Source organism: Thioalkalivibrio sp. ALJ12, from assembly GCF_000378305.1.
In the GTDB taxonomy this organism is placed as follows: domain Bacteria; phylum Pseudomonadota; class Gammaproteobacteria; order Ectothiorhodospirales; family Ectothiorhodospiraceae; genus Thioalkalivibrio.
Genome location: NZ_KB899538.1, coordinates 1 through 113,031 on the forward strand (window position 1 = coordinate 1; position 113,031 = coordinate 113,031).

The following is a 113,031-nucleotide window of genomic DNA, read 5'->3' on the forward strand; positions in this document are numbered from 1 at the left end:
TCTGCGCCGCACCCGTGATCATGTTCTTCACGTAGTCCGCGTGCCCAGGGCAATCCACATGCGCGTAGTGACGAATGTCGGATTCGTATTCCACGTGCGCCGTGGCAATCGTAATCCCGCGCGCCTTCTCTTCCGGCGCATTGTCGATCTGGTCAAACGCACGGGCTTCACTGCCGTACTTCTTGCCCAGCACCGCAGTCATCGCCGCCGTCAGCGTGGTCTTGCCATGGTCCACATGACCAATCGTCCCCACATTCACATGCGGCTTCTTACGCTCGAACTTTTCCTTGGACATCTCTCGCTTCCCCGGATCGTGACGCTTTCACAAGCGACGCAGGTTGTACGCTGACTTACACAAAATTGGAGCTCATGACCGGATTCGAACCGGTGACCTCTTCCTTACCAAGGAAGTGCTCTACCGACTGAGCTACATGAGCCTGACTTACCTGGCCAGGGCCGGACCCGAACCGTTCGGATCAACTGGAGCGGGTGATGGGAATCGAACCCACATCATCAGCTTGGAAGGCTGAGGTTCTACCATTGAACTACACCCGCAGAACCCTGGCTTGCCGAACCACCGCCCGCTACAGGCCGCTGGCTTGAAAACCCGATGGTGGAGGGAGGAGGATTCGAACCTCCGAAGGCTGAGCCAGCAGATTTACAGTCTGCCCCCGTTGACCGCTTGGGTATCCCTCCTCGATCAAGCCGCGTATTCTGAACCAGCGCGAAGCACAGCGTCAAGCAGGGATTGCATCCCGCTCGCAGATCACGCGGACACGCGCGCGTGTCACTCATTATCTGCCTATGATTTCCGATCATACGGTGCGCCTGACGGTTTCCATTCCACGACAGACGCACGTAGAGTGTGCCTATTCAGGACTTGAAGATTCGCGCGTAGAGGCCCATGCCCAACACGACAACGGCGCCCCGCCTGCCGGGTCTGGCCAAGCGTCTCGTGGACGCCGGCCTGATTGCGGAAGATATCGCTGCCCAGATCGCCGAGGAATCGCGCGCTCAGCAGACCCCTTTGATGCCCCTGCTGGCCAGCAAGGGGCAGGTCTCCGAGGCTCGCCTGGCCGAGGCCGCGGCCGAGGAGTTCGGGCTCCCGGTACTGGATTTGTCGTGCTTTGATCCCGAGCTGCTGCCCAAGGATCACCTGAACGAGAAGCTGATCCAGAAACACCACGCCCTGCCGATCATGCAGCGCGGCAACCGCCTGTATATCGCGGTCTCCGACCCCACCAACCTGGGGGCCACCGACGAGTTCAAGTTCGCTACCGGGATGCCGGTGGAGGCCGTACTGGTCGAGGGGCACAAGCTCGACCGCCTGATCGAAAGCGCGCTGAGCGCTGCCTCGTCGCTGATGGACGATCTGGGCGACGACGACCTGGAGAACCTGGCCATCGAATCGGGTGGCGGCGATGACGGCGACACGTCGGATGCCGGGGACGCGGTGGACGACGCACCCGTGGTGCGGTTCGTCAACAAGGTGCTGATGGACGCCATCAACCGCAAGGCGTCGGACATCCACCTCGAACCGTTCGAGAAGGATTTCCGCGTGCGCTTTCGTATCGACGGCGTGCTGCACGAGATCGCCCACCCGCCGAACACCCTGGCGCCACGTATCACCGCGCGGGTCAAGGTCATGTCACGCATGGACATCGCCGAGCGTCGGGTCCCGCAGGATGGGCGCATCAAGCTGAAGCTCTCGCGCACGCGCGCGATCGATTTTCGTGTCAGCACACTGCCCACGCTGTACGGCGAAAAGATCGTAATGCGTATCCTCGACCCGAGCAGCACCCAGATCGGGATCGATCAGCTCGGCTACGAGGAACACCAGAAGGAGGCCTACCTCCAGGCGCTCAAGCGACCCTACGGGATGATCCTGGTCACCGGCCCGACCGGCTCGGGTAAAACGGTGTCGCTGTACACCGGCCTCGGGATCCTGAACACGGCCGACCGCAACATCTCCACCGCGGAAGACCCCTCGGAAATCAACATGCCCGGGGTCAACCAGGTCAACGTGAACCCGAAGGTCGGGCTGACCTTCGCCAGCGCGCTGCGCGCCTTCCTGCGTCAGGATCCGGACGTGATCATGGTGGGCGAGATCCGCGACCTCGAGACCGCGGAGATCGCGATCAAGGCGGCGCAGACAGGGCACCTGGTGCTCTCCACGCTGCATACCAACGATGCCCCGCAGACCCTGACCCGACTGGCGAACATGGGGGTACCGCCCTACAACATCGCCTCCTCGATCCTGCTGATCATCGCGCAGCGCCTGGCGCGCCGACTGTGCACGAACTGCAAGGAACCGGAGGATCTCCCGGAGGAGGTCCTGCGCAAGGAGGGCTTCACCGACGCCGACATCCAGGCCGGGGTAACGGCGTATCGCGCGGTGGGCTGCGATCAGTGCACCAACGGCTACAAGGGGCGGGTCGGCATCTATCAGGTCATGCCGATCAGCGAAGAGATGCAGCGCGGGATTCTGGAGGGCTACAACTCCATGCAGCTGGCTCAGCAGGCCGCAAAGGAAGGAGTCGAGGACCTGCGCCGCGCCGGCCTGGTAAAGGTTCTGGCGGGGATGACCAGCCTCGAGGAAGTTAACCGCGTGACCAAGGACTAGGGAGACGCCGGAAGGGCTCCGGTTCGGGTCACCAGCACAGGGGGACAGTAGATGGCCGATTCCGGGACAATCTACGCTTGGGAAGGACTGAACAAGAACGGCGACCGGGTCAAGGGCGAGACCCCGGCCGACAGCGAAGCCGTCGCACGCTCCGAACTGCGCAAGAACGGCATCAATGTCGTCAAGATTCGCAAGAAGCCGAAGTCGCTGCTCTCCGGGGGCAAGAAGAAGATTGTCCCCGCGGACATCGCCTACTTCCTGCGGCAGATGACCACGATGCTGCAATCCGGCGTGCCGCTGGTACAGGCCTTCGAGATCGTCGGCCGCGGCAACGAGAAGCCGGCGATGCGCGATCTCGTGCTCAAGCTCAAGGCCGACGTCGAGGGCGGCGAGACCTTTGCCGCCGCGCTGGCCAAGCAGCCCAAGTACTTCGATGATCTGGTGGTCAACCTGGTCGAGGCCGGCGAGCAGGCGGGGACGCTCGAGACCCTGCTGGACAAGGTCGCCACCTACAAGGAAAAGACCGAGGCCCTGAAGGCCAAGATCCGCAAGGCCATGTTCTACCCGGCGGCGGTCATTGTGGTCGCAATCGTGGTTACGGCCATCCTGCTGATCTATGTGGTCCCGCAGTTCGAGGCGCTGTTCCAGGGTTTTGGTGCGGACCTGCCGGTCTTCACCCGCATGGTGGTCGACCTCTCGGATTTCGTGCAGTCCTGGTGGTGGCTGATCCTCGCGATCATGGTCGCGATCGGCTTCGCCTTCGTACAGACCCGGCAACGCTCACCCCGGTTTGCGCGTTTTCTCGATATCGCAATCCTGAAGGCCCCGGCCTTCGGTCCGATCCTGCGCAAGGCCGCGATCGCCCGCTTCGCGCGGACGCTGTCCACGATGTTTTCGGCCGGTGTACCGCTGGTCGATGCCCTCACCTCGGTCTCCGGCGCCACGGGCAACGCGCTGTATCGCGAGGCCACGCTGCGCATGCGCGACGAGACCTCGGCCGGGGCACAGCTGCAGTGGTCGATGCGCAATACCGGGGTCTTCCCCAACATGGTCGTGCAGATGGTCGCGATCGGCGAGGAATCCGGCTCGCTGGACTCGATGCTGGCGAAGGTCGCGGACTTCTACGAGGCCGAGGTCGACAACGCCGTGGACAGCCTCTCGAGCCTGCTGGAGCCCCTGATCATGGTCGTACTCGGCGTACTGGTCGGCGGCCTGGTGATCGCGATGTACCTGCCCATCTTCCAGATGGGTCAAGTCATCTAGGGAAGCCCTGACCAATGTACACACTCGCGTTGGTACCCCAGGTTTTCCGAGACAAGGCGCGCCGTGCAGCGGGTAGTGGTTCTACCCGCAAGCGGCGCAACGCAGGATCGGGGAACCTGGGGTTCCAACCCCACCAATCATTCAATGCAGGGGCTCGGCCGCCCGTTGTTATCAAAAACGGGCGCGCGCACGGCGTTGCGGCTCCCTTGTGCAGAATGACTGCACGGCAGTCGCCGCGCCTTGTTCGCACGCAAAAGCGACTCGAGCGCGAGCGTGCACATTGGTCAGGGCTTCCCTAGGATGCTCGGCACGGAAGAACTCCTGCCCCTGTCCTGGGCAATCGCGGTCGCAGCGGTATTCGGGCTGCTGATCGGCAGCTTTCTGAACGTGGTCATCGCCCGGCTGCCGGTGATGCTGGAGCGCGGCTGGAACGCCGAGGCACGCGCAATCCTGGAACAGGAGCCCCCGGCGGACGACACCCCGTTCGACCTGCTGCGCCCGCGTTCGCGCTGTCCCCAGTGCGAGCGGCCGATCCGCTCGTACGAGAACATCCCCGTGCTCAGCTTCCTCTGGCTGCGCGGGCGCTGCCCAGGCTGCGGCACGAGCATCAGCTGGCAGTATCCGCTGGTCGAGATCCTCACCGCAGTCCTGTTTGCCCTTACCATCTGGCACTTCGGAGCCGACACGACGGCGCTGCTGGCGCTGATCTTCACCGGCGTTCTGATCGCCGCCGCCGGGATCGACGCGCGCACCACCCTGCTCCCGGACCAGCTGACCCTGCCGTTGCTCTGGCTGGGGCTGCTGGTCAATATCCCGGGCACCTTCACCGATCTGCAGTCGGCCGTGATCGGAGCGACCGCCGGTTACCTGGTGCTTTGGCTGATCTTTCACGGCTTCCGCCTGGCCACCGGGAAGGAGGGCATGGGGTATGGCGACTTCAAGCTGCTCGCCGCACTGGGCGCATGGCTCGGCTGGCAGGCCCTGCCGGTAATCCTTCTGCTGGCTTCCCTGGTCGGGGCGATCGTCGGCATCCTGCTAATCCTGCTGCGCGGGCGCGACCGCAACATCCCGATCCCGTTCGGGCCGTATCTCGCGGCCGCCGGGTGGCTGGCACTGATCTGGGGCGATACGCTGGTGGCGTTCTACTTCCCACAGGGGCTCTAGTGTCATGCGGCGGGTCGGACTGACAGGCGGGATTGGCTGCGGCAAGAGCCGCGTCGCCGGGTTGTTTGCCAGCCTGGGGGTACCGGTGCTCGACGCCGACCGGATCACCCGCGAACTGCAAGAGCCGGGACACGACCTGCATGCCGCGATCGTTCAACAGTTCGGACCAGGGGTACTCGATGCGCGGGGACGCCTGGATCGCGGGGCCCTGCGCACACGGGTCTTCGCACAACCCGACGAGCGCAAGGCGCTGGAAGCGCTGGTCCACCCCGCGGTGCACGCAGAACTGGAACGCCGTCTGCGTGATCTGCCAGACACCAACGGCTATGCGCTGATCGTGGTGCCGCTGCTGTTCGAGGCCGGGTGGGAGCACGAGTTCGACCCGGTCATCGTGGTCGACTGCAAGCCGGAGGAACAGCTCGAGCGCGTCACCCATCGCGATGGCCGCACCCCGGCCGAGGTGCAGGCCATCATGGACTGCCAGTTGAGCCCGGACGAGCGCCGCCAGCGCGGCGACCGGGTGATCACGAACGACCGCACGACCACGGACGAGGATCTGCGCCAGCAGGTGTCCGGCCTGCACGATGAGCTGCGAGCCGTAACGGGGCATGGCTAGCCACATGCATCCGGGCCGCAATAAGGGGAGAGATTGCGCACCGACTCCGATTGCTGACAAGGACGGGTGGAAAGTCGCCCCCTGAATACTGGATACTGCCAAGGTCGTGTTGCCCCGCAACACCGAGAACCCAAGCCGGACGGGCCGCCCGTGACCCAATTGCTCACCTTCGAACAACCGCTGCACGAACGCGTGCGACTGCTGTTGCGTCTGGAGGCGCTGGCCCAGCGGTTCGGGGATGCCCTGGAGTCCGGCCGGCCTTTTGACCACCATGAGGCCCTGGTCTCGCTGGTCGACATCTATGCCCTGGTCACCCGCGTCGACATCAAGCGCGAACTGATGGGCGAGATCGAGCGCCAGACTGCCAACCTCAACCGACTCACGCACCAGCCGGGCGTCGACCCGGAGCGGTTCACCGAGACCATGCAGGCGCAGAAACGCCTGCACTCCGCCCTGGAAGAACAGGCCGGGGCGCTGGATCATCGGGTGCGTGGCAACGAATTCTTCAACAGCGTGCGCCAGCGCATGGCGCTACCCGGCGGGGCCTTCGATTTCGACCTGCCGATCTACCATCACTGGCTGGCCCAAAGCTCCCCGGAGCGCACCGCACTACTGCTGGAATGGTTCGAGCCATTGAACACGGTAGCCGAGGCGACCATCCAGGTCCTGTCCTATATGCGCCGCTCCGGGCGCTCGGAGTCCGCCATCGCCGAAGACGGCTATTTCGAACGCAGCCTGGACACGAGCCATGCATGGCAGCTGATCCGGGTCAGTGTCGATCCCGATCTGGGGTACTACCCGGAGATCAGCGCAGGACGCCAGCGCTTCACGGTACGTTTTTTCTCGCCCGAGGATTTCCGCAGCCGCCCCATCCCCGCCGCGCAGGACATCGAATTCCGGCTGTGCTGCTGTGCCCTGTAAGCGAGTTTAACGGATTCACTTCTCAAACCGCCGCTTCACCGGCCTGCATGCCCAGCAACCCCCGGATGGCCGCGATCCCCTGGGCTCCACAGGTCCGCGCCTGATCCAGATCGGACGCACGCATCCCGCCCAGGGCATAAACCGGGACCCCAGCCTCGCGCACCCGCGCGGCGAATTGCGCCCACCCCATCCCCGGCACGCCGGGATGGGAGACCGTGGAACACACCGGACTCAGGACAGCCAAATCCAGCCCCAGCCGGGCGGCCTCAGCCAGCCCTTCGGCGTCATGCACCGAAGCCGCCACCAGACCCGAAACCGAAGGGCGTTCGTCCAGCGCACGCCAGCGCCGCTCGGGGAGATGCCATCCGATACCGGACAGGTCCGCGACCCACTCCCAGGGCGCGTTGGCCAGCAGCGGTATCCCGCGAGCGCGGGCAAACCCGTGGAGTGGTTCGACCAAGGCGCGGTAGTCCGCCCGCCCCAATGACGGCGCCCGGACCTGCAGCATCGCGCCGTCCATATCCACCAGCGCTGCCTGGACCTGCTCAACCACGGCCGGGATCTCGGCCCGCACCGCAGGGGATGGCGTAATCAAGTAGCGCTGCGGCAGGACCAGGGCCTGGAACATCGGGTGATTGGCAGCGGGGAAATCCGCGGGGTCCAGGGTGGCCGGGTCGCGCCAGGCCCATTCCTGCCCCTCGCGGCCATGCACCTCGCCGGACCAGTCCGTTACCCGGAACACGCGCAGGGCCACGGAACACTCGGCAAAGTCATGGCGCACAGTCAGACACTGAACCCCGGCGCGCACGACAATCCCCAGCTCTTCGTGCAACTCGCGCACCAGGCCGGCAAAGGCGCTCTCGCCGGCATCGATCTTGCCGCCCGGAAACTCCCAATAGCCAGCCAGGTGCCGGCCGGCCAGACGACGGCTGACCAGCACGCGGCCCTCGGCATCGAGGACCAGCCCCACCGCAACCTCCAGCGGCGGAGTGGTACCGACCGGCTCAGGACCGGTATTCGGCATTGATACGGACGTACTCGTGGGAGAAGTCGCAGGTATACTTGCGGGCCACGGCCTGTCCCCGGCCCAGCGCGATCCGGATCTCGATCTCGTCCTGCGCAAAGGCCTGCTGCCCGGCCGCCTCGGTGTAGTCCGGGGAACGCCCGCCGCCGCGGACAATCTCGACGCCATTGACGGTGATGGCGACCTGCTCGATCACCAGGTCCGCGACGCTGGCGCGGCCGACCGCGGCCAGGATGCGCCCCCAATTGGGGTCGGAAGCGAACAGGGCGGTCTTGACCAGCGGCGACAGGGCCACGGTCTCGGCCACCCGGGCGGCTTCGGCCTCGTCACGGGCCGACTCCACCGCCACGGTCACGAACTTGGTCGCCCCCTCGCCGTCGCGCACGATCGCCTGCGCGAGCTCCAGGCACAGATCTCCGAGTGCGCGCATGAAGGTCTCGCGGTCCTCGGCCGTTGCCAGCGTCGCACTACTGGCGCCCGAGGCCATGCAGACGACCGCATCGTTCGTGGAGGTGTCGCCATCCACCGTAATGGCGTTGAAGCTGGCCCCATTCGCTTCGCGCAGCAAAGGCAACAGTTCGGCTTCGGTGATGGCGAGATCGGTCCCGATGAACCCGAGCATCGTGGCCATGTTCGGGTGGATCATCCCGGAGCCCTTGGCGATCCCGGTCAGCGTCACGGTACCGCCCGAGAGCTCGATACGGCGACTGCCGCCCTTGAGCACGGTATCGGTGGTCATGATCGCGCGGCCCGCCTGCATCCAGCCATTCGGTACCAGCGCCGCATGCAGTGTGGGCAGGACCTTGGTGATCCGCTCGACCGGTAGCGGCTCGCCGATCACGCCGGTGGAGAAGGGCAGCACCGCGCGGGCATCACCACCGACCACTGCGGCGACCGCCTCGCAGCAGGCCCGCGCAGCGGCCAGCCCCGGCTCCCCCGTTCCCGCATTGGCGTTGCCCGCGTTAATCAACAGCCAGCGGCCAGGGCGGGCGGACTGGTGTTCACGGGCCACGACGACCGGGGCGGCGCAGAAGGCGTTGGTGGTATAGAGCGCGGCAATGGTGGCATCCGCGCCGGCATCGATCAGCACCAGGTCGTCGCGCCCGGCATAGCGGATGCCCGCCGCGGTAGTCGCCAGACGGATACCGGGCACCGGCAGCAATGTGTCCGGTGGTTGCAGCCCAACGGCCATATTCACGTGCTCCCGTATACGTTCAGAGCTTGCCGTGGCACTGCTTGTACTTCTTGCCCGAACCGCACCAGCAGGGCTCGTTGCGGCCGAGTTTGGGGCCCTCGCGACGATAGGGGGTGTCACCACTGGCCACCGGCTCGCGCTCCTCCGCCCCGGCGTCCAGCGCACTGTCCGGGTTCTCGTGCTGGAAGTTCATGTCGGACTCGGCCGGGGCCTTTTTCTTCGGCTGCAGCGCCTCGACCTCTTCGGGCGAGCGCAGCTGGATGCGCAGCAGATACTTGATCACGTCGTGCTTGATGCGTTCCAGCAGGGACTGGAACATCGCGAAGGCTTCCTTCTTGTATTCCTGCTTCGGGTTGCGCTGGGCGTAGCCTCGCAGCCCGATGCCCTGGCGCAGATAGTCCATCGCGGCCAGATGTTCCTTCCACTGGGTATCCAGCACCTGCAGCATCATGTCGCGCTGCAGCCGGTTCATCGTGGTCTCGCCCAGCTGCTCGCGCTTGCCGGCAAGAAGCGTGCGGGCGTGCTCGATGATCCGTTCGCGCAGCGGCTCTTCGTGCAGGTCGTCTTCATCCTCCAGCCACTGCTTCACGGGCAGATCGATCCCGAATTCGCCGTTGAGTGCCTGCTCCAGACCCTCGACGTCCCATTCGTCCTCGATCGAGCCCGGCGGGATGTACTCGCTGATCTGGGCATTGACCACGTCATTGAGCAGGGCCTCGATGGTGTCGCTGATGTCCTCGGTGGTCAGCAGCTCCGCACGCTGTTCGTAGATCACCCGTCGCTGGTCGTTGGCGACGTCGTCGTACTCCAGCAACTGCTTGCGGATGTCGAAGTTGTGCGCCTCGACCTTGCGCTGGGCATTCTCGATCGCGCGCGAAACCCAGGCATTCTCGATCGCCTCGCCCTCCTTCATGCCCAGGCGTTGCATCAGCCCGCGCACGCGCTCGGAGGCGAACACCCGCATCAGGTTGTCTTCCAGCGAGAGGAAGAAACGGCTGGAGCCCGGGTCGCCCTGACGCCCGGAACGGCCGCGCAGCTGGTTGTCGATGCGGCGGGACTCGTGGCGCTCGGAGCCGATGATGTGCAGACCACCGGACTCGAGCACGGCATCGTGGCGCTTCTGCCAGTCCGCCTTGATCTGCTCGCATTTCGCGGTGTCGTCCAGGTCCACTTCGGCCAGCTCGGCGTCCAGCGACCCACCCAGCACGATGTCAGTCCCGCGGCCGGCCATGTTGGTGGCCAGCGTGATCGCGCCCGGGCGTCCGGCGTGGGCAATGATCGCGGCCTCGCGCTCATGCTGCTTGGCGTTGAGCACCTCGAACTTGATCCCGGTCTTTTTCAGCGCCTGGGCCAGGCGCTCGGAGCTTTCCACGGAAGCGGTACCCACCAGTACCGGCTGTTTCCGTTCGACGCACCACTGGATCTCCTTGATGATCGCCTCGTACTTCTCTTCCTGGGTCAGGTAGACAAGATCCTGCATGTCGTCCCGCACCAGCGGCTTGTTGCCGGGCACCACGACAACTTCGAGGCCGTAGATCGTCTGGAACTCGTAGGCCTCGGTGTCCGCAGTACCGGTCATGCCGGCCAGTTTCTCGTACAGGCGGAAGTAGTTCTGGAAGGTAATCGAGGCCAGGGTCTGGTTCTCGCGCTGGATTGGCACGCCTTCCTTCGCCTCGATCGCCTGGTGCAACCCCTCGGACCAGCGCCGACCACCCATGATGCGGCCGGTGAATTCGTCGATGATCTGGACCTTGTTGTCACGCACCAGATAGTCCACGTCGCGGTGGAACAGGGCGTGGGCGCGCAGCGCGGCATTCAGGTGATGCAGGACCTGGATCGCTCCGGCGTCATACAAGGACTGGTGCTCTTCCAGCAACCCCTCCTCGCGCAGCAACTGCTCGGCCTTCTCGTGCCCATCCTCGCTCAGAAAGACCTGCTTGGCCTTCTCATCGACGTAGTAGTCGCCCTCGCTCTCCTCGTCTTCCTGACGGGTGAGCTGCGGCGGTAGCTTGTTCATCCGCTCGTACAGTTCGGAGCTGTCACCACTGGGACCGGAGATGATCAGCGGGGTCCGCGCCTCGTCGATCAGGATCGAGTCGACCTCGTCGACTACCGCGAAATTGAGACCGCGCTGCACCCGCTGGTCGGCGGAGAACGCCATGTTGTCGCGCAGGTAGTCGAAGCCGAACTCGTTGTTGGTGCCGTAGGTGATATCCGCGGCATAGGCCTCGCGGCGGGTCACCGGTCGCAGGTGGTCCATCCCGCCTTCTTCGGCCTTGTACTCGGGGTCGTACAGATACGAGGCGCTGTCCACGCCCAGCCCGCCGGAGGAGTTGACCACGCCAACGCTCAGCCCCAGGGCGTGATACAGCCGGCCCATCCACGCGGCATCGCGGCGGGCCAGGTAGTCGTTGACCGTGACCACGTGCACACCATCGCCGGACAGGGCGTTGAGGTAGGTAGGGAGCGTGGCGACCAGGGTCTTGCCTTCACCGGTACGCATCTCGGCGATGCGCCCGTCGTTCAGCACCATGCCACCGATCAGCTGCACGTCAAAATGGCGCATGCCAAGGGCATGCACACTCATGGCTCGGCAGACCGCAAAGGCCTCCGGCAGCAGCTTGTCGATGGACTCGCCGTCCTGGGCGCGCTTGCGCAGCTCCGTGGTCTTGTGTTCCAGCTCCTGGCGCGGCAGGGCCTCGGTGGCTTCCGCGAGGGCGTTCACCTGCTCGACCTGCTTGCGATAGCGCTTGATGATGCGGTCGTTGCGACTGCCGAAGAACTTCTGTACGAGCTGCTTGACCATAGGGATCCGCTTGAGGGGGCTTGTATTAAGAGCCAGCCGTTGTCCGAAACCTATCTAGGATAAACCATCCGCCCACCACCTGCGCGGGGGGCGGGTGCCGGAGAGGGTTTCGGATTCAGTCGTCGCTGGGCAGGAAGTCGTAGGGGTTAACGGCCTGGCCCGCCTTGAGGACTTCGTAGTGCAGGTGCGTATCCGTGGCACGGCCCGTGCGGCCCATGCGCGCAATGGTGTCGCCGGCATCCACGCGCTGCCCCGGCTCCACCAGCAACTCCGAGTTGTGCGCGTAGCGGGTGCGCAGACCACCCCCGTGATCGATCTCGACCATCTTGCCGTAGGCATCGCGCTTGCCCGAGAACACCACGATTCCACCACCCGCGGCCCGGATATCCGAACCATGGCTGCCGGCGAAGTCCATGCCGGAATGGAAGCGCCGGGCGCCGGTAAACGGGTCATTGCGGTACCCAAAGGCCGAGCTGATCCAGGCCTCGTCGTCGACCGGCATCAACTGCGGGCGCAGGGCCTCGCGCGAGGCATCCTCGCGCAGTGTGTCGTCGATCAGGGCCACCGAAGCCTGGTGTCGATGGAGCAGGCGCTCCAGGGCGTAGAGGCGCTCATCCATCGCAATGGGTGAATCCGGGCCCTCCAGTTCGGGGCCACCCTGCCCCCCCATCGCGGGCATCAGCTCGGACAAATCCAGGTCAAGGCTCTCACCCACCGAGCGCATGCGCAGGTCGACGCGGGCGAGCTGGCGTTCGAGGACCACCACCCGTTCGGCCAGGTGTTTCAGGCCCTCGTGCGCAACCTCGCGCTCGGCGGCCTCGATCACCGCCTGGTCGCTTCCCGGTACCACCGGTACCTTGATGACCTCGCGCTGCTGCTGTCCCACCCAGTAGGCGGCGGCGACTGCGGCCACGACCAGGGCGAGCAGGGTTACGGAAAGGACAAGGGTGATGCGAAACGGGAGGCGGGTACAAAGGCCATCCGGTCGTAGTACGATCAGTTGCATGCGTTTCTCAATTACTCTTGTACTGTCGGGCTTCGTGGAGGCACGTCGATGATGCCGCGCCCCGCGAACCGCTTTGTCGCGGCGAATCTGAGCGTCCACAGCGACCGCGATCGGGAGCTGGAACGCGCCCTCGCCCCACTGGTGGGGGAGGAGCTACAGCGCGGACGCCTGGCGCTGACCCGGCAGGGAGAGACCCTGATCGCGGTCTGCGCCGATCGCCCACTGGCGACCGAGATCCGCTTCCAGCAGCGCGAGCTGCTCAAGACGCTCGCGGCGGCCGGCATCGAAGGCACCACCGAGGTGCGCATTCGACTCGACAGCACGCCACGTGCACCGCAATCCAAACCGGTCGCGGTTCAACGCGAGATCCCGGAGTCGGCCCGCTCGCTACTGATGCAGACCGCGCGCTCGATCGGCGACCCGGAGTTGGCCGGGGCGCTGGAACGCCTGGCGGCGCTACCGCCGCAGGGGCGCTAGCCCCCGCAGCGCAGGACAGGACCGCCCTAACTGCCAGCGATCGTGGGCGCCAGCTGCCCGAAGGAGATCGGCAAGCGCTCCGAGGGGTCCTCGAAGGTGACCTTTTCCCAGGCCGTCTCGTCCGCCGCGAGCTGGCGAATCAGCTGGTTGTTCAGCGCATGCCCGGACTTGTGCCCGGTAAACGCGCCGATCAGGCTGTGCCCCAGCAGGTACAGATCACCGACCACGTCGAGGATCTTGTGTTTGACCAGCTCGTTGTCGTAGCGCAGGCCGTTCTCGTTCAGGATCTTGTAGTCATCGAGCACCACCGCGTTGTCCAGGCTGCCACCCAGCGCCAGCTGGTTGGCGCGCAGGGCCTCGATATCGCGCATGAACCCGAAGGTCCGGGCACGCGAGACCTCCTTCACGAAGGAGGTGGACGAGAAGTCCAGCTCGGCGCGCTGGCTTCCGTCGGTAAACATCGGGTGTTCGAAGTCGATGCAGAAACCGACCTTGAACCCGTCATAGGGGTCGAAGCGCACCCATTTGTCGCCCTCGCGGACTTCCACGCTGCGCTTCACCCGGATGAATTCCTTGGGGGCGTCCTGTTCCTTGAGCCCGGCGGACTGCAACAGGAACACAAACGGTCCGGCACTGCCGTCCATGATCGGGACCTCGGCGGCACTGACATCCACGTGCAGGTTGTCGATGCCCAGCCCCGCGATCGCGGAGAGCAGGTGTTCCACGGTCGAGACGCGCACGTCTCCCTTTACCAGCGTTGTCGACAAACGCGTGTCGCCCACGTTCTCCGCCCGAGCCGGGATCTCGACGACGGGATCCAGATCGCTCCGGTGGAAGACGATCCCGGTATTCACCGGCGCCGGCCGCAACGTGAGCACGACCTTTTCCCCGGTATGCAGCCCCACGCCTGTGGCCCGGATGCTGTTCTTAAGCGTTCTTTGTCGAATCAACGCGTATAACCTCTTGCTTTTTCAGGTGCAAAGTGGAGCCCGGGCCCTCCCGGGCTCCTCATGCACACAACGATTACCGCATTATTGCAAGTTTCCGCTCTCCCTGCATGCGGCCCCTTGCTCAGTCGGCTTGTTTGCGCAGAAAGGCCGGGATATCCAGCACATCAATGCCTTGCTGCTGGTTGTAGTCGACCGCGAGGTTGTCCCCGCCACGACGCTTCACCGTCGGCTGGTCGAGGTCCACCTCGACGTCGGAGCCAACCGCACGCTTGGGCTGAGCATCGACCACACGCACCTGCGGGCGTTCCTGCTGGGCCGTCTGGGCACCGAGGCCGGTGGCCACCAGGGTCACGCGCAGCTCGTCACTCATCTCGGGGTCGATCACGGTACCGACCACCACGGTCGCATCCTCGGACGCCAGGGCCTTCACGGCCTCGCCGACCTCCTCGAACTCGCCGATACCGACATCCATGCCCCCGGTGACGTTCACCAGAATCCCGCGGGCACCGGAGATATCGACATCCTCAAGCAGTGGGCTGGCAATCGCGGCCTCCGCGGCCTGACGTGCACGGTCCTCGCCGGTACCGGTGCCGGTACCCATCATCGCCATGCCCATCTCGCGCATCACGTTGCGCACGTCGGCAAAGTCGACGTTGATCAGGCCCGGGCGGGTAATCAGCTCGGCGATCCCCTGCACCGCACCGAACAGCACGTCGTTGGCGGCCTTGAACGCGTCCAGCAGCGTGGTGTTCTTGCCCAGAACGGTCAGCAGCTTCTCGTTCGGGATGGTAATCAGCGAATCGACCTGCTCGGTCAGCGCCTTGATCCCGGACACGGCCACCTGCATGCGCTTCTTGCCCTCGAACGGGAATGGCTTGGTGACCACCGCGACGGTCAGGATGCCCATCTCCTTGGCGATCTGCGCAACGACCGGGGCCGCACCGGTGCCCGTTCCGCCACCCATACCGGCAGTAATGAACACCATGTCCGCACCCTGGAGCAGGTCCTGGATGCGCTCGCGGTCTTCCAGGGCCGCCTCGCGCCCGACCGACGGATCGGCCCCGGCACCCAGGCCCTTGGTGATATCGCCGCCCAACTGCAGCAGCGTCTTGGAGTCCAGGCTCTTCAGGGCCTGGGCATCGGTATTGGCGCAGATGAAGTCCACGCCATCGAGTTGCGAGTGAACCATGTGCTGTACGGCATTGCCGCCACCACCCCCAACACCAACGACCTTGATCGTGGCGTTCTGGCTAAAGGTATCCATCAGTTCGAACGTCATGGCTGCGTCCTCTCGGTTCGTGTGTACATGTCAGTTGTTTGCCCATGGCCGGAGAGCGGTCCGACCCCCATAACCCCGGTCGCTCTGATCATCAGAGCTGCCCGGAAAACCAGCGCTTCATGCGCGCCCATACACCCTGGAACCCGCTGCTCACGGGCCGGGCCTCCTGCTCCGCACGCGACTCGCGGGCGTAGAGCAACAGCCCCACCCCCGTCGCGTGGATCGGGTTCTTCACCACATCCAGGAGCCCGGTGACGCGTTGCGGCACCCCCAGGCGTACGGGCATGTGGAAGACCTCTTCGGCGAGGTCCACCACACCTTCCATTCGGGACGAGCCGCCGGTCAGCACCACCCCGGCGGCAATCATTTCCTCGGTGCCACTGCGGCGCAGTTCCGCTTGCACCAGCTGCAGCAGTTCCTCGTAACGCGGCTCGACCACGGAGGCGAGCGTCTGGCGCGACAGCCGGCGCGCGGCGCGATCGCCGACACCGGGGACCTCGATGGTCTCGCCCGGGTCGGCCAGCGTGCGCAGTGCACAGGCGTACTTGATCTTGAGTTCGTCGGCGTACTGGGTCGGCGTGCGCAGGGCCACCGCGATGTCGTTCGTCACCTGGTCACCGGCAATCGGGATCACCGCGGTGTGCATGATCGCGCCGTGGGCGAACACCGCGATGTCGGTGGTCCCGCCGCCGATGTCCACCAGGCAGACACCCAGGTCCTTCTCGTCCTCGCTGAGCACCGAATAGCTGGAGGCGAGCTGCTCGAGGATGATGTCGTCCACTCGCAGCCCGCAGCGCTCCACGCACTTGACGATGTTCTGCGCCGCGGACACCGCGCCGGTGACCAGGTGCACCTTGGCCTCCAGCCGCACCCCGGACATCCCGATCGGCTCGCGGATGCCCTCCTGCTCGTCGATGATGTATTCCTGCGGTAGCACGTGGAGGATGCGCTGGTCGGCCGGGATCGCGATCGCGCGGGCGGCATCGATCACCCGGTCCACGTCTCCGGCCACCACCTCTCCGTCCTTGATCGCGACCACGCCGGTGGAGTTGTAGCTCTTGATGTGAGAGCCGGCGATCCCGGTGTAGACCGAATGGATCTCGCAGCCGGCCATCAGCTCGGCCTCCTCGACCGCGCGCTGGATCGACTGGACGGTGGACTCGATGTTCACGACCACGCCCTTCTTCAGCCCGCGCGACGGGGAGGAGCCGATGCCAATGATCTCGATCTCGCCCTCGTCGGTCAGCTCGCCGACGATCGCCTCGATCTTCGAGGTGCCGACATCCAGGCCGACGATCAGTCCGGGTTCCGACTTCTTTGCCATCATCTTTCTGCGTCCTGTCGTTCGTGTCATCGGGCGTTGCCGCCGTTGTTGTCCGCTTCTTCGGCCCAGGCCACAGCCAGACCGTGCGGATAGCGCAGATCCACTCGCGCAATCGGGGCGTCCTCGCGCGCCCTCAGGGCCGGCGCCGCGCGTACCAGCTGGCCCAGCCGGTTCAGATTCACGTCGCGGCCCATCAGGACCTCGGCCCCGTCGGACAGGTGTATGGTCCAGTCATGCCGCTTGCCCTCGTGCACGCCCGCCACCTCGAAACCGGCGTCGGCCAGGCGCGCGGAGACCTCCAGGTAGCGGTGCATCAACACCACCTGACGGCCGTCCTCGCCGGCCAGTGCCGGCAGGAAATCCCATTCGGCGAGATCCACCGGCCCGAACAGGCGCCCATGGCGGTCGACCAGGTGGTCGTCGCCCCACTGGGCCACCGGGACCGGCTCGGTCACGTGGATCTCCAGGGTGTCCGGCCAGCGCCGACGCAGTTGTACGCTGTCCACCCAGGGCATCGCCTGCAGCTCCCCGCGCAGCACCTCGAGGTCCGTACCCACGAAACCCGGTGCATGCGCCCGTACCCGCTCGAGAATCACGTCCGTGTCGGCGTGACGCGGCTCGCCGGTAATCTGGATGGAGCCGATCGGCAGATGCTGATCCGGGTCGAAGTGCAGCCACAGGCTGAAGCCCAGCACCAGAGCCCCGGCCAGTCCCATGCCGGCGAGCAGGCGTAGCCCCGGCCCCGTCATGGCCTGCAGCCGCGACGGCCCTGCCGGCCGCCGCGCGGGTCGCGTTGTACGTCGCGCGTTCAACGCAGCCCTCCGCATTCAAAGCTGGAATCGAGGATGCGCAGGCACAGCTCGTCGAAGTCGATGCCCGCCTGCGCGGCGGCCTTCGGCACCAGCGAGTGGTCGGTCATGCCGGGGATGGTGTTGACCTCGATCAGGAAGTTCTCGCCGTGTTCGTCCTGCAGGATGTCCACCCGGCCCCAACCGCAGCCCTCGAGGGCAGCAAAGGCGGCGATGGCCAGCGACTGCAGCTCCAGCTGCGCACTGCGCGACAGGTCCGGGGGCGGGCACAGGTAGCCGGTATCGTCCGCCTCGTACTTCGCGTGGTAGTCGTAGAAACCGCTCGCCGCGCGAATCTCGATCACCGGCAGGGGCTCGTTGCCGAGCACCGCAACCGTGTACTCGCGTCCGGTGATCCACTGTTCGGCGAACACCTGGCCCGGCTGCACGCGCGCCGCATCAAAGGCGGCCGGCAGGTCTTCAGCACGATCGACCCGGGTGATGCCCAGGCTGGAGCCACCGCGCGCGGGTTTGACGATCAGCGGCAGGCCGAGGGCATCCGCCACCGCCTCCGGATCGAAGCCCGGTGTCAGCAGGCGATACGGCGCACTCGGGAGGTTCGTGCCCGCCCAGAGGCGCTTGCAGGCCAGCTTGTCCATACCCAGCGCCGAACCGAGGACCCCAGTCCCGGTATACGGCATGCCGGCCATGTCCATACAGCCCTGCAACGTCCCGTCCTCGCCGCACTCGCCATGCAGTGCGATGAATACCCGGTCGTAGCCCTCCAGCGCCATGCACCGCGCCGTCTCGCGGGTAAGGTCAACGGCATGGGCATCGACGCCCTGGCGGCGCAGCGCCGCCAGTACAGCGTTGCCACTCTTGAGCGAGATGTCCCGCTCGCCGGACCAGCCGCCCATCAGGACCGCCACGCGCCCGTATTCTTCCGGTTTGCGCCTGCTCATTGCCTTCCCTCGATTGTCTCGTCCATGGGGCGCGGTCGACCCAGCAGCCGCACCTCGGGCTCCAGGCACACACCAAAGCGCCGCTCCACCTCGCTTTGGGCGTGGTGCAGCAGCCACTCGATGTCGGCGGCCTGCGCCGCGCCATCGTGGGTAATGAAATTCGCGTGCTTGGGGGAGATCTCCGCGCCACCGTGGCGCAGGCCCTTCAGTCCCGCCGCCTCGATCAGGCGCGCAGCGTGATCACCAGGCGGATTGCGGAACACCGATCCGCACGACGGCAGACCCAGCGGCTGCGTGCGCGAGCGCTCACGCAGCAGCTCCTTGATGCGCGCCGTGGCGGTGGCCGGATCGCCCGGTTCCAGCTGCAGCACGCAGCCGGTAAACCACTCGTCCGGACCCTCGACGCTGCGATAGCCGATGCGGTACTCGCCCGGCTCACGCTGGTGCTCCTGTCCGTCGGCATCCACGGTGGACACCGACTCGACCAGCGGCCAGATCTCGCCGCCCCAGGCCCCCGCGTTCATGCGCAAGGCACCGCCCAGGGTGCCCGGGATGCCGGCCAGAAATTCACCGCCCACCAGTCCCTGGCGCGCACAGAAACGGGCCGCCTGGGCGCAGGCGAGCCCGGCTCCGAGCCGTACGCGGTTGCCCTCCAGGCGCTCGCGTTCGTTGATTACACCGGACAGGTGCACCACCAGCCCCTCGATGCCGCCGTCGCGGATCAGCACGTTGCTGCCCAGCCCCAGGAAGGTAACCGGCATCGCGGGGGCATGACGGGCGTGATCCGCCAGCGCCGACACGAGATCGGCCCGGTCCACCGGCCGGAACAGCCAGTCGGCCGGACCTCCCACACGCCAGGAGGTCAGCCCCGCCAGCGGGGCATCGGGCCGTACCTCGCCCCGAGGGGCGTGGGCGAACGGGCCGTTCACCGGTTCCACCGCGCGCGCCGCCATCATGTCGTACTCCCGGGGCGTTTCATCGCTCCCAGCTGGTCCGGCAGCAGGCTGGCCAGCCGACCGATATCGCCGGCCCCCTGGGTGATCACGACATCGTTCGGCTTCAGCATCCCGGACAGGACCTCGGCGACGTCGGCCGCATGCTCGACGAACACCGGCTCGACCTGCCCGCGCAGACGGATCGCCCGCGCGAGGCTGCGGCCATCGGCGCTGGGGATCGGTTCCTCGCCGGCGGGATAGACCTCCAGCAGGATCAGCACATCGGTCTCGGACAGGGCCTCGGCGAAGTCCTCGAACAGGTCGCGGGTGCGGGTGTACCGGTGCGGCTGGAACACGGTGATGCGCCGCCGGTCGGGCCAGGCGTCGCGCGCCGCGGCCTGGGTCGCCTCGATCTCGCGCGGGTGATGCCCGTAGTCGTCGACCAGGGTCAGCGGGCCCGGCGCGGTCTCGAGCTCCTGCACCTGGAAGCGCCGCCCGATCCCCTGGAAGCGCTCGAGCGCCGCCTGGATCGCCGCAGGGGCAACCTCCAGTTCGTGCGCGACGGCCGCCGCGGCCAGGGCATTGAGCACGTTGTGCCGCCCGGGGAGGTTCAGCGTGACCGGGAACGCGGCCTGCCCGGGCAGCTTCAGGTCGAAGAACATGCGCACGCCTTCCTGGCGCACGTTCAGGGCGCGCACATCGGCTTCCGCCTCGATGCCGTAGGTCAGGCGCGGGCGCTCCAGTTCGGGATAGAGATCGCGCACCTGCGGGTCGTCCGCGCACAGCACGGCGATGCCGTAGAACGGCAGGTGATGCAGGAACTCGAGGAAGGTCGCGCGCAGGTTCCCGAAATCGTTGCCATAGGTCCCGAGGTGGTCGGCATCGATATTGGTCACGATGCTGATCATCGGCTGCAGGTGCAGGAACGAGGCATCGCTCTCGTCGGCCTCGGCCACCAGATAGTCGCCCGCCCCCAGGTTCGAGTGACTGGCCGTGCTGTTCAGGCGCCCGCCGATCACGAAGGTGGGGTCCATACCGGCCTCGGCGAGCACGCTGGCCACCAGGCTGGTCGTGGTGGTCTTGCCGTGAGTGCCGGCCACCGCAATGCCATAGCGAAAGCGCATCAGCTCCGCCAGCATCTCCGCGCGGCGCACAATCGGGATCCCGCGGCGGCGGGCCGCCTGCACCTCGGGGTTGGAGGGATCGATTGCGCTGGAGACGACCAGCACATCGGCCTCGGCGACGTTTTCTTCGGTATGCGCGGGTGACACCGGGATGCCCATGCCCGTCAGTCGCGCGACCATCGCCGACTGCCCGAGATCCGATCCGGAGACCTCGTAGCCCAGCTGATGCAGGACCTCGGCGATCCCGCTCATGCCGGAGCCACCGATCCCGACACAGTGAATACGGCGGATGCGGCGCATCGCGTGGCGGGGCAGACGCGGGGCATTCATGAGTTCTTCCTCCCGCGCCGGGCATGGGCCATCTCCAGGCAGGCCTCGGCCAGACGCTCGGCAGTGTCGGGGCAGGCCTGTTCGCGGGCCAGCCGGGCGCGCTCGCGCAGGGCCTCGCGGCCCAGCGGACGTACGATCTCGGCGACCCGCTCTGGCGTCAGATCGGTATCGGCCAGGCGCCAGGCCGCACCCGCCTCGACCAGAGCACGGGCATTGGCGGTCTGGTGATCATCAACCGCATGCGGATAGGGCACGAACAGGGCCGGGACACCGGCCGCCGCGACCTCGGCCACAGTCAGCGCCCCGGCCCGGCAAATCACCAGATCCGCCCAGCCATAGGCCTCGGCCATGTCTTCGATAAAAGGGGTCACCTCGTATTCCAGCGCGGTCTCGGCATAGGCCGCGCGGGCCTCGTCCAACGTACGCTCCCCGGCCTGGTGGCGAATCACCATCGGCTGCGCGTCGCGGGCCTGCTCGAGCCCCGCCGGCACCATGCGGTTCAGCGAGCGCGCCCCAAGGCTGCCACCCAACACCAGCACCCGCAGCGGGCCCGAACGCTCGTCGAAGCGCTGCTCCGGCTCCGGCAACGCGGCGATCTCCGCACGGACCGGATTGCCCACCACGGTCACGGTGTGACGCTCCGGGAAGGCGTGATCGAAGCCCGCATAGACCCGGTCCGCGATGCGCGCCAGCCAGCGGTTGGTCAGGCCGGCGACGGCGTTCTGCTCATGGATCGCCAGGGGGCGCCCCAACGCAGCGGCCATCAGGCCGCCGGGGCCGGCCGCAAATCCGCCAAAGCCGATCACCGCGGCCGGACGCAAGCGGGTAATCAGGGCCAGCGCCGCCCACAGCGAGATCCCGAGGCGCCAGGGCGCCAGCAGCAGTCCCGCCAACCCCTTGCCGCGCACGCCGCTGATCGGGAGGGTGTGCAGCTCGATGCCCGCCGCAGGCACCAGACGCGTCTCGATCCCGCGCGCGCTGCCCAGCCAGAGGACCTCGACGCCACGGGCGCGCAGGGCGTCGGCGACCGCCAGCCCCGGGAAGACGTGTCCACCGGTACCGCCGGCCATGATCAGGATGCGCAGGGGATTGTTCATGCCCGCCCCCTCTTGCGCCGCGGCGCTGTCGACTGGCGCGGGGCCGGGATCTGCGCCTCGCGATAGACCCGCATCACCAAACCGATCGCCATCAGCGTGACGATCAATGAACTGCCGCCGTAGCTGAGAAATGGCAGCGTCATACCCTTGGTCGGCAGCAGCCCCATGTTCACCGCGAGATTGAGCGCACTCTGCAGCGCCAGCCAGATCGCGACACCAAAGGCCAGGTGCGAACCAAATGCATGCCCGGCACGCTCCGCCCAGAGCCCAATCTTCACGCAGCGCCAGACCACGACCGCAAACAGCGCGATCAGTGCGATCACACCGATAAAGCCAAACTCCTCGGCGAAGACCGCGAACAGGAAGTCGTTATGGGCCTCCGGCAGGTAGAACAGCTTCTGCACGCTGTTGCCCAGACCGGCACCGAACCAGCCGCCAGACCCGATCGCGATCAGCGACTGGGTCAGCTGGAACCCGGTCGCGAACGGGTCCTGCCAGGGGTCGAGGAATGCGGTCAGGCGCGCGACCCGGTAGGGCGCAGCCACTGCGACGAAGGCCATACCCACCGCGATGGTCGCGCCGAGCGCGGCGAACTGCCACAGCTTGGCGCCGGCCAGGAACAGCATGCCCATACCGATCGCCAGCATGATCGCCGCGCCACCAAAGTCAGGCTGCAGAAGCAGGAGTACTGTCCCGAAGCCCAGCACGACCAGCGGGCGGACAAAGCCGCGCAGGTGCAACCGCAGGGTCGAGTAATGACGCACGATGTAGCCGGCCAGGTACATGACCACCAGCAGTTTCACCGGCTCGGCCACCTGGAGGTTGAACATGCCGATCGGGATCCAGCGGGTCGCGCCGTTCACGGTTCGGCCCACGCCCGGGAGCAGGACCGCAATCAACAGCACCATGACCAGGATCAGCAACCAGGGACCGGCGCGCTCCCAGCGCTCCAGCGGGATCGCCCACATCACGGTCGCCAACGCCAGACCGATGGCGGCGAACAGGACCTGGCGCTGGAAGAAGTGCCAGGTGTTGCCATAGTAGCGCTCGCCCAGGTCCATCGAGGCCGAGGCGACCATGATCAGACCGAGCCCCAGCAGCAACGCGGCCGCGGCCAGCAGCGGCAGGTCCACGCTGTTGCGCAGTCCATCGAGCGAGTCGCGCGAGGGCAGTCCGAGGGGCAGCGATCCGGTACTCATGCCGCTCGCTCCCGCACGGCCCGCGCGAAGTCGTTGCCGCGGGCCTGATAGTTCTCGTACATGTCGAGGCTCGCGCAGCCCGGCGAGAGCAGCACGGTGTCTCCGGGCTGCGCCCAGGCCGCGGCCTGTGCCACGGCGGCGGTCATGTTGTCCACCCGCTGGACCGGCACCACCGAGGCCAGGGCCCGGGCAATCAGCGGAGCATCCTCGCCGAGCAGCACGACGCCCCGGACCTTGCCGGGCACGTAATCCGCCAGCGGCGAGAAATCCTGCCCCTTGCCCTGCCCACCGGCGATCAGCACCAGAGGCCCCGGCGTACCCCGTAGCGCGGCCAGGGTCGCGCCCACGTTGGTGCCCTTGGAGTCGTTGACGTAGTCGACCTCGGCCACCCGCGCGATCCACTGCGAACGGTGCGGCAGGCCCGCGAAGTCGGCCAGCGCAGCCAGCGCCTCGCTACGCGCCTGCGTTGATTCCAGCCACGGCCAGGCCAGCGCCAGCGCGGCCAGGGCATTGGCCCAGTTGTGCTGTCCGCGCAGACGCAGGCGCGCGGTGGACAGCAGGCGTTCCTCGCCACGCACCAGGTCCGGCTCGGCCTCGCCCGTCGTCACGCCGAAGTCGGTCGCGGCCAGCGGGGCATCCAGCCCGAACGAGACCACGCGCAGACCGGCCGGCAGGGGCAGCTCGCGCAGCCAGGGGTCATCGCGATTGAGCACACCGCGAGCGGCACGGTCGAGGATGCGGGCCTTGGCCTGGATGTACGCGGCCAGATCCGGGTAGCGATCCATATGGTCGGGCGAGATATTCAGGATCGCGGCGCCATCCGGCACCAGGTGCTCGCTGCGCTCGAGCTGGAAGCTGGACAGCTCCAGGACATAGACCTCCACCGCCGGGTCCAGGAGGTCCAGCGCCGGGGTGCCGAAGTTGCCGCCGATCGCGACCTTGCGACCTGCGGCTGTCAGGATCTCGCCCACCAGGGCGGTGACCGTGCTCTTGCCGTTGGAGCCGGTGATCGCAATGACCGGGGCCTGCGCCACTGCCGCAAACAGGTCAATGTCGCCGGTGATCGCCGCGCCAGCGACCCGGGCCTGTTCGACGGCCGGGTGTTCCAGCGGGACCCCCGGCGAGACGATCAGGCGGGCATAGCCGGAGGTATCAAGACCGTCCAGCGGTCCGGCCCAGGCCTCGGACAGCCACGCGGCGGCGGCCCCGGCCGCCAGGGCCGGTGGATCGCGGCGCGTGTCGGTGATCGCAAAGGTCTCGCCACGCGCACGCAGGAATCGCGCGACGGACTGCCCCGTCGCTCCGGTTCCCACGATCAGATTGTGCGGCTGTGGCTTCGACATGGCGTCAGCGGATCTTCAGGGTCGCAAGACCGATCAGGACGAACACAACGGTCAGGATCCAGAAGCGCACGATCACGCGCGGCTCCGGCCAGCCCTTGAGTTCGAAGTGGTGATGCAGCGGCGCCATGCGGAAGATGCGCCGGCCGGTGAGCTTGAACGAGGTGACCTGGAGCATCACCGACAGCGTCTCCAGCACGAAAATGCCGCCCATGATCAGGAGCACGATCTCCTGGCGGGTCAGGATCGCCATCATGCCCAGGGCCGCGCCCAAGGCCAGGGCCCCGACATCGCCCATAAAGACCTGGGCGGGATAGGCGTTGAACCACAAAAAGCCGAGCCCGGCCCCGACCAGCGCGGCGGCGAAGATACCCACCTCGCCCACCCCCGGCACCGCGGGGATCTGCAGGTAATCCGCGAATACCGCGTGTCCGGCCGCATAGGCGAATACCCCGAGGGCCCCAGCCACCAGCACCGCCGGCATAATCGCCAGGCCGTCGAGGCCGTCGGTCAGGTTGACCGCGTTGGAGGACCCGACCACGACCAGCCAGACCAGCGGAATGAACAGCCAGCCAAGGTGCAGCTCGAAATCCTTGAAGATCGGGAGATAGAAACTGGTCTCCACCGGGCTCTGCGCGGTGGCCATGATCACCCCGGCGGCGATCAGCGCGAACAGCGTCTGCCACAGGAGCTTGGCCTTGGCCGAGAGCCCCTTGCTGTTGCCGTAGCGCAGCTTCAGATAGTCGTCCCAGCCGCCAACCGCACCAAAGGCCAGCGTGGTCAGCAGCACAATCCAGACAAAGCGGTTGGTCAGGTCGCTCCACAGCAGGGTAGCCACCGCCACCGCCACCAGAATCAGCGCCCCACCCATGGTCGGCGTACCGGCCTTGCTCAGATGCGACTCCGGCCCGTCGTCACGAACCTGCTGGCCGACGTTGCCAACCGTCAGCCGGCGGATCATCGCGGGGCCAATCAGCAGCGCGATCGCCAGCGCGGTGACCACGCCAAGAATCGCGCGCAGGGTCAGGTACTGAAAGACCGTGAAGCCGCTATAGAACTGCGCGAGATACTCAGTCAGCGCGTACAGCATTCGCAGCCCCCCGCGCCGACGGGGCCAGTTCCAGCCCCTCGATGATGCGTTCCATATGCTGGCTGCGTGAGCCCTTGATCAGGACCGTGGTCTCGTCCTCCAGCAGTTCCTCCAGGCGCGCCCGCAGGGCGTCATGGTCGGCAAACCACTCGCCGCCCTCGCCAAAGGCCTCGGCGCTGTCGCGCGCGGCCTCGCCCAGGGCCAGGCAGTAGTCCACACCCATCGCGCGGGCCAGCGCCCCGGTCTCCCGGTGCAGCGCCGGGGTCTCGGCACCCAGCTCGCCCATCGCACCCAGCACGAGGATGCGCCGGCCGGGCATCGCGGCCAGCACCTCGAGACCCGCGCGCAGCGAGTCGGGATTGGCGTTGTAGGTATCGTCCCAGAGGCGCGCGCCGCTGGCATGCCAGAGCTCCTGCAGACGACCCTGCACCGGCGTCCAGCGCGCCAGGCCGTTGGCGATCGCGTCGATCGCCACACCCACCGCATTCGCCGCGGCGGCCGCGGCGACCGCATTGGCGGCGACATGCCGCCCCGGGCTGGCCAGGCGCAGGTCGCGGCCGGCGCCCAGGATGGTCAGGCGCAGACGGTCGGGGGCCTGCCACATGCCCTCGATCTCGCCACCGCCCTCCAGGGAGAAACGCTGGCAATGGTGGTGTTCGTTCAGCGACAGCCAGTAGTCGGCGAACGGGTCGTCCAGATTGATCACGGCCGTGCCGCCCTGGGAGGGCAGCCCCGAGTAGATCTCGGCCTTCGCGTGGGCCACGCCCTCGAGGCTGCCAAAGCCCTCCAGGTGGGCCCGCCCGGCATTGGTGATCATGGCGACCATCGGCTCGGTCCAGCGCGCCATGCGTCCGATCTCGCCGGCATGGTTGGCGCCCATCTCGATCACCGCGTAATCGGCGTCCTCGGGCATGGCCAGCAGGGTCAGCGGCACCCCAATCTCGTTATTCAGGTTGCCCTGGGTGGCATGCACCGAGCCCACGCCCTCGAGGATGCAGCGCAGCATCTCCTTGGTCGTGGTCTTGCCATTGGAGCCGGTCAGCGCAATCACCCGCGCCCGGCTGCGGCGGCGCCAGTGCTGGGCCAGCCGACCCAGGGCCTCGCCGGTATCGGCCACCACCACCTGCGGATGCCGGACATCCAGCACGCGCTCCACCAGCAGCACGGCGGCCGGCAGATCGGCGGCGACATGCTCGTGGGCATCAAAGCGCGGGCCGCGCAGGGCCACGAACAGGCCCCCTTCGAGGGGTTGCCGGGTGTCGGTGAACACCCCCTCGAAGACCCGCTCACCGTCGCCGTTTTCCAGACGGCCGCGTACGGCGTCCGCCAGTTCCTGTCCGGTCATCCGGATCATTGGCTACCCCCCCCACTGTCTCCCGCGTTCGTCCGAGCGGCGAGCTGGCGCGCCAGCTCGCGATCACTGAACGGATAAAACTGCGCACCCACCTGCTGGGTGGTTTCGTGCCCCTTGCCCGCCAGCAGGATGACGTCACCCGGGCCCGCCTCGGCCACGGCCGCGCGCACCGCCGCCTCCCGATCGCCCAGCTCGCGGCAGGCCTCGGGCCGACCGCAGCCAGCCAACACGGCGGCGCGGATCGCGGCCGGGTCTTCGGAACGCGGGTTGTCGTCGGTCACGATCACCTGATCGGCGCGCGCACTGGCGGCCCGCCCCATGGCCGGGCGCTTGGTGACATCGCGATCCCCGCCACAGCCAAAGACCACGATCAGTCGGCCGGCCGTGTGCGGGCGCAGGGCATCCAGCGCCGCCGCCAGGGCCTGTTCGGTATGGGCATAGTCCACAACCAGCAACGCCCCGCCGGGCAGTTCGAAGCGCTCCATGCGCCCCGGGACACCGCGCAGACGCGACACCGCATCGACGGCGGCCTGCCAGGAATGACCCAGCGCCCGCAGGGCGGCGAGCGTCGCCAGCAGGTTGCCGACCTGGAACAGCCCGAACAGACCCGCCTGCACCGGCCAGGCCTCGCCCGCAGCCTCCAGCGTGAAGCGAATGCCGTCGGAGCCTGCCTCGACCTCCCGCGCGACCAGATCGGCGGGCGCCCCGACGGCGCTGTAGGTGAGGGTGCGCCCAGCCGTGGTTTCGTGGATCAGGCGCTGCCCGAGGGCGTCGTCGGCATTGAGCACCGCGGTCTCCAGCCCCGGCCAGGTGAACAGCCGCGCCTTGGCGTCGGCATATGCCTGCTGGCTGCCATGAAAATCCAGATGATCCGAGCCCAGCCGGGTCAGCACGGCGACACGCACGGGCAGCCCGGCCATGCGGTCCTGCTCGAGCCCGTGGGACGAGGCCTCGATCGAGAGCGCCCGGCAGCCGTCGGCGGCCAGCTGCGCCAGGTGCCGGCGCAGGTCAATCACACCCGGAGTGGTATGACCACAGTCTTCCAGTGCTCCGAGGCGTCCCACACCGAGCGTCCCGACGACCCCCGTGGGGACACCGATCTGCTCCAGGGCACCAGCCAGCAGCTGGCTGACCGAGGTCTTGCCATCGGTGCCCGTCACCGCGACGACGGGATATTCGGCCGGCCAGGCGCCCCAAAGGGCATCGCAGATCGCGGGCAGCGCGGTGCGCAGACCGCGGAGGTGCAGCACCGGAACATCGAGGGCCGGGGCCGCCTCGGCTTCATCCCACAGGATGGCCACCGCTCCCTGCTCGGCCGCGGTCTGCGCATAGGCAAGGCCGTGGCCTTGCGTCCCGCGCAGCGCCACGAAGACAGCCCCCGGGGTCACCCGGCGGCTGTCCTGGACGAGATCGGTGACACGCTGCCCAGCGACCTCGCGCGCCAGCGCCGGCGCCCCGGCGGGCCACAGGCTGCCCAGTGTCGTGACGGTCTGGACCGTATTCGCCGCCATCATGTCGAGCCCTCGCGTTCGGCGGCGAACTGCATGGGGATCTCCGGCATCGCGTCTGGGCGCACGTTGAACATCCGCAGCGCCGAGCCGATCACGTTGCGGAATACCGGCGCCGCCACGGCGCCGCCGAAGTAGGTGCCGGCATTGGGTTCGTCGATCACCACGGCCATCACGAAACGCGGATCCGAGGCCGGCGCCAGGCCCACGAAGCTGGAGATATAGCGGTCCTCGGTGTAGCCCCCGGGGCCACTCTTGCGGCTGGTACCGGTCTTGCCCGCGATGCGGTAGCCGTCGATCGCGGCCTGACGCGCGGTACCCTCGGAACCGATCGTGTGCTCCATCATCGCGAGCACGCGCTGGGCGGTTTCCGGGGACATCACGCCCGCCGGCTCGCGCAGGTCGTCGGCAGTCTGCACCAGCCGCACCGGGATGCGCTGGCCATCGTTGGCGAAAGCGGTATAGGCCGCAGCCATCTGCAGCGGGGTAATGGAGAGGCCGTAGCCATACCCCATCGTGGCCTGCTCGACCTCGCGCCAGGTCGGGAAGTCGCGCAGGCGGCCGCTCACCTCGCCCGGGAAGTGGGTCCCGGTCGACTGGCCGAAGCCGGCCTGGTGCAGGACCTGCCAGAACCGGTCCGGCGGCATGTCCAGGGCCAGTTTGGTCGCGCCGACATTACTGGAACGCGCGATCAGGGTGGTCAGGTCGATCACGCCATAGTCACGAAAGTCGCGCACGGTCAGGCGCCCGACACGCATGGTCCCGGGACGGGTGTCCAGGGTCACATTGGGGTCGATGATGCCCGCATCCAGGGCCGCCGCAACGGTGAAGGGCTTGATGACGGACCCCGGCTCCATGCTGTCGGTCAACGACCGGTTGCGCGCGAGTTCCGAGCGGATCGAACCGCGATTGTTCGGGTTGAAGCTGGGCTGATTGACCATGGCCAGGACATCACCCGTACGGGCATCCAGCAGCACGGCCGACCCGCCCTGGGCATCGTGCTCCGCCACCGCGGCCTTCAGTTCGCGGTAGGCCAGATACTGCAGGCGCTGATCGATGGTCAGGCGCAGCGTGCGGCCGTCGCGTGCGGGGCGGATACTGGCCACATCGCGGATCGTGCGTCCGTGGCGGTCGCGCAGCACACGCTTGGCACCCGGCGCGCCCGACAGCCAGTCGTTGAACGCAAGTTCGACGCCCTCCTGCCCGCGATCGTCAATATCGGTGTAGCCAAGGATGTGCGAGGTCGTCTCGCCATGCGGGTAGTAGCGCCGGAACTCACGCGTCAGGCCAAGCCCCTGAACACGCAGGGCGGTCACCTGCTCCGCCTGGGCCGGCAGCATATGCCGACGCAGGTACATGAACTCCCGGCTGGCACGCGCCTCGATGCGCTCGGCCAGCCAGTCGGCGTCGACCTGCAGCGCCTCGGCCAGCTCGGGCCAGCGATCGCGTTGCTCGAGCAAGTCCTTGGGATTGGCCCAGGCGGTCTGCACCGGAGCGGAGATCGCCAGCGGCTCGCCATTGCGATCCGTGACCATGCCGCGATGGGCCGATTCGGTCAGCGTACGCACCTGACGCTGCTCGCCCTGCTGCGTCAGGAAGTCGCGGCTGAGCACCTGCAGATCGATTGCACGCAGCACCAGGGCCACCAGCACCAGCGCGGAGACGACCAGCAGCACCTTCAGGCGGCCATGGCTGACCTGGCGCTTCAGCGCTCCCATGTGCGCCCCCCGATCACCACGATGCGATCCGGCTCGGGCTTGATCATGCCCAGTTCCTCAAGCGCCTGCTGTTCGATGCGGCCCTGCGTCGCCCAGGTCGACTGCTCGATCTGCAGCTGCGTCCACTCCAGGTTCAGCGCGTCGCGCTCCGAAAGCTCCGACTGATGCGTGATAAAGGCCTGACGTGCCTCGTGCTTGGCCGCCACCACCCCAACGGCGGAGGCAAAGACCCCGGTCGCCAGGATGATCAGGATGAAGCCGCGAAAGACCATCAGGTGCGCTCCCCCACGCGCAGTACCGCCGAGCGTGCACGCGGGTTGCGGCGCTGCTCTTCGGCGTCGGCACGCACGGGCTTGCCGATCGGGCGCCACGTGCGCTCGGGCGTTTCGGGCATCACCGGCAGCCCGCGCGGCAGGCGCGCGTCCGGGCGCGGGCCACGCAGCGCCTGCTTGACCATGCGGTCCTCAAGCGAATGAAAGCTGATCACCACCATCCGCGCGCCCGGGTGCAGGACCTCCGGGATCGTCTCGAGCCACTGCTCCAACTCCTCGAGCTCCCGGTTCACATGGATGCGCAGGGCCTGAAAGGTGCGTGTGGCCGGGTGCTTGCCCGGCTCGCGCCCGGGGACCGCGCGGCGCACGATCTCGGCCAGCTGCGCGGTGCGCGTGATCGGGGCTTCGGCGCGCGCCGCAACGATCGCGCGGGCGACGCGGCGGGAATGGCGTTCCTCGCCATAGTGGTAGATCACATCCGCAATCTCGTCCTGCTCCGCGCGGGCCAGCCAGTCCGCCGCGCTCTCGCCCTGCGTGGGGTCCATGCGCATGTCCAGCGGCCCGTCGTGCTGGAAGCTGAAACCGCGCTCCGGGGTATCCAGCTGCGGGGAGGAGACCCCCAGATCCAGAAACACGCCATCCGGCGCACGATCGGGGAAGCGCCGACGCAGGGTATCGGCCATCGCCGAGAACGGGCCCGGCTCGAAGGAGAAGCGTGGATCGTCCGCAAACGAAGAGGCGGCCGCAGCCGCCTCGGGGTCCCGGTCCATCGCCAGCAGGCTTCCGCCGGCGCCGAGGCGATCGAGAATCGCGCGGCTGTGCCCACCGCGCCCGAAGGTCCCATCTACATAGAACCCGTCAGCGCGCACGGCCAGCCCCTCCAGCACCGCGTCGCGCAGCACCGGGATATGAGTGGCGTTTTCCGTCATGGTCACAACGCAATGGACTCGAGCGCGTCGTCATCCACGTCACCCCCCAGCGCCTGCTCGCAACGGGCATCCCAGGAATCGGCATCCCAGATCTCGAACTTGTTGCCCTGCCCCAGCAGCACCGCCCGCTTGTCGAGGCTGGCGTACTGGCGCAGCGGCGTCGGCAGCAGAAGGCGACCGCTACCGTCCAGCTCGCACTCGGTCGCATGGCCGACCAGGAGGCGCTGCAGGTTGCGGACCTTCGGATTCATGTTGGGGCGGGACATCAGACTTTGCTCGATGCGCTCCCACTCGGGGAACGGGTACAGGAGCAGGCAACGGTCGGGGTCTACGGTAATCACCAGCTGGCCGCCACAGGATGCCGCCAGCGTATCGCGATAGCGCGCAGGCATGGCCAAGCGGCCCTTGGCATCCAGATTGAGTTGGCTTACGCCTCGAAACATGGCCGGTACCGGTTGCGGTGGTCACCCACCTTTCCCCACCTTTTCCCACTTTTCGACACTATAGGTACGGCTATCTCCAGGAGTCAAGAAAATTGACCCGAAAAAACCAAAAATAAGCGTTGAATCACAGAGACTTAGCGAACACCTGCCCAGCGACGGCGCAGCCAGAAAATAAGACCCCAAAAGCCGCGCCTTGAGGGCCACACTTAAGAAACTACTTCACTATTTTTCGGCAAGAACCGCCGACACGGAGAGACACAGGCCCACGGATGGGGCCGCAAAGGTGGGAAAAAGTGGGAGCCGGCCGTAAGCCGGGTTCTGTCGTGGACAGTCATTCATCTGGGACGTCCGTCACCGGACGCCTCGAGCAGCCTACCCGGGTGCGATGCGGGCCACACCATGCACCCCTATTTGGCCTTGCTCCGGACGGGGTTTACCCTGCCACGGACTGTTACCAGCCGTGCGGTGCGCTCTTACCGCACCATTTCAACCTTACCTGTGCCCGAAGGCCATCGGCGGTATATTTTCTGCGGCACTTTCCGTCGGCTCGCGCCGCCCAGGCGTTACCTGGCGTCCTGCCCTGTGGAGCCCGGACTTTCCTCCGTATCCAGTGGATACAGCGACTGCCAGGCCAGCTCCCGCGGTCCTTTTACGCCGGCACCCGCAACAACGCAAGGAAAAACCCCATCAACGCTTGTCTTTCAGACGCAGGGCCCGGGCATAGACACGGTTGCGCGGCAGTCCGGTGGCATCGGCGAGGACCCGCACCGCACGTTTCAGCGGGAGCTCCCCCAGCAAGGCCCCCAGCAGGCGTTCATTTTCGTCGGCCAGCGGGGCATCCTCGGACTCCGGGTCGGCCGCCTGCGGTGCCGGCGCGAGGATCAGGACGAACTCACCCCGCAGACGATTGGCATCGGCATCGAGCCAGGTCGGGAGCTCGCCAGCGGCTCCTCTATAGTGTTCCTCGAACTGCTTGGTCAGTTCGCGCCCCAGGAACACCAGCCGCTCCGGCTCCAGTGCGGCCAGGTCGTCGGCAGCGGCGCGTACGCGATGCGAGGACTCAAACAGGATTGTGGTCACCGGCTGGGCCAGCAAGGTCTCCAGGCGGCGACGGCGGGCCCCACCAGCATGCGGCAGGAAACCCTCGAAGCAGAAACGATCGGACGGCAGGCCGGCGACGGCCAGCGCCGCGAGCGGGGCGCTGGCGCCGGGCACCGCGCGCACCGGCAGCCCCGCCTCCGTGGCCGCTCGTACCAGCCGGTAGCCGGGATCGGATACCAGCGGCGTACCGGCGTCCGAGATCAACGCAAGATCGTCGCCCGCCTCCAGCGCAGACAATAAAGAGGGGATCCGGTCGCGCTCGTTATGCTCATGGAGACTGACCAGCGGGGTCTGCACCCCCAAATGCGCCAGCAGCCCGCCGCTGTGTCGCGTATCCTCCGCAGCGATACGCGAAACGCGCGCCAGCACGTCACGGGCACGGGGGCTGAGATCGGCCAGATTGCCGATCGGGGTGGCAACCACCCATAACGTGCCGCAATTCGTTGACACAACCTGATGCGCTTTCAATACTGACTCCCCAATACGCTGAGCATCTCGCTATCGTGAACCTATACCTCTCTCCAGCCGCCGGGGGGCGCCACCGGGGCCGCCTGGCCCTGAGCCTGCTCGCCGGTGCAATCCTCGCCGGCTGCGCGACCCCGCGCCCGGACCCAACCCCCGCCCCGGACCCGGAGGAGGAACGACCCGAGATCGTTGACCTGCCGGCCGAGCAGCAGGCGCCGATCCTGATCAGCGAGGCCTGGGCGGACCCGCAGCCGGACAACGTGCGCGCGGCGATCGACGCGGTCCTGAGCCTGGACGACCCCGACGGCGACCTGGTCGACCGCGCGGACGCGCTGTGGCGCGACCTGGATGCCCAGCACCGGGAACCGCTGGCGGACCGTGTGCGTGGCGGCCGCCTGGCGGCCACCCGTGGCGAATGGGAGACTGCGCGCGAGCGACTCGGCGCCGATGACCCGGACGACGAGACCCGTACGCCCGAGGTTTACCGCGAGGGTCTGGCCCTGCATGCACGCCTGCTGGAGCATGAGCGTGAATGGTATCAGGCGCTGGACGCCCGTTTGCGCCTGGATGGGCTGCTCCTGCTGGAGCCCGATGACCAGACCGTTAACCAGGAACGCATCTGGGGCCTGCTCTCGGCGCTTCGACCCGCACAGCGTGACCGCCTGGCGGCGGGCGAACACCCGGATGCCGAGCCCTGGGTGCGGCTGTTCAGCGGACTGCGCAGTGTCAATTCGGAAGAAGACGCCCGCCGCGTGGCTGGCCAGTGGCGCGAGCGCTATCCGTCGCACCCGGCCAACAGCCTGCTCCCGGAACTGGTCGCAAGTCACCCGCTCCAGCCCGAGGCGCCGGAAACGATCCTGGTCCTCCTGCCGCTGTCCGGTGATCTCGCCCAGCTCGGCAATGCAATCCTCGACGGCATCACGCGCGCCTACTACGCGGAGACCGGGGGCCACGGCCGCCTGGTGGTGCGCGACACACGCGGCGACCCTGACACGGCAGCAGACCTCTACAGGCGCGGCGTCGAAGACGGCGTAAACCGCATCATCGGGCCGCTCAACCGCGATGCGGTACGCGCAGTGGCTGCGAGCGAAGAGACTCGCCCGACGCTGCTGCTCAACCGCACACAGCTCGGCGGCAACGGGGCCTTCGGCACGCTGGCGCTGAACCCGGAAGAGGACGCCTACGCCGTGGTGGATCGCGCGGTACGTACGGGCTGGCGCAACCCGCTGGTCATCCTGCCCGAGGGCGAGTTCGGCGACCGCATTGCCGAGGCCTACCAGGATGCGCTCGCCGACCACGGCCTGCGGCCGCGCGATATCGTGCGCCTGCGGCCGGACGCCGAGGACATCAATGCCCGCGTGGGCAATGCGCTAGGGATTGAGCAGAGCGAGGCGCGCATTCGCGACGTCGCCCGCCGTACCGGGCTAAACTTGGAAGGCGACCCCCAGGTTCGGGGTGATGCCGATCACCTGTTCGTGACCGGAACCTCGCGCCAGATGCGCCAGCTCGTGCCCTACCTGCACTTCCACGGCGCGCGTCAACTCCCGATCATGGCAACGCCTCATATCTACGCCGGACAGCCGGATGCCAATCGCGACCGCGATCTCAACGGCATCGTCTTCCCGGACGCGCCCTACCTGTTTACGACCATCGAGCCGCTGAACGGCGAAATGGCCGAAGGGGCGACTGACGAGCTCCCGCGCTTCGTCGCGCTGGGCATGGATGCGATGCGGCTGAGCCTGCATGATCGCGCGGTACGCGAGGCCAGCCACCATCAAATCGTCGGCGGGTCCGGCACCTGGTCACTGAACCCGATCAGCGGGGACTGGGTGCGCGAGCCGGTCTGGGCGCGCTTCGAGAGCGGCGCACCACGCCAGCTGGGGTCCACCAGCGAAGGCAGCTGACCGATGTTCCGCCCGGGCGTGACCGGCCAGGCCGCCGAGGACCGTGCGGCGCACTACCTGACCGGGCAAGGCCTCACCCTGGTGGCGCGCAACGTGCGCCGCCCCTGGGGCGAGCTGGACCTCGTGGCACGCGAGGGCGACACGCTGGTACTCGTCGAGGTGCGCAAGCGTAGCCACCGCGGCTTTGGCGGCAGCGCCGAGAGTATCGATTCCGGCAAGCGCAAACGCCTGCTGCGGGCGGCCGAGGGCTACCTGCAGGAGAGCCGCTGGCAAGGCCCCGTGCGCTTCGATGTCGTGCTGCTGGACGGCGACGACACGATCGAATGGCTGCCCGACGCCATTCAGGGGGACCCGTCATGACACCGCTGGCACGCGAGATCGAGCAACTCCTTCCCGCCGAAGACCGCCTGCTGGACCCGGCCGATTGCTGGTCCTACGGCGCGGACAACTCCAAGCTGCACGCGCCGCCGGATGCCGTCGCCTTCGCCCGCGACGCCGAGACCGTCGCCGAACTCATTCGACTTTGTCGGCGCCTCGGGGCGCCTGTGACCTGCCGCGGACGCGGCACCGGCACCACAGGAGCGGCGGTCCCTGATCACGGCGGACTGGTCCTGTCGTTCGAGCGCATGAACCGGATTCTGGAGGTCGACCCTGCGAACCGCTGGCTGATCGCGGAACCCGGAGTGACCAACGGCGAGGTGCAGGAAGCGGCAGGCGCCCTCGGGTTTTTCTGGCCCCCGGACCCCACGAGCAGCGCCTACTGCACGCTCGGCGGCAACCTGGCCTACAACTCGGCAGGCCCCCATGCGGTGAAGTACGGCACGCCGCGGGACAACACCCTCGGGCTTGCGGCGGTCGCGGGCACCGGTGAGGCCTTCCGTACGGGCGTGCACACGACCAAGGGCGTCGTCGGGTATGACCTCACCCGGCTGCTCATCGGGTCCGAAGGGACCCTCGCCGTGATCACCGAAGCCACGCTGCGCCTCACACCGAAACCCGAGGCGACGCGCCTGATTCAGGCCATTTATCGTACCGTGGGCGACGCGGCCGCCGCCGTGTCGCGACTGATGGGCCGCGCGGAGGTCCCGTCGGCCCTGGAGTTCATGGACCATTCGGCGATCGCAATGATTCGTGACTATGCCCCCGACTGCCCACTGCCCCGCGACGCCGGGGCTATCCTGATGATCGAGACGGACGGCACCGCGGCCGGGATCGACGCGACGACGCGCGGCGTCCGCGGCGCCGCCGATGGCGAGGGTTGCCTGCAGACCATCAGCGCGGACACCCCGGAAGAGGCCCAGGCCTTGTGGGCCGTGCGCAAGGCCCTCTCGCCGGCGCTGCGCACCGTCGCGCCGAAGAAGATCAACGAGGATGTGGTCGTACCCGTCTCGCGCATCCCCGACCTGATCGCGGGCCTCGACCGGCTCGCCCAGGCGCACGCGATCAAGATCGTGAACTTTGGTCACGCCGGTAACGGCAACATCCACGTGAATCTGTTGGTGAACCCGGACGACCCGCAGGAGCTCGCCGCCGCCGAACGCTGCCTGGACGAGGTCTTCACCCTGGTGCTGGGCCTCGGTGGCACCTTGTCCGGCGAACACGGGATCGGGCTAGTGAAACGCGCCTTTGTGGGCCGGGAGATCGATCCCGTGGCGCTGAACCTGATGGCCGGGATCAAACAGAGCTTTGATCCCGACAACATCCTGAACCCCGGCAAGGCGCCGGGGCCGGACATCACTGGGCTTACTTGACGACCTTCAGGGCGGGACCCTTGCGCTTGGCGGCCGGCTTGTCCCCGTCCTGATCCGAACCCGCGGGACCCGAGTCGTCTGGTCCGTCGCCGCCCGGGCCATCTTCCGGCCCTGGTCCCGGCTCGCTGCCGAACATCATCCCCTGCCCGTTCTCGCGCGCATAGACGGCGAGCACCGCCTGCGTGGGCACGTAGACGTCCATCGGGCTGCCGGCAAAACGCGCGGAAAAGGCGACCGCCTCGTCCCCGATATTCAGCGCCTGCACCGCAGACGGGCCAATGTTGAGCGTGATCTTGCCCTGCTCGACAAAGGCATCGGGCACTAGCGCACCCTCCACCGTGGCGTCGACCAGGATGTGCGGCGTAAAGCCGTTATCCGTGATCCACTCCCACAAAGCCCGGAGCAGATAGGGACGCGAAGAGGTCACAGCCTCAGCTCGCGCTCGGCCTCGGTGAGACTGATCTGGAAGGATTCCCGCTTGCAGACGCGATCCGCGTATTCCTGAATCGCAGTCGGCAGAGAATCGAGATCGATCCCCAGTGACGGCAGACGCCACATGACCGGAGCGATCGCGCAATCCACGATGCTGAACTCGTCACTCAGGAAGTACGGCTTCAGCTCGAAGATCTCGGCCGAGTTCATCAGGCTCTCGCGCAGGATCTTGCGCGCCTTGGTCAGCCCGCCCCCGGACGCCTTCTTCACCGCATCCAACCCCTCGTACCAGTCGCGCTCGACGCGATAAAGCGCCAGCCGCGCGGCCGCACGGGAGACCGGGTCCACCGGCATCAGCGGCGGATGCGGGAAACGCTCGTCCAGGTACTCGGTGATCACATGAGTCCCGTACAGCGCCAGGTCCCGATCCACCAGGGTCGGCACCTCGTTGTAGGGGTTGAGATCGGAGAGATCCTCGGGAAGCTCGTCCGGCCCGAGGTTGACGACATCCACCGCGATGTCCTTCTCGGCGAGGATGATACGCACGCGATGGCAGCGCACGCAGTCGTGAGCAGAAAACAGAGTCATTACGGAACGACGATTGGCGACCAGCGCCATAACTTTCTCCCTACCCCGGTCGTGCGGCACGCCGCGCCGGGCAGACGGTCAATAACACCGGCGGGCGCTCATCCGTGAGCGCCCGCCAGCGACGGTTCAGGCCGCCTAGTGTACGTCTTTCCAGTACTCCTTTTTCAAGAAGTAGGCCAGCACGGTAAACACGGCCAGGAAGATCAGGACGTACAGGCCAATGCGCTGACGGTCGAGCTGCATCGGTTCGCCCATGTACGAAAGGTAGGTGACCAGGTCACGCACTGCGCGATCGTACTCGCTCTGGCTCATCGAGCCATTGCGTACAAGCTCCAGCCGCTCGTTTCCGTCATCGTCCTCGACCAGCTCCTGCCAGCCCTGCAGCTCCCACAGCACATGCGGCATGCCGACGTTGCTGAACACCGTGTTGTTGGCACCCAGCGGGCGGTCCTCGTCGATGTAGAAGCTCTTGAGGAAGGTGTACACCCAGTCTTCGCCATGAATGCGGGTCGCCAGGGTCAGATCCGGCGGCGTCACACCAAAGGCCTCGTCGGCATAGGAGTCGGACATCGCGTTCTTCATCAGCGAGCCCGGGTTCACCAGGTCGCCATCCTCATCGGTGATGAAGATGAAGTTCTCGGTGACCTGCTCTTCGGTCAGACCGATGTCGCGACCCACACGGTTGTAACGCATGTACTGGGTGGAATGACAGGCCATGCAGTAGTTCATGTACAGCCGGGCGCCGCGTTGCAGCGACGCCTGGTTGGTCACGTCCACATTGGCTTTTTGCAGATCACCGCTGGCGCTTGCAGCCGAGGCCGCCGGCACGGTGAACAGGGCCGCCAGGGCCATAACAGTCGTTGCGATAAACGTTTTCATTACGAAGTCACCCTTTCCGGAACGGCACGATCACGACCCAGACCCCGGGCAAACACCGGGACCACCATGCAGACAAACAGATGCACGGTCGGGATCAGCCAGGACCACATAATCAGGCTAGCGTCACTCGGATCGAAGCGCGTGATGTCGTAGAGGGTGTAGATACCCACGACCACCGCGAACAGAATCAGACTGGCCGCCGCGGAGCGCTCCCGACTGAGGAACCACAGCAGGAAGAAGAACGCGAAGTACACAAGCGACCAGCGGAAGCTCATTTCGCTGATCATCGTGGTCGCCTGCTGCAGACCCAGCCAGCCCAGGATCACGAAAGCCACCACGAACGCCGCCAGGTTGAACTTGGCTGCGAACGAGCGATAGCGCATCGACAGAACCGGGTTGCGGTCCAGCCAGGGGATAAAGAACAGCATCATCACCGCTGCACCCATGGCCACCACGCCGAGGAACGGATCCGGCACGGAACGCAGCACCGAGTACATCGAGGTGAAGTACCAGACCGGCGGAATCAGCTCGGGTGTAACCAGCGGGTCGGCCGGGATCATGTTGTCCGGCTTCAGGAACAGACCGCCGCCCATCGGGAAGAAGAACATGATGACGGCGAACACCATCAGGAAGACGCCGACGCCGACGATGTCCTTGACGGTGTAGTACGGGTGGAACGGGATGCCATCCTTCGGGATGCCGTTCTCGTCCTTGTTCTTCTTGATCTCGACGCCATCGGGGTTGTTCGAACCCACTTCGTGCAGCGCGATGATGTGCGCGGCCACCAGCAGGATCAGCACCAGCGGCAGGGCAATCACATGCAGCGCGAAGAAGCGCGTCAGCGTGGCATCGGACAGCAGGAAGTCACCACGAATCCAGGTCACCAGATCCGGCCCGATGTACGGGATGGTCTGGAACAGGTTCACGATCACCTGCGCGCCCCAGTAGGACATCTGACCCCACGGCAGCAGGTAGCCGGCGAAGGCTTCGGCCATCAGCACCAGATAGATCAGCACACCGAAGATCCAGATCAGCTCGCGCGGCTTCTTGTAGGAGCCGTACATGAGCGCCCGGAACATGTGCAGATAGACCACCACGAAGAACATCGAGGCGCCTGTGGAGTGCATGTAGCGGATCAGCCAGCCCCATTCCACGTCGCGCATGATGTACTCGACCGACGCAAAGGCCAGCTCGGCATCAGGCTTGTAGAACATGGTCAGGAAGATGCCGGAGACGATCTGAATGACCAGCACCAGCAGGGCGAGGGAGCCGAAGAAATACCAGAAGTTGAAGTTCTTCGGCGTGTAATACTGAGCCAGATGTTCGTTCCACATCTGGGACAGGGGGAAGCGGGCGTCAACCCAGCCCAGCAGCCCACCCTGCCACTTTTCCGCGGGATTACCGGCCATCAGACAGCTCCTCCGTCTTCATCTTCACCCACGAGCAGCAGGTTGTCCGTGATGTAGTGGTGCGGCGGCACCTCGAGGTTGTCGACCGCCGGCATGTTGCGATAGACGCGACCGGCCATGTCGAAGCGGGAACCGTGGCAACCGCACAGCCAGCCGCCCTGCCAGTCGGAGCCCATGCCGGGATCGCCGATCTCCGGACGGAACGACGGCGAGCACCCGAGGTGAGTGCAGATCCCGATCAGCACCAGGATTTCCGGCTTGATCGAGCGATGCTCGTTCTGCGCGTATTCCGGCTGCTGGGCCTCGTTCTCGGAATCCGGATCGCGCAGGCGATCGGTCACCTGGGACAAACCATCCAGCATTTCGTCGGTACGCCGCACGATCCAGATCGGCTGTCCACGCCACTCGATGCTGACGCGCTGGCCGGCCTCGACCTCGGTCACGTCGAACTCGACCGGAGCCCCTGCTGCCTGAGCGCGAGCGCTGGGCTGCAAGGACGCCAGGAACGGGGTCGCGACCGCTGCGACACCGGCACCGCCGACGACTGTCGTCGCGGCGACGAGGAACCGGCGACGGCCTCGATTTACGCCTTGGTTTGCCATGTTTGTCTCTCCAAACAACGTGTTGAAATCGTGTCTCGGCAGCCACTCGATACGCGGACGAGGGTGCGGAGATGCCCGCAGACTGCCCCGTGAGCGCGCCGCCCTGGGCGCGCTCACGGGCGAACGGGCAGGCCACCGCGGGGCGGCCAGTAAAATCCGATAGAATTCCCGAACACGCTAATAAGGTCAAGTAGGTGAACGCCTTAAGACCGGGCGGACGGCGTCGCCAGACGCGCCCAATCGATCATAAGTTATTCATGATAAAGGCGGGATTTCAGCGCCCCCGGCAAGAGCAGATTGCCCCGCGAATGTGCGCTCGCCGGGGCGCCGGTCAGGCAGGGTTGTCGATGTCGATGAACCGGTGCTCCAGACCGAAACGTTCGGCGCACCATTCCCCCAGGGCAGGCGCCCCGTAGCGCTCGGTCGCATGATGCCCCGCGGCGAAGTAGTGCACCCCGCTCTCGCGCGCCTCGTGAGTGGTCTGCTCGGAAATCTCGCCACTGATATAGGCATCCACACCCTGCGCCGCCGCCTCCATCAGTAATGACTGCGCCCCGCCAGTGCACCAGGCAACGCGCCGAATCGGCCGCTCGCCGCCCGGCACCCACAGACACTCGCGCCCCAGCACGGCGGAGATGTGGTCGCGCAGGTCCGCCCCCGACACCTCGGCGGCAGAACGACCGTACTGGCCCACGCCGTCCTCGCGCAGCACCCCCTCGATCGCGAATCCGAGGCGATTGGCCAGTTGGGTGTTGTTGCCCAGCTCCGGATGCGCATCCAGCGGCAGGTGGTAGGCCACCAGATTGATCTCGTGCTCCAGCAGCCGGCGCAGGCGTTCACGCTTCATGCCAGTAACCACCTCTGGCTCGCCCTTCCAGAAATAGCCGTGATGCACCAGGATCGTGTCGGCCCCGTCCTCGATCGCGGCCTCGACCAGCGCCAGCGATGCCGTCACCCCGCTGACGATGCGGCGCACCTCGGCCCGCCCCTCTACCTGCAACCCGTTCGGACAATAGTCGCGAAAGCGCTCCGGCTGGAGCTCCTCGTTCAGGACCTGCATTAATACGTCACGTTCGATCACGATCGGTTCTCCGGCTGGACCGGGATCGGCGGCTGTGCAGCCCATCCCATTTCGGTATATTCACTATATGGTGAATTTCTCGCGTTTCCTGCTGCAAGCGGCCCTGACCGGCGTGGCGATCGCCGTGGTCGTCGCCGTGTTCTTTCCGCATGTGCTTGACCGCGACCGGGGCGAGCAGGCGGAGCTGCAAGTCGCCGCCCCGCTCTCCACGACCAGCAGTGCCGCGCTCAGCTACGCCGACGGGGTCGAGCGGGCCGCGCCGGCCGTGGTCAACATCATGACCTCGCGCGTGCTCGACACCCCCGGCATCCTCGACCTGCACGAGTTCTTTGGCCAGCCCGTGCCCCCGGGCGATACCGAGCAGGCCAGCCTGGGTTCCGGCGTCATCATGACCGATCGGGGCCATATCCTGACCAACCACCACGTGATCGAGGAGGCCGACGCGATCGCTGTGGTCCTGCCCAATGGCGACGCCCATCCGGCCGAGATTATCGGCATCGACCCCGATACCGACCTCGCCGTCCTGCGCATCCGCACCGACGACGTGGCCGTGGCCACGGTTGGCCACTCCCGCGAGCTGCGGGTCGGTGACGTCGTGCTCGCGATCGGCAACCCCTTCGGTGTCGGGCAGACCGTGACCCAGGGGATCGTCTCCGCCACCGGGCGCAACCAGCTCGGGATCAACACCTTCGAGGACTTCATTCAGACCGACGCGGCGATCAACCCCGGCAACTCCGGTGGCGCACTGATCAATGCCAAGGGCGAGGTAATCGGCATCAATACCGCGATCTTCTCGCGCTCCGGGGGGTCCCATGGCATTGGCTTCGCGATCCCGGTGGACCTCGCCCGCGACGTAATGACCGAGATCATCGAACAAGGCTATGTCTCCCGCGGCTGGCTGGGGATCGAAGTCCAGGCGATGAACCGCGAACTGGCCGACTCCTTCGGGCTGGATGCCCCACGCGGGGTCCTGGTCGCCGGCATCCTGCGTGACGGCCCCGCCCAGGAGGCCGGCATCGAGATCGGCGACGTAATCACCCACCTCAATGACGACGCGCTCAACAGCCCGCGCGAGGCCCTGAATGTCATTGCACGGACCGATCCGGGCGCCGAACTGACGATCAAACTCCTGCGCGACGGCGAGGAAGTCGAGCTCGAGGCCACTGTCGCCCAGCGCCCGATCTGATACCCAATGGCACCTCCCGGATGTCCGGGAGGCGCCCCTTTCTCTACCCGTTGGCCGGGGAACTGACCGTGGTCAGTATGGCCGTGACCAGCAACACCAGCCCCACCAGTCCGATCTCCATCGCGATACTGCGCCGGAGGCGCTGCGGGGCCCGGGGCTCGCCCCGCTCGAAGGCGGGCACCAGGCGCCACTTGTTGGACGCCGCCAGCAGCAGGAGCAGGGCCACAATCAGCACCTTGCCGATCAGGAACTGCCCGTAGCCGGTAGTGAGCAGTGGCGTGACCCCGCCGAGCAGAAGCGCAGCCAGGACAACGCCCGCGAGCACCAGCAGGCCAACCCCGAACACCGCCACCCGACCGAAGCGATCCAGGATGCGTACGGCATCCGCTCCGCCAGCTGGGTGTCCTGCCAGGCGATACAGGGGCCATAACGAACCAATCCAGAATGCAGCCGCCAGCAGGTGCAGCACCAGCAGCCCGCCGAGCAACCAGCGGGGTTCGTCGACCGTGTGCCCGACCTGGACTAAGGCGAGCATGACCAGCAACACGCCTCCGAGACTCAAGCCATGCCCGAGCCCCGGCAGGCGCCGGGCATCCAGCAAGATCGCCTGTACCAGCAGCAAGCCACTCACGGCGAGGATTAGCTGAGTCCCCTGCGCGCCCTCGAATACCATGCCGAGCAGCATGGGGTCGACTGCGGCGGCACCATTGCCACCCCCGAGATACCCGGCCTGCAGCGGCCACTCGATCACGGCCAGCACGATCGCGGCCCAGGCCGCGATCGCCCCCGTGCGGCTGGCCGCCCGACGTTCCGGATCGGGCAGATCCGGAAACGCCAGGCGAAACAGCACCGCCCCGGCCGCCAGCAAGGCACCGGCATAGAAGCCGGCCGCCACCAGGATCATGGCGACCGTCCAGGCATCCACACCGGCAAGCGCAGACAGCCAGGCCACGGCTCAGTCCTCCACCGTAAAGCGGAAGGTCCCGGACATCATGTGGCCGTCACGAGCCAGGCCGCGCCAGCGCACCTCGTAACGACCCGGTTCCAGGTCGCCGGCCGGGCGCACATGGTATTCCTCGGTCGGGTCATTGCCGGGCTGGTCTTCCAGGGAGACCCGGCCACGCGGGCCGATCACGTCGAACTGGGTAATGCGCATCGCGCCATCGAAGTGAATCCCGATCTCCTCCGGGGTCCCCTGCACCGTGGAGCCGTCCTCGGGCACATGCCCCATCTCGCCCTCGTGAGCCAGCAGGGGCGCGGCGACAGCCAGCAGCAGGGCCGCAAGGGCGGAACGCAGGGTATTACGGGTACGAATCGTCATCATGATTGAGTGTCCTCTTTGTTAAGTGCAGTCGTGTCGTCTTAGAGTCCGCCGGCCGCAGGCCACCGGGGGCCGCCTTGCGGCGGTCCCGGTGCCCGCACCGGTGGAAACTCAGTGGTTATGGCCTCCGTGGCCGTTGTGTCCTCCATGCCCGCCATGGGCATCGCGACTGGGGGTCGGGAGCCCGTCGGAATCCGCACCCGCGACCTTGCCGCGGCGCACCGGACTACCGAAGTCGGGGTCGCTGCTCACACGGCGGGCGACCTCCCCGTCCGGGTGCCAGTACCAGCCCGGATCACGGAAATCCCCGGGCTCCAGGTCGTCGCGCACCTTGATCAGGGTGAACATGCCGCCCATGCCGATGTTGCCGAACGGTCCCTGGCCCATGCCCATCGCCAAGGTGTTCTCCGGCCCGCGCATATGGCCGCCATCGGTGTGGTCCTGGTGATCCGCCATGCCGTGCTCGCCCATGGCCATGTAGCCCGGCAGCAACGTGCGGATCTCCTCCTCGAGACCGGACTGGTCCACGCCCAGGGTGTTGGCGATGCCATGCCCCATCGGATTCATGGTGTGATGCGTCATGTGGCAGTGGAAGGCCCAGTCCCCCGGCGGTGCCGTGAACTCGATATCGCGGGTCTGGCCGACCGCCACGATCTCGGTGGTCTCCTTGCGCCACTGCTCGCGCGGCCAGCGCCCGCCATCGGAGCCGGTCACCTCGAACGACACCCCGTGCACATGCATCGGGTGGTTCCACATCGACAGGTTGCCCATGCGGATGCGCACGCGCTCGCCAGTCTTCGCCACCAGAGAGTCGATAGCCGGGAAGACCTTGGAGTTCATCGACCACAGATCGAAGTCCACCATGATCGACGGATCGGGCGTGCGGGTACCGGGATGCAGGCCCCAGTTGTGCAGCAGGATCGCGTAGTCACGGTCCACCGGTTCGATCTCGCCGTCCTTCGGGTGGATGATGAACATCCCCATCATCCCCATCGCCATCTGCACCATTTCGTCGGCATGCGGGTGGTACATGTGCGTGCCGTGCTGGTTCAGCTCGAACTCGTAGACGAAGGTCTCCCCCGGATGGATCGGCGGCTGGGTCACGCCCTTCACCCCATCCATGCCCGAGGGCAGATGGATGCCGTGCCAGTGCACCGAGGTGTATTCCGGCAGGCGGTTGGTCACGTAGATGCGGACCTTGTCGCCCTCCACCGCCTCGATGGTCGGCCCCGGGGTGGTGCCGTTGTAGCCCCAGCACTTGGCCACCGAACCGGGTGCGAACTCGTGCTCGATCTCCTCGGCGACCAGATGGAACTCCTTCACGCCGTTGTTCATTTCGTACGGCAGGGTCCAGCCGTTCGGCGTATGCACCGGCATGTAGCCCTGTTCGGTGCGTTCGCCGGGCGTGGCATCGCCCTCGTTGTGGTGCTCGTGACCCGTTTCGGCCATCACCCGGGTCAGGGTGGTTGCCGGCAGCATTGCCGCGCCGGCGGCCAGCAGGAAGTTACGCCGTTTCATCAGTGATGCCCTCCGTGACCGTCGTCGCCGTGGTCACCGTGATCGCCATGGTCATGATCTCCGTGATCTCCGTGATCTCCGTGATCTCCGTGATCTCCGTGATCTCCGTGATCTCCGTGATCTCCGTGATCTCCGTGATCTCCGTGACCGCCGTGGTCCCCGTGATCCATCGCGGACGGGTCATGTTCGAGCGCGTCGGTTTCGAGATAGCCCTCGTCACCCGGCACCCCGCCCGGCAGCTCGCCGGCCACGGTGAAGGCCAGGTCCACCCGGGCCCGCCAGTATTCGCCCAGTGCGGCCACCGCGCGCTGCCAGTCGGCCAGCTCTTCCTGCTTGGTCACCAGCAGGTCGAAGACATCGTCGAACATGAAGTTCACGCGCTCCTGCACGCGCTCCAGCTCGATCTCCCGGGCCGGCAGCAGTTCGTAGCGCTTGGTGCCGAACTTGTCGCGGTGATGGGCCAGGCGGACAAAGTGCTGGTGCACATCGGCGGTGACCGCCTGCTCCAGCCGGACCCGGCGGGCCTCGCCGTCCGAAAGCCGCGCCTCGGCGCGGGCGATGCCGGCCTGGTTCTGGTTGAAGATCGGCAGGGTGAAGGAGATACCACCGCCCCACAGGCGGGTGCCGTCGCTCTCGCGCTCGAACTCGATACCGGGCTCGATGTCGCCCAGCCAGCGATAGCGCCGCACCAGGGCCACCCCCTCGGTGAGCCCCTCCAGGGCATGGTCCAGGGCCCGCAGGTCCAGACGCTGCTCCAGCGCCTGCTCGACCAGGGCATCGCGATCCTCCACACCGGCCAGCGGCAGTGGCAGCTTGCCGGGGACCTCCCAGCCATCCACCTGGCCGGGCAGCCCCATCAGGTGGGCCAGGCGCAGACGGGTCTCGCGCTCGCGCTGCCGCGCATCCTCGAGCTTCAGCCGGGCCTCGGCCGCACGGATGCGCAGCTGTGCCCGCTTCAGGTCGGGGATATTGCCGGCGTCATAGAAGCGCTCGCCCAGCAGCGAGCCGAGATCCGCGGCACGGGTCTCCAGCGCCTGTACCTGAGCCCGCTGGCGCGCGGCCACCGCGTCATACCAGGCACGCTCGGTGTCCGAGGCCAGGGCCACCATGCCTTCGGCCAGCTGCAGACGGGTGGACTCCCAGTGGGATTCGGCAATGTCCTGACGGGCACTGCGCATCAGCAGGCCGGAAATACCCCAGGCCAGGCCAACCCCCGTCTCGTTGCCGCCACCGCCCTCGGGGCGCATCACCGACAGCGACAGGGTGGGATTGGAAAACTGGGCGGCCTCGACCACGTCGGCGGCCGTCAGATCCAGCTTGGCGTAGGCCTGCTGCATGCGCGGGTTGCGCCACAGGGCCTGATGAATGGCCTCCTCGAGCGTCAGCTCGCCGGAGGGGCGGGGCATCTCCGACTCGGGCAGGTCGATCCCCTGCACCGAGATGTCCTCCGCCAGTTCGGAGCGGTCCAGCTCGGGCGCGGTGACCGCGCAACCGGCGAGGAACAGCACCGAAACGACGGGGAGCAGCAATCGGGTTGCTCGCATCGTGAAAATCTCCTTGATCAGACTTCGATTCCGCATCCCGCGCGAACGCGCGACACGGCCTTGCCGTCCGCCAGCACCGGGTGGAACCCGGATAAGCGGACAGCCCCGGCGCTCGGGCCGGTAGTCAGATCAGGAGAGGATGGGGGGGCGGTACAACGCGGCCGCAGGCGGACCGCTCTGGAAGGAATACAGGCTCATGGCCTGCGTGACCGGGGTCAGCAGGTGCATCCCGGTGATGGACGGCATGCCCTGGCAGTGGCTGCAGGCCGAGCAACTCGCCAGACAGGCCGCGTCCACGCAATCCGCGTGCACGATCACCCCGCTGGCGTCAGAGGAATCGGATGCTTCATGGGCGTGGTCACCGCCATGCCGGGTATCGGCATGACCGTCCTGCGCATGGTGATCATGGTCGTCGCCGTGCGAGTGATCATGTGAGTGCTCATGGGCCGCGTGATCCGCAGGCTGGTCACCCTTCGACTGGGCCCCGTGCATCGCATGCCCGGCGTGACCGTCGCCCTCGCTCGCGACGGCCGCAAGCGCCGGCAGGCCGGCGATCGCCAGCACCAGCATCCAGCACAGCAGTCGGTAGAAGACCCGTTTCACGTCGGCCAAACCCTCATCTCAAGGGGCATCACCCCGATAACCCGCCGTTACGCTACCACAGCCCGCACACATCAGCGCACCCCTGTGGGAGCGTGCCTGCACGCGAATGCCCCTGCCCGCATCCGGCTTTGGCAGGGGCTTCGCGGGCAAGCCCGCTCCCACACACATTCCCGTCGCCCCATCGGCCAGGGGGCTGGCCTCCTACGCGAGCGCGCGTTCGATCACGTCACGCAGGTCGCGCGACAGTTCGAGCGCGGCGAGGCGCTCGAGTTCCGCGCGCATCTGTTCGCCGCGGGCGCTGTCCACCTTCTGCCAGCGGGTCAGCGGCTGGGCCAGGCGCGCGGCGGTCTGCGGGTTCATCGCATCCAGCTTCTCGACGAAGCCGCCCATGCGGCGGTAGCCCGCGCCGTCCTCCTGGTGGAAGTGGCGTTCGTTGCGCGCCATGAAAGGCCCCAATACCGCGCGCACCCGGTTCGGGTTGGTCCAGCGGAACCCCGGGTGCTCCAGCAGCGCGTCCAGGCGCTCGAAGCCGCCCGGGACCTGACTGCCGGCCTGCAGCCCGAAGTACTTGTCCAGCACCAGCGGGTCGTCGCGGTAGCGCTGTTCGAAGTCCGTCAGCAGCACCTGGCGGGCCTCGTGATCGAGCTCGTTCACCGCATTCAGCGCGCCCATGCGCATGGTCATGCTGCGCGCCTTCTGGTACTGCGCCAGGGCCTCGGGCACCGCAGCCTGGTCGCCGGCCGCCACGCGCAGCGCCAGCAGGCGGTTGCGCAGCTGGCGCCGGCCCATCGCCTCGGCGGTGAAGGCGCCGTTGTCCACATCGTCCAGCTTCGGCTGGATCTGCTGCATCGCACCCGCCAGCGGGGCATAGAGGCGCTTCTCCAGGTCGTCGCGCTCCATGCGCAGGCGCACCGGGTCGACGCGCTCGAACAGCTCGGCCAGCTCGCGCGTGGGCGGCAGCTGCAGGATGGTCGCCAGCAGCACCGGCTCGATCGCCGGGGCCTCGATCAGGGCATGCAGGGCGTGCTCGATGGCGGCCTCCAGCGCGGAGTCGGCGGCGTCATCCTCGATGCGCGCACGGATTGCGCGGCGGAACAGGGTCTGCGCCGCCTCCCAGCGGGCGAAGGCGTCGTCGTCGTGCGCCAGCAGGTGAGCCAGTTCGTCCACGCCCTGATTGGCGTTCAGGATCACCGGGGCGGAGAAGCCGCGCAGCCAGGAGATCGCGACCGGCTCGGCAGACAGATTCTCGAAGCAGAAGGTGTGCTCGGCGGCATCCAGCTCCAGAACCCATTCGTCGCACTCGGCGGCGTCGCCCTCGCGGAGGGCCTGGATCCGCCGCCCCTGGGCATCGAGAAAGGCCATGCGCACCGGGATCACGAGCGGATCCTTGTGGTCCTGCCCGGGCGTTGGCGGGGTCTCCTGCGCGAGCGTGATGCGGGCGGGACCACCGGGGCCGTCAAAGGCGGTACTCGCGGTCACATGCGGCGTGCCGGCCTGGGTGTACCAGCGCTTGAAGCGGGAGAGATCGCGACCGCTGGCCTCGGCCATCACCGCGACAAAGTCGTCCGTCGTCACGGCCTGGCCATCGAAGCGCTCGAAGTAGAGGTCCAGCCCGCGGCGGAAGGTCTCGCGCCCGATCAGGGTGCGCAGCATGCGGATCAGCTCCGCGCCCTTCTCGTAAACGGTCAGGGTGTAGAAGTTGTTGATCTCGGCGTAGTGGTCCGGGCGCACCGGGTGTGCCAGCGGTCCGGCGTCCTCCGGGAACTGGAAGGCGCGCAGCATGGCGACATCGTCGATGCGCTTGACGCCAAACAGAGTGCAGTCGGTGGTGAACTCCTGGTCGCGGAAGACCGTAAGCCCCTCCTTCAGCGACAGCTGGAACCAGTCGCGGCAGGTCACGCGGTTGCCGGACCAGTTGTGGAAATACTCGTGGGCGATCACCGACTCGATGGCGACAAAGTCGCTGTCGGTGGCGGTGTCGGGGCTGGCCAGCACGTACTTGGCGTTGAACAGGTTCAGCCCCTTGTTCTCCATCGCCCCCATGTTGAAGTCGTCCACCGCGACGATCATGTACACGTCCAGATCGTATTCGCGGCCGAAGGCCTCCTCGTCATAACGCATCGCGCGCTTCAGCGAGGCCAGCGCATGATCGCAACGATCCGCGTTATGCGCCTCCACAAACAGCTCCAGCGCGACCTCGCGCCCGGACATGGTCGTGAAGGTGTCGCGCTGGCAGGCCAGATCCCCGGCGACCAGCGCAAACAGGTACGACGGCTTGGGGAACGGGTCCTCCCACACCGCGTAGTGGCGCCCGCCGTCCAGCTCGCCGGCCTCCACGCGGTTGCCGTTGGCCAGCAGCACCGGGTACTGCCCCCGGTCCGCCTCCAGCCGCACGCGGTAGGTGGTCAGCACATCCGGACGGTCGGGGAAGAACGTGATGCGGCGAAAGCCCTCCGGCTCGCACTGCGTGCACAAATTGCCGCTGGAGGCGTACAGGCCTTCCAGCGCGGTGTTCTGCTCCGGGTGGCAACGGCTGACGATCTCCAGCCGCGCCGACTCCGGCAGGCCGTGCAGCAGCAGGCCCTCGCCGTCCTGCTCCAGAAGGCCTTCGCCCGGCTCCGCGCCATCCACGGTCAGCGACACCAGCTCCACGCCATCGCCGTAGAGCCGCAGCGCCCCGTTCGGCTCCGCCGCCTGCGGATTGCGCCGCACCGCCATGCGCGTGGTCACCTCGGTCGCCGCCGCCGCCAGGTCGAAGTCCAGCTCCAGGCTCTCCACCACAAACGCCGGCGGCTGGTAATCGCTCAGATAAACCGCCTGGGGACTCGCATCACGCATTCCAAACTCCAGTCATCAATCGCTTTCCACACGTATCACGCCCGGCAAGCACGAACGCTAAACCCCGACAAAGGCAACGTCATTGCGAGGCGCCGCAGGCGCCGCGGCAACCTCCATCCATCACCCCCCACGTTTCTCGGCCCAACCACCGGGGTTCCTCACAGAGATCGCCACGTCGCTGCGCTCCTCGCGATGACACCGTCTCTTCCCGTCATTGCGAGGAGCCGAAGGCGACGCGGCAATCTCTCGACCGAACCCCGACTTGTACCCCGACCAGCGCCGGAAACTGGCACCACAACAACAATCCGTTAGCATACCGCGCATGGAATGGATCGATATCTGCTTCAACCTCACCCACGAATCCTTCAACAAGGAACGCGACGAGGTCCTCGAACGCGCCCGAGAGGCCGGCGTGTCCTGGATGCTGATCACCGGCGCCGACGCCCACCAGAGCGAAAAGTGCCTGGAGATCGCCGACCAGTACCCGGACTGCTGCCGCGCCACGCTGGGCTTGCATCCGCACTTGGCAAAGCAGTGGACCGACGCGATCGCCGCGCGGTTCAGTGACCTCGCACGCGCGGACGCCAACGTCGTCGCCATGGGCGAGATGGGGCTGGACTACAACCGCGACCACTCGCCGCGCCCGCAGCAGCGCATCGCCTTCGAGGCCCAGCTGGAGCTGGCCGCCGACCTCGGCCTGCCGGTATTCCTGCACGAGCGCGACGCCCACCACGACTTCGCCCAGATCCTGCGGCGCTGGCGCGACAAGCTGCCGGCCGCTGTGGTGCACTGCTTTACCGGCGAGGCCGATGCCCTGGCGGAATACCTCGACCTCGACTGCCACATCGGCATCACCGGCTGGGTCTGCGACGAACGCCGCGGCACCCACCTGCACCCGCTGGTGCCGCGCATCCCGCGCGGCCGCCTGATGATCGAGACCGACGCGCCCTACCTCCTGCCACGCACCCTGCCGAAGGGCAGCGGCAAGAAGATCGGCAACGGCCGGCGCAACGAACCCGCCTTCCTCCCCCACATCGGCGAATACGTGGCCCACCTGCGCGACGAGACCCCGGAAGACCTCGCCGCCCACACGACCGCCACCGCCACCGCCTTCTACAACCTGCCCGAAACCGCCGGTGCCTGAACCCCCGGACAGCGGGTCGCAACGCGTCGCGCTGGTCACCGGCGCGGCGCTCGGGATCGGCCTCGGCATTACCAAGCGCCTGGTGCGGGATGGCTGGCAGGTCGTGCTGGCCGATATCGACGGCCCCGAATGCCAACGGGCCGCCACGCGGCTGGGCCCCACCGCCCGGGCCATCACGCTGGATGTCCGCGACGAGGAACAGGTCCGCGAGGCGGTGCGACGCACGGAAGAATGGCACGGCGGCCTGGATGCCCTGGTGAACAACGCCGGCATCAGCGACCCGCACTCCGGACCACTGGAAGAGCTGGAACTCGCCGACTGGAAGCGCTGGCTGGACACCAACCTCACCGGCGCCTTCCTGCTCGCCAAGCATGCTCTGCCGCTGCTGCACCGCCGCCGGGGCGCCATCGTCAACATCAGCTCCACCCGCGCCCTGCAGTCAGAACCGGACACCGAGGCCTACGCCGCGAGCAAGGGCGGACTGGACGCCTTCACCCACGCCCTGGCGATCAGCGCCGGCCCGGGGGTCCGCGTCAACGCCATCCGCCCCGGCTGGATCGACACCCGCAGTCCCGAGCAGCAACAGGCCGAGCCGCTGTCCGCACAGGACCACACCCAGCATCCGGCCGGGCGCGTCGGCCAGCCCGGCGACATCGCCGCCCTCACCGCCTTTCTGCTCGGCCCCGACGCCGGCTTCGTCACCGGCCAGATCTGGACCGCCGACGGCGGCATGACCCGCCGCATGATCTACGCCGACTGACTCGTTCCGGCGACGGAACAGATCCGTCACCCCGTACCCGTCAAAGTCGAGCCGGCCCGGAAGCAGACGAGGCGCTGCTGCACCACGTCGGCGACCACCCGCAGGGCGGCGTCGCGGGTGTCATGGACCTGCACGGTTGCGAGTACCGCGGGGTCCACAGGGTCCCCGATGTCGACCTCGGGCGTGTGCGCGGGGTGCCGGTCGAGCCAGGCGGGGTGGTACTCGCAGTCCGCCTCGGCGGGGAACAGCGCAGCGTAGGCGATCCGCGCCTCCACCAGGTCCTGGAAGAAGTGGCTGCCGAACGAGAGGTCGGGGACGATGCCGGCATCGGGGTCGGCCACCTCCACCAGTATGCGCACGCGGTCAATATCGGCGAAGCGCACGGGCACGCCCAGTTCGGGGGTGCTGGTGCCCCAGCGGCCGGGGCCGATCAGGAGCGTGGTGCAGTCACCAGGGGTGGCATACTGGCGGTTGAGGGCGCCCACCAGGCGGGCGACGGCGTATTTCTGCGGGCGGGGCAGCTCGGCGTAGCGTGCGCCGTCCACGCGGATGACGCGGTCGATGGCAAGGTCCAGATTGCCGCCCATAAAGCGGCCCTGGCTGGCGAACAGCAGCCGCTGCGGGTCGACCTTCCCGGGCAGTTCCACCGGCCGGTCGCTGCCCAGGGTGGCGAGCGGCCGGCACTGCACCAGGTTCACGCCGGCGTTGCCTTCGGCGTCGAGGTGCACAGTGAACTCGACGTCCACCGGGTGGGCGTAGGCGGCCTCCAGGGTCTTGAGCAGGTCGCGCATCAGCGGGGCGAAGCCGGTGCGCTGCAGCAGCGGGGTGAAGGTCACCCGCCACAAGCGCTCCTCGCGCCCCTGTTCGCGGGCGCGGCGGCGGGCCTCACGGTCGACCTCGCCGAGCAGGTTCAGGGGCAGGTCCGGCGCGGCCTCGGCCAGTTCCTGGATGGGGACGACGGCCTCGCGGTTGGCCTGGATGTCGAGGACGTCGGCGGCGTGCTGCGAATAGCGGTACGCCTCCTCCGGGCTGCGAAACGGCCGCCGTTCGGGCTGGTCCAGTGCCACCACGCAGGCATGGTCGCGCGCGACCCGGTCCACCGCGCGGGTGCCCAGACCCAGCACCAGGCGCAGCATCCCGGCGGACGGATCCAGCGCGCCGTCCCAGACGAAGGTGTTCCACGAGACCCCGACCCCGGCGGCGTCCGGAAGGTAGTAGTGCCCGTGGTAGCGGCCGTTGACCCGCTGCAGCAGCAGCGCCATGGGTTCTTCCTGATCCATCAGGCCACGCTGCTGGCGGTAGCTCAACGCGTCGTCGCTCATGGTCGAGGCATAGACCCGGCGGATGGCGTCCTCCAGCTGCGCCAGACGCTCGCCGGGACTGCCCTGGTTTACGCAGAACACGCTCTCGTACTTGCCGGCAAAGGCGTTGCCGAAGCCGTCTTCCAGGAGGCTGCTGGAACGCACCAGGATCGGGTACTGCCCGTAGTGGTCGAGCACCCGCTCCAGCTCGCGGCGCACCTCCGGCGGGATCTCGCCGTGCAGCATGTCCCGGCGCAGGCTGCGCGCCTCGTCGAAGTAACCCTCCGCGGTGCGCTGGCGCATCAGCCGCGGCCACCAGCCGTTGTGCACCAGATAGGCGTAGTACACGTCCGCCCCGATGAAGTGCGAGTCGTGGGGCTCCAGCGCCCGCCTCCAGCGCTGCGGGTCCTGCGCGAGCAGCATGCGCCGCGCCAGCAGCATGCCCGCAGCCTTGCCGCCGATGTAGCCGCTGCCGACCATGTGGCTGCGGACCGCCAGCAGTTCCTCCAGCCCGAGGTGACGCCGCGCCAGTTCCAGCAGGCGCTCGTCGCGGCCGATCAGCACCCGCAGGATCTCGTCCTGCACCCGGGCACGGTCGGCCGCCGGCGCCCCCTCCGCCAGCGCATCGGAGGCGGCGAGGAACAGGCGGTCCCAGTAGTCCAGTAGCTGCCGGCCGTGCGGGGGCCCGGGGCGCTGCTCCTCCAGCAACGCCTGCAGCCGCGTGGCCTCGCTGCTGTCCACCACCGGCACGAACTGCGTACCGTGCTGACGGTGCGGCAGGAACATCGTCGGCGAGCTGCGCTGCCACACCTTCACCGGCTGCACATGCACCGCCTCGCCGGCGCGGCGCACGTCGATCAGCACCTGCGTGGTCTCGCGGATGCGCGACAGCGTGGTGTGCGAATGGCTGTGCGGATGCAGCGCGAACCAGGCCACCGTATCCATCTCGTACAGATAGGGGCAGATGGCGCGGAAGAAGTTGCCCACCATGTGGTCGGTGGCCCAGGCCTCCAGCAGGTCGGAGAGGCAGTCGCACAGATAAAAGGCGCCGCGACCATGCTCGGTGATCAGGCGGAACACATGGCGGGTAAACGGCTCGAAGCCGCGTAACGCGTCGATGGCGACCACTTCGATGCCCGGGCCCGGCTCCACCAGCGGCGCATGCGCGCCAAAGCGCAGATAGATGATGGAACGGTCCTGGGCGCGGGCGGCGGCCACGAACGGCCGGACAAAGCGGCGGTAGTCCGCGATGTCATCGACCCGCCAGACCACGTTGTCGCCGATCCGCAGTCCGTCGAGCACCCGATCCAGGCCGTCCAGCCCGGTGGAGACTGCCTCGTGCTGAGGTTGGCGATCGGTGGCCATCAAGCGCCCGTGCGGTCTGGGCGCCCCACAGTACCCCCTGCCCCGCAGGTGCTCAACGCTCGGCACACCCACCCGGCACCGCGAGTACACCCAGCAGGCGTCACTTGGCTTACCATGGACTGTCCTGCCCCAGCGGCAACAGGAGATCGACCATGAAGACATCTTTGATTCTGACGCTCATCGGACCGGACCACCCGGGACTGGTCAGCGCGGTAGCGGCCCGGGCACGTGCGGCGGGCGGCAACTGGCTGGAGAGTCGGATGGCACATCTGGCCGGGCAGTTTGCCGGGGTGGTACTGCTGGAGGTGGATACCGAGAACGCCGACGCGCTGGAGGCCGCGCTGCGCGGGCTCGAAGGCGACGGGCTGCAGGTGCATATCCAGCGGGGCAGCGAACTGCCGCCGGCGGCGCGGCATCCGGTGGTGCTGGACCTGATCGGGCACGACCGACCGGGAATCGTGCAGGACATTACCGCCGTGCTCTCGCACCACGGCGTAAGTGTCGAGACGCTGGAGACCGCCTGCGAGCCGGGCTCGATGACCGGCGAGCCGATGTTCCGCGCGATGGCCCGCCTGGGCGTTCCCGAGGACCTGGACCTGCACACACTGCAGGATGACCTGGAGGCCCTGGCCAACGAGCTGATGGTCGACCTCGAACTCCACGACCCGCTGCAGGAACCGCCCGAGGCCGTAGCCTGAACACCTCCCGACGCGGGTAGGCAACATCCTGCACCCACAGGCTGCCGTTGAGCGCAGCGAAACGCACCACTTCCCCGCTCGGTGCATCCCCCGATGCGATTCGCTTCGCTCATCACATCCTACGACGCTTCTTCATCCGGTCTGTACGCCAATGGCGTATAGCGTAACGCCGTTCAACGCGCCACGTCAGGGCGCGGCGCGGTGGCGGCGGGCGGCGTCGAGGCGGCGGACGAAGTCCTGCATCAGGGTGGTGTAGAGCGTTTCGCCGAGGACCTTGTCCTCGATGCCGGCGTCGAGGTTGGGGTTGTCGTTGACCTCGATGACCATCACGCCGCGCGGGGTCTGCTTGAGATCGACGCCGTAGAGGCCATTGCCGATCAGGTTGGCGGCCTTGACGGCCGTCTTGACCACGGCGGCGGGAACGTCCGCCAGTGCCAGCGTGCGAAAGCCGCCCTCGCGCGGGCCACCCTTGGCGTCGTGGTTGACGATCTGCCAGTGCTTGCGCGACATCAGGTACTGCGAGGCGTACAGCGGCTGGCGGTTGAGCACGCCAATGCGCCAGTCGAACTCGGTGTAGACAAACTCCTGGGCGAGGATCAGATCGCTCTCCTTCAGCAGGCGCCGGGCAATGGATTCCAGCTCGGCGCGGTCGTTCGCCTTGAACACCCCGCGCGAGAAGCTGCCGTCCGGGATCTTGAGCACCACGGGATAGCCGATCTGTTCCTCCGCACGCAGGATGGTCTCGCGGTTGAGGATCACGGTCTTTGGCGTCGGCACACGATGGGCGGCAAGGCGTTCGGCCAGGTAGACCTTGTTGGTGCAGCGCAGGATGGAGTCGGCGTCGTCGATCACCACCATGCCCTCGGCCTCGGCCTTGCGCGCGAAGCGATAGGTGTAGTGGTCGATGGCCGTGGTCTCGCGGATAAACAGGGCGTCGAACTCCGCCAGCCGTGGCAGATCGCGTGCCTGGATCAGCTCGACATCCATCCCCTGCTCCTGCCCGGCGCGGGCGAAGCGCTTGAGCGTGGCCGGCGTGGACGGGGCCATGGCCTCGTCCGGGTTGTGCAGGATGGCCAGCTCGTAGCGCGCGCTGCGTGCCCCGCGGCGGCGGCGCCAGGGTTTGGAGAGGTAGCGCTCCAGCGCGGCGAAGAAGGCTGGCTCCTGCTCGGGTTCCAGCGCGTTCAGCGCGAACGGGCGAAGGGCGTGGATCTGCCAGCGTCCCTGCAGCCGGAACTCCACCCGGAACATCGGCGCGGGGAACAGGGCGAACAGCTGCGCGGCGATCTCCTGCAGTGCCGGCTCGTCGCACTGGCCGAACAGCACGGTCAGCTCCAGGCGCTCGGGCTGCGCGCCCTGGCGGCTGCGGCCCAGAACGCGCGCCACGCGCTCGTCCAGCTCCTCGGTATCCAGGCTGTAGATGGACTTGCGCGACAGGTCCTGCAGGGTGCGCACGCTGGGGATCACCCGGTGCCCGCGCGCCTCCGCCAGCAGCGAGCCGTAGTACCCGGCGGACAGGTAACGCTGGCTGCGGCACAGGTTGATCACACGCAGGGTGGCCGGGTCGTCGGCGGCCGGGCCGCGCAGGTAGTCGTCGATGGCCATGACCGGAAGGTCGGGGAAGTGCGGCTTCCAGTCCGCCCGGCGCTCGACCAGGATGCGGTGCTCAGGCATGCGCGCCCTCCGCCGCCCGGCGCGGGCCGACGATCACCGCTGCCTGCAGGCCCGCGCGGCCGTAGCGCGCCATGCGCTCGAAGTCCGCACGCGCGATCGGCATGTTCACCGAGTCCACCGCGCGCTCCCCTTGCTCCACGTCCACGAACGGGTCATGCACGTAGACAAAGCGCTCGTCGAAACCCGTCACCGTGACCCAGTGCGGGAAGCGCTCGGCATACAGCCGCACGCTGCTGATCAGAACCACCGGCACCCCGCCCTCGCCAAAGCGCGCCTCCAGCTGGGACACGTTCACCGGGCCGTGCACCACCGGCACCCCGAGCTGTTCCAGCTCCTCGACCATGTCCTCCTGCACCAGCTGCATCACCTCCTTCTTCTCCGCGCTGCGCACGGAATCCCCGAACGCCACCCCGCGATCGCGCACCAGCAGTTCCACCTCGAACCCACGATGGGCGGCCGCCAGCGCGAGCCCGTACGGCCCGCAGCCGCCGTGGCCCGAGGTCATAAAAATCGTGGTGGCGTCGCGCCAAAGGCGCAGCTCCAGGCGCCGGTCCAGCTTCAGCGCCGGGTCCACCGCGCGCATCGCCATCATCAGCGCAGCCGGGCCACAGGTGAACTCCAGCGTCTGCGCGTAGTACGGGGCGCGTACCAGCGCCGGATCGGGGCCGGTCGCCAGCGACTTCTGCAGCCGCAGCGCATCCATGTGGTCCTCGTAGTAGTCGTCGATGGTGCCGAAGTCGCGATACCCGAGCCCGCGGAACAGGGCCAGGCTGGCCGCATTGTCGCGCCGCACCTCCAGACGCAGATCGGTCCGCCCGTGCTGGCGCGCCGCGTCTTCCGCCGCCTCCACCAGGCGCCGGCCCAGCCCCTGGCCGCGCGCCCGCGCGCTGACCGCAATCGAGTACAGCCGCGCCAGCGACGTCCCGCGGCTGAACAGCAGCATCACGTAGCCGAGCAGGCCCTCCCCGCCGGGTCCCTCCGCCACCAGCGTGGCCGCATGCCCGCGCGTCAGCAGGTAGCGAAATTGCCGCCGCGAGATGCGATCGATCTCGAACGCCGCATCCTCCAGCGCCACCAGCGCCTCCAGATCCTCCAGCGTGGCCGGACGGATCAAGGGCGATTCTGCGGCGGGCGCGACCCGTTGCTTGACCTGCTGGCTCACGCTCCTCTCCCGGCGGCGGCCCGATCTCCATCGTAGCGCAACCACCGGGCGCCAATAGGCCGCTCCAGCAGGAATATTTGCCGACGGCAAGACCCCGGCTAACGTAGTGCCCCGGACAGTTCGTCCAGGCCGCCGATGGTGGCCGTGGGCTCCTTGCCCCAGGGGTCGAACAGGCCCTGCCGCGCCCGGTCAAGCCAGACCGTGCGCATGCCCGCAGCCTGCGCACCGATCACGTCGAAGGGGTTGCCTGAAACCAGCCATGCCTGCCGGGGCAGCGCATTCGCCCGCTGCAGGAAATGCCGGTACACGCGCGGGTCCGGTTTGAAGCAGCCAATCTCGTCCACGCTGACGAGATCCTCGAAGCGATCCGTCAGCCCGCCGTTCCGCAGCAGCCCGATAACCGTCTCGGCCGTCCCGTTGGAGAACGCGAATAGACGGTGTCCCTCCGCCCGCAGCTCGTCCAGGGCCGGCCCTGCATCGGCGAAGGCCGGGAGCTCTCGATAGCGCCGCAACAGCTCCGCCTCCTGCTCCGCTTCGAGCGCGATACCCAGTGCCTCGCAGCAGTACCGCAACGCCTGCTCGGTGCAGGTGTCGAAATCCGCGTACGCCCCCATCAGCCCGCGCCGGAAGGTGTACTCCAGCTGCTTCTCGCGCCAGGCCCGCGCCAGCACCGGCGCCCGGTCGCCCATCCACCCCTCGAGCGTCGCCGCAATCCCCTGCGTATCGATCAGCGTCCCGTACACATCAAACGCCAGCGTCTGCCGCATAGCCCCTCCCGGATGTAACCACCAAACCGCCATCTCGCACTACCGGCCACAAGATGCCAGTATGAGAATTCCGCTTGCGCCGGTCATCGCCCCCAGCGATACCAGGAAGATGGTGACATGAAGATCAAAGACCTTATTGACGAAGCCGAGTCCCTGCCCGTGGAAGAGCGCGCTCTGGTGGTCGATTCCCTCCTGCGCAGCCTGAACCCCCCCGATGCGGGCGTGGACCGCAAATGGGCGGAGGTCTCGCGGAAGCGCCTGGAAGAGATCCGCTCGGGCACAGTCGAAGCGATTCCTGGCGAACAGGTCTTCGAGAGGATATGGAGCCGGTTTGAACGATGAGTTTTCGCTTTCACCCGGAAGCGGAGCAAGAACTCACCGAGGCCGTTCAGTACTACGAAGAAATCGAGCCCGGCCTCGGGAACGATTTTGCAGTTGAAGTGTTTGCAGCGGTGCAACGCGCCATCGCCTACCCGCGTGCCTGGACCGTTCTGGAGGGCGAAGTGCGGCGCTCATTCGTGAAGCGGTTTCCGTATGGGGTTCTCTACGCAGAAGAGGACGGGGGCATCCTGATTCTCGCGGTCATGCACCTGCATCGCCACCCGGATTACTGGAAGGAACGCACACGGGAAGGCTGATGACTGCTCCCCCAGACAGCGGCAGCCATGCGGCTGGCCAAGGATCTGGACATGCGGGTACGACACGGCACACTGAGTGCGATGTCCCGTCAATCGAAGCAATGGAGTCGTCGATGACCATGCAGGAGACCATTACCCGGAAGCTGGAGGAGCGCTTTGCGCCCGAGCATCTGGAGGTGGTGAACGAGAGCCACATGCACAACGTGCCGCCGGGTTCGGAGTCGCATTTCAAGGTCACGGTGGTGTCCGAGGCCTTTCGTGACCAGAAGCTGATCGCGCGGCACCGGCTGGTGAACCAGGCCCTGGCCGACGAACTGGCCGGTGGCATCCACGCCCTGGCGCTGCACACGCTGGACCCGGACCAGTGGTTCGAGCGCGCCGGCAAGGTCGCCGACTCCCCGCCCTGCATGGGTGGCGACGGCGGCAAGGCCTGATCCCTTGCCGCTAACAGAGATCCCCGCGCCCGAATCGGCCGTCGACCACATCCTGCGCGCTCGGCTGGAAGCGCCGGGGCTGATGGACCTGCTCGGCCAGATCGAGGCCAGCCTGAAACCGGCGGCCAGCCACCCGCCGCTGCCGGGCGTATCCGAGCACCTGGGGCCGGACCGCCACATCGTGCTGTGGCTGATCGACGGCTTTGCCACCCGCTATCGCCGCCATACACCGCTGCTGGGCGCGGACTACGTAACCGACCTCGAGACCGTGTTCCCCAGCACCACGGCCACCGCGATCACCAGCATCCTGACCGGGCGCACGCCCGCGCAGCACGGCCTGCTCGGCTGGCACACCCGCCTGCCGTCCGCCGAACGCACGCTGACGGTACTGATGGGCCAGGAGCGCGACGCCGAGGACCGCCCGGCCACGCTCGGCTACCGCGAGCTGACCGGCCGCGTACAGCCAGACCGCCTGGTCGACCGGCTCGGCTGCCACACCACCATGATCGGCCCGGACTGGATCGGCGGCACCCCGTACAACCGCATGATGAACAGCTCCGCCGCGTTCATCGGCTTCGAGGACCTGTCCGAACTGCCGGCGCGGGTGGCCGCGCATGTGAACGCGACCCCGGGGCCGCATTTCACCTACGTCTACTGGTCGGAGCTCGACCACCTGGGCCACCAATACGGCCCGGAAAGCCCGGAGGTGGAGCGCCACCTGAAGCAGCTGGACCTGGCCTACACCGCGACCTGCGCGCAGATCCAGCGCCCGGAAAGCGTGTTCCTGACCACCGCCGACCACGGCATGCGTACCATGGAACGCCGCCTGGACCTGCGCGAGCACCCGGCGGTGCAGGCCTGCCTGCGCCACCGCCTGACCGGCGAGCCACGTGCCGCCATCGCCCATGTGCGCGAAGGACGCGACACGGACTTCCTGACGGCCCTGGACGCCGCCTTCGGCGCGGACGTAGCCGCAGTCCCCGCCGCTGACTGGCTGGGGCCCGGCACGCTGGGCCTGCCGCCGGGGCATCACCGGGAGCACCCCGAGCTGCGGGCACGCGCCGGCGACTACCTGCTGCTGCCCGCGGAGGACGCCTACCTGGTGGACCCACCGGACGACGACGAGGGGCCGTTCTTCGTCGGCGCCCACGGCGGCCTGTCGCCGGAAGAGCGGCATATTCCCCTGTTTCTTCGGAATATCGGCCAGTCGCGGTAAACTGTCAGGTTCTGTGCCGGCCAAACGGGCTGGCGCTGGCTGAAACAAGACTGTCCCGAGATCCCATGAACGACACCGCCGACCAGACCTACAACAACGCCGCCCAGCACCTGATCGAGCTGGCGAACCGGCTCGCCGATGACGGCCAGGCCACCGAGACCGGCGACGTCGCCGACGGCCTGCTGGCCGGTGCCGTGCACTTCTGGCTGTACAGCCGCCAGCCCTGCGGCGATCCGTTGTGCGAGGACTGCGCCCCGTTCGCGGACGCCGAGAGCCGTCTGGCCATGCTGCACGAGCTGATTGACGAGCTGGCGCGCGACAGCGACTACTTCCACGCCACCACCGACACCACCGTCGGCCACGCCTGACCCGCTACGCCCGAGCCGATGCCGGTCACGCCCTTTCGCCCCGCGACCGATACCTGGTTCGGCGAGGCCTTCGGGCAGGCGACCGCGATCCAGTCGCGCGGCTGGCCCGCGATCCGGGCCGGCCATCACTGCCTGCTGATCGCCCCCACCGGCAGCGGCAAGACCCTCGCCGCCTTCCTCAGCGCCATTGATCGCCTGACCGGCGAGCCCGCCCCGGATGCCCGTCGCGGCTACTCGGTGCTCTACATCTCGCCGCTGAAGGCGCTGGCCACCGACATCGAACGCAACCTGCGCGCCCCGCTGACCGGGATCGCGCAGACCGCCGCGCGCTTGGGCGATGATGCCCCGCGCGAGCCAGTGGTCCATATCCGCACCGGCGACACCCCGCAGGCCGAGCGCCGCGCTCAGGCGCGCGAACCCGGCGATATCCTGGTGACCACGCCGGAGTCGCTGTACCTGCTGCTGGGCTCGAAGGCCGCCGAGAACCTCGAATCCGTCCACACGGTGATCATCGACGAGGTGCACGCGCTGGCCGGCAACAAGCGCGGCGCCCATCTCGCCCTGTCGCTGGAACGCCTGGCCGAGCGCTGCGACAAGGACCCGCAGCGCATCGGGCTGTCCGCCACCGTGCACCCGGTGGAGGTGGCGCGCGGCTTCCTCGGCGGCGACCGCGAGGTGGAGGTGATCGACGCCGCCGAGCCCCCGCGCCTGGACCTGGAGATCCTCGCCCCCGAGGAGCCGCCCGCCGCGCACGCAGCGCCGACCGTCGAGGGCCCGGATACGACGACCCCCTCGTCCGGCCCGATCCCGTCCGGCTCCATCCTCGGCGCGGTGTACAGCCAGGGCACCGGGCAGCTCCCCGCCGCTGGCGGCGACCGCGCCGCACGCCTGGAGCCGCGCCTGCTGGCCGCGATCCTGGAGCACCGCTCCACCATCGTGTTCGTGAACAGCCGCGGGCTGTGCGAGCGTCTGGTCCAGCGCATCAACGAGGCCTGGCGCGAGCAGCAGCCGGAGGATGCCGAACCGGTGGAGGATCTGGTCGCCGCTCACCACGGCAGCGTGTCCCACGAGCGCCGCGCCGAGATCGAGGGCCGGCTGAAGACCGGGCGCCTGCGCGGCATCGTCGCGACCAGCTCGCTGGAACTGGGCATCGACATGGGCGCGGTGGACCTGGTGATCATGGTCGAATCCCCCGGCGCGGTCGCGCGCGGGCTGCAGCGCGCCGGGCGTGCCGGGCACGGCGTGGGCCAGGTCTCGCGCTCGCTGCTGCTGCCACGCTTTCGCGGCGACCTGCTCGAATGCGCGGTGATCGGCGAGCGCATGCAGGCCGGCGCGCTGGAACCGATCCACGCCCCGCACAACCCGCTGGACGTACTCGCCCAGCAGATCGTCGCGATGGTCTGCGAACGCCCGCGCACGGTGGACGAGCTGCACGCGCTGGTCCGCCGCGCCGCGCCCTGGCGCGAGCTGTCGCGCCCGTTGCTCGAGGCCACGCTGGACATGCTCTCCGGCCATTACCCGAGCACCGACTTCGCCGACCTGCGCCCCTGGCTCGCCTGGGACCGCGCCCGCGACGAGCTGACCCCGCGCCGGGGGGCGGCACTTGCCGCGCGACTGAACGCCGGGACCATCCCCGACCGCGGGCTGTACGGCGTGCATGTCGGCGAGGGCGGGCCGCGCATCGGCGAACTGGACGAGGAGATGGTGTTCGAGCTGAAGACCGGCGAGAACGTGACCCTGGGTGCCAGCACCTGGCACGTGGAGGCGATTACCCGCGACCGCGTGCTGGTCTCCCCCGCCCCCGGCGAGGTCGGCAAGCTGCCGTTCTGGCATGGCGACGGCCCCGGCCGCCCGATCCAGCTCGGCCAGGCCATCGGCGCCGCGACCGAGCGGCTGGCCCGCATGGGCCGCGCCGAACGCACGACCTGGCTCAGGGAACACGCGCCACTGTCGGAGGCGGCGGTCGAGACCCTCAGCGACTACATCGACGAGCAGCGCGAGGCCACCAGACAGCTGCCCTCCGACCAGCGCATCGTGGTCGAACGCTTCCGCGACGAGGTCGGCGACTGGCGCGTCTGCATCCTGACCCCGTTTGGCGCGCGCGTGCACGCCCCCTGGGCGCTGGCCCTGCAGAGCGCGCTGACCAGCCGCTCCGGCTTCGAGGTGCAGGTGATGTACACCGACGACGGCATCGTGCTGCGCCTGGCCGACAGCGAGGACCTGCCCGATCTGGACAGCCTGTTCCCCGACCCGGAGGAGCTGGAGGAGGCGGTCACCCGCGAGCTGGGCAACTCCACGCTGTTCGCCAGCGCCTTTCGCGAGAACGCGGCACGCGCCCTGCTGCTGGTACGCAACCGCCCCGGCCAGCGCACCCCGCTGTGGGCGCAGCGCCTGAAGTCGCAGCAGCTGCTGGCCTCGGTGCGCGAGTACGCGAGCTTCCCGGTGGTGCTGGAGACCTACCGCCAGGTGCTGGCCGACGTGTTCGACCTGGACGCCCTGCGCCAGATCCTGCGCGGCGTGCAGGAACGCCGCATCCGCGTGCACGAGGTGGAGACGCCGCAGGCCTCCCCGTTCGCCCGCAGCCTGGTGTTCGCCTATGTCGCGGCCTACATCTACGAGCAGGACGCGCCGATGGCCGAGCGCAAGGCCCAGGCGCTCACGCTCGACCGCGGCATGCTGGCCGAACTGCTGGGCCAGGCCGAGCTGCGCGAACTGATCGACCCCGAGGCCCTAGCCGAGCTGGAGGCCGAGCTGGCGCACGCCACCGAGGCGACCCGGGTGCCGGACGCCGACGCCCTGCACGACCTGCTGCGCCGGCGCGGGGACCTGAGCCCGGACGAAGTGGCGGCCGCCTGTGCCGAGGCACCGGGGCCGTGGCTGGAACAGCTCGCCCGGTCCCTGCGCGCGGTGGAGGTGCGCATCGCCGGCGAGTCGCGCTGGATCGCGGCCGAGGACGCCGCGCTCTACCGCGATGCCCTCGGCGTGGTGCCCCCGCCCGGCCTGCCCGCCGCCTTCCTGGAACCGCCGCAGCGCCCGCTGGAACAGCTGCTGCGCCGCTACGCCCGTACCCACGGACCTTTCCGCAACGAGGACCTGGGCGCTCGCTACGGCCTCGCGCCGGGCGCACTGCTGCCGGCGCTCGAGAGCCTGGAGCGCGCCGGCGTACTGCTGCGCGGCGAGATCCGCCCGCAGGGCACCGGCGAGGACTGGTGCGAACTGGACATCCTGCGGCGGCTGAAGCGCCGCACCCTGGCGCGGCTGCGCGACGAGGCGGCGGCGGTGGACGCCCGCGCACTGGGCCGCTTCCTGCCGGCCTGGCAGGGTCTGACCGAACCCGGACGCGGGGCCGGCGCCCTGCGCGACACGCTGACGCAACTGGAGGGCATCGCCCTGCCCTGGTCCGCCTGGACCGCCCACGTACTGCCGATGCGGGTGCGCGACTTCTCGCTGGATGCGCTCGACCGCATCACCGCCTCCGGGGAGTTCGTCTGGGTGGGCAGTGGTGCGCTGGGCCAGCGCGACGGGCGCCTCCGCTTCCTGCGCCGCGAACAGGCGATGGTGCTGCTGGAACCGGAGGCCGGTGCCGCGGATACCCCCGCCAGCGACGACCCGCTGGCGCAGGCGATCCTGGAGGCCCTGGACCGGCGCGGCGCCTGCTTCTACCTGGAGCTGGAACGCGCAGCCCGGACGGCGCAGCCGGACGCCCGCCAGGACGCGATCGAAACCGCGATCTGGGACCTGGTCTGGGCCGGGCAGATCACCAACGACACCTTCGCGCCGCTGCGCAGCCTCGGTCAGCGCCGGACCTCCGCGCGCGGCCGGCGACGCCCGGGACAGGGTCTGGCGGGCGGGCGCTGGTCACGGGTCGCCGAGCTGATCGACCCCGGCGTGTCGCTGACCGAACGCGCCCGCGAACAGGCCGAGAACCTGCTGGCCCGGTACGGCGTGGTCAGCCGCGAGATGGCCCGCGCCGAGGGCCTGCCGGGCGGCTTCGGGCGCGTGTATCCCGTCTACCGCGCGATGGAGGACGCCGGCAAGCTGCGCCGTGGCCACTTCGTCGAGGGCCTGACCGGCGCTCAGTTCGCCCGCGCCGGCGCAGTGGACCGCCTGCGCGCCCTGGAACGCGCGGCCGACGACACCCCCGAGCCGCAGTGGCTGGCGAGCGTCGACCCGGCCAGCCCCTGGGGCCAGCTCCTGCCCTGGCCGCAGCCGCCGGAAGCGGCCGAGGGCCGCCTGCGCCGCGTGGCCGGGGCGCTGGTCGCGCTGGCCGGCGGCCAGCCGCTGCTGTACCTGGCCGCCTCCGGTCGCCAGCTGTTCGTCTGGGAGACCATCCCCGGCATCGACACCGCGGAGGAGCACGCCGCCCTCGTCACCGAGGCCATCCGCCAGCTCGCCGGGAGCCGCTGGCTGCCGAAGCGCCGCGGCGTCACCATCGAGAGCATCAACGGCGAACCGGCGCGCCAGTCCCCGTTCGCCGCCGCCCTGCGTGCCGGCGGCGCCCTGGGCGAGGTCCGCGGCCTGCGCCTGGAGCCACCCGCCGGCCGCCGTTGATGCGATTCGCTGCGCTCATCGGCATCCTACCGTGACATCGGCGCGACCTAGGGTGCGTTGAGCCCTGCGAAACGCACCGTTCGCCCGGAATCTCTCGAAGCTCGAACGGCTGCCCCAACCCATCGGCATATCGCAGTCGCCCATCACACGAGCCCGGGCAAAAAACGCCTGTCTCGCTGGACACTCGCACCACCGGTACGGCAGAATCCCGTTCATTCGATGCACCTTCCATTTTTGGTGCAATCGCGTCCATTCACGACAGGATCGCTGCCGATTCCGCCCATCATGCCTTCTATCCTGCTACTCAACGGCCCCAACCTGAACCTGCTGGGACAGCGGGAGCCGGAGCGGTACGGGCACCATACGCTGGCGGACATCGAGGCCGACCTGACTGCGCACGCCCAGGCCGCCGGGGAAACCCTGGCCTGTTTTCAGAGCAACCACGAGGGCGAGCTGATCGACCGCATCCATGCGGCACGCAGCGAGGGCGTACGCCGCATCCTGATCAACCCGGGCGGCCTGACGCACACCAGCGTAAGCCTGCGCGACGCCCTGCTGGGCGTCGACATTCCGTTTTACGAGATTCACATCAGCAACATCCACGCGCGCGAGGCGTTTCGTCATACTTCGCGCCTGGCCGATGTCGCCGCCGGCACCCTGAGCGGGTTCGGCGTCATCGGCTACCGGATGGCACTGGACGCGGCAATCGCGGCCCTCAAGGAGTCATAGACACCCCATGGATATTCGCAAGGTCAAGAAACTGATCGATCTGCTCGACGAGAGCGGCATCCACGAGATCGAGATCCACGAAGGCGAGGAATCGGTGCGCATCACCCGTTCGCCGAGCGGCTCCGCCGTGGCCGCCGCCCCGGCAGCGATGCCCGCCCCGGCACCGGCCGCCGCCCCGGCCGCCCCGGCGGGCGAGGCCGCGGCACCGGCGGCGCCGGAAGTGGACGGCCACCCGGTCACCGCGCCGATGGTCGGCACCTTCTACCGTGCCCCGAGTCCCGGCGCGAAGCCCTTTGTCGAGGTCGGCCAGACGGTAGAGGTCGGCGAGACGCTGTGCATCATCGAGGCGATGAAGATGCTCAACCCCATCGAGGCGGACCAGGCCGGCACCATCCGCGACATCCTGGTCGAGAACGGCAACCCGGTGGAATACGGCCAGCCCCTGTTCATCATCGGCTGACGCCCCCCGACTTCGCTGCCTACAGGTCCGAGCATGTTTGAAAAGATTCTGATCGCCAACCGCGGCGAGATCGCCCTGCGGGTCCTGCGCACCTGCCGCGAGATGGGCATTGCGACGGTCGCGGTGCACTCCAGCGCCGACCGCGACCTGAAGCACGTGCGCCTGGCCGACGAGTCGGTCTGCATCGGGCCGGCCGCCTCCGGCGAGAGCTACCTGAACATCCCCGCGCTGATCGCCGCGGCCGAGGTCACCGATGCCGGCGCGATCCACCCCGGCTACGGTTTCCTGTCGGAGAACGCGGACTTCGCCGAGCGCGTGGAGTCCTCGGGCTTTGCCTTTATCGGCCCGCGCGCCGAGACGATTCGCCTGATGGGCGACAAGGTCTCAGCCAAGCAGGCGATGCAGGATGCCGGCGTCCCCTGTGTGCCCGGCTCCGGCGGCGCGCTGACCGACGACGCCGACACCAACATGGCGCTGGCCCGCGAGATTGGCTACCCGGTGATCATCAAGGCCGCCGCGGGCGGCGGTGGCCGCGGCATGCGCGTGGTGCACACCGAGGGCGCGCTGCTGCATTCGATCTCGCTGACCCGCAGCGAGGCCCAGCAGGGGTTCGGCAACGACACCCTGTACATGGAGAAGTACCTCGAGCACCCGCGCCACGTGGAGTTCCAGATCCTCTCCGACAGCCACGGCAACGCCATCTGCCTGGGCGAGCGCGACTGCTCGATGCAGCGCCGCCACCAGAAGGTGATCGAGGAGGCCCCGGCACCGGGCATCACCGACGAACAGCGTCAGGCCATGAGCGAGCGGCTGGTGCGGGCCTGCCAGGAGATCGGCTACCGCGGCGCCGGGACCTTCGAGTTCCTGTACGAGAACGGCGAGTTCTACTTCATCGAGATGAACACCCGGCTGCAGGTCGAGCACACGGTGACCGAGCAGGTCACCGGTATCGACCTGGTGCGCGAACAGATTCTCATCGCGGCGGGCGAACCGCTGTCCCTGACCCAGGATCAGGTGGAGATCCGCGGGCACGCGATCGAGTGCCGCATCAACGCCGAGAACCCGGCCACGTTCATCCCCAGCCCGGGCACCATCCAGCAGTATCACGCCCCGGGCGGGCTCGGCATCCGCATGGACACCCACATCTACAACGGCTACGCGGTGCCGCCCTACTACGACTCGATGATCGGCAAGCTGATCGCCCACGGGTTTGACCGCAAGATCGCAATCGCCCGCATGCGCGGCGCGCTCGGCGAGATCGTGATCGACGGGATCGAGACCAACATCGCCCTGCACAGCGAGCTGATGAATGATGCGAACTTCCAGAACGGTGGGACCGATATCCACTACCTGGAGAAGAAGCTGAAGTCGCTGACCTGATGAGCCTCGCCGAGCTGCAGTGCCAGATTGCCCCGGAGCAGGCCGAGCCCCTGGAGGATGCCCTGTTCGAGCTTGGCGCCGTCAGCGTGGAGCTCCACGACGGCGCCGACGAGCCGCTGTTCGAGCCCCCGCTGGGTACCCATCCGCTTTGGTCCAGCGTGTGCCTGAAGGCCGTGTTCGCCGACGCCACCCAGGCCGAGCTGGCCGCGGCCTCGCTGGAGCGACTCCAGCCGGCGCCGGAATCCATCTCCGTGGTCGCGATCGAGGATCAGGACTGGGTGCGCGCGGGGCTCGATGGCCTGGGCGCCATCCACTGCGGGGGCCCGCTGTGGATCGTGCCCTCCTGGGAGACCCCGCCCGACGTCGAGGATGGCGTGTTCGTGCATCTCGACCCGGGCCTGGCCTTTGGCACCGGCAATCACCCGACCACCGCGATGTGCCTGAAATCACTGGCGGCGAACCCGCCACGCGACCAGCAGGTGCTCGACTACGGCTGCGGCTCCGGCATCCTCGCGATCGCGGCGCTGAAGCTGGGGGCACGACATGCGGTGGGCACCGACATCGACCGCCAGGCCGTCCAGGCCACCTACAGCAATGCGGCGGAAAACGACATCTCCGAGGACCGGATCGAGGTCGGACTGACCGATCACCCGGTACCCAATGCCGGCTTTGATCTGGTTATTGCCAACATCCTGGCCAAGCCCCTGATCGACCTCGCCCCGGAACTGGCCCGCGCGGCCCGCCCGGGGGCACGCCTGCTGCTGGCCGGCCTGCTGGAGCGCCAGGCCGACGAGGTCATGGCGGCCTACGCGGACGCCTTCGACATCGGGATCGAGGACACCCGCGAGGGCTGGGCCCTGCTCAGCGGGCGCCGGCGCTAGCGTATGCGCCCGCGACCGGTCTTCTGGCACGGCTGACCGGAGCCCCTCGCGATGCTCGCCCGCTGTCCCCATTGTGGGGTTGCCCACACCCTGACCCGCGGCGAAGAGCTACGACTGGACCGGGCACATTGTGATGCCTGCGGTGCGGACTTTGCGCTGTTCGTGGCACTCGAGATCGGCGGCGCCGGCGAACGGGCAACCGGCCCCGGCATCTCGGCGGTGCGCCACACTGCCTCCCTGGATATCGAGCGCAGCCCCCGGCGCCAGACACTGGAACTCGATATCGATACCCGCCCCGGGCAGACCACGGCATTTCCGGGACGACGCCCGGGGCGGGCCTTCGCTGCCTTTCTGGCCCTCCTGCTGCTCGCCCTCCTCGCCCTGCAACTCCTGCTGGCGCCGCCGGTGCCCCCGGGGGCCTGGAGCGGACTGGACGACGCCCGGGCGAGTCTCTGTGCCACCCCGCGGGTCGAGGATCTCTGCCCGCCATGGGAACCTGGGCGCGAACCGGCACGCATCCGCGTCTCCTCCCCCGACCTGCACCTCGCCAACGCGGGAGACCTGTCCATGCGCTTTGAGCTGGAAAGCCCACTGCAACAGGGATGGCCGGTCATAGACGTTTGGCTGTCGGACCGACTGGGGACACCCCGCGGCCATTGGCGACTCCATCCGGCGGACGGCCATGCCAACCTTCAGGCACCGATGGCGGCGGGTCACCGCTATGCGATCGAGATCGAATTACCTGATACCGGGCCGCACATCACCGGGGCCCACATCACGCTGCACTGACCCCGCCCCGCTCAACGCTGCTAGACTCTCGGGTTTTACCCTGCTGGTTCGAAATCCCGCATGCAGCTCGGCCCCCACCATTTCCCCGGCCCACCCGTGTTCCTGGCCCCGATGGCCGGGGTCAGTGACCGGCCGTTGCGCCTGATCGCGCGGCGCCTGGGCGCGAGCGCGGCTGTCTCGGAGATGGTCACCTCGGACACGCGCCTGTGGGGCAGCGACAAGAGCCGGCACCGGCTGGACCACCGCCAGGAACCCCGCCCGCGCATCGTGCAACTGCTGGGCAACGAACCCGAACCGCTGGCCGAGGCCGCGCGCGAGAACGTGCGCCGCGGGGCGGACGTGATCGACCTGAACCTCGGCTGCCCCGCCAAGAAGGTCTGCAGCAAGGCCGCAGGCTCGGCCCTGCTGGGGGAACCGGAGCGGGTACGCGAGCTGCTGACCGCACTGGTGGAAAGCGTCGAGGTCCCGGTCACGCTGAAGATGCGCCTGGGGCTGGATCGCGAGCGGATCAACGCCGAGACCATCGCGGGCATCGCGCAGGATTGCGGCATCGCGATGCTGACCGTGCACGGGCGCACCCGCGCCGACGCCTATCGGGGCACGGCCGACTACGAGGCCATCGCGCGTGTGGTACGCGCCGTTTCCATCCCGGTGCTGGCCAACGGCGATGTAGTCGACATCGACAGTGCGCGCCGGGCGCTCGCAACCACCGGCGCGACCGGACTGATGATCGGGCGCGGGGCACAGGGGCGCCCCTGGCTACCCGGCCAGATCCGCGCCGCCCTCGCCGGCGAACCGGTGCCAGTCGACCCGACATGGGATGCGCGTCTTGCGCTGATCGAGGAGCATTTGCAGGCATTGCATGCGCAATACGGCGAAATGCAGGGCGTGCGTATCGCGCGCAAGCACCTGGGCTGGTATCTTCAGCACATGGGTCTCGGGGAGGACCCAACCCGGGCGGCACGGGCTTCCCTTCTCGCCGCCACTACCGCTAGTGAACAGCTTGGGCGCCTGCGCGCCATTCTGTCAGGAATCACAAGCGAGGCCGCATGAGGATGGACGCACCCTCTTTAGAACAAGAACAAAGCGGGGAACCGGTATCATCCGGCAACCTCGCGTCGGGCTGCGTACTCGCCGAGTCGGTGCGCAATGCGCTGGACCAGTATTTCGAGACGCTGGACGGGCAGAGTAGTCACGACCTCTATGCGCTCGTAATGAACGAGGTCGAGCGCCCGCTACTGGCCTGCGTGCTGGAGCGCTGCAACGGCAACCAGAGCCGGGCGGCGGCGCTTCTGGGGCTCAACCGCGCCACGCTGCGCAAGAAGCTGCGTGCCCATGGCCTGATCAGCGAGAACGGCCACGGGAACGGAAACGGGAACGGCGCCCAGCGCTAACTCACCCCGCCGGACCCGGCACACGCCCGCCACCTGACGGGCGTGTGCGCAATCATCGACCGATCTAGCCCTTCCAGCCGAGGCGCTGCAGCGCCGTGCGGTGCAGTTCCGGCGTCGCGGCCGCCAGCACGTTGGTGGTCTGCAGGTCCAGCTCGCCGCCAGACAGATTGGTGAAGGCCCCGCCCGCCTCGCGCACAATCACGGCCAGCGCCGCGATATCGAGGATGTTCACATCCGACTCGATGATCAGGTCGATGCTGCCGCGCGCCAGCAGGTGGTAGTGGTAGAAGTCGCCATAGCCGCGCGTGCGATTGACCTCGGCCATGATCCCGCCCAGCGCCGCCCAGCCTTCGGGATTCTGCGCGAGGGTCTTCAGGTTCCCGGTGGACAGCGAGGCGCGGCCCAGCTCGGTGGTCGGGGCGACGGCAATCTTTTCGCCGTTGAGGTAGGCGCCCTGGCCCTTTTCCGCCCAGGCGCGCTCTCCGAACTGCATGCCATTGGACAGCCCCAGGATCAGATCGCCCTTGTGCATCAGCGCGATCTGGGTGGAGAAGAACGGGTAGCGGCGCACGAAGCTCTTGGTGCCGTCGATCGGGTCGATCAGCCAGACATAGTCGGAGTCCATGTCCGACTGGCCGGTTTCCTCGCCGTAGAAGCCGTGATCCGGGAACCGCTCGCGGATCACCTGGCGGATCGCCTGTTCGCTTTCCACGTCGGCGCGCGTCACGGGCGTGTCGTCGGGCTTGGTCTCCACATCGACGCCGGCGGCGTAGTAGTGACGAATGACCTTGTCCGCGGCATCGGCGGCGGCCTGGGCGGCCTCCATAAACGCGCTTTGCTGCATGCTGCTACCCCTTCAAAAAAGGAGCTATCTTAGCATGCCGCCCCCAGCGGCTCTGGCCAGGAAGCGGTCGGCGGTTGTCCCGGCCCCGGCATGCCCCGATAATGCCGCCATCTTTTCGAGGAGTCCGACATGCCCAAGAAGCTGCCCGACGTCAGCAATCTCGAACGCCTGGAACTGTTCGGCGAGGACTACAACCCGAGCGCGACCATCGAGAACGTGGACGGCCAGACCCTGTCGCTGCAGATCTACTACCAGCTGGCGCTGGACTACGGCGGCATCGGCCCGAAGGCCGCCAACTCCGGTTTGCTGATGTACGGCAGCCATGCCGACGATGCCCGCGCCGACCCGGGCAAACACCCGAACATCGACCGCCTGTTCGAGATCCTCGACAAGGGCTACTACCTGTCGGTGAAGGCTGTACCCAAGCGCAAGAGCCGCGCCAGCTAGTTCCTTGCGGAGACGTTCTCCCGTTCCGGCGCATACGTGCAAACCGGAACGCGTCCTCCGCACATCACGGCAGGCGGTTGGTGTGGATCACGCGCCAGCCGCGCGTCGGATGCCGATGCAGTCGGGTCCGGCTCGCATACTCGCATTCCAGCTGGAACAGCCGCTCGTCCGGCACCCCCATCACCCAGCCGACCAACGCACGGATGACCCCGGCGTGCACGATCACCAGCACTCGTTCCACCGGCTGGCCGCCGACCGTGGTCTCGAAGGCCGCCTCCACCCGCCGGCGAAAGGCGCCCAGCGGCTCCGCCCCGGCCGGCCGCGAATGCACCGGATCGGCATAGAACGCCCGGTATTCCTCCGGCCGTTCGCGCTGCAGCTCGACCCGTGTGCGTCCCTCCCAGTCGCCAAAGCCGACCTCGCGCAGGTCCGGCTCCAGATGCAGGGACAGGTCACGCTCGTCCGCCAGGCGTTCGGCAAACGCCCGGCACCGGTGCATCGGCGAACTGACGACCGCCTGCCAGCCGTCATCGTCACGCACCGCGTGTTCCATCTGCGTCCACCCCTGCGCGCTGAGCGGGTCGTCGCAGCCATGCCCACGATAGCGCTGCCCGCCCTCCGGTTCGCCGTGTCGCAACAGATCCACAATCATGCCGTGTCCTCGCTCAGGCAGGCCTCCAGGCAGGCCCAGTCGAAATGCGGGCCCGGGTCGGTCTTGCGCCCGGGGGCGATGTCGCAGTGGCCCACCAGCGCATCCGGGGTAATGGCCGGAAAGCGTTCGCGCAGCCAGCCGATCAAACGGGCCAGCTCGGCGTACTGCACCGGCGTGAACGGGTCGTCGTCGGTGCCCTCGAGTTCGATGCCAATGGAAAAATCGTTGCAGCGCTCGCGGCCACGCCACTGCGAGGCGCCGGCATGCCAGGCCCGCCGGGAGAACGGCACGAACTGGGTCGCCACCCCCGCCCGATCGATCAGCACATGGGCGGACACGCGCAGATCGGCGATCTGCGCAAAGTAGGGGTGGGCACCGGGGTCGAGCCGGTTCTGGAACAGTTCGGCCACGTGCGGCCCGCCGAACGTGCCCGGCGGCAGGCTGATGGCATGCACGACGATCAACTCGGGCTCCATCCCCGCAGGGCGTGCGTCCTGGTTCGGGCTCTCAAGCACTTGGGCCGACGGCCACCAGTCGCGATCGACGATCATAGTCTCGGTCACGGGGCCTCCTCGGGCGGGCGCTGCAGGCAGGCCGCGAGGGCCTCGAGCAGCAACGGCAGGCGTGGCGGGGCCTCGAGGCGGCCGTGGTAGGCACCGGCATTGAAAACGAACAGGGCCGGGAGGTGGAAGACCTCGAACTCGCGCACCAGCGCGGTATCCATCTCTGCATCGACGACGAACAGGGCGGGCGCTTCGGGCTCGGCCTGCCACTGCTCCAGCACCCGGCCCATCACCTTGCAGGCCCCGCAGCCCCGGCGGGTAAACAGGATCACCGCCGGACCCGGGACCTCCAGGAGGTGCTGATGAAAGTCGAACTGGGTCAGCCGGGGCAGGCCCGTCTGACGCAGGGTCGGGTCAGTTGGAGTTGTCTTCGGCCTGTCGCTCAATGGATTCACCGGCATCCTGCACGTCTTCGCCAAACCCCTCCATAGTGGCGCAACCAGCGATGCCAAGCGAGCCCAGAGCCACCAGCAGGATCAGCAGGGCGGCGGGAATGCATTGCGTGAAATGCATGCGAGCTCCTTGTCTCTTTCGTGATTCGGTCCGTGATACCGACCGCCAAAGGGCACTCCAGGGACGGTCACACTTTATGAGGCGCACGCACTGGGGTAGTTTACGCGCCGCCCTCTTTTCGTGAAGGAAGTCGCAACCCTGTGTCCGACCTGAATCCGCAACAACAGGCGGCCGTGACCACCACGGACCGCCCCCTGCTGGTCCTGGCCGGAGCGGGCTCGGGCAAGACCCGCGTGATCACCGAAAAGATCGCGTACCTGATCGAGCAGCGCGGGCTCGAGGCGCGCCGGATTGTCGCAATCACCTTTACCAACAAGGCCGCGCGCGAGATGCGCGAGCGCGTCCAGGGACGCCTGTCGAAGGAACAGGCGCGCGGGCTCGGCGTCTCCACCTTCCACACCTTCGGGCTGAACTTCCTGCGCCGCGAACTGGACGCGGCCGGGCTGCGCGCAGGCTTCTCCATCCTCGATCCAGGCGACTGCCGCTCGCTGCTGCGCGAGATCACCTACCGCGACGATACCGGCTCCGAGGTCGACGCCCTGATCGGCCACATCAGCCGCTGGAAGAACGACCTGATGACGCCGGAAGAGGCGCTGCATGAAGCCAGCCAGATGAGCGACGCCCCGGAGGCGATCGCCGCGGCCAATCTCTACCCGCGCTACGAGGATGCCCTTCGCGCCTACAATGCGGTGGACTTCGACGACCTGATCAAGCGCCCGGTGGACTGCCTGCGTGCGGACACCGAGCTGCGCAACCGCTGGCAGGACCGCATCCGCCACCTGCTGGTGGACGAATACCAGGACACCAACTCCGCGCAGTACCAGCTGGTGCGCCTGCTGGTGGGCGTCAGTGACGGCCTGACGGTGGTCGGCGACGACGACCAGTCGATCTACGCCTGGCGCGGCGCCCGCCCGGAAAACCTCGCGCGTCTGCAGCAGGACTTCCCGCGCCTGGAGGTGATCAAACTGGAGCAGAACTACCGCTCCACCAACCGCATCCTGCATACCGCGAATGCGCTGATCGCCAACAACCCGCATGTGTTCGAGAAACGCCTGTGGAGTGCGCTCGGCGAGGGCGAGAAGATCGAGGTGATCGGCTGCTCCGACGCCGACACCGAGGCCGCGCGCGTAGTCTCCGAACTGATGCGCCGGCGCTTTCGCCTGAACGCGGGCTGGGGCGACTTCGCCATCCTCTACCGCAGCAACCACCAGTCACGGTTGTTCGAGAAGCTCCTGCGCGAGCAGGGCATCCCCTACCGCCTGAGTGGCGGGCAGTCGTTCTTCGAGAAGGCCGAGATCAAGGACCTGGTCGCCTATCTGCGCCTGCTCGCCAACCCGGACGACAACACCGCCTTCCTGCGCGTGGTCAATGTGCCGCGCCGCGAGATCGGCCCGGCGACGCTGGAGAAACTCGGCCACTACGCCAACCAGCGTGGCACCTCGCTGCTGCAGGCCGCGCGCGGGGCCGGCCTGTCCGAGTACATGGACGCCCGGGCGCAGGCACGCCTGGAACGCTTCACCGACTGGGTCGACGGCTTCCAGCGCCGCGGCGAGGACGAAGCGCCGGACGCGCTGCTGCGCACCCTGGTCGAGGACATCGACTACGAGTCCTGGCTGCTGGAGAACAGCTCCAACCCGCGGGCCGCGACCCGACGCATGGAGAACGTGCGCGAGTTCATCGACTGGGTCGGGCGCATGGGTGGCGGCAACACCACCGCGGAGTACGGCGACGACGAGGCAGACGACGAGCAGACCATGGACCTGGCCGATATCGTCAACCGCATCAGCCTGATGGACATTCTCGACCGCAACCGGGAGTCCCAGGACGGCGACGAGTCCGTGCAACTACTGACCCTGCACACGGCCAAGGGGCTGGAGTTCCCGCATGTCTGCCTGGTCGGCTTCGAGGAGGAGCTGCTGCCGCACCGGGTCAGCGTGGAGGACGATTCCATCGAGGAGGAGCGGCGGCTCGCCTATGTCGGGCTGACCCGTGCCCAGCAGACCCTGCTGATCACCTACGCCCAGAACCGGACCCGCTACGGCGAGACCCTCGAATGCGAGCCCTCGCGCTTTCTCGACGAATTGCCCGAAGAACACCTCGAATGGCCGGACGCCAGGCCGCCGGATCCCGAGACCCAGAAGCTCACTGCCCAGGCCCACCTGGCCGGCCTCAAGGCCATGCTCGGCAAATAGCCGCTGCGCGGCCGGGGAGCCTTCGCTCACTACTGGGGCGCCCGGCCCATTCCGGACGCCCCGGCCCGCTCCCCCCTTCGTCTACTTGGCATCTCGCCGTGCGCGCCCAGCGCCTCAGGCGGCCCAAAAGTATGAAATTTGTCACACCCTGCTTTTGATTCTTATATCAAAGCCCCCACCTCAATTGAAGCCGCAAATGCGATCCATACGGATCTGGTCAAGCAAGCCCCCTGTCCGGCCTCCGGCATCGACGGCATCAGTGGCGCAGCTTCAGGCCGACCTTGGTGATGCGGGCGCCGTCCATCTCGCGGATCACCAGGCGCATCGGGCCAAGGTCGACGGCGTCGCCGACGACCGGCTCGGCCTGGAGTTCACGACGCAGGTAGTCCTCCAGGGTGTCGCCCTGGTGTTCGGGCGGTACCGGGGCGCCGTAGGCCATGCCGACCGCCCCGAGTTGGGCGTCGCCATTGAGGGCAAACTCCCCGAACACACTTTGCTCGGTCAGGCGTTCCGGCACCTGGTCCTGCGGGACGAACAGGCGGTCGAGGTCATGCAGATCGGCCGGGGCGACCATGATGTAGAGGTGGTCGCCGGCATGCAGATCGAGCAGCTCGAGCGTGTCCAGCAGCTTGCCCTCGCGCAGGTGGGCCACGACCCGCGCACTGCCCGGCAGGCGGAAGTTCGACCACGCCTCGCGCACCACCGGCGTGGTCTCGGCCAGGCGATAGCCGACCAGCTCCATCTCCTGCTGTCCGGGGATGTCCAGCTCGGTGCGCTGCACCCGCGCGGTGGTCGGGGGCAGCTCCAGCCCCAGCCAGCGCGCCGAGGGCGCGACGGTCCAGCCCTGCACCAGCAGCGAGATCAGCACCACGAAGAACACGACGTGGAAGAAGTAGCCCGCCAGCTCCAGCCCGGCGAGCAGCGGGAACAGCGCCAGGATGATCGGTACCGCGCCGCGCAGACCGACCCAGGCGATGAAGACCTGTTCGCGCCACGGGAAGCGGAACGGGTACAGGCACAGCCATACGGCCAGGGGCCGGGCAACCAGGATCAGGACCGCGGCGACGAGCCCCGCATCCAGTGCCACCGGGGGCAGCCCCGAGGGCGTCACCAGCATGCCGAGCATCAGGAACATGCCGATCTGTGCCAACGAGGCGATCCCGTCGTGGAAGCGCTTGATGTTCTGCGAGGCCTCCAGCGGGCGGTTGCCGATCAGCAGCCCTGCCAGGTACACGGCCAGAAAGCCCGAGCCGCCCACCAGGCCGGTCAGGCCGAAGATGGCCAGTGCCCCGGCCATCGCGAACAGCGGGTACAGCCCGCCCGCCATCGGCACCCGGTTGATCAGCGCCAGCAGGGCGAAACCGCCCGCCACACCAAACAAGGCCCCCAGCCCCATTTGCTGGACAAACTCGATGGCGACGACCACCCCGAATTGCTGGTCGGGCATCAGCAACAGCTCGATCAGCACGATGGTCAGGAAAATCGCCATCGGGTCGTTGGAGCCGGACTCGATCTCGAGGGTGGCGCCGACACGGCTTTTCAGTTCGAGCCCGCGCGAACGCAACAGCGAGAACACCGCAGCCGCGTCGGTGGATCCCACAATCGCTCCCAGCAGGAGCCCCTCCAGCCAGGACAGCCCCAGCCACCAGACGGCAAACACTCCGGTCAGGCCCGAGGTCACGAGCACCCCGAGCGTGGCCAGTCCCAGGGCCGGTTTCAACCCGATACGGAAATTGCGAGCAGGAGTGCGCATCCCGCCGTCGAACAGGATAATCGCCAGCGCGGCCGAGCCGATCAGATAGGCCAGGGTGATATTCTCCACCTCGAGACCGCCCGGGCCCTCCGGCCCGAGCAGCATGCCGATCACCAGGAACACCAGCAGCAGGGGCACACCCAGCCGCGAGGTGATCACGCTCGAAAGGATGCTGCCCAACAGCACAATGGCCGCCAGGAAGATGATCTGGTTGGAGAGGTCCATGCGTCGATCATACCGGAAGCCCCCGAAAACCCGCCCGGGGAGAGCGGCCCTTGCCCTGTCCGGCGCGCTGGCTGTCCCACTGGGTCTCGCAGCAGCGCCGGCCGCCGCCGAGCGCGGCGTCGACGCGCTGCACTTCGAGTTCGAGAACGACCTGTTCGCCGGTGAGGACCGCTACTACACCAATGGTTTCCGCATCGGCTGGACGCGCAGCGAGGAGCGCGTACCCCCCTGGCTGCAGCGGGTCGCGGACGCCCTGCCCTACTTCGTCGATCGCGAGGAGCGCGGGCGCCTGAAATCGGCCATCCACCTGGGCCAGAACATGTACACCCCGGAGGACATCGAGCGCTCGCCCGCGGACCCGGACGACCGTCCCTACGCCGGCTGGCTGTACCTGAACTTCAGCCTGGCCGAGGATCATGGCGACCGCCTGGACCGCCTGCAGGTCACCGTGGGCACCGTCGGGCCCGCCTCGCTGGCCGACCGCACACAGAAGGAAGTCCACAGCTGGTCCAGCGCGCCGCAACCACAAGGCTGGGACGATCAGATCGGTAACGAGGCAACCCTGATGGTGGGCTACGAGCGCCAGCTACGCGGGCGCTCGCATCGCGCCGAGGGCGGCTGGGGCTGGGACCTGACGCCACACTGGGGCGCGACCGTGGGCAGCCCGTTCACCTTCGCCAACGCCGGTGCAATCGTGCGCGCCGGCCGCAACCTGCCACGCGACTACGGCCCGCCTCGGATCAATCCGGCCCTATCGGGTTCGCATACCTTCGAGACGGTCGGCTCCATGGGCGGCTATCTGTTCGCGGGGGTAGATACCCGGCTGATGGCCTATGACCTGTTCCTGGACGGCCCGCTGTTTCGCGACGGGCCCTCGGTGGACAAGCACCCAGCAGTGGGGGAACTGACCGCCGGGTTCGTGTTCCATGTGGGCGGGGTGCGCCTGGGCTACACCCATGTGTGGCGTTCGCGGGAGTTCAGCGGCCAGGCCAAGGGCGCGGCGGAGTTCGGCTCGCTGCACGCCACCTGGCAGTTCTGACTCCGGCCACGCGCCTCAAAACACCGCGGCCTCGACGTCGGGGTAGGTCGTGGCGACCGAGCGGTCGATCTTGTCCTCGAAGCCCGGGTAGTCCTCGAGGATGTCCGCCATGCGCTCGCGCACGAGCGGCACGGTCTCGAAGTCGGCCAGCCCCTGCTCCACGCCCTCCTCAATCGCATCCCAGAGGGTGACCAGATAGTTCTGCAGGCGCGGCAGGGTCTCCGCCCCCTCGAGCCGGCCGTGGCCGGGCACGACCACATCGGGCTCCAGCGCGATCAGCTCGTCCAGCAGCTCGATCCACTGCGCGACATCGCCATCCCAGACCGAGGGCGCGCGATCGCTGTACACCACATCCCCGGCCAGCAGGATCTTCGTCTGCGGCAACCAGACGATCAGGTCACCCGGGGAGTGGGCACCGCCGGAGGGAAAGATGACGACCTCGGTACCGCCCAGGACTCGCGTGACGCGCTCGTCCACGGGCTTGTTCGGCAGCAATGGTGTGGTATCGCCGGTCGCGCCATCGGTCATCTCGCGAAAGTTCTCGACCCAGGTTTCGGCCTCCGCCTCCATACGCTCGATGGCCTCGGGGCCGGCCATGATCTCCGGCTCGTCTTCGGCGAACGCATGATTGCCCAGCCAGTGGTCGCCATGACTGTGGCTGTTCACGATCCAGCGCACGGGCTGATCGGTCACCTCGCGGATGGCCTCGCGCAGGGCCACGCCCATGGTCTCGGACGAGCCAGTATCGAACACGAGTACACCTTCGTCGGTCACCACGAACGCCATGTTCGCGTTCCAGCCGAGATTCTCGCGGCTGGGGAAATCGCGCGCCGATGTCATCACGGCGTAGACCCCGGGGGCCACGGCCTCGGGCTGCATTTCGTAGTCCTCGGGCGCCGCCGGCTCGCCAGCAGGCGACGACGTGGTCAAGACCAATGCCATCGCCAGGCTCGCCAGCACCACACCCAATGGTTTCCATCCCTGCATGGCAATCACCCCCGACTATTCCCGATCGTGAAGAATAGACCCGCCAGCCGCCGCAAAGTGCGCTGCGCCGCCTACGCGGCCGAAACTGATAGCATCGGGGCCTCCCCCCAGGGAAACACTGATCAATGTACACGCTCGCGTTGGTACCCCAGGTTTTCCGAGACAAGGAGCGTCGTGCAGCGGGTAGTGGTGGTTCTACCCGCAAGCGGCGCAACGCAGGATCGGGGAACCTGGGGTGCCAACCCCACAAACCATTGAACAGCAGGGGCTCGGCCGCTTTTGCGTGCGTACGGCGTTGCGGCTCGCTTATGTAGCTCGGCTACACTGCGCTCACCGCGCCTTGTTCGCACGCAAAAGCGACTCGAGCGCGAGCGTGTACATTGATCAGTGTTTCCCTAGGATGGAGACTGCAGGTGCGCAAGATTTCCCGGACCTTCCTGACCGGCCTGGCGGCCATCCTGCCCCTGGTCATCACCCTGGCCCTGCTCTGGTGGCTGGGCACCACGGCGGAGACGGTGCTGGGCGGGCTGCTGCGCGCGATCCTGCCCGATGCCCTGTATTTCCCGGGCCTGGGCATCCTGGCCGGGCTGGGGCTCGTGTTCGCGCTGGGCGTTCTGCTGCAGGCCTATGTGGTGCGCGGCCTGTTCGATTGGGTGGAATCGCTGATGCAGCGCATCCCAGTGGTCAAGACCATCCACGGGACCGTGCGCGACGTAACGAATCTCCTTTCCGGCGACATCCATCAGCGCTTCGGGCAGGCCGTGCTGGTGACCTTTCCGGGCAGCGACTTCAAGCTGGTCGGCTTTGTCACCCGCGAGGATTTCGAGGGGCTTCCGGAAAACCTGGGTGGCCCGGAGACGATCGCGGTCTACATGCCGATGAGCTACCAGATCGGCGGCTACACCCTGATGCTGCCGCGCGACCGCATCGAGCCACTGGATCTCTCGCTGGAGGACGCGATGCGCTATGCCCTGACCGCCGGTGTCTCCGCGCGCCAGGACAAGGGAACCGGGTAGAATTCGCTGCATGACGGACCACCACGACCACCAGCCACGGATTCTGATCGGCGTCAGCGGCGGCATCGCCGCCTACAAGGCCTGCGAGCTGGTGCGCGAGCTGAAGCGCGCCGGCTGCGAGGTGCGCGTGGTGATGACGGCCGGCGCCCGCGCCTTCGTGACCCCGCTGACCTTCCATGCCCTGTCCGGCGCGCCGGTGCGCACCGAGCTGCTAGATGCCGAGGCGGAATCCGGCATGGATCACATTGCCCTGGCACGCTGGGCGGACCGCATCGTGGTCGCCCCGGCCAGCGCCAGCCTGATCGCCCGCTACGCCCAGGGCCTGGCGGACGATCTGCTGAGTACGCTGCTGCTGGCCACCACCGCGCCGGTCGCCCTGGCACCGGCGATGAACCATCGCATGTGGGCCCACCCGGCCACGCAGGCCAATATCGCGACCCTGAGCGAGCGCGGCGTGACCCTGATCGGGCCGGACAGCGGCGACCAGGCCTGTGGCGAGCAGGGCGAGGGTCGCATGCGCGAGCCCGCCGCGATCGCGCGGGAGCTGCTGCAGCCGGCACACGCCCCTCTGGCCGGGCATCACGTACTGATTACCGCCGGCCCCACCTTCGAGCCGATCGACCCCGTGCGCTTTATCGGCAACCGCAGCTCCGGGCGCATGGGCTTTGCCCTGGCCGCGGCGGCACGCGATGCGGGCGCACACGTGACCCTGGTGCATGGGCCGACGGCCGAGGCCGTGCCCGCGGGCGTCGCAGGCATCGCCACGGAAACGGCGGCCGCCATGCACGCCGCGGTGATGGAGCGACTGCCCGAGACCGACATCCTGATCGCGGCCGCGGCCGTAGCCGACTACCGCCCGGCCGAACCACAGGCACAGAAGATCAAGAAGTCCGACCCGGTGATGCACCTGGCGCTGGAGCGCACCCGGGACATCCTGGCCGAGGCGGCAACTCAGGCGGCCTCGCTCCCCCGACGCCCGTTCCTGGTCGGCTTCGCGGCCGAGACCGAGCACCTGCGCGAACATGCCGAGGCCAAGCGCCGCGCCAAGGGGCTCGACCTGATCGCCGCCAACCGGGTCGGCGAGGGCCGCGCCTTTGGCACACCCGACAACGAACTGCTGTGCCTCTGGGAGGGTGGCGAGCGCCGGCTCCCCAGCCAGCCGAAGACCCAGCTGGCCCGGGCGCTGATCGAGCTGATCGTCGAGCGCCTGACCGAATGCGAAACGGATCAAGGAACCCCGAATGCCCGCCCCCGAGATTGACCTGAAGATCCTGGACCCGCGCATGGGCGCGGACTTCCCGCTGCCCGCCCCGGCCACCAACGGCTCGGCCGGCGTCGACCTGCGCGCGATGATCGAGGCGCCGCTGACGCTGGAGCCGGGCGCCGCCGAACTGATCCCGACCGGGCTCTCGATCCATATCGAGGACCCGGGCTACGCCGGGATGATCCTGCCCCGCTCCGGGCTAGGTCACAAGCACGGCCTGGTGCTGGGGAACCTCGTCGGCCTGATCGACGCCGACTACCAGGGGCCACTGATGGTCTCCTGCTGGAACCGGGGCGCGAACGCCTACACCCTGGAGGTCGGCGAACGCCTGGCGCAGCTGGTCATCGTCCCGGTCGTCCAGCCGCGCTTTCGCGTGGTCGAGGACTTCGAGGAGAGCGCCCGTGGCGTCGGCGGCTTCGGCTCTTCCGGCCGCGGATAGCAGACGGAGGAACCCTCAGCCCGAGGGATAGGACACGCCCACCCCACCCAGACCGCAGTAGCCGTTAGGCACCTTGGCCAGGTACTGCTGGTGGTAGTCCTCGGCAAAGTACCAGGCGTCCAGTGGCTGGATCTCCGTGGTGATGGCGCCACGCCCCGCGGCATCCAGCGCCGCCTGGTAGCGCTCGCGGCTGACCTCGGCCGCCGCCTGCTGTTCGGCCGATTCCACATAGATCGCGGAGCGGTACTGCGTGCCGACATCATTGCCCTGGCGCATGCCCTGGGTCGGGTCGTGTCCCTCCCAGAACACCCGCAACAGCGTATCGATCGACACTCGGGCCGGGTCGAACACGACACGCACCAACTCGGTGTGCCCGGTCTGCCCGGAACAGACCTCGCGGTAGGTCGGGTTGCGGGTATAGCCGCCGCCATAACCCACACTGGTCGAATACACGCCGTCGATCTGCCAGAACAGCCGCTCCGCACCCCAGAAGCAGCCCATGCCCACATGCAGCACCTGCATGCCGTCCGGATAGGGCGGCGCCAGCGGCGTGCCCAGCACCATGTGCCGCGGCGGGACCGGCAGCGGCTCGTCGCGCCCGGGCAGGGCCTCCTCGGGCGCGGGCATGCGCGGCTCGGAAAACGCAAACATCACAAGGGCTCCTTCCGGAAACGTGGATTCGTCAGCCGGGATCGGCCGGGGTCAGCCGGATCAGCTCGCCCGGGTTGTGGTCGGTCAGCACGTAAATCGCGCCATCGTGCACGCGCACATCGCGGATGCGGCGGCCAAGATCGGGGAGCAGATCTTCCTCGTTGACCAGCTCTCGATCCTCGAAGGTCAGCCGGCGCAGGGTCTGGCCCCGCAGGCCACCCACCAGCAGATCGCCATCCCAGGCGGCAAAGGCGGAATCACGCAGGATCGCCATGCCGGACGGGGCAATGGCCGGCGTCCAGTAGTGGATGGCGGACTCCATCCCCTCCTTCTCGGACTCGCCGGTACCGATCGGGCCGCCGGAGTAGGCGCCGCCATGCGAGATCACCGGCCAGCCGTAGTTCAGGCCGGGCTCGATGATGTTCACCTCGTCGCCACCGCGCGGCCCGTGCTCGTTCTGCCAGAAGGTGCCGGTCTCGGGATCGATCACCATCCCCTGCGGGTTGCGCACGCCGATCACCCAAAGCTCGGGATGGGCGCCATCCTCGTCCACAAACGGGTTGTCGTCGGGTACCGAGCCGTCATCGTGCAGGCGCACGATGCTGCCGGCATGGTCGTCCTTCTTCTGGGCGCGATCCTGGTCGCCACGATCGCCGATGCTGACGTACACATAGCCCTCGTCGTCGAACACGATGCGCGAGCCGAAGTGACGCCCGCCGCGGGCCGCCGGCTCGGCGGAGAACAGCACTTCGACCTCCTCCAGCGCCCCGTCCGTGAACTGCCCGCGGGCCAGGCGCGTCGTCTGACCGCCCTCCACCTGCGCGGAATAAGTGAAGTACAGCCAGCCGTTGTCCTCGTAATCCGGGTGCAGGGCCAGATCGAGCAGCCCGCCCTGGTTATTCGCAACCAGGTCGTCCGGCAGGCCGGACACCATCTCGCCGCGCCCCTCGAGGTTCTCCGCGTCGTGGAAATAGCGCAGCTGCCCGGGCCGCTCGCTGATCAGCGCCCCGCCATCCGGCAGAAAGGCAATCGCCCAGGGGTGATTGAGCCCCGAGTGCAGGACTTCGCCCCGCAGCTCGCCGTCGGCGGTGGAGAATTCCTCGGCCGCGATCCCGGCCGAACCCCCGCAGGCCACCAGAAGCCCGCCCAGCAACGGGGCCGCCAGCAACCGCCCCGGGTATCGCTTGTCCATGTCCCTGCCCTCGTTAGGTCCGTATCCGTTGGTGGCCCGTACCCGCCGCCGGGTTCCCCGGGGCACCAACGCGAGCGTGTGCATTCATCCGTGTTTCCCCGGCTGACAGGACGGACACCAGTAGGTGGAGCGCAGGTGCTCGCCCGCCAGCGCCCGCTCCACCGGTGTCCCGCAGGTGCGGCAGGCCTGCCCGCCACGCCCGTACACGTTCAGGTACTCGTCCGTCTCGGCCCGCGCGCGCGTGATGCGCGGGCCCGGCTTAAGGTTGCGCCGCAGCAGGCGCGCCGCCTCGCAGTAGAGCGCCAGGAGCTCGTCATCCGTGATCGTGCCGACCGGGTCGAGTGGATGCCGTCCGTGCAGGAACAGCACCTCCGACTTGTAGATGTTCCCGATGCCGGACGCCAGCGACTGATCCAGAAGTACGTCCAGGACGGGGCGCGCGGGGTCGCTGTGGGTGCGCACACGCCGGACGACTGCGGTCAGGTCCACCTCCGGGTCCAGCAGATCCGGCCCCACGCGCGCATCCAGCCGCTCCGGGTCGCCGCGCCCCTCCGGCCGGGGTTGCCAGGCGAGTTCGCGCGGATGGAAACAGACCAGCACCCGGTCCGCGAGCCGCAGCACGGCCCAGGCCTGATACTCCGGCTTGTGCCAGACGGCCCCCGGCGCATACTGGTGCCAGGTCCCGTACATGCCCAGGTGCGTGCGCAGCTGCCAGGCGCGGCCCGCGGCGTCGTCCAGCTCGATCAGCAGATGCTTGCCGCGCGCGCTCACGCCACGCGCAGCCATGGCCCCATGCTCCACCAGTGCCGCACCACGCCGGGACCGGGTCGACACGGCCTCCAGCGCGGCGCCGGTCAGCAGCGGACCCAATGCCCGGGCCAGCTTGTGGATGGTATCGCCCTCGGGCATCGCGGATGGACGATCAGCGCTTGCGGCTGGGATAGAGCGGGGGCTCGCCCTCGGGACGGGTGCGAAACAGGCGCATGGACCACAGGTACTGGGCCGGGGCCTGTGTGACCCCGCGTTCGATGGCCTGGTTCATCTGCCGGGCATCCGTATGGTCATCGCCGCTAGGGAAGCCCTCGAGCGGGGGCCACAGGCGCATCACGTACTGGTCCGCCACCGAGTCGTACCAGGCGAAGCTGGGCAGCACGGCCGCCTTCGACATGCGCGCCAGGCGTCCCAGCGCAGTGAGCGTCGCCTTGGGGACCCCAAAAAAGTCGACGAACACCGCTCCCTCGGCCCCCAGATCCTCGTCCGGCAGGTAGTAGAAGAAACGGCCGCGGCGAAGCTGGCGAATGGCCGGACGCAGGCCCTGCTCACGGGCGAAGATGTCGCCCGAGTAGCGTGTGCGGCTGCGGTGGTTAATCCACTCCAGCACCGGGTTCTTCATCGGCTTGGCGAACGACACACCGTCGTACATCTGGCTCATGCGCACGCCGCCGTAGTCCAGCGCCAGCGAATGCGGGGCGAGGACGATCACCGGCGTACCGGCCGCCTGCAGGCGCTCGTAGTGTTCCAGCCCCTCGATGCGGATGCGCGCGGCGTGCTGGCCGGGCTTGCCGAACCAGAGCAGGCCGTAGTCCAGCACCGTCTGCGCCTGGTAGCGGTAGTAGGCCTCCATGCGCTTCTCGCGCTCGGCCGGGGTCATTTCGGGGAAACACAGCTCGAGGTTGCACTCCACCACCGCGCGGCTGCGCCCGGCGCCCTTGCGGATCAGTCGCCCGAGCCCCCGGGCCAGTGCATGCACGGCCGGGCGCGGTATCTCCTGCAGCACCCAGGCGACGCCCAGCAGCAGCCAGCTGCCCCAGTAGCGCGGGGCGAAATGACGGCCGGTCAGCGGTGCCTGATAGGCGCCTGCCTCCTGGCCCGAGCGGGTCTCCCCGGCCTGTTCGCTCATGCGCCCCCGCCCGCATCGAGCTGCTTGCGCGCGCGCTTCGCATAGACCTCCATCTCCTTCGCCGCCTGCAGGTCGCCCTTCTCGGTGGCGATGGCAATGCCGCGTTCGCAGGTGGACAGCGCGGCCTGCGGCCGCTCCAGGTCAACGAGGGTCTTGGCCAGCAGCTTCCAGGCGGCGGAATACCCGCCATCCAGTTCCAGCGCGCGTTCCAGGTGCGGAATCGCGGCCTCCTTCTGGCCGTCGGTCGCCAGGGCGTTGCCCAGCGAAAAGCGCAGCATCGCGGAGTCCTGTCCGCCATCCAGCATGTTCTGGAAGCGTTCGATCATGTCACTCATGGAGCTCCTCCTTCTGGATATCGTCAGGCTAACGCCGCCAGAAGGCGGGCGACAGAAGCACCAGCACGGTAAAGATTTCCAGCCGGCCCATCAGCATCGCCAGCACCAGCACCCACTTGCTGAAGTCGTTAATCGAGGCGTAGTTGGCCCCGACCTCGCCCAACCCGGGGCCAAGGTTGTTCAGGGTCGCGGCCACCGCGGAGAACGAGGTGACCTGGTCCAGCCCGGAGGCCATGATCAGCAGCATCATCACCACGAAGACCATCACGTAGGCGGCGAGGAAGCCCCAGACCGCCTGGACCACGCGGTCGGGCGCTTCCTTGCCGTTCACCTTCACCGCGATCCGGGCATGGGGATGGATCAGGCGCTTGATCTCGCGCAGCCCCTGCTTCACCAGCAGCAGTACGCGCACCACCTTCATCCCGCCGCCGGTGGAGCCGGTGCAGGCCCCGATGAACGACAGGAAGATCAGCAGCACCGGGAGAAAGCCCGGCCACAGGTAGAACGCATCGGTGGTGAAGCCCGTGGTGGTCGCCACCGACACCACGTGGAAGATCCCCCGTCGCAGGGCATCGTTCGTATCGGCGGCAAAGCCGCTCCACAGCATGTAGCCGACCACGATCACGGCGGCGGAGACCAGCAGGATCAGGTAGGTACGCAGTTCCTCGTCACGCCGGTACGGCTTCCAGGTCGCGCGGTGCAGCACCAGGAAGTGCAGCGCAAAGTTCATCCCGCCAAGAATCATGAACGCGATCGCCACCGTCTCGATCGCCACCGAATCGAAGTGCCCGATACTGGCGTCGTAGGTGGAGAACCCCCCGATCGCGATGGTCGAGAACGCATGCCCGACCGCGTCGAAGGCCTCCATCCCGGCGGCCCAGTAGGCCAGCGCGCAGGCCACGGTCAGGCCCAGGTAGATGTACCAGAGGTTGCGCGCGGTCTCGGCAATGCGCGGGGTCAGCTTGTTGTCACGGATCGGGCCGGGGGTTTCGGCCTTGAACAGCTGCATGCCGCCCACGCCCAGCAGCGGCAGGATCGCCACTGCCAGCACGATGATCCCCATGCCACCCAGCCACTGTAGCTGCTGGCGATACCACAGGATCGCGCGCGGCAGGTCGTCCAGCCCGGTGAGCACCGTCGCCCCGGTGGTGGTAAGCCCGGACATGGACTCGAACACCGCATCGGTAAACGAAACCGGCAGGTTCGGGTCCAGTACCAGAGGCGCCGCCCCGGCAATCCCCAGCCCAAGCCAGAACAGCACGACCAGGATGAAGCCGTCGCGCACCTGCAGGTCGCTGCGCGCCCGGTACATCGAGCCCCACAGGATCCCGCCGATCAGCAGCAGCAGCGCGAACGCCTGCAGGAACACCCAGGCGGTGGACTCGCCGTAGAGAAATCCGATCGCCGCCGGCGGCAGCATGGTCAGGCTGAACAGCGTCAGCAGGACCCCAAGCAGGCGGGCGGTGGATGCGAAATGCAGCATCGGCCAGTACGACCTAGAAGAACAGCGCGGAGGGCTGGAACAGGCGCTGCACCTGCTTGACCTTGCGCCGGTCGGTCAGGAACAGGATCACGTGGTCACCGGCCTCGATCACCGTGTCGTGGTGCGGGATGATCACGTCCTCGCCGCGCACCACCGCGCCCACACTCGTACCCTCGGGGAAGTCGATCTCCTCGATCCGCCGCCCCACCACCTGGGAGGTGCGGGCATCGCCGTTCACCACCGTCTCGATTGCCTCGGCGGCGCCGCGACGCAGGGTATGCACGGTGGCCGTTCCGCCCTCGCGCACGCGCGCCAGCAGCGCGCTGATGGTCGCCTGCTGCGGCGAGATCGCGACGTCAATCGTGCCGCTTTGCAGCAGGTCCACATAGCTCGGACGGTTGATCAGCGACATCACCTTGCGCACGCCCCAGCGCTTGGCCAGCATGCCGGCAAAGATGTTGGCCTGGTCGTCGTTGGTCACCGCACAGAAGACGTCGTTGTTCTCGATGCCGATCGATTCGAGGAAGCGGTCGTCCGCACTGTCGCCATGCAGGACCAGCACATTGCTGGGCAGCGAGCGCGCCAGGTGGTCGGCGCGATCCGGGTCGCGCTCGATCACCTTGACCCGGTAGCGCTTGCTGAGCGTCTCCGCCAGGCGCTCGCCGATATTGCCGCCGCCGGCGATCATGATGCGTTTGTAGGGCTTTTCCAGCTTGCGCAGCTCCGAGGTGACTGCACGGATGTTCTTCTTCGCGGCGACGAAGAAGACCTCGTCGTCGGCCTCGATCACGGTGCTGCCATCCGGCTGGATGGAGCGGTTCTGGCGAAAGATCGCCGCGACCCGCGTGTGGATGCCGGGCATGTCGCTTTGCAGGTTCTTCAGCTCGTGCCCGACCAGCGGCCCACCGTAGTAGGCGCGCACGCCGACCAGCGAGACCAGCCCCTCGGCAAACTCCAGCACCTGCAGCGAGCCCGGATGCTCGATCAGGCGGTGGATGTGACGGGTGACGATCGCCTCCGGCGAGATCAGCATGTCCACCGGCATCGCATCCTGGGCGAACAGCTCCGGGGTCTCGTGGTAATCCCGTGAGCGCACACGGGCGATCTTGGTTTCGACGTTGAACAGGGTCGAGGCAACCTGACAGGCGATCATGTTCACCTCGTCGGAGTCGGTCACCGCGATGACCATCGAGGCATCCTGTGCCCCGGCGGCCTCCAGCACGCTCGGGTGCGAGGCGAAGCCGTTCACCGTCTTGATGTCGAACTGGTCCTCCAGCTCGGCCAGGCGCTCGCCGCGGGAGTCGACGATGGTGATGTCGATGCCGTCGGCGCTCAGGGCCTCGGCCAATGACTGGCCCACCTGCCCGGCGCCGAGGATGATGATGTGCTTCATGCGTCTCCCGTCCCGGAGATGTCAGGGCGTCGTGCCAGGGAAACGAAGGCTGGCGTCTCAGCCGTCGGCCTTCACCCGTTTTGGATCGATGCCCAGTGCCTTGAACTTGCGATAGAGGTGGGTGCGCTCCAGCCCCACCCGCTCGGCCAGCCGTGTCATGTTGCCTTCCGAGCGCTCCAGTTGCTGGATCAGATACTCGCGCTCGAACTGCTCGCGCGCCTCGCGCAGCGGCAGGTCGGGGATCGCCAGTGCCCCCTCCTCGAACTCCTCACCGCGCTGCGGCTGGCCGGTCAGGGTGCGCTCGACCTCGTCGCGGGTGATCTCGTCACCGGAGCCGAGGATCATCAGCCGTTGCACCAGGTTGCGCAGCTCGCGCACGTTGCCGGGCCACTGATACTGCTGCAGCCGCTCCAGCGCCGGACGCTGGAACAGCCGCATCGGCAGGCCTTCCTGCTGGTGCAGATGGCGCATATGGTAGTCCAGCAACTCCGGGATGTCCTCCGCGTGCTCGCGCAGCGGCGGGATGGCCAGCGGGAGGACGTTCAACCGGTAGTACAGGTCCTCGCGAAACCGGCCCTGCTCCACCGCCGCGCCAAGGTCATGCTGGCTGGCGGCAATCACCCGCACGTTGACGCTGATCGGCTGATCGCCGCCGATACGGGTAATGCGCTGGGTATCCAGGGCATGCAGCAGACGCCCCTGCGTCTGCATATCCATCTCCGCGACCTCGTCGAGAAACAGCACGCCACCGGCGGCCTGCTCGAGCAGCCCATAGCGCACACGATCGCCTTGCTCGCTTCCGAACAGCTCGGCCACGGCCTCGTCGCCCGACAGCGAACCGACCGATACCACGATGAACGGACTGTCCCGACGGGCGCTGCGCGCATGCAGCAGCCGGGCGAAGGTCTGTTTGCCCACCCCGGGCTCGCCGGTAATCAGCACCCAGGTGTCGTGTTGCGCCATGCGCTGCACCTGGTCGCGCAGGTTCACCATCACCGCACTGCCGCCCACCGGGTCGGCGACCGTGCCGGCATGGCGTTTCAGGCCCACGTTCTCGCGCTGGAGGCGGGCGGCCTCCAGGGCGTTGTTCAGCGTGATCAGCAGCTTGTCGATCGACAGTGGCTTTTCGATGAAGTCGTAGGCCCCCAGGCGCGTGGCATCGACGGCGGTCTCGACATTGCCGTGGCCGGAGATCATCACCACCGGACAGGGCAGACCCTCGTCGTCGCCCCACTCCTTGAGCAGGGAGATCCCGTCGCCATCCGGCATCCAGACGTCGAGGAGAATCAGATCCGGCCGGCGACTACGGCGCTGAGCCTTGGCCTCGGCCACCGAGCCGGCCAGCGCCACCTGATAGCCCTCGTCCTCGAGGACATCCTGCAACAGCATCCGGATATCCGGTTCGTCGTCGACGACCAGTACGTAGGGTTCGCTCATTCCGGTTCCTCGTGGGCCAGGGCCTGCGGGGTATGTTCGACCGGGATGCGAATGCGGAAAACCGCCCCACCTTCGCCCGCCGGTTCATTATGGCACTCAATCATGCCGCCATGTTCCTCGACGATCTTCTGCGCGACCGCCAAACCGAGACCGGTTCCACGCGGCTTGTCGGTGGTGTAGGGCTCGAAGATGCGTTCCAGCAACTCGGGCTTGATACCCGGGCCGGTGTCGGTCACCCGCAGCTCGATATGGGGTCCGGTCGGATCGTCGAGATAGGCGGTCGCGATATGCACCACGAACGCCTCCTGGTCCTTGCCGGCCTCCAGCGCGTTCTTGATCAGGTTGTGCAGCAGCTGTCGCAGGCGTCCGGCGTCGCCCCGAATCCCGGGGAGGCCCGACTCCAGGTCGGTCTGCACACGGGAATGGCCGTCGGAATCGACATACAGCTCGCAGACATCCTGGATCAGCTGGTTCAGGTCCACCGATCCCAGCTCCAGGCGCGGGGCCTGGGCGTAATCGCGGAAGGCGTTGACCAGCGTCTTCATCGCCTCCACCTGCTGGATGATCGTGCCAGTCGCGCGATCCAGCACCTCGCGGTCAGCCCCGTCCAGGACCTTGCCGAGCCGGCGCGACAGACGCTCGGCGGAGAGCTGGATCGGGGTCAGCGGATTCTTGATCTCGTGTGCCAGACGCCGGGCCACCTCGCCCCAGGCCGCGTCGCGCTGCGCCTTCAGGAACTCGGTCATGTCATCGAACACGATCGCGTGCAGGCCGCGGCTGGAGCCCGAGGTTGGCAGCCAAACGGCACGCGTCATCAGCACCTTGCGCCCGGAACGCGTAAACACGACAACCTGCCGCGACCACTCGTCTTCCTGGCGCGCCAGGGCATCGTTGATCGCCTCGAAGAACTGCCCGACCAGCGGACACTCGGCGCCCAGCTCGGAGATCGGACGCGTGCGGGCGCCCTGCAGGTCGCACTCCAGGATCTGGCCGGCGGCCTCGTTCGCGGTGCGAAGGCGCAGACTGCCATCCAGCGCGAGCACGCCGGAACGCAGGTGCTGCAGGACGCTCTCCAGGTAGGCGCGCTCGGCATCCAGCAGGCGGCGGTTGCGTTCGGCCTCGTCACGCGCCTCGTTCAGCGTGCGCGTCATCGCATTGAACGACTGCACCAGAAAGCCCAGCTCGTCGGCCCGCTGCACCGCGAGCCGGGTGGAATAGTCGCCAGCCGCGACCGAGCGCGTCCCCTGCACCAGATCGGAGATCGGACGCACCATGCGCCTGGCCACCAGAAGCCCGGCCCACAGAGCCGCCATCAGCGAGATCGCCAGCGCCAGCGACAGGGTAAAGATAAAGCCCTGGATGATCGGGCCGCGCAGGTAGGCGAATTCGCGGTAGCCGGCAAAGGCATCCTCCACGCGTTGTGACAGGGCCGACATGCGCGGATCGACCGGATAAATCCCCTGCAGGATGCGGTTCTCCGCCCCCGGTCTTCGACTACTGGTGGTCGCCACCACGCGAATCACCAGCGAGCCGTCGGTCTGCGGCTCAAGTCGCGAATACGGCTGCTCCGGGCGCACCCGCATCAGGATATCGGCCCCGGGGGGACTCGGCAGGCGGCGGATCGGGCTGTCGGTGGACGAGGCAATGATGCGGTTGTTGGATCCGACCAGCGTCAACTCCTGGGCCCCAACCTGACGGCGGTAGTCATTCAACGCCAGCGGAACCAGACCCTCCGAGACCCCTTCCAGCTCGCTCATCATCTCCTGCGTCTCGGTCGCCAGCTGGCGCACGCGCAGATCCAGCGACGAACGCGACAGCTCCAGGGCATCCTCCAGCGCGGAGTCCACGCGCACGTCGAACCAGGAGTCCACGCCCTCGTTCAGGAACTCGAAGGAGAAGTAATAGACGACCGATACCGGCAGCACCGCGACCAGCATGAACCCCCCGACCAGCCGCAGCGTCAGGCGACTGCCGGGCACCCCCTGGCGATACTGGGCGACCATGCGCACGAACTGGTGGACGATCAGCCCCCCCAGCACCAGCAGGATTGCGGCGTGGAATACCAGCAGCCACAGGAACAGCTGCTCGAAGCGGGCCTGGTCCTGCGCCGCCCCGCCCATGACCACCAGCGAGGTCAGCAGCAGCAGGAACAGCAGGCCCATGCCCAGCAGGCCCCATGGGAAGCGTCTTAATCCAGGGACCATCGATGCCACTCCCGCCGGGTGGTGAGGTCACCGCGCAGACCGGCATCCAGCTGCAACGGCAAGGGCAGCGCCGAATACACAAGCAACAGCCGCGCGGCCATGTTGTAGTCTTCCGGCCGCTCGCGCACCGCCCCCGGGACGCCGTGCATCGGCAGGCGCCCGAGTCGGCGGGCGACATACTCCAGGGCATCGCCCAGGGTCGGCTTGAGCTCCATCCGGTCATCGTTCACGTCGGTTACCAGGTAATACCGGTTCAGCGCAAAATATTGCAGCTTGACCCGGCGTGTCTCGCGCTGCACGGACTCCCGTCCCAGCCAGCGATCCCGTTCGATCCGGGCCTCGGCCTCGAACTCCAGTGTGACCCCATTGGCCAGCGCATCTTCCAGCACCTGCGGCAGTCGCATGTCGAGCACGAGGCGCACCAGCAGGGTGTCATCGTCCATCCACATGTGCCGGGCGTCGCGGATCTCCAGGGCCTGCGCCGTACCCGGGACCAGCGCCAGCACGAGCGACCACGCCAGCAGGAATCCGATCGGCGACCGCCCCGCGCGCATGCCCTAGTCCTTTGTCAACAACGCGTAGTAGAAGCCATCGCCGCCTTCCAGGCCCAGCGGCAGCGCCCAGCCGACCGAGCGTACGTGCGCGCCGGCGATCGGCGGGCCGCCCTCGGGCTCCAGCGCGCGCGCATCCGGCGTGCGCTGGAGAAAGCCCGCGACCACCGCGCCGTTCTCCTCCGACAGGAGCGAACAGGTCGCATACAGCAGGCGCCCGCCAGGGCGCAGCAGTCCCCAGGCCGCCTCCAGAATACGCGCCTGCTCCGCCGCCAGGCGCGGGATGTCGTCGGCGCGACGCAGGGTCTTGATGTCCGGGTGACGCCGGATCACCCCGGTCGCCGAGCAGGGCACATCCAGCAGGATCGCATCGAAGGGCTGGCCATCCCACCAGGCATCGGGGTCGGCGACGTCGGCCGCGGTCAGTTGCGCGGCGAAGCCCAGTCGGTCGAGATTTTCGCGCACCTGCACAAGTCGCTCGGCATCGTTGTCCAGCGCAGTCAACTGGAGATCACCACCCGCCCGTTCCAGCAGATGACCGGTCTTGCCGCCCGGGGCCGCGCAGGCATCCAGCACGCGTTCGCCCGGCTGCGGATCGAGCAGGACCGCCGCCCATTGCGCAGAGGCGTCCTGCACCGAGAGCCGGCCCTCGGCAAAACCGGGCAGTCGAGCGACGTCCGCGGGTTCCTCCAGTGTCAGGGCTGCCTCCAGCTGAGGGTGCGCCTGTGCCGGGTGCCCCGCCTCGACCAGCGCCTCAAGGGCGTCCTCGCGAGAGGTGCGGGACAGGTTCACGCGCAGGGTCATAGGTGCGGGACGGGTGGCCGCCTCCAGCAACGTCTCCCAGTCGTCGGGCCAGGAGGCGCGGATCGCCTCCAGCAGCCATTCCGGAACGGCATAACGCAGCGCCGGGTCTTCCCGGACTGCCGCCTCCAGCGCATCCTGTTCGCGCTGCGCGCGCCGCAGTACCGCATTGATCAGCCCCACCGCACCGGGGCGATGGATGGCCCGCGCCAGCTCCGCGGTCTCGCGCACGGCCGCGTGGTCACGGGTAGAGAAATGCATCAGCTCGGCCAGCCCCTGCGCCAGCAGCACACCGATCACGGCGTCTTTCTTGCGCAGCGGGCGCTCCAGGAACCCGTTTACCAGCGCCGACAGTTGCGGATACCAGCGCAGCGTGGTGTAGGCCAGCGCCTGCACCCAGGCCGCGTCGCGGGCGTTCAGCCCTTCGGTTGCGTGCTCGACCGCGCGCGTCAGGGAATGCCCCTGCAATACGACCCCCTCGGCCGCCTCCAGCGCCCGCTGGCGCGGGGAGCGCGAGTCCACCCGCGAGGGTACGATGCGTCCGTTGCGCTTGCCCGCCATCGCTCAGCCGCCCGCGAGGCGCTGCCCGATCAGCGCCGTAGTATTGGCCCAGTCCGCGGCCGCAACCGGGCGCTTGCCCGGCAGCTGCACGGTCTCCAGAAGCAGCTGACCTTGTTCGGTGCCCACTTGCACCCCGTCACGGCCCGCGGCTCGGATGGTGCCCGGCTCCGGGTCCGCCGGCCCGGGCAAAGGGCGCGCGGCATGCACGCGGATCACCTGCTCGCCCCAGCGCGCCTGGGCAACCGGCCAGGGGTTGAAGGCCCGCACCTGGCGATCCAGCTCCACCGCCGGGCGGGCAAAATCCAGCCAGGCCTCACCCTTTTCCAGCTTGTGCGCGTAGGTCGCGCCGGCATCGTCCTGTGGTTCCGGCTGCGAACGCCCCGCGAGGATCTCGGGCAGCCGCTCCAGCAGCAGCTCGGCGCCCAGCGTGGCCAGCGTATCGTGCATCTCACCGGTGGTCGTCGTCGCCGTGATCGGGGTCGAGCGACAGGCGTGCACCGGGCCCGTGTCCAGGCCGGGCGCCATCTGCATCAGGCAGACCCCGGTCTCGGTATCGCCGGCCAGGATCGCGCGGTGGATCGGTGCCGCACCGCGCCAGCGGGGCAACAGCGAGGCGTGGATGTTCAGCCCGCCCCGGCCCGGGATCTCCAGCACCGTTCGCGGCAGGATCAACCCGTAGGCCGCTACGATCAGGATATCCGGGCGCCAGGCGGCCAGTTCGGCCTGGGCCTCGGGCGATTTCAGGGATTCCGGCTGCAGCACCGGGATGCCGGCCGCCTCGGCGGCGACCTTGACCGGGCTCGGGCGCAGTTGGCGCCCCCGCCCCGCCGGGCGATCCGGCTGGGTGTAGACGGCCACGGGCCTCGGGCCGCGCTCGATCAGGGCCTCCAGCGCAGGGACCGCGAAGTCGGGTGTACCCGCGTAGACCACACGCGGCAATGGCACGTCCTTGTTGCCTTGCTTCATCAGACGGCGGGCGCCGCGGCCTTGTCTCCCGCGCCGGCCCGCGCGCCCTGCTTCTCCAGCTTCTTGCGGATGCGATTGCGCTTCAGGCTGGAGAGGTAGTCCACGAACAGCTTGCCGTCGAGGTGGTCGATCTCGTGCTGGATACACACGGCCAGAAGGCCATCGATATCGAGCTCATAGGGCTGGCCGTCTCGGCCGAGGGCACGCACACGAATACGGTCGGCGCGCTGCACCCGCTCGTAGAATCCGGGCACCGACAGGCAGCCCTCGTCCATCTCCTCCTCGCCGGAGGTCTCGAGGATCTCGGGGTTGATCAGCACGTGCGGCTCGCTCTGGTCATCGGAGACATCCGCCACCAACACCCGCTTTTGCACGTTGATCTGGGTGGCCGCCAGACCAATGCCCGGCGCGTCGTACATGGTTTCCAGCATGTCGTCGACCAGAGTGCGGACCTCGTCGTCCACCGTCTCGACCGGCTCCGCCTGCAGACGCAGGCGGGGATCCGGGAAATGCAGTATTTCGCGCTTGGCCATGAAAAACCTCAAACTTTGTACTGTACAGATGCCGCAATTCTGCTAACGTTGGACCGCAATATCCGCGGAATTGCGTCATCCGCATGGGGCCGGGCTAAAGCAAAAGAAGGCTCGGGGAGCGCGCGGATCTGACAGGGGACAGCAATGTACAAGACCAGGGCGACCACGACCTTCGTTCTGCCGGGCATTTTATTCAGTGTAACGCTGTTGCTCGGCGCCTGCGCAGCCACCCAGACCGAAGAGGGGGCTGCCACCGCCGAGGACACCGAGGCCACACAAACGGCCCGCAGCGAGGACACCTCCCGCGAAACCGACCGGGCCGCCGAGACCCCGGAGCCGGAACCCGAGATCCGCGAATCCGCTCCCGAACGCTACGTGGTCCGCGAGGGCGACACCCTGTGGGACATCGCCGCGATGTTCCTGCGCGACCCGTGGTACTGGCCGGAGATCTGGCTGGTGAACCCCGAGATCGAGAACCCGCATCTGATCTATCCGGGCGACGTACTCAGCATCTACTACGTGGACGGCGAACCGCGCATCACCGTGGATGGCGGCCCGCGCGTTCGCCCGACCAAGCGTCTGTCGCCCGAGATTCGCGTAGTCGATCGCGAAGAGGACGTCACCCCGATCTCCACGCTGCAGTCGTTCATGTTCCGTCCGCAGGTGCTGGACGACGAGACGCTGGACAACGCCCCCTACATCCTGGCCTCGCAGGACGAGCGCGTGATCTTCGGCCCGGGCGACCGCGTCTACGTGCGCAATGCCGAAGACACCCAGCAATACGACCTCTATCACATCGTGCGTCGTGACGGCGAGCTGGTGGACCCGGACACCGGCGAGAACCTGGGCATTGCGACCCTGCCGATTGGCGAGGCCGAGATCGTCGAGCCCGGCAACGTGGCACGCGCAAACATCCGCAAGGGCGAGCGCGAAGCCATCCGCGGCGACCGCCTGGTCCCCTATGCCGACGAACAGGACATGCTGTTCGAGATCGGACGTCCGCCAGAAGACCTGGAGGGCACGATCATCTCCCTGTTTGACGCGATCAGCCAGATCGGCCAGCTCCAGGCTGCGATCATCAACCGTGGCGAGCGTGACGGCATCGAGAACGGCCAGGTGATGACCGCCTACACCGCCGGCCGCCAGGTTCGCGACCCGATCAGCGACCGGGCGAACGAGGTCGTGACCTTGCCCGAGGAATCGGTCGGAACGGTGATGGTGTTCCAGACCTTCGAGAAGGTCTCCTACATCCTGGTCACGGAGTCCGACCGCACCCTGCGCGAGGGTGACAAGGTCCGCCATCCGTCGCACTGATCCGCTCGCACGGGCATCCGCACCACCGATGACCGACGACTGGGACCGGGCGACGCATCAGCGCGCCTGGCTGGAACTGATCAACACCCCGGGGCTCGGCCACCAGCGCCTGCTGCATCTGGTCGAGGCCTTTGGCGGTCCCGGCGCCGCCCTGGCCGCTTCTCCTAGCGAATGGCGCCATCACGGCGTCGAGCTGAATATCGACCCGGCGGCCCGCACGGCAGCCGCCGATGCCGACCAGGCCTGGCTCGACCAGGACGAGCGGCACCACCTGCTATGCCGGGATGACCCCGACTACCCGCCGCTACTGGCCGAAATCCCCGATCCGCCCCCGGTCCTGTACCTGAACGGCGACCCGAGCCTGCTGCATCGGCCGCAGATCGCCATCATCGGCGCACGCGAGTGCACGCCGCAGGGCGAACGCCTGGCCGGGGAGTTCGCGCGCGAGCTCGCCGGTGCCGGCGTGGTGGTGACCAGCGGCCTGGCGCGCGGCATCGACGGGGTGGCCCACGAGGGCGCCCTGGCTGCCCCCGGTGGCCGCACGATCGCAGTCGTCGCGACCGGCCCCGACCGCATCTACCCGGCGCAGCATCGTCGCCTCGCCCACCGCATCGCGGATCACGGACTGGTCGTATCGCTGTGGCCAACCGGCACGCGCCCACTGGCGCGCAACTTCCCGCAGCGCAACCGGGTGATCAGCGGCATGGCCCTGGGCACGGTCGTGGTCGAGGCCGCGCTGAAGAGCGGATCGCTGATCACCGCCCGCCTGGCGGCGGAACAGGGCCGGCAGGTCTACGCGGTGCCGGGCTCGGTACTGAGCCCGGTCAGCCGAGGTTGCCATCGCCTGATCCGTGATGGGGCGCAACTCGTGGAATCGGCCGACGAGGTGCTGGAAGACCTGGCGGACTGGCTCGGCGTCGCCCCCGGGGAGACAGCCAGCACACCACCGGAACCGGCCCGGGAGCCACTGGATCCGGAGCAGGAACGCGTGCTGAACGCGATGGGTTTTGACCCGATCCCGCTGGAAACCCTGCGGGATCGCACCAAATTGACCATCGAGCGCCTTTCATCCATGCTGGTTTTGCTGGAACTCAACGGCCGTGTGGCCGCCCTCGACCACGGGCGCTACCAGCGCCTCGACGCAGGATCCCCTGAATCATGAACGAAAGCGTGCTGGATGTGCTCATGTACCTGTTCGAGCACACCATGGACGAGGAATCCGACGAGGAGCCGGATCGCGCGGAACTGGAACGCCACCTGGTGGAGGCCGGTTTCGCCCGCCCCGAGATCGACCGCGCCCTGGGTTGGCTGGATCGCCTGATGAGCGAGGCCCCCCTCACCGGTCGCGGCGGCGACAGCGCGGCCCAGCGCATCTATGCCCCGGAAGAGCGCAAGCGCCTGGACACCGAGGCGCACGGCTTCCTGCTGCACCTGGAGCAAAACGGGCTGCTGACCGCCGGCACCCGCGAGCTGGTACTGGACCGCGTGATGGAACTGGACGCCGAGGAGATCGACCTCGACCAGCTGCGCTGGGTGGTGCTGATGGTGCTGTTCAACCAGCCCGACGATGCGATCGCCTATTCCCGCCTGGAAGAGGTGATGCGCGACGATGCCGGCCCGTCGGCCGTGGATTATCTGCACTGAGTCCACCGTCCTCCGCAGACAATGCGGTAGCCACGGGCGTTTTCCTCCTCTAGTCTTTAGCGCCCGTGAACCCGGTCGCTGCCATGCGACCGCGATCGCCCCGATACGGAACCCGCTGCCACGGAGACGGTCCCGAGCGACATGAGCAAGCACCTCGTCATTGTAGAGTCGCCCGCCAAGGGCAAGACCATCGAAAAATATCTCGGCCCGGACTACCAGGTCATGGCCTCCTATGGCCATGTCCGCGACCTGGTCCCCAAGGAAGGGGCGGTGGACCCGGAAAACGGGTTCCGCATGAAGTACGACGTGATCGAGCGCAGCGAAAAGCAGATCGAAGCGATCGCCAAGGCGCTGAAGAAATCCGATGACCTGATCCTCGCGACTGACCCCGACCGTGAAGGCGAGGCAATCTCCTGGCATCTCTACGAGGTGCTGCGTGACCGCGGCCTGCTAGACGATCGTGGCGTGCATCGGGTCGTGTTCCACGAGATCACCAAGAAGGCGATCCAGCAGGCGATCGAGGAACCGCGCGACCTGGCCAAGCCGCTGATCGATGCCCAGCAGGCGCGCCGCGCGCTGGACTACCTGGTCGGCTTCAACCTCTCCCCGCTGCTGTGGCGCAAGATCAAGCGCGGCCTGTCCGCCGGGCGCGTGCAAAGCCCGGCACTGCGCATGATCTGCGAGCGCGAGAACGAGATCGAGGCCTTCGTCCCGCGCGAATACTGGACCCTGGATGCGAAGGTCGAGCGCCAGGAGCAGCCGTTCACCGCGCGCCTGACCTACCTGGACGGCAACAAGCTGGACCAGTTCGACCTGAACAGCGCCGAACTCGCACATGACGCCCAGAAGCGCCTGACCGAGGCCGCGAACGGCGAGCTGCGTGTCGCCAAGGTCGAGAAGAAGCAGCGCCGCCGCAACCCGGCCGCGCCGTTCACCACCTCGACCCTGCAGCAGGAGGCCTCGCGCAAGCTGGGCTTCACCGCATCGCGCACCATGCGCACCGCGCAGCAGCTGTACGAGGGGATCGATCTGGGCTCCGGCGCGATCGGCCTGATCACCTATATGCGTACCGACTCGGTGGCCCTGGCCGGCGAGGCGATTGGCGAGATCCGCGGCCTGATCGAGGAGCGCTATGGCGCCAACAACGTCCCCGACAGCCCGCGCCAGTACAAGACCAAGTCGAAGAACGCGCAGGAGGCCCACGAGGCTATCCGCCCGACCTCCGTGCGCCGCCTGCCGAACGAGGTCCGCGCCCGCCTGAGCAGTGACCAGGCCCGGCTGTACGACCTGATCTGGAAGCGCACCGTCGCCTGCCAGATGATCCACGCGACCTTCGACACCGTGGCCGCCGACCTGGTCCCGGGTGACAGCCGACACCAGTTCCGCGCCACCGGCTCCACCCTGGTCGACCCCGGCTTCATCGCCGTCTACCAGGAGGGCCGCGACGACGCGCAGGATGACGACGAGGACAAGCGCCTGCCGGAAATGGCCGAGGGCGACACGGTCCAGCTGGAAGAGGTCACCGCCGACCAGCACTTCACCGAGCCGCCGCCGCGCTACACCGAGGCCAGCCTGGTGAAGACGCTGGAGGAATACGGCATCGGCCGTCCGTCCACCTACGCCAGCATCATCTCCACGCTGCAGTCGCGCGAGTACGTGGAGATGGACGGCAAGCGCTTCATCCCGACCGACACCGGCCGGATCGTGAACAGCTTCCTGACCCAGCACTTCGACCGCTACGTGGACTACGACTTCACCGCGAAGCTGGAAGACGAGCTGGACGCGATCTCGCGCGGCGAGAAGGACTGGGTCCCGGTGCTGGAGGATTTCTGGGGCGACTTCCGCGACCGGGTGAAGGAGAAGGAAGAAAACGTCACTCGCGCCGAGGCCGTGCAGTCGCGCGAACTGGGCCCCGATCCGCAGAGCGGACGCCCGGTCAGCGTGCGCCTGGGCCGTTTCGGCCCGATCGTGCAGATCGGCACCAAGGACGACGAGGAGAAGCCGCGCTTCGCCGGCCTGCTGCCCGGGCAGAAGATGGACAAAATCACCCTCGACGAGGCGCTGGAGCTGTTCAAGCTGCCGCGCGACCTCGGCGAGACGCCCGAGGGCGAGCCGGTGATGGTCAACATCGGCCGCTTCGGACCGTACGTGAAGTACGGCTCCAAGTACGCCTCCCTCGGCCCGGACGACGACGTCTGGACCATCGAGCTGCCGCGCGCGCTGGAGATCGTCGCCGAGAAGAAGAAGAAGGACGCCGAACGCTTCATCAAGAGCTTCGACGAAGAGGGCATCCAGGTCCTCAACGGGCGCTACGGCCCTTACGTGACCGACGGCAACAAGAACGCCAAGATCCCCAAGGAGACCGATCCCAAGTCCCTGACGCTGGAGCAGTGCCAGGAACTGATCGCCGCCGCCCCGGAACGCAAGGGCCGCGGCCGCAAGGGGGCGGCCAAGTCGACCGGCAAGTCCTCCGGGAAAACCGCCTCCAAGTCGTCGACCGCAAAGAAGACGACCACGAAAAAGGCAGCCACCACCAAGAAGGCCGCCAGCAAGACGGGCACGAAAAAGGCCACCGCAAAGAAGACGAGCACGTCGAAGAAGGCCCCGGCGAAGAAGGCTTCGACCGCCAAGTCTGGTAGCGCGAAATCCGGCAGCGGCGACAGCCGCCTGAGTGCCCAGCCCTCCGGCGACCGTGGATCCGAATAGCCAACCGCTGCTAACCCCCGAGATCGAGCCCGTCGCGCAGTGCGTGCGCGACGGCGGCGTGGTCGCCTACCCCACCGAGGCGGTCTTCGGCCTTGGCTGCCGCCCGGATGACCCCCGGACGATCGATCGCATCCTCGAGATCAAGGGCCGCCCGGCCACCAAGGGACTGATTGTGGTCACCGACCGGCTGGATCGCCTCGCGCCCTGGCTGGCGCCGCTACCGGCCGAACGCCGGGCCGAGATCGACGCCAGCTGGCCTGGGCCGACCACCTGGCTGCTACCCGTCACCGATGCCTGCCCGCCGCTGCTGCGCGGCGAACACGACAGCCTCGCGGTACGCGTCACCGCCCACCCGGAGACGCGCGCGCTGTGCGCGGCCGCGGGCAGCCCCCTGGTCTCCACCAGCGCCAACCGCGCGGGCATAGAGCCCTGCCGCACCTGGGACTGCGTGAACACGCAGCTCGGGGCGGGCATCGACGCGATCCTGCAGGCAGAATGTGGCGGGCGCACCGCACCCAGCACGATCCGCGATGCCCGCACCGGGGCCTGGCTCCGGGGCGCGCCGGATACCCACGAATAACCAACCGGGACGCAGCATGAGCCAGGACCACGTCTCCATCGACCGTGTCATCGACTACCTGCAGGGCCTGCAGGACCGCATCTGCCAGGGTCTCGAGGGCCTGGACGGCCAGGCCCGCTTCCAGGAGGACGCCTGGGAACGCCCGGCCGGCGGCGGCGGACGGACCCGCGTACTGCACGAGGGGCGGGTCTTCGAGCAGGCCGGGGTCAACTTCTCCCACGTGATGGGCGACAACCTCCCGGCCTCGGCCACCGCGCACCGCCCGGAGATGGCCGGACGCTCGTTCCAGGCCACCGGCGTGTCGCTGGTGATCCACCCGCACAACCCGTATGTGCCGACCTCGCACGCGAATGTGCGCTTCTTCATCGCGGAGAAGCCCGGCGAGGAGCCGATCTGGTGGTTCGGCGGCGGCTTCGACCTGACCCCGTACTACGGTTTCGACGAGGACTGCATCCACTGGCACCGCACGGCCGAGGCCGCCTGTCGTCCGTTCGGCGAGCACCTCTACCCGGCGCACAAGCAGTGGTGCGACGAGTACTTTCATCTCAAGCACCGCGACGAGCCGCGCGGCGTCGGCGGGCTGTTCTTCGACGACTTCAGCGAGGGCGGCTTCGAGCACGCCTTCGGCTACATGCAGAGCGTCGGCAATGCCTATCTGGATGCCTACGGCCCGATCGTCGAGCGTCGCCACGCGACCGAATACGGCGAGCGCGAGCGCCAGTTCCAGCTCTACCGGCGCGGGCGCTATGTCGAGTTCAACCTGGTCTACGACCGCGGTACCCTGTTCGGCCTGCAGTCGGGCGGGCGCACCGAGTCGATCCTGATGTCGCTGCCGCCGCTGGTGCGCTGGGAATACAACTACCAGCCGGAAGCCGGTACGCCCGAGGCCGAACTCTACGAGCGCTATCTGAAGCCGCGCGACTGGCTGACCGAGTCCGCCGGCTGACCCACCAACAAGGACGACCCGCATGACCGCACCGATCGCCCCCTATCCCGTCGGCCGTCCGCGCCGCATGCGCCGCGACGCCTTCTCCCGCCGCCTGATGCGCGAGCATCACCTGCGCGCGGACGACCTGATCCTGCCGGTCTTCGTCACCGAGGGCGAGGGGGTACGCGAGGCGGTGCCGTCGATGCCCGGCGTGGAGCGCGTCAGCATCGACCTGCTGCTGGAGGAGGCGGCCGCGGCCGTGCGCCTCGGCATCCCGGCCCTGGCCCTGTTCCCGGTGGTCCCGGGCGAGAAGAAGAGCCTGGATGCCGCCGAGGCCTGGAACCCCGAGGGCCTGGCCCAGCGCGCGGTACGCGCCCTGAAGCAGGCCCACCCCGAGCTCGGCGTGATCACCGATGTCGCCCTGGACCCGTTCACCACCCACGGCCAGGACGGCATCATCGACGACGACAGCTACGTGGTGAACGACATCACCGTCGAGGCCCTGGTGAAGCAGGCGCTGTCGCATGCCGCGGCCGGCGCCGACGTGGTCGCCCCCTCCGACATGATGGACGGACGCATCGGCGCGATCCGCACCGCGCTGGAGGACGGCGGGCACATACACACCCGCATCCTCGCCTACTCCGCCAAGTACGCCTCGGCCTTCTACGGGCCGTTCCGCGATGCGGTGGGCTCGGCCGGCAATCTGGGCAAGGGTGGCAAGGAGACCTACCAGATGGACCCGGCCAACGGCGACGAGGCCCTGCACGAGGTCGCGCTCGACCTGGCCGAGGGCGCCGACATGGTGATGGTCAAGCCGGGGATGCCGTACCTGGACGTGGTCCGCCGGATTCGCGACGAGTTCCAGCGCCCGACCTTCGTCTATCACGTCTCCGGCGAGTACGCGATGCTCAAGGCCGCCGCCGAACGCGGCTGGCTGGACGAGCGCGCCTGCGTGCTGGAGGCCCTGACCGGCATGAAGCGCGCCGGGGCCGACGGCATCCTCACCTACTACGCCCGCACCGTGGCCGAATGGCTGACGGAGGACGCGGCCCGATGAGCGAGCCGCGCCCCGATCGTTATGGCGTGGTCGGCAACCCGATCCGCCATTCGCTGTCGCCGCGCATCCATGCCCTATTCGCCGAACAGACCGGGCAGCACCTGACCTACGAGGCCCTGCTGGGCACCCCGGGTCAGTTCGCCGAGGAGGTCTGGGCATGGTTCTCCTCCGGGTTCCGCGGCCTGAACGTGACCGTCCCGTTCAAGGAAGAGGCGTTCGCCCTGGCCCGGGTCCTGACCGACCGCGCCCGGCGCGCCGGCGCCGTGAACACCCTCTGGCGCGACGACGAGCGCCAGCTCCACGGCGACAACACCGACGGCATCGGCTTCTGCCGCGACCTCGACCGCCTGGGTGGCGAGGTGCCCGGCCGGCGCATCCTGATCCTCGGGGCCGGCGGCGCGACCCGCGGGCTGCTGCAGCCCCTGCTGGAGCGCCACCCCGCACAGCTGGTGATCGCCAACCGCACTGCGGCGCGGGCCGAGGCACTGGCCGAGGACTTCGCCGACCTGGCGATCGATACCGAGCTCTCCGCCTGCGGCCTCGACGCCCTGCCCGCCGGCCCGTTCGATCTGGTCATCAACGCCACCGCCGCCGGCCTGTCCGACGCGGGCCTGAACCTGCCCGCGACGCTGGTGCACCCGGACAGCCTGGCCTACGACCTGGTCTACGGCCCCGGTGCGGCCCGGTTCCTCGACTGGGCCCGGGATGCTGGCTGCCGGCAGACGTCGGACGGCCTGGGCATGCTGGTCGAGCAGGCCGCCGAGGCCTTCGCGACCTGGCGCGGCATCCACCCCGACACCACCCCGGTATTGCGCCAACTGCGTCACGAAAACGACACGGCCTGACGCCCGGTTCACCTTCCGTTCAAGCAACGGCGCAATCCTGTTCCCGAGCGCGCCCGTGGGCGCAGACTGAAACCCGGGAGTTCCTTCCCGGCTGGGGGGCAAGCATGATCTCGCGCATTGGTGTTCTGGTACTGGTCGGTTTTCTGACCTTCGCCATCGGCTGTACCACCACGGATCCCTATACCGGCGAGGAGCGGGTATCGCGCACGGCCATCGGCGCCGGTGTCGGCGCGGCTGCCGGGGCCGTGGTCGGCAGCATCACCAGCCGCCGCAACCGCACCCAGCGCGCGATGATCGGGGCCGGGATCGGGGCCCTGGCCGGCGGTGCGATCGGCAACTACATGGACCGCCAGGAGGCCGAGCTGCGCGAGCAGCTGCGGGGAACCGGTGTCAGCGTGACCCGCGACGGCGACAACATCATCCTGAACATGCCCGGGCACATCACCTTCGATATCGACCGCACCGACATCAAACCGGAGTTCGAGGAGGTGCTGAACTCGGTGGCGCTGGTCCTGGCCGAATACGACCAGACCGGTATCGAGGTCGCCGGCCATACCGACATCACCGGACGCGTCGAGTACAACATGGACCTGTCGGAACGGCGCGCTCAGAGCGTCGGGCGCGCCCTGATACGGCGCGGCGTCCAGTCGGTGCGCGTCGACACCGTCGGCTTCGGGCCGCATCAGCCCATCGCGACCAACGAAACCGCCGAGGGCCGCGCGCTGAACCGGCGTGTAGAACTGACCCTGTTCCCGCTGACCGCGGACTGAGCGCCGGCCCCCAGCACGATCGGGCCGGGGATTGCCCGACCCGCCCCCTTCCTCATCCATCCGGCGCGCCGGGCTGGTAAGCTTGGCCGCCATGGACGCACGTGCACGCCTGTGGGAACTGGCCCGACTGGTCCGCCTGGACCGGCCTGTCGGCATCTATCTGCTGCTGTGGCCGACTCTGTGGGCGCTCTGGATCGCAGCCGAGGGCTGGCCGCCGGGTTCGCTGATCTTCATCTTCGTTGCCGGCGTCGTGCTGATGCGCTCGGCCGGCTGTGCGATCAACGACTACGCGGACCGCGACTTCGACGCCCATGTCGCCCGCACGCGCGACCGCCCGCTGGCACTGGGCACCATCACCCCGAACGAGGCCCTGGCAACCTTCGCCGTGCTGGCGCTGACCGCCTTCGTGCTGGTGCTGTTCACCAACCTGCTGACCATTCTCTATTCCCTGGTCGCAGTGGTGCTGGCCGCCACCTATCCCTTCGCCAAGCGCTTCCACCACTTTCCGCAGGTGCACCTGGGCGCGGCCTTCGCCTGGGCCGTGCCCATGGCCTTTACCGCGGTCACCGGGGATCACCCGCCGCCGCTCGCCTGGCTGCTGTACGTGACCGTGCTCGCCTGGACCGTGGTGTATGACACCTTCTACGGGATGGTGGACCGAGAAGACGACCTGAAAATCGGGGTGAAGTCCACCGCCATCGCGTTCGGCGAGATGGACCGTCTGATCACCGCGGGGCTCCAGGTGCTCGTCTGGCTGGGGCTGTACCTGATCGGCCAGCATGCCGGGCTCGGCGGCTACTACACGGCGGGGCTGGTGATCGTGGCGATGCTGATGTTCTACCAGCAGTTCCTGATCGCCGAACGCGAGCCGACCGACTGCCTGCGGGCATTCAAGAACAACCATTATCTCGGTGCCGTGGTCCTGCTCGCGATGATCGCAGACCATCATCTGGGGGGCTAACTCGGTTACGCGCGGGCAAGCGCCAGACCCTCGACCGATGCCGCTCCCGCCGCCCGCAGCGCACGGGCCAGCGCATCCAGGGTCGCCCCGGTCGTGACCACATCGTCCACCAGCAGCACCCGCTCGCCCGCCAACTCCGCGTTCACGGCAAATGCATCGCGCAGGTTCCGGCGCCGCTGTGGACCGCTCAGCGTCTGCTGCGAAGGCGTGGCCCGTACGCGGCGAACGCATGCGGTATCCAGCGGGAGCCCCAGGACCTCGGCGACGCACCGCGCCAGCGGCTCGCACTGATTGAACCCGCGCTCGCGCAGGCGCGAGGGGTGCAATGGAACGGGCACCACGCGGGTAGGCAACGGTGTCGGCACATCCCGGCGTTCGCGGGCTGCCTGTGCGGCCAGGTCCACGAGGATCCGTTCAGCGCGGGCGTGGCCGCTGCGCTTGTAGGCCAGCAGCACCCGATCCAGCGGCCAGGCATAGGCCCATGGCGCCCGCAGGGCGTCTACTGCCGGAGGGCGGCGCTGACAGGCGGGGCAGGCCACTGTCGCCGGCAGGGGTGCCGCGCAACCCGGGCACGGGGCCTCCACCCGCACCAGGTCCTTGCGGCAGGCAGGACAGATGGCCCCGCCCTCCGGCAACGGGGCCAGACACAAGCCACAGTGGTCGGGATACAGCGCCCGGGCCGCCCAGGCGCTCAGCGCACGCAGCGCGCCCGATCGCTCTCCAGTTTGCCCCGGCGTGGCTGAAGGGGGATGAGCCATGATGGTATGCTTCCGCTTTTGCATTCAGGGTAGTCCATGGCGACCAAGACCGTCTCCGCACGCAGTTCGCGGCGCGCCGCCGCGATGTTCGACGTCGGCAATCTGATCAGCGTGTCGATTGCCGGCATCCCGCTGTTTGTGGTTAGCAGCGAGGGGGTCGGAGTCGGCTTCATCATTGCCGCGATCATGGGCATCGTGCCGCTAGTGCTGTGGTTTGGCGCCTCCATGCTGGTGTACGCCCTGAACAAGCACCACCCCGATCCGCGCGTGGGCCATTTCACGCAGTGGGCGGCCTATCGCTACTACGCGCTGATGGGCCTGCTGATCGGGGTCGCCACCTTCTTCCCGCCGGATCTGGCCTACTACCGCGCCTATTGGGCCGTGGCTGCCGCCATCCTGCTGCCGTGGACGGTCTACGCCCTGTTCCGCGTCTACCGCGAACCCTGGGCCGATGTCGCCATCCCGGCGGAAGCCGACAAGGAGCCACACTCATGAGCACGCCCCGCCACGACTGGAACACCGACGAGGTCGAGGCCCTGCTCGACCTGCCGCTGAATGACCTGATCTTCCGCGCGCAGACCGTGCACCGCGAACACTTCGATCCGAACGCAGTACAGGTCAGCACGTTGCTGTCGATCAAGACCGGGGCCTGCCCCGAGGACTGCGCCTACTGCCCGCAGAGCGCGCACCACGAAGTGGAGCTGGAACGCGAGCGCCTGCTGCCACTGGACGAGGTGCTGGAGGCGGCGCGCAACGCCCGCGCCCAGGGTGCGACCCGCTTCTGCATGGGGGCCGCCTGGCGGAACCCGACCGACAAGAACCTGGAACGCGTGATCGAGATGGTCCGTGCGGTCAAGGAAGAAGGCCTGGAGACCTGCATGACTCTGGGCATGCTGAAGGCCGAGCAGGCCCGACGCCTCTCCGAGGCAGGTCTGGACTACTACAACCACAATCTCGACACCTCGCCGGAGTTCTACGGGCACATCATCTCGACGCGCACCTACGATGACCGTCTGGAGACCCTGGAGCACGTGCGCGAGGCCGGCATGAACGTCTGCTGCGGCGGCATCCTCGGCATGGGCGAGTCGCGCCGCGACCGCGCGCGCCTGCTGCAGCAGATGGCCAACCTGCCGAAGCACCCGGAGTCGGTCCCGATCAACCAGCTGATCCAGGTCGAGGGCACCCCACTGCACGGGATCGAGGACCTCGACCCGCTGGAGTTCGTGCGCACCATCGCCGTGACCCGCATCCTGATGCCGGCCTCCTACGTGCGCCTGTCCGCCGGGCGCACCGAGATGTCCGACGAGATGCAGGCCCTGTGCTTCCTGGCCGGCGCCAACTCGCTGTTCTACGGCGACACCCTGCTGACCACACCGAACCCCGGCGAGAACCACGACCTCGCGCTGTTCGAACGCCTCGGCCTGCGCCCGGAGGCCGGCCCGGAAGCCCCCGGGGAATCGGACCGGCCCGCCTCCGCATCGGCCTGATGCCGACCAGCCAGTGGCGGGCGACTTTCCCGATCATTTCTCGGCGGTGGCGGCGGCGTATGCCCGCCACCGCCCGGACTACCCCGCCGATCTCTTTGACTGGCTGGCCGCGCGCACCCCGCACCACGAACAGGCCTGGGACTGCGCCAGCGGCAATGGCCAGGCCGCGCAGGGCCTGCAGCCTCACTTCTCCCAGGTCGTAGCGACCGATGCCGCCCCAGCCCTGCTGGCCGCTCTGCCGGCGACAGCCGGGATCAACCGAGTAGCCTGCGCCGCCGAGGCCTGCGCACTGGCCGATACCTCGGTGGATCTCGCCTGCGTCGCCCAGGCCGCGCACTGGTTTCGCCACGCCGAGTTCCATGACGAGGTTGCACGCGTCCTGCGCCCGGGCGGCCTGCTGGCGATCTGGGGCTACGGCATCCTGCGCGCCGAGGACCCGGCGCTGGACCGCCTGCTGACCGACTTTCACGACACCACCCTGGCGCCCTGGTGGCCGGAAGAACGCAGCCATATCCGCAGCCACTACCGCGACCTGCCGTTCCCCTGGCCGGAGATCGAGACGCCCGAGTTTCGGATCGACCGCGAATGGGGCCGCGACACCCTGCTCGGCTACCTCGGCACCTGGTCAGCCATCCGCCGCGCGCAGGCGGCCGGCCAGGATCCGCTGGCCGTGCTGGAGCCGGCCCTGCGCGCGCTGTGGCCGAATACGGACATCACCGCCCGCGTCCACTGGCCGATCTTCCTGCGCGCCGGGCTGCGGCCGTGAGCGATTCACCATGAGCCATTCACCATGAGCGAGTCGCTGCAGGCCTTTCTGCAGGCCCGCCTCGACCGCGTGCGCACGGACGGTCGCTGGCGCCGTCTGCGCACGCTGGACGGGCCGCAGCAGCCGGAGCAGGTCATCGACGGTAAATCGATCGTCGCCTTTTGCTCCAACGACTACCTGGGTCTGGCGGCCGATCCGGCCGTCGCCGCCGCCGCCCGCGAGGCCCTCGACCGCTACGGGTTTGGGGCCGGGGCCGCCCATCTGATCAACGGCCACACCCGCGCCCATGTGGAACTGGAGCAGGCGCTGGCGCGCTTCACCGGGCGCGAGCGCGCGCTGCTGTTCTCGACCGGCTACATGGCCAACCTGGCGCTGGTACAGACGCTGGCCGGCCGCCACGACACGGTGTTCGAGGACCGCTGGAACCATGCCTCGCTGATCGATGCCGTGCGCCTGGCCGGCGCGCGCAGCCAGCGCTATCGTCATGCCGATCCCGGGCACCTGCGCGATCGCCTGGAGCGGGCTCCCGATCGCGGGCATCGGCTGGTCGTCACCGACGGGGTGTTCTCCATGGACGGGGATATCGCACCCCTGCCGGAGCTAGCCG

General features: G+C 67.9%; 106 protein-coding genes, 3 tRNA genes and 1 other RNA gene (1 of these 110 only partly in view). 46 read left to right on the top strand and 64 right to left on the bottom strand.

Annotated elements, in window-relative coordinates; genetic code table 11:
• The 4 genes from F467_RS13125 to F467_RS0100020 form a co-directional block, all read right to left on the bottom strand.
• The coding region (locus F467_RS13125; RefSeq protein WP_018994320.1) for a GTP-binding protein at positions 1–295 on the bottom strand (295 nt) is incomplete at its 3' end.
• A gap of 66 nt (positions 296–361) precedes the next feature.
• Positions 362–437 (bottom strand) — tRNA-Thr (locus tag F467_RS0100010).
• A 44-nt stretch (positions 438–481) separates the two neighbouring features.
• A tRNA-Gly gene (locus F467_RS0100015) sits at positions 482–555 on the bottom strand.
• 56 nt (positions 556–611) lie between these two features.
• Positions 612–696: transfer RNA gene (locus tag F467_RS0100020), tRNA-Tyr, on the bottom strand.
• A gap of 208 nt (positions 697–904) precedes the next feature.
• Here F467_RS0100020 and pilB point away from each other — a divergent pair.
• The 5 genes from pilB to zapD all read left to right on the top strand — a co-directional run bounded on the left by pilB (position 905) and on the right by zapD (position 6,587).
• Entirely contained in the window at positions 905–2,623 is a 1,719-nt protein-coding gene (pilB, locus tag F467_RS0100025) for a type IV-A pilus assembly ATPase PilB (protein WP_018137562.1), read from the top strand.
• 51 nt (positions 2,624–2,674) lie between these two features.
• Positions 2,675–3,886, top strand: a complete 1,212-nt coding sequence (locus tag F467_RS0100030; protein ID WP_018137561.1) for a type II secretion system F family protein — start codon at positions 2,675–2,677, stop codon at positions 3,884–3,886.
• A gap of 300 nt (positions 3,887–4,186) precedes the next feature.
• Complete coding sequence (locus tag F467_RS0100035; RefSeq protein ID WP_018138021.1) at positions 4,187–5,050, top strand: A24 family peptidase; 864 nt, start codon at positions 4,187–4,189, stop codon at positions 5,048–5,050.
• Positions 5,051–5,054: 4 nt separating this feature from the next.
• The gene (coaE, locus tag F467_RS0100040) at positions 5,055–5,666 is read left to right on the top strand and encodes a dephospho-CoA kinase (protein ID WP_018138020.1); all 612 of its coding nucleotides are present in this window, start codon (positions 5,055–5,057) and stop codon (positions 5,664–5,666) included.
• Between the two features lie 150 nt (positions 5,667–5,816).
• Entirely contained in the window at positions 5,817–6,587 is a 771-nt protein-coding gene (zapD, locus tag F467_RS0100045; RefSeq protein WP_018649096.1) for a cell division protein ZapD, read from the top strand.
• A 22-nt stretch (positions 6,588–6,609) separates the two neighbouring features.
• Here the strand turns inward: zapD and F467_RS0100050 are convergent, their stop codons facing one another.
• The 4 genes from F467_RS0100050 to F467_RS0100065 all read right to left on the bottom strand — a co-directional run bounded on the left by F467_RS0100050 (position 6,610) and on the right by F467_RS0100065 (position 12,618).
• On the bottom strand, positions 6,610–7,611 hold the full coding sequence (locus F467_RS0100050) for a Nudix family hydrolase (protein WP_018138018.1): 1,002 nt from the start codon (positions 7,609–7,611) through the stop codon (positions 6,610–6,612).
• Positions 7,592–8,803: a bifunctional glutamate N-acetyltransferase/amino-acid acetyltransferase ArgJ gene (gene argJ / locus F467_RS0100055; protein WP_018138017.1), complete on the bottom strand. Its 1,212-nt coding sequence runs from the start codon at positions 8,801–8,803 to the stop codon at positions 7,592–7,594. The genes F467_RS0100050 and argJ overlap by 20 nt, the downstream gene beginning before the upstream one ends.
• A 22-nt stretch (positions 8,804–8,825) precedes the next feature.
• The gene (gene secA / locus F467_RS0100060; RefSeq protein ID WP_018138016.1) at positions 8,826–11,612 is read right to left on the bottom strand and encodes a preprotein translocase subunit SecA; all 2,787 of its coding nucleotides are present in this window, start codon (positions 11,610–11,612) and stop codon (positions 8,826–8,828) included.
• A gap of 115 nt (positions 11,613–11,727) precedes the next feature.
• Complete coding sequence (locus F467_RS0100065; protein ID WP_018138015.1) at positions 11,728–12,618, bottom strand: M23 family metallopeptidase; 891 nt, start codon at positions 12,616–12,618, stop codon at positions 11,728–11,730.
• A 48-nt stretch (positions 12,619–12,666) separates the two neighbouring features.
• Here F467_RS0100065 and F467_RS0100070 point away from each other — a divergent pair, with 48 nt between their 5' ends.
• Positions 12,667–13,095 carry a DciA family protein gene (locus F467_RS0100070; RefSeq protein ID WP_018138014.1) on the top strand — a complete coding sequence of 143 codons (429 nt, stop codon included), beginning with the start codon at positions 12,667–12,669 and terminating at the stop codon, positions 13,093–13,095.
• A gap of 26 nt (positions 13,096–13,121) precedes the next feature.
• Here the strand turns inward: F467_RS0100070 and lpxC are convergent, their stop codons facing one another.
• The 19 genes from lpxC to rsmI form a co-directional block, all read right to left on the bottom strand.
• Positions 13,122–14,045, bottom strand: coding sequence for a UDP-3-O-acyl-N-acetylglucosamine deacetylase (lpxC, locus tag F467_RS0100075; protein ID WP_081601195.1), 924 nt, complete (start codon positions 14,043–14,045; stop codon positions 13,122–13,124).
• A gap of 121 nt (positions 14,046–14,166) precedes the next feature.
• Positions 14,167–15,324 carry a cell division protein FtsZ gene (gene ftsZ, locus F467_RS0100080; RefSeq protein ID WP_012983557.1) on the bottom strand — a complete coding sequence of 386 codons (1,158 nt, stop codon included), beginning with the start codon at positions 15,322–15,324 and terminating at the stop codon, positions 14,167–14,169.
• A gap of 91 nt (positions 15,325–15,415) precedes the next feature.
• Positions 15,416–16,651: a cell division protein FtsA gene (ftsA, locus tag F467_RS0100085; RefSeq protein ID WP_018138012.1), complete on the bottom strand. Its 1,236-nt coding sequence runs from the start codon at positions 16,649–16,651 to the stop codon at positions 15,416–15,418.
• Positions 16,652–16,674: 23 nt separating this feature from the next.
• Positions 16,675–17,397, bottom strand: coding sequence for a cell division protein FtsQ/DivIB (locus tag F467_RS0100090; RefSeq protein WP_018875244.1), 723 nt, complete (start codon positions 17,395–17,397; stop codon positions 16,675–16,677).
• A gap of 59 nt (positions 17,398–17,456) precedes the next feature.
• The gene (locus tag F467_RS0100095) at positions 17,457–18,398 is read right to left on the bottom strand and encodes a D-alanine--D-alanine ligase (protein ID WP_018138010.1); all 942 of its coding nucleotides are present in this window, start codon (positions 18,396–18,398) and stop codon (positions 17,457–17,459) included.
• Positions 18,395–19,354, bottom strand: coding sequence for a UDP-N-acetylmuramate dehydrogenase (gene murB, locus F467_RS0100100; protein WP_018138009.1), 960 nt, complete (start codon positions 19,352–19,354; stop codon positions 18,395–18,397). Before murB ends, F467_RS0100095 begins: the two co-directional genes overlap by 4 nt.
• Complete coding sequence (murC, locus tag F467_RS0100105; protein WP_018138008.1) at positions 19,351–20,787, bottom strand: UDP-N-acetylmuramate--L-alanine ligase; 1,437 nt, start codon at positions 20,785–20,787, stop codon at positions 19,351–19,353. The genes murB and murC overlap by 4 nt, the downstream gene beginning before the upstream one ends.
• Complete coding sequence (gene murG / locus F467_RS0100110; RefSeq protein WP_018138007.1) at positions 20,784–21,884, bottom strand: undecaprenyldiphospho-muramoylpentapeptide beta-N-acetylglucosaminyltransferase; 1,101 nt, start codon at positions 21,882–21,884, stop codon at positions 20,784–20,786. The genes murC and murG overlap by 4 nt, the downstream gene beginning before the upstream one ends.
• Complete coding sequence (gene ftsW, locus F467_RS0100115) at positions 21,881–23,083, bottom strand: putative lipid II flippase FtsW (protein WP_018138006.1); 1,203 nt, start codon at positions 23,081–23,083, stop codon at positions 21,881–21,883. The genes murG and ftsW overlap by 4 nt, the downstream gene beginning before the upstream one ends.
• On the bottom strand, positions 23,080–24,426 hold the full coding sequence (gene murD / locus F467_RS0100120; RefSeq protein ID WP_018138005.1) for a UDP-N-acetylmuramoyl-L-alanine--D-glutamate ligase: 1,347 nt from the start codon (positions 24,424–24,426) through the stop codon (positions 23,080–23,082). The genes ftsW and murD overlap by 4 nt, the downstream gene beginning before the upstream one ends.
• 4 nt (positions 24,427–24,430) lie before the next feature.
• The gene (gene mraY / locus F467_RS0100125) at positions 24,431–25,513 is read right to left on the bottom strand and encodes a phospho-N-acetylmuramoyl-pentapeptide-transferase (RefSeq protein WP_018138004.1); all 1,083 of its coding nucleotides are present in this window, start codon (positions 25,511–25,513) and stop codon (positions 24,431–24,433) included.
• Positions 25,494–26,867 (bottom strand): UDP-N-acetylmuramoyl-tripeptide--D-alanyl-D-alanine ligase, encoded by a 1,374-nt coding sequence (gene murF / locus F467_RS0100130; protein ID WP_018138003.1) that lies wholly within the window; start codon positions 26,865–26,867, stop codon positions 25,494–25,496. The genes mraY and murF overlap by 20 nt, the downstream gene beginning before the upstream one ends.
• On the bottom strand, positions 26,864–28,381 hold the full coding sequence (locus F467_RS0100135; protein ID WP_018138002.1) for a UDP-N-acetylmuramoyl-L-alanyl-D-glutamate--2,6-diaminopimelate ligase: 1,518 nt from the start codon (positions 28,379–28,381) through the stop codon (positions 26,864–26,866). Before F467_RS0100135 ends, murF begins: the two co-directional genes overlap by 4 nt.
• Positions 28,378–30,093, bottom strand: coding sequence for a penicillin-binding protein 2 (locus tag F467_RS0100140; protein WP_018138001.1), 1,716 nt, complete (start codon positions 30,091–30,093; stop codon positions 28,378–28,380). Before F467_RS0100140 ends, F467_RS0100135 begins: the two co-directional genes overlap by 4 nt.
• Entirely contained in the window at positions 30,081–30,365 is a 285-nt protein-coding gene (gene ftsL, locus F467_RS0100145; protein ID WP_018138000.1) for a cell division protein FtsL, read from the bottom strand. Before ftsL ends, F467_RS0100140 begins: the two co-directional genes overlap by 13 nt.
• On the bottom strand, positions 30,365–31,294 hold the full coding sequence (gene rsmH, locus F467_RS0100150; RefSeq protein ID WP_038049515.1) for a 16S rRNA (cytosine(1402)-N(4))-methyltransferase RsmH: 930 nt from the start codon (positions 31,292–31,294) through the stop codon (positions 30,365–30,367). The genes ftsL and rsmH overlap by 1 nt, the downstream gene beginning before the upstream one ends.
• 2 nt (positions 31,295–31,296) lie before the next feature.
• A complete protein-coding gene (mraZ, locus tag F467_RS0100155) occupies positions 31,297–31,737 on the bottom strand; it encodes a division/cell wall cluster transcriptional repressor MraZ (RefSeq protein ID WP_018137998.1) in 441 nt (146 codons plus the stop codon).
• Between the two features lie 292 nt (positions 31,738–32,029).
• Positions 32,030–32,376, bottom strand: an RNA gene (gene rnpB, locus F467_RS13240) — RNase P RNA component class A.
• A 48-nt stretch (positions 32,377–32,424) separates the two neighbouring features.
• Positions 32,425–33,261: a 16S rRNA (cytidine(1402)-2'-O)-methyltransferase gene (gene rsmI, locus F467_RS0100160; RefSeq protein ID WP_018137997.1), complete on the bottom strand. Its 837-nt coding sequence runs from the start codon at positions 33,259–33,261 to the stop codon at positions 32,425–32,427.
• Positions 33,262–33,341: 80 nt separating this feature from the next.
• Here rsmI and F467_RS0100165 point away from each other — a divergent pair, with 80 nt between their 5' ends.
• From F467_RS0100165 to F467_RS0100175, 3 genes are read left to right on the top strand one after another with little or no spacing between them, the layout of a single operon-like run.
• On the top strand, positions 33,342–35,207 hold the full coding sequence (locus F467_RS0100165; RefSeq protein WP_018137996.1) for a penicillin-binding protein activator: 1,866 nt from the start codon (positions 33,342–33,344) through the stop codon (positions 35,205–35,207).
• A gap of 3 nt (positions 35,208–35,210) precedes the next feature.
• A complete protein-coding gene (locus F467_RS0100170; protein WP_018137995.1) occupies positions 35,211–35,567 on the top strand; it encodes a YraN family protein in 357 nt (118 codons plus the stop codon).
• The gene (locus F467_RS0100175; protein WP_018137994.1) at positions 35,564–36,958 is read left to right on the top strand and encodes an FAD-binding oxidoreductase; all 1,395 of its coding nucleotides are present in this window, start codon (positions 35,564–35,566) and stop codon (positions 36,956–36,958) included. Before F467_RS0100170 ends, F467_RS0100175 begins: the two co-directional genes overlap by 4 nt.
• Here F467_RS0100175 and F467_RS0100180 read toward each other — a convergent pair.
• The 6 genes from F467_RS0100180 to F467_RS0100205 all read right to left on the bottom strand — a co-directional run bounded on the left by F467_RS0100180 (position 36,951) and on the right by F467_RS0100205 (position 41,949).
• A complete protein-coding gene (locus tag F467_RS0100180; protein WP_018137993.1) occupies positions 36,951–37,385 on the bottom strand; it encodes a ClpXP protease specificity-enhancing factor in 435 nt (144 codons plus the stop codon). The two genes, F467_RS0100175 and F467_RS0100180, sit on opposite strands and share 8 nt — an antisense overlap.
• Positions 37,382–38,008 (bottom strand): glutathione S-transferase N-terminal domain-containing protein, encoded by a 627-nt coding sequence (locus tag F467_RS0100185; RefSeq protein ID WP_018137992.1) that lies wholly within the window; start codon positions 38,006–38,008, stop codon positions 37,382–37,384. Before F467_RS0100185 ends, F467_RS0100180 begins: the two co-directional genes overlap by 4 nt.
• Before the next feature lie 105 nt (positions 38,009–38,113).
• Complete coding sequence (locus tag F467_RS0100190) at positions 38,114–38,857, bottom strand: cytochrome c1 (protein ID WP_018993169.1); 744 nt, start codon at positions 38,855–38,857, stop codon at positions 38,114–38,116.
• The gene (locus F467_RS0100195; protein WP_018137990.1) at positions 38,857–40,266 is read right to left on the bottom strand and encodes a cytochrome b N-terminal domain-containing protein; all 1,410 of its coding nucleotides are present in this window, start codon (positions 40,264–40,266) and stop codon (positions 38,857–38,859) included. The genes F467_RS0100190 and F467_RS0100195 overlap by 1 nt, the downstream gene beginning before the upstream one ends.
• The gene (gene petA / locus F467_RS0100200) at positions 40,266–40,868 is read right to left on the bottom strand and encodes a ubiquinol-cytochrome c reductase iron-sulfur subunit (protein WP_026182186.1); all 603 of its coding nucleotides are present in this window, start codon (positions 40,866–40,868) and stop codon (positions 40,266–40,268) included. Before petA ends, F467_RS0100195 begins: the two co-directional genes overlap by 1 nt.
• A 331-nt stretch (positions 40,869–41,199) precedes the next feature.
• Entirely contained in the window at positions 41,200–41,949 is a 750-nt protein-coding gene (locus F467_RS0100205; RefSeq protein ID WP_026182185.1) for a Nif3-like dinuclear metal center hexameric protein, read from the bottom strand.
• Positions 41,950–42,016: 67 nt separating this feature from the next.
• On the opposite strand from F467_RS0100205, the gene F467_RS0100210 reads away from it, so the two are divergent.
• Entirely contained in the window at positions 42,017–43,135 is a 1,119-nt protein-coding gene (locus F467_RS0100210; protein ID WP_026182184.1) for a S1C family serine protease, read from the top strand.
• Between the two features lie 43 nt (positions 43,136–43,178).
• Here F467_RS0100210 and F467_RS0100215 read toward each other — a convergent pair whose 3' ends face one another.
• The 6 genes from F467_RS0100215 to pepN form a co-directional block, all read right to left on the bottom strand.
• The gene (locus F467_RS0100215; protein WP_018137986.1) at positions 43,179–44,087 is read right to left on the bottom strand and encodes a copper resistance D family protein; all 909 of its coding nucleotides are present in this window, start codon (positions 44,085–44,087) and stop codon (positions 43,179–43,181) included.
• Positions 44,088–44,090: 3 nt separating this feature from the next.
• Positions 44,091–44,459 carry a copper resistance CopC family protein gene (locus F467_RS0100220; protein WP_018137985.1) on the bottom strand — a complete coding sequence of 123 codons (369 nt, stop codon included), beginning with the start codon at positions 44,457–44,459 and terminating at the stop codon, positions 44,091–44,093.
• Positions 44,460–44,567: 108 nt separating this feature from the next.
• On the bottom strand, positions 44,568–45,974 hold the full coding sequence (locus F467_RS0100225; protein ID WP_018137984.1) for a multicopper oxidase family protein: 1,407 nt from the start codon (positions 45,972–45,974) through the stop codon (positions 44,568–44,570).
• A complete protein-coding gene (locus F467_RS0100230) occupies positions 45,974–47,503 on the bottom strand; it encodes a TolC family protein (RefSeq protein WP_018138975.1) in 1,530 nt (509 codons plus the stop codon). The genes F467_RS0100225 and F467_RS0100230 overlap by 1 nt, the downstream gene beginning before the upstream one ends.
• Positions 47,504–47,647: 144 nt before the next feature.
• Positions 47,648–48,088: a hypothetical protein gene (locus F467_RS0100235; protein WP_051068170.1), complete on the bottom strand. Its 441-nt coding sequence runs from the start codon at positions 48,086–48,088 to the stop codon at positions 47,648–47,650.
• Positions 48,089–48,322: 234 nt separating this feature from the next.
• Positions 48,323–50,959, bottom strand: coding sequence for an aminopeptidase N (gene pepN / locus F467_RS0100240; protein WP_018138974.1), 2,637 nt, complete (start codon positions 50,957–50,959; stop codon positions 48,323–48,325).
• 322 nt (positions 50,960–51,281) lie between these two features.
• Here pepN and F467_RS0100245 point away from each other — a divergent pair, with 322 nt between their 5' ends.
• Together F467_RS0100245 and F467_RS0100250 are read left to right on the top strand one after the other, a co-directional pair.
• Complete coding sequence (locus F467_RS0100245; RefSeq protein WP_018138973.1) at positions 51,282–52,103, top strand: TatD family hydrolase; 822 nt, start codon at positions 51,282–51,284, stop codon at positions 52,101–52,103.
• On the top strand, positions 52,096–52,863 hold the full coding sequence (locus F467_RS0100250; RefSeq protein WP_018138972.1) for an SDR family oxidoreductase: 768 nt from the start codon (positions 52,096–52,098) through the stop codon (positions 52,861–52,863). The genes F467_RS0100245 and F467_RS0100250 overlap by 8 nt, the downstream gene beginning before the upstream one ends.
• Positions 52,864–52,889: 26 nt before the next feature.
• Here F467_RS0100250 and F467_RS0100255 read toward each other — a convergent pair whose 3' ends face one another.
• Positions 52,890–55,529: a PEP/pyruvate-binding domain-containing protein gene (locus F467_RS0100255; RefSeq protein ID WP_018138971.1), complete on the bottom strand. Its 2,640-nt coding sequence runs from the start codon at positions 55,527–55,529 to the stop codon at positions 52,890–52,892.
• Between the two features lie 152 nt (positions 55,530–55,681).
• Here F467_RS0100255 and F467_RS0100260 point away from each other — a divergent pair, with 152 nt between their 5' ends.
• Complete coding sequence (locus F467_RS0100260) at positions 55,682–56,227, top strand: glycine cleavage system protein R (RefSeq protein WP_018138970.1); 546 nt, start codon at positions 55,682–55,684, stop codon at positions 56,225–56,227.
• Positions 56,228–56,413: 186 nt separating this feature from the next.
• Here the strand turns inward: F467_RS0100260 and F467_RS0100265 are convergent, their stop codons facing one another.
• The 3 genes from F467_RS0100265 to F467_RS0100275 form a co-directional block, all read right to left on the bottom strand.
• Entirely contained in the window at positions 56,414–57,898 is a 1,485-nt protein-coding gene (locus F467_RS0100265) for a RimK family protein (protein ID WP_018138969.1), read from the bottom strand.
• Positions 57,891–59,060 carry a GNAT family N-acetyltransferase/peptidase C39 family protein gene (locus F467_RS0100270; RefSeq protein ID WP_018138968.1) on the bottom strand — a complete coding sequence of 390 codons (1,170 nt, stop codon included), beginning with the start codon at positions 59,058–59,060 and terminating at the stop codon, positions 57,891–57,893. Before F467_RS0100270 ends, F467_RS0100265 begins: the two co-directional genes overlap by 8 nt.
• Positions 59,061–59,158: 98 nt before the next feature.
• Complete coding sequence (locus F467_RS0100275; RefSeq protein ID WP_018138967.1) at positions 59,159–59,827, bottom strand: haloacid dehalogenase type II; 669 nt, start codon at positions 59,825–59,827, stop codon at positions 59,159–59,161.
• 117 nt (positions 59,828–59,944) lie between these two features.
• On the opposite strand from F467_RS0100275, the gene F467_RS0100280 reads away from it, so the two are divergent.
• From F467_RS0100280 to F467_RS0100340, 13 genes are all read left to right on the top strand, one after another.
• Positions 59,945–60,169, top strand: a complete 225-nt coding sequence (locus F467_RS0100280; protein WP_018138966.1) for an addiction module protein — start codon at positions 59,945–59,947, stop codon at positions 60,167–60,169.
• Positions 60,166–60,465: a type II toxin-antitoxin system RelE/ParE family toxin gene (locus tag F467_RS0100285; protein ID WP_018138965.1), complete on the top strand. Its 300-nt coding sequence runs from the start codon at positions 60,166–60,168 to the stop codon at positions 60,463–60,465. The genes F467_RS0100280 and F467_RS0100285 overlap by 4 nt, the downstream gene beginning before the upstream one ends.
• A gap of 113 nt (positions 60,466–60,578) precedes the next feature.
• Positions 60,579–60,899 carry a BolA family transcriptional regulator gene (locus tag F467_RS0100290; protein WP_018138964.1) on the top strand — a complete coding sequence of 107 codons (321 nt, stop codon included), beginning with the start codon at positions 60,579–60,581 and terminating at the stop codon, positions 60,897–60,899.
• 82 nt (positions 60,900–60,981) lie between these two features.
• Positions 60,982–62,115, top strand: a complete 1,134-nt coding sequence (locus F467_RS0100295; RefSeq protein WP_018138963.1) for an alkaline phosphatase family protein — start codon at positions 60,982–60,984, stop codon at positions 62,113–62,115.
• 65 nt (positions 62,116–62,180) lie between these two features.
• On the top strand, positions 62,181–62,483 hold the full coding sequence (locus F467_RS0100300) for a hypothetical protein (RefSeq protein WP_018138962.1): 303 nt from the start codon (positions 62,181–62,183) through the stop codon (positions 62,481–62,483).
• Between the two features lie 18 nt (positions 62,484–62,501).
• Positions 62,502–67,034: a DEAD/DEAH box helicase gene (locus tag F467_RS0100305; protein WP_018138961.1), complete on the top strand. Its 4,533-nt coding sequence runs from the start codon at positions 62,502–62,504 to the stop codon at positions 67,032–67,034.
• 285 nt (positions 67,035–67,319) lie between these two features.
• On the top strand, positions 67,320–67,763 hold the full coding sequence (gene aroQ / locus F467_RS0100310) for a type II 3-dehydroquinate dehydratase (RefSeq protein WP_012983603.1): 444 nt from the start codon (positions 67,320–67,322) through the stop codon (positions 67,761–67,763).
• A gap of 7 nt (positions 67,764–67,770) precedes the next feature.
• Entirely contained in the window at positions 67,771–68,223 is a 453-nt protein-coding gene (accB, locus tag F467_RS0100315; RefSeq protein WP_018138960.1) for an acetyl-CoA carboxylase biotin carboxyl carrier protein, read from the top strand.
• A gap of 33 nt (positions 68,224–68,256) precedes the next feature.
• Positions 68,257–69,603 carry an acetyl-CoA carboxylase biotin carboxylase subunit gene (gene accC, locus F467_RS0100320; RefSeq protein ID WP_018138959.1) on the top strand — a complete coding sequence of 449 codons (1,347 nt, stop codon included), beginning with the start codon at positions 68,257–68,259 and terminating at the stop codon, positions 69,601–69,603.
• Positions 69,603–70,484 (top strand): 50S ribosomal protein L11 methyltransferase, encoded by an 882-nt coding sequence (gene prmA / locus F467_RS0100325; protein ID WP_018138958.1) that lies wholly within the window; start codon positions 69,603–69,605, stop codon positions 70,482–70,484. The genes accC and prmA overlap by 1 nt, the downstream gene beginning before the upstream one ends.
• Before the next feature lie 51 nt (positions 70,485–70,535).
• Complete coding sequence (locus F467_RS0100330) at positions 70,536–71,273, top strand: hypothetical protein (RefSeq protein WP_018138957.1); 738 nt, start codon at positions 70,536–70,538, stop codon at positions 71,271–71,273.
• Positions 71,274–71,333: 60 nt separating this feature from the next.
• Positions 71,334–72,326, top strand: coding sequence for a tRNA dihydrouridine synthase DusB (dusB, locus tag F467_RS0100335; protein ID WP_018138956.1), 993 nt, complete (start codon positions 71,334–71,336; stop codon positions 72,324–72,326).
• 2 nt (positions 72,327–72,328) lie between these two features.
• On the top strand, positions 72,329–72,667 hold the full coding sequence (locus tag F467_RS0100340) for a helix-turn-helix domain-containing protein (protein ID WP_018138955.1): 339 nt from the start codon (positions 72,329–72,331) through the stop codon (positions 72,665–72,667).
• A gap of 64 nt (positions 72,668–72,731) precedes the next feature.
• On the opposite strand, the gene F467_RS0100345 is transcribed toward F467_RS0100340, so the two are convergent.
• The gene (locus F467_RS0100345) at positions 72,732–73,511 is read right to left on the bottom strand and encodes an inositol monophosphatase family protein (RefSeq protein ID WP_018138954.1); all 780 of its coding nucleotides are present in this window, start codon (positions 73,509–73,511) and stop codon (positions 72,732–72,734) included.
• 129 nt (positions 73,512–73,640) lie between these two features.
• On the opposite strand from F467_RS0100345, the gene F467_RS0100350 reads away from it, so the two are divergent.
• Positions 73,641–73,958, top strand: a complete 318-nt coding sequence (locus F467_RS0100350) for a DUF2322 family protein (protein ID WP_018138953.1) — start codon at positions 73,641–73,643, stop codon at positions 73,956–73,958.
• Between the two features lie 64 nt (positions 73,959–74,022).
• On the opposite strand, the gene F467_RS0100355 is transcribed toward F467_RS0100350, so the two are convergent.
• Genes F467_RS0100355 through F467_RS0100370 form a run of 4 tightly spaced genes read right to left on the bottom strand, consistent with a single transcriptional unit; the run spans position 74,023 to position 75,686 of the window.
• Entirely contained in the window at positions 74,023–74,610 is a 588-nt protein-coding gene (locus tag F467_RS0100355) for a histidine phosphatase family protein (RefSeq protein WP_018138952.1), read from the bottom strand.
• Positions 74,607–75,173, bottom strand: coding sequence for a 1,6-anhydro-N-acetylmuramyl-L-alanine amidase AmpD (ampD, locus tag F467_RS0100360; RefSeq protein WP_018138951.1), 567 nt, complete (start codon positions 75,171–75,173; stop codon positions 74,607–74,609). Before ampD ends, F467_RS0100355 begins: the two co-directional genes overlap by 4 nt.
• On the bottom strand, positions 75,170–75,496 hold the full coding sequence (locus tag F467_RS0100365; RefSeq protein WP_081601210.1) for a co-chaperone YbbN: 327 nt from the start codon (positions 75,494–75,496) through the stop codon (positions 75,170–75,172). The genes ampD and F467_RS0100365 overlap by 4 nt, the downstream gene beginning before the upstream one ends.
• 31 nt (positions 75,497–75,527) lie before the next feature.
• Complete coding sequence (locus tag F467_RS0100370; RefSeq protein ID WP_018138949.1) at positions 75,528–75,686, bottom strand: entericidin A/B family lipoprotein; 159 nt, start codon at positions 75,684–75,686, stop codon at positions 75,528–75,530.
• A gap of 140 nt (positions 75,687–75,826) precedes the next feature.
• Here F467_RS0100370 and F467_RS0100375 point away from each other — a divergent pair, with 140 nt between their 5' ends.
• Entirely contained in the window at positions 75,827–77,878 is a 2,052-nt protein-coding gene (locus F467_RS0100375; RefSeq protein ID WP_018138948.1) for a UvrD-helicase domain-containing protein, read from the top strand.
• A 256-nt stretch (positions 77,879–78,134) separates the two neighbouring features.
• Here the strand turns inward: F467_RS0100375 and F467_RS0100380 are convergent, their stop codons facing one another.
• Positions 78,135–79,856: a potassium/proton antiporter gene (locus tag F467_RS0100380; protein WP_018138947.1), complete on the bottom strand. Its 1,722-nt coding sequence runs from the start codon at positions 79,854–79,856 to the stop codon at positions 78,135–78,137.
• Here F467_RS0100380 and F467_RS0100385 point away from each other — a divergent pair.
• Positions 79,855–80,895: a lipid A deacylase LpxR family protein gene (locus tag F467_RS0100385; RefSeq protein ID WP_018138946.1), complete on the top strand. Its 1,041-nt coding sequence runs from the start codon at positions 79,855–79,857 to the stop codon at positions 80,893–80,895. The genes F467_RS0100380 and F467_RS0100385 overlap by 2 nt on opposite strands.
• 15 nt (positions 80,896–80,910) lie before the next feature.
• Here the strand turns inward: F467_RS0100385 and F467_RS0100390 are convergent, their stop codons facing one another.
• On the bottom strand, positions 80,911–81,858 hold the full coding sequence (locus F467_RS0100390; RefSeq protein ID WP_018138945.1) for an MBL fold metallo-hydrolase: 948 nt from the start codon (positions 81,856–81,858) through the stop codon (positions 80,911–80,913).
• 437 nt (positions 81,859–82,295) lie between these two features.
• Here F467_RS0100390 and F467_RS0100395 point away from each other — a divergent pair, with 437 nt between their 5' ends.
• The 3 genes from F467_RS0100395 to dut are packed head-to-tail and all read left to right on the top strand — an operon-like array spanning position 82,296 to position 84,601.
• Entirely contained in the window at positions 82,296–82,898 is a 603-nt protein-coding gene (locus F467_RS0100395) for a DUF502 domain-containing protein (RefSeq protein ID WP_018138944.1), read from the top strand.
• 10 nt (positions 82,899–82,908) lie between these two features.
• The gene (gene coaBC / locus F467_RS0100400) at positions 82,909–84,159 is read left to right on the top strand and encodes a bifunctional phosphopantothenoylcysteine decarboxylase/phosphopantothenate--cysteine ligase CoaBC (protein WP_018138943.1); all 1,251 of its coding nucleotides are present in this window, start codon (positions 82,909–82,911) and stop codon (positions 84,157–84,159) included.
• Positions 84,140–84,601, top strand: a complete 462-nt coding sequence (gene dut, locus F467_RS0100405; RefSeq protein WP_018138942.1) for a dUTP diphosphatase — start codon at positions 84,140–84,142, stop codon at positions 84,599–84,601. The genes coaBC and dut overlap by 20 nt, the downstream gene beginning before the upstream one ends.
• Positions 84,602–84,616: 15 nt before the next feature.
• Here the strand turns inward: dut and msrA are convergent, their stop codons facing one another.
• From msrA to def, 13 genes are all read right to left on the bottom strand, one after another.
• Complete coding sequence (gene msrA, locus F467_RS0100410) at positions 84,617–85,252, bottom strand: peptide-methionine (S)-S-oxide reductase MsrA (protein ID WP_018138941.1); 636 nt, start codon at positions 85,250–85,252, stop codon at positions 84,617–84,619.
• Between the two features lie 31 nt (positions 85,253–85,283).
• Positions 85,284–86,444 carry a PQQ-dependent sugar dehydrogenase gene (locus tag F467_RS0100415; RefSeq protein WP_018138940.1) on the bottom strand — a complete coding sequence of 387 codons (1,161 nt, stop codon included), beginning with the start codon at positions 86,442–86,444 and terminating at the stop codon, positions 85,284–85,286.
• Positions 86,445–86,528: 84 nt separating this feature from the next.
• On the bottom strand, positions 86,529–87,353 hold the full coding sequence (locus F467_RS0100420; protein WP_018138939.1) for an Fpg/Nei family DNA glycosylase: 825 nt from the start codon (positions 87,351–87,353) through the stop codon (positions 86,529–86,531).
• Positions 87,354–87,366: 13 nt separating this feature from the next.
• Positions 87,367–88,344: a lipid A biosynthesis acyltransferase gene (locus F467_RS0100425; protein ID WP_018138938.1), complete on the bottom strand. Its 978-nt coding sequence runs from the start codon at positions 88,342–88,344 to the stop codon at positions 87,367–87,369.
• A complete protein-coding gene (locus F467_RS0100430) occupies positions 88,341–88,679 on the bottom strand; it encodes a tetratricopeptide repeat protein (protein WP_018138937.1) in 339 nt (112 codons plus the stop codon). The genes F467_RS0100425 and F467_RS0100430 overlap by 4 nt, the downstream gene beginning before the upstream one ends.
• 28 nt (positions 88,680–88,707) lie before the next feature.
• Complete coding sequence (locus tag F467_RS0100435; protein WP_018138936.1) at positions 88,708–90,162, bottom strand: TrkH family potassium uptake protein; 1,455 nt, start codon at positions 90,160–90,162, stop codon at positions 88,708–88,710.
• A gap of 13 nt (positions 90,163–90,175) precedes the next feature.
• The gene (gene trkA, locus F467_RS0100440; RefSeq protein WP_018138935.1) at positions 90,176–91,555 is read right to left on the bottom strand and encodes a Trk system potassium transporter TrkA; all 1,380 of its coding nucleotides are present in this window, start codon (positions 91,553–91,555) and stop codon (positions 90,176–90,178) included.
• 57 nt (positions 91,556–91,612) lie between these two features.
• Entirely contained in the window at positions 91,613–92,992 is a 1,380-nt protein-coding gene (locus F467_RS0100445) for a sigma-54 dependent transcriptional regulator (RefSeq protein ID WP_018138934.1), read from the bottom strand.
• Entirely contained in the window at positions 92,989–95,196 is a 2,208-nt protein-coding gene (locus tag F467_RS0100450) for an ATP-binding protein (protein WP_038038520.1), read from the bottom strand. Before F467_RS0100450 ends, F467_RS0100445 begins: the two co-directional genes overlap by 4 nt.
• Complete coding sequence (locus tag F467_RS0100455; protein ID WP_018138932.1) at positions 95,181–95,750, bottom strand: DUF4390 domain-containing protein; 570 nt, start codon at positions 95,748–95,750, stop codon at positions 95,181–95,183. The genes F467_RS0100450 and F467_RS0100455 overlap by 16 nt, the downstream gene beginning before the upstream one ends.
• Positions 95,751–95,753: 3 nt before the next feature.
• Positions 95,754–97,109: a 16S rRNA (cytosine(967)-C(5))-methyltransferase RsmB gene (gene rsmB, locus F467_RS0100460; RefSeq protein ID WP_018138931.1), complete on the bottom strand. Its 1,356-nt coding sequence runs from the start codon at positions 97,107–97,109 to the stop codon at positions 95,754–95,756.
• Positions 97,110–97,112: 3 nt separating this feature from the next.
• Entirely contained in the window at positions 97,113–98,075 is a 963-nt protein-coding gene (gene fmt / locus F467_RS0100465) for a methionyl-tRNA formyltransferase (RefSeq protein ID WP_018138930.1), read from the bottom strand.
• Complete coding sequence (gene def, locus F467_RS0100470) at positions 98,075–98,608, bottom strand: peptide deformylase (RefSeq protein WP_018138929.1); 534 nt, start codon at positions 98,606–98,608, stop codon at positions 98,075–98,077. Before def ends, fmt begins: the two co-directional genes overlap by 1 nt.
• A 144-nt stretch (positions 98,609–98,752) precedes the next feature.
• Between def and F467_RS0100475 the strand changes: the two genes are divergently transcribed.
• The 10 genes from F467_RS0100475 to ubiA all read left to right on the top strand — a co-directional run bounded on the left by F467_RS0100475 (position 98,753) and on the right by ubiA (position 109,413).
• Positions 98,753–99,922 carry a LysM peptidoglycan-binding domain-containing protein gene (locus F467_RS0100475; RefSeq protein WP_018138928.1) on the top strand — a complete coding sequence of 390 codons (1,170 nt, stop codon included), beginning with the start codon at positions 98,753–98,755 and terminating at the stop codon, positions 99,920–99,922.
• A 28-nt stretch (positions 99,923–99,950) separates the two neighbouring features.
• Positions 99,951–101,084, top strand: coding sequence for a DNA-processing protein DprA (gene dprA / locus F467_RS0100480; protein ID WP_012983637.1), 1,134 nt, complete (start codon positions 99,951–99,953; stop codon positions 101,082–101,084).
• Positions 101,081–101,566, top strand: coding sequence for a DUF494 family protein (locus tag F467_RS0100485; protein ID WP_012983638.1), 486 nt, complete (start codon positions 101,081–101,083; stop codon positions 101,564–101,566). The genes dprA and F467_RS0100485 overlap by 4 nt, the downstream gene beginning before the upstream one ends.
• A 141-nt stretch (positions 101,567–101,707) precedes the next feature.
• Complete coding sequence (locus F467_RS0100490) at positions 101,708–104,272, top strand: DNA topoisomerase I (RefSeq protein WP_012983639.1); 2,565 nt, start codon at positions 101,708–101,710, stop codon at positions 104,270–104,272.
• Positions 104,259–104,852, top strand: coding sequence for an L-threonylcarbamoyladenylate synthase (locus F467_RS0100495; RefSeq protein ID WP_012983640.1), 594 nt, complete (start codon positions 104,259–104,261; stop codon positions 104,850–104,852). Before F467_RS0100490 ends, F467_RS0100495 begins: the two co-directional genes overlap by 14 nt.
• Positions 104,853–104,868: 16 nt before the next feature.
• On the top strand, positions 104,869–105,798 hold the full coding sequence (gene hemF, locus F467_RS0100500; RefSeq protein WP_018138927.1) for an oxygen-dependent coproporphyrinogen oxidase: 930 nt from the start codon (positions 104,869–104,871) through the stop codon (positions 105,796–105,798).
• A 22-nt stretch (positions 105,799–105,820) separates the two neighbouring features.
• Positions 105,821–106,837, top strand: coding sequence for a porphobilinogen synthase (hemB, locus tag F467_RS0100505; RefSeq protein ID WP_018138926.1), 1,017 nt, complete (start codon positions 105,821–105,823; stop codon positions 106,835–106,837).
• Positions 106,834–107,682 (top strand): shikimate dehydrogenase, encoded by an 849-nt coding sequence (aroE, locus tag F467_RS0100510; RefSeq protein WP_012983643.1) that lies wholly within the window; start codon positions 106,834–106,836, stop codon positions 107,680–107,682. The genes hemB and aroE overlap by 4 nt, the downstream gene beginning before the upstream one ends.
• 104 nt (positions 107,683–107,786) lie before the next feature.
• Entirely contained in the window at positions 107,787–108,452 is a 666-nt protein-coding gene (locus tag F467_RS0100515) for an OmpA family protein (protein ID WP_012983644.1), read from the top strand.
• A 91-nt stretch (positions 108,453–108,543) separates the two neighbouring features.
• Complete coding sequence (gene ubiA, locus F467_RS0100520) at positions 108,544–109,413, top strand: 4-hydroxybenzoate octaprenyltransferase (RefSeq protein ID WP_012983645.1); 870 nt, start codon at positions 108,544–108,546, stop codon at positions 109,411–109,413.
• Positions 109,414–109,418: 5 nt separating this feature from the next.
• On the opposite strand, the gene F467_RS13855 is transcribed toward ubiA, so the two are convergent.
• On the bottom strand, positions 109,419–110,195 hold the full coding sequence (locus F467_RS13855) for a ComF family protein (protein WP_012983646.1): 777 nt from the start codon (positions 110,193–110,195) through the stop codon (positions 109,419–109,421).
• A 12-nt stretch (positions 110,196–110,207) separates the two neighbouring features.
• Between F467_RS13855 and F467_RS0100530 the strand changes: the two genes are divergently transcribed.
• The 4 genes in view from F467_RS0100530 to bioF are tightly spaced (at most 24 nt apart) and all read left to right on the top strand, a layout consistent with a single transcriptional unit that may run on beyond the window.
• Positions 110,208–110,666 carry a hypothetical protein gene (locus F467_RS0100530; RefSeq protein WP_012983647.1) on the top strand — a complete coding sequence of 153 codons (459 nt, stop codon included), beginning with the start codon at positions 110,208–110,210 and terminating at the stop codon, positions 110,664–110,666.
• Positions 110,663–111,658 (top strand): biotin synthase BioB, encoded by a 996-nt coding sequence (gene bioB, locus F467_RS0100535; RefSeq protein WP_018138924.1) that lies wholly within the window; start codon positions 110,663–110,665, stop codon positions 111,656–111,658. Before F467_RS0100530 ends, bioB begins: the two co-directional genes overlap by 4 nt.
• 13 nt (positions 111,659–111,671) lie before the next feature.
• The gene (locus F467_RS0100540; RefSeq protein ID WP_018138923.1) at positions 111,672–112,424 is read left to right on the top strand and encodes a class I SAM-dependent methyltransferase; all 753 of its coding nucleotides are present in this window, start codon (positions 111,672–111,674) and stop codon (positions 112,422–112,424) included.
• Positions 112,425–112,448: 24 nt separating this feature from the next.
• Positions 112,449–113,031 carry the start of an 8-amino-7-oxononanoate synthase gene (gene bioF / locus F467_RS0100545; protein ID WP_018138922.1) on the top strand. 599 nt of this gene lie beyond the right edge of the window, so the window shows 583 of its 1,182 coding nt (coding positions 1–583); the start codon lies at positions 112,449–112,451; its stop codon lies beyond the right edge, outside the window.

What these genes read in the sequence shown, in the direction of transcription:
- pilB (WP_018137562.1), top strand. Translation starts at nt 905, where the DNA reads ATGCCCAACACGACAACGGCGCCCCGCCTGCCGGGTCTGGCCAAGCGT.
- F467_RS0100030 (WP_018137561.1), top strand. Translation starts at nt 2,675, where the DNA reads ATGGCCGATTCCGGGACAATCTACGCTTGGGAAGGACTGAACAAGAAC.
- F467_RS0100035 (WP_018138021.1), top strand. Translation starts at nt 4,187, where the DNA reads ATGCTCGGCACGGAAGAACTCCTGCCCCTGTCCTGGGCAATCGCGGTC.
- coaE (WP_018138020.1), top strand. Translation starts at nt 5,055, where the DNA reads ATGCGGCGGGTCGGACTGACAGGCGGGATTGGCTGCGGCAAGAGCCGC.
- F467_RS0100050 (WP_018138018.1), bottom strand. Translation starts at nt 7,611, where the DNA reads ATGCCGAATACCGGTCCTGAGCCGGTCGGTACCACTCCGCCGCTGGAG.
- argJ (WP_018138017.1), bottom strand. Translation starts at nt 8,803, where the DNA reads ATGGCCGTTGGGCTGCAACCACCGGACACATTGCTGCCGGTGCCCGGT.
- secA (WP_018138016.1), bottom strand. Translation starts at nt 11,612, where the DNA reads ATGGTCAAGCAGCTCGTACAGAAGTTCTTCGGCAGTCGCAACGACCGC.
- F467_RS0100065 (WP_018138015.1), bottom strand. Translation starts at nt 12,618, where the DNA reads ATGCAACTGATCGTACTACGACCGGATGGCCTTTGTACCCGCCTCCCG.
- F467_RS0100070 (WP_018138014.1), top strand. Translation starts at nt 12,667, where the DNA reads ATGATGCCGCGCCCCGCGAACCGCTTTGTCGCGGCGAATCTGAGCGTC.
- ftsZ (WP_012983557.1), bottom strand. Translation starts at nt 15,324, where the DNA reads ATGACGTTCGAACTGATGGATACCTTTAGCCAGAACGCCACGATCAAG.
- ftsA (WP_018138012.1), bottom strand. Translation starts at nt 16,651, where the DNA reads ATGATGGCAAAGAAGTCGGAACCCGGACTGATCGTCGGCCTGGATGTC.
- F467_RS0100090 (WP_018875244.1), bottom strand. Translation starts at nt 17,397, where the DNA reads ATGACGGGGCCGGGGCTACGCCTGCTCGCCGGCATGGGACTGGCCGGG.
- F467_RS0100095 (WP_018138010.1), bottom strand. Translation starts at nt 18,398, where the DNA reads ATGAGCAGGCGCAAACCGGAAGAATACGGGCGCGTGGCGGTCCTGATG.
- murB (WP_018138009.1), bottom strand. Translation starts at nt 19,354, where the DNA reads ATGATGGCGGCGCGCGCGGTGGAACCGGTGAACGGCCCGTTCGCCCAC.
- murC (WP_018138008.1), bottom strand. Translation starts at nt 20,787, where the DNA reads ATGAATGCCCCGCGTCTGCCCCGCCACGCGATGCGCCGCATCCGCCGT.
- murG (WP_018138007.1), bottom strand. Translation starts at nt 21,884, where the DNA reads ATGAACAATCCCCTGCGCATCCTGATCATGGCCGGCGGTACCGGTGGA.
- ftsW (WP_018138006.1), bottom strand. Translation starts at nt 23,083, where the DNA reads ATGAGTACCGGATCGCTGCCCCTCGGACTGCCCTCGCGCGACTCGCTC.
- murD (WP_018138005.1), bottom strand. Translation starts at nt 24,426, where the DNA reads ATGTCGAAGCCACAGCCGCACAATCTGATCGTGGGAACCGGAGCGACG.
- mraY (WP_018138004.1), bottom strand. Translation starts at nt 25,513, where the DNA reads ATGCTGTACGCGCTGACTGAGTATCTCGCGCAGTTCTATAGCGGCTTC.
- murF (WP_018138003.1), bottom strand. Translation starts at nt 26,867, where the DNA reads ATGATCCGGATGACCGGACAGGAACTGGCGGACGCCGTACGCGGCCGT.
- F467_RS0100135 (WP_018138002.1), bottom strand. Translation starts at nt 28,381, where the DNA reads ATGATGGCGGCGAATACGGTCCAGACCGTCACGACACTGGGCAGCCTG.
- F467_RS0100140 (WP_018138001.1), bottom strand. Translation starts at nt 30,093, where the DNA reads ATGGGAGCGCTGAAGCGCCAGGTCAGCCATGGCCGCCTGAAGGTGCTG.
- ftsL (WP_018138000.1), bottom strand. Translation starts at nt 30,365, where the DNA reads ATGGTCTTTCGCGGCTTCATCCTGATCATCCTGGCGACCGGGGTCTTT.
- rsmH (WP_038049515.1), bottom strand. Translation starts at nt 31,294, where the DNA reads ATGACGGAAAACGCCACTCATATCCCGGTGCTGCGCGACGCGGTGCTG.
- mraZ (WP_018137998.1), bottom strand. Translation starts at nt 31,737, where the DNA reads ATGTTTCGAGGCGTAAGCCAACTCAATCTGGATGCCAAGGGCCGCTTG.
- F467_RS0100170 (WP_018137995.1), top strand. Translation starts at nt 35,211, where the DNA reads ATGTTCCGCCCGGGCGTGACCGGCCAGGCCGCCGAGGACCGTGCGGCG.
- F467_RS0100175 (WP_018137994.1), top strand. Translation starts at nt 35,564, where the DNA reads ATGACACCGCTGGCACGCGAGATCGAGCAACTCCTTCCCGCCGAAGAC.
- F467_RS0100185 (WP_018137992.1), bottom strand. Translation starts at nt 38,008, where the DNA reads ATGGCGCTGGTCGCCAATCGTCGTTCCGTAATGACTCTGTTTTCTGCT.
- F467_RS0100190 (WP_018993169.1), bottom strand. Translation starts at nt 38,857, where the DNA reads ATGAAAACGTTTATCGCAACGACTGTTATGGCCCTGGCGGCCCTGTTC.
- F467_RS0100195 (WP_018137990.1), bottom strand. Translation starts at nt 40,266, where the DNA reads ATGGCCGGTAATCCCGCGGAAAAGTGGCAGGGTGGGCTGCTGGGCTGG.
- petA (WP_026182186.1), bottom strand. Translation starts at nt 40,868, where the DNA reads ATGGCAAACCAAGGCGTAAATCGAGGCCGTCGCCGGTTCCTCGTCGCC.
- F467_RS0100210 (WP_026182184.1), top strand. Translation starts at nt 42,017, where the DNA reads ATGGTGAATTTCTCGCGTTTCCTGCTGCAAGCGGCCCTGACCGGCGTG.
- F467_RS0100220 (WP_018137985.1), bottom strand. Translation starts at nt 44,459, where the DNA reads ATGATGACGATTCGTACCCGTAATACCCTGCGTTCCGCCCTTGCGGCC.
- F467_RS0100225 (WP_018137984.1), bottom strand. Translation starts at nt 45,974, where the DNA reads ATGAAACGGCGTAACTTCCTGCTGGCCGCCGGCGCGGCAATGCTGCCG.
- F467_RS0100235 (WP_051068170.1), bottom strand. Translation starts at nt 48,088, where the DNA reads ATGCTGGTGCTGGCGATCGCCGGCCTGCCGGCGCTTGCGGCCGTCGCG.
- pepN (WP_018138974.1), bottom strand. Translation starts at nt 50,959, where the DNA reads ATGCGTGATGCGAGTCCCCAGGCGGTTTATCTGAGCGATTACCAGCCG.
- F467_RS0100245 (WP_018138973.1), top strand. Translation starts at nt 51,282, where the DNA reads ATGGAATGGATCGATATCTGCTTCAACCTCACCCACGAATCCTTCAAC.
- F467_RS0100255 (WP_018138971.1), bottom strand. Translation starts at nt 55,529, where the DNA reads ATGGCCACCGATCGCCAACCTCAGCACGAGGCAGTCTCCACCGGGCTG.
- F467_RS0100260 (WP_018138970.1), top strand. Translation starts at nt 55,682, where the DNA reads ATGAAGACATCTTTGATTCTGACGCTCATCGGACCGGACCACCCGGGA.
- F467_RS0100265 (WP_018138969.1), bottom strand. Translation starts at nt 57,898, where the DNA reads ATGCCTGAGCACCGCATCCTGGTCGAGCGCCGGGCGGACTGGAAGCCG.
- F467_RS0100275 (WP_018138967.1), bottom strand. Translation starts at nt 59,827, where the DNA reads ATGCGGCAGACGCTGGCGTTTGATGTGTACGGGACGCTGATCGATACG.
- F467_RS0100280 (WP_018138966.1), top strand. Translation starts at nt 59,945, where the DNA reads ATGAAGATCAAAGACCTTATTGACGAAGCCGAGTCCCTGCCCGTGGAA.
- F467_RS0100285 (WP_018138965.1), top strand. Translation starts at nt 60,166, where the DNA reads ATGAGTTTTCGCTTTCACCCGGAAGCGGAGCAAGAACTCACCGAGGCC.
- F467_RS0100290 (WP_018138964.1), top strand. Translation starts at nt 60,579, where the DNA reads ATGACCATGCAGGAGACCATTACCCGGAAGCTGGAGGAGCGCTTTGCG.
- F467_RS0100295 (WP_018138963.1), top strand. Translation starts at nt 60,982, where the DNA reads ATGGACCTGCTCGGCCAGATCGAGGCCAGCCTGAAACCGGCGGCCAGC.
- F467_RS0100300 (WP_018138962.1), top strand. Translation starts at nt 62,181, where the DNA reads ATGAACGACACCGCCGACCAGACCTACAACAACGCCGCCCAGCACCTG.
- F467_RS0100305 (WP_018138961.1), top strand. Translation starts at nt 62,502, where the DNA reads ATGCCGGTCACGCCCTTTCGCCCCGCGACCGATACCTGGTTCGGCGAG.
- aroQ (WP_012983603.1), top strand. Translation starts at nt 67,320, where the DNA reads ATGCCTTCTATCCTGCTACTCAACGGCCCCAACCTGAACCTGCTGGGA.
- accB (WP_018138960.1), top strand. Translation starts at nt 67,771, where the DNA reads ATGGATATTCGCAAGGTCAAGAAACTGATCGATCTGCTCGACGAGAGC.
- accC (WP_018138959.1), top strand. Translation starts at nt 68,257, where the DNA reads ATGTTTGAAAAGATTCTGATCGCCAACCGCGGCGAGATCGCCCTGCGG.
- prmA (WP_018138958.1), top strand. Translation starts at nt 69,603, where the DNA reads ATGAGCCTCGCCGAGCTGCAGTGCCAGATTGCCCCGGAGCAGGCCGAG.
- F467_RS0100330 (WP_018138957.1), top strand. Translation starts at nt 70,536, where the DNA reads ATGCTCGCCCGCTGTCCCCATTGTGGGGTTGCCCACACCCTGACCCGC.
- dusB (WP_018138956.1), top strand. Translation starts at nt 71,334, where the DNA reads ATGCAGCTCGGCCCCCACCATTTCCCCGGCCCACCCGTGTTCCTGGCC.
- F467_RS0100340 (WP_018138955.1), top strand. Translation starts at nt 72,329, where the DNA reads ATGGACGCACCCTCTTTAGAACAAGAACAAAGCGGGGAACCGGTATCA.
- F467_RS0100345 (WP_018138954.1), bottom strand. Translation starts at nt 73,511, where the DNA reads ATGCAGCAAAGCGCGTTTATGGAGGCCGCCCAGGCCGCCGCCGATGCC.
- F467_RS0100350 (WP_018138953.1), top strand. Translation starts at nt 73,641, where the DNA reads ATGCCCAAGAAGCTGCCCGACGTCAGCAATCTCGAACGCCTGGAACTG.
- F467_RS0100355 (WP_018138952.1), bottom strand. Translation starts at nt 74,610, where the DNA reads ATGATTGTGGATCTGTTGCGACACGGCGAACCGGAGGGCGGGCAGCGC.
- F467_RS0100370 (WP_018138949.1), bottom strand. Translation starts at nt 75,686, where the DNA reads ATGCATTTCACGCAATGCATTCCCGCCGCCCTGCTGATCCTGCTGGTG.
- F467_RS0100385 (WP_018138946.1), top strand. Translation starts at nt 79,855, where the DNA reads ATGCGTCGATCATACCGGAAGCCCCCGAAAACCCGCCCGGGGAGAGCG.
- F467_RS0100380 (WP_018138947.1), bottom strand. Translation starts at nt 79,856, where the DNA reads ATGGACCTCTCCAACCAGATCATCTTCCTGGCGGCCATTGTGCTGTTG.
- coaBC (WP_018138943.1), top strand. Translation starts at nt 82,909, where the DNA reads ATGACGGACCACCACGACCACCAGCCACGGATTCTGATCGGCGTCAGC.
- dut (WP_018138942.1), top strand. Translation starts at nt 84,140, where the DNA reads ATGCCCGCCCCCGAGATTGACCTGAAGATCCTGGACCCGCGCATGGGC.
- msrA (WP_018138941.1), bottom strand. Translation starts at nt 85,252, where the DNA reads ATGTTTGCGTTTTCCGAGCCGCGCATGCCCGCGCCCGAGGAGGCCCTG.
- F467_RS0100415 (WP_018138940.1), bottom strand. Translation starts at nt 86,444, where the DNA reads ATGGACAAGCGATACCCGGGGCGGTTGCTGGCGGCCCCGTTGCTGGGC.
- F467_RS0100420 (WP_018138939.1), bottom strand. Translation starts at nt 87,353, where the DNA reads ATGCCCGAGGGCGATACCATCCACAAGCTGGCCCGGGCATTGGGTCCG.
- F467_RS0100425 (WP_018138938.1), bottom strand. Translation starts at nt 88,344, where the DNA reads ATGAGCGAACAGGCCGGGGAGACCCGCTCGGGCCAGGAGGCAGGCGCC.
- F467_RS0100430 (WP_018138937.1), bottom strand. Translation starts at nt 88,679, where the DNA reads ATGAGTGACATGATCGAACGCTTCCAGAACATGCTGGATGGCGGACAG.
- F467_RS0100435 (WP_018138936.1), bottom strand. Translation starts at nt 90,162, where the DNA reads ATGCTGCATTTCGCATCCACCGCCCGCCTGCTTGGGGTCCTGCTGACG.
- trkA (WP_018138935.1), bottom strand. Translation starts at nt 91,555, where the DNA reads ATGAAGCACATCATCATCCTCGGCGCCGGGCAGGTGGGCCAGTCATTG.
- F467_RS0100445 (WP_018138934.1), bottom strand. Translation starts at nt 92,992, where the DNA reads ATGAGCGAACCCTACGTACTGGTCGTCGACGACGAACCGGATATCCGG.
- F467_RS0100450 (WP_038038520.1), bottom strand. Translation starts at nt 95,196, where the DNA reads ATGGTCCCTGGATTAAGACGCTTCCCATGGGGCCTGCTGGGCATGGGC.
- F467_RS0100455 (WP_018138932.1), bottom strand. Translation starts at nt 95,750, where the DNA reads ATGCGCGCGGGGCGGTCGCCGATCGGATTCCTGCTGGCGTGGTCGCTC.
- rsmB (WP_018138931.1), bottom strand. Translation starts at nt 97,109, where the DNA reads ATGGCGGGCAAGCGCAACGGACGCATCGTACCCTCGCGGGTGGACTCG.
- fmt (WP_018138930.1), bottom strand. Translation starts at nt 98,075, where the DNA reads ATGAAGCAAGGCAACAAGGACGTGCCATTGCCGCGTGTGGTCTACGCG.
- def (WP_018138929.1), bottom strand. Translation starts at nt 98,608, where the DNA reads ATGGCCAAGCGCGAAATACTGCATTTCCCGGATCCCCGCCTGCGTCTG.
- F467_RS0100475 (WP_018138928.1), top strand. Translation starts at nt 98,753, where the DNA reads ATGTACAAGACCAGGGCGACCACGACCTTCGTTCTGCCGGGCATTTTA.
- dprA (WP_012983637.1), top strand. Translation starts at nt 99,951, where the DNA reads ATGACCGACGACTGGGACCGGGCGACGCATCAGCGCGCCTGGCTGGAA.
- F467_RS0100485 (WP_012983638.1), top strand. Translation starts at nt 101,081, where the DNA reads ATGAACGAAAGCGTGCTGGATGTGCTCATGTACCTGTTCGAGCACACC.
- F467_RS0100490 (WP_012983639.1), top strand. Translation starts at nt 101,708, where the DNA reads ATGAGCAAGCACCTCGTCATTGTAGAGTCGCCCGCCAAGGGCAAGACC.
- hemF (WP_018138927.1), top strand. Translation starts at nt 104,869, where the DNA reads ATGAGCCAGGACCACGTCTCCATCGACCGTGTCATCGACTACCTGCAG.
- hemB (WP_018138926.1), top strand. Translation starts at nt 105,821, where the DNA reads ATGACCGCACCGATCGCCCCCTATCCCGTCGGCCGTCCGCGCCGCATG.
- aroE (WP_012983643.1), top strand. Translation starts at nt 106,834, where the DNA reads ATGAGCGAGCCGCGCCCCGATCGTTATGGCGTGGTCGGCAACCCGATC.
- F467_RS0100515 (WP_012983644.1), top strand. Translation starts at nt 107,787, where the DNA reads ATGATCTCGCGCATTGGTGTTCTGGTACTGGTCGGTTTTCTGACCTTC.
- ubiA (WP_012983645.1), top strand. Translation starts at nt 108,544, where the DNA reads ATGGACGCACGTGCACGCCTGTGGGAACTGGCCCGACTGGTCCGCCTG.
- F467_RS13855 (WP_012983646.1), bottom strand. Translation starts at nt 110,195, where the DNA reads ATGCAAAAGCGGAAGCATACCATCATGGCTCATCCCCCTTCAGCCACG.
- F467_RS0100530 (WP_012983647.1), top strand. Translation starts at nt 110,208, where the DNA reads ATGGCGACCAAGACCGTCTCCGCACGCAGTTCGCGGCGCGCCGCCGCG.
- bioB (WP_018138924.1), top strand. Translation starts at nt 110,663, where the DNA reads ATGAGCACGCCCCGCCACGACTGGAACACCGACGAGGTCGAGGCCCTG.